Origin of the sequence: Nocardia sp. NPDC059154 (genome assembly GCF_042755705.1) — a bacterium.
Classification (GTDB): domain Bacteria; phylum Actinomycetota; class Actinomycetes; order Mycobacteriales; family Mycobacteriaceae; genus Nocardia.
Genome location: NZ_JBHZCS010000001.1, coordinates 181,168 through 296,510, shown reverse-complemented (window position 1 = coordinate 296,510; position 115,343 = coordinate 181,168). Strand labels below are relative to the sequence as shown.

The following is a 115,343-nucleotide window of genomic DNA, read 5'->3' as shown; positions in this document are numbered from 1 at the left end:
TGCATGGCGTGATCGGTGCTGGTGGTCACGGTGTCCAGCAGGCCGTCACCGTCGAGATCCTGCGTGGGGTGCGATAACTCGACCGCGCCGAGCCCGCCGAGCTCCGTGTGCGCGTCGAGATCCGGCAGCTCCAATCCGGGCAGATCACCCGATGTGACCATAATGTGCACTCCTCCGCTGTGACGTGGCTCTCATCCTGTCACTTTGCCGAGGCACCCGCATCACCCTCGATCACGAATGTGGACAACTCGCGGCCTGTGGACAACTCACTGCTTCGGGATCACGATCCACAGCGCGATGTAGATGAGGAACTGCGGCCCGGGCAGCAGGCAGGACGCTATGAACAGGGCGCGAACGAGGTTGGCGTTCCAGCCGAAGTACTGGGCGAGGCCGCCGCACACGCCGCCGATCCACTTGTCGTTGGCGGAGCGGGTCAGTCGCTTGGGGGCCGGAGTCGGAAACTGTGTCGTCATGTCTCCCACTGTGCCCAGTTCGATCTCGGCCCACATCGGTCGCACGCCCCAATACGACCCTGAACTTTCCGAGGGCCGGAGTCAGGGTGCCACCCCGAACACGGCAGAATCGCCCTGGTGAGCACCACTCTGCATGCGCGCGGCCTGGCCGCCGGACACGGTGAGCGGATTCTGTTCTCCGACCTGGACCTGATCCTCGCCCCGGGCGACGTGATCGGGCTGGTCGGGGTGAACGGCGCCGGGAAGTCCACCCTGCTGCGCATGCTCGCCGACAGTCGCGCCCACGAGGGCGAGATCGTGCTGAGCCCGCCCGACGCCACCGTCGGCTACCTGGCCCAGGAACCCGAGCGCCTGGCCGGGGAGACCGTGCTCGAATTCCTGCGCCGCCGTACCGGTGTGGCCGCCGCCCAGCAGCTCATGGACGCCGCCGCCGAACGCCTCGCCGACGGCGGCGACGACGAGTACTCCCCCGCCCTGGAGCGCTGGCTCGCCCTCGGCGGCGCGGACCTGGAACAGCGCGCCGAGGAGGTGGCCCGCGATCTCGGCCTGGCCGAGAGCCTCCCGCACGGCCTCGACACCCCCATGACCGTGCTCTCCGGCGGTCAGGCCGCGCGCGCCGGGCTGGCCTCGGTCCTGTTGTCGCGCTTCGACATCCTGCTGCTCGACGAGCCGACCAATGATCTGGATCTCGACGGCCTGGCCCGGCTCGAGCAGTTCGTGACCGGCGTCCGCGAGCCCCTCATGGTGATCAGCCACGACCGGGAGTTCCTGGCGCGCACCGTGAATCGCATCGTGGAACTGGATCTGGCCCAGCAGCAGGTCGGCGTCTACGACGGCAGCTACGAGTCCTACCTGGAGGAGCGGGCGATCGCGCGCCGGCACGCGCGCGAGGCCTACGACGAGTACGCCGACACCAGATCCGGTCTGGAAGCGCGCGCCAACATGCAGCGCAACTGGATGGAACACGGCGTCCGCAATGCGCGCCGCAAGTCCAAGGTGGATTCCGACAAGATGGGTCGCAAGGCCCGCGCGGAATCCACCGAGAAGCAGGCCGCCAAGGTCAAGCAGACCCTCAAACGCATCGAACGCCTGGACACGGTGGAGGAACCGCGCAAGGAGTGGGAGCTGCGCATGTCCATCGCCGCCGCCCCGCGCAGCGGCTCGGTGGTGGCGACCGTGTCGGGCGCCACCGTGAACCGCGGCGACTTCACCCTCGGACCGGTGACGGTGCAGGTGGATTGGGGCGACCGCATCGTGCTGACGGGCGCCAACGGTTCCGGCAAGTCCACGCTGCTGTCCCTGCTGCTCGGAAAGACGAAGCCGGACAGCGGATCCGCCGCCCTGGGCTCGGGCGTCGCGATCGGCGAGGTCGATCAGGCGCGCGGCCTGTTCCGCGGAACCGCCACCCTGGCGGACACTTTCAGCGCCCAGGTGCCCGACCGGAACGAGTCCGACGTCCGCACCCTGCTCGCCAAGTTCGGCCTGCGCGGCCCACATGTGCTGCGCCCCAACGACACTCTCTCCCCCGGCGAACGCACCCGCGCCGCACTGGCCCTGCTCCAGGCCCGCGGCGTGAACCTGCTCGTCCTGGACGAGCCCACCAACCATCTGGACCTGCCCGCCATCGAGCAGCTGGAGCAGGCCGTCGAATCCTTCGAGGGCACAGTCCTCCTGGTCACCCACGACCGTCGCATGCTCGACAATGTCCGGGCCACCCGCCGCTGGCACATGGACGGCGGACAACTCACCGAAACGCACTGACCCCGTGCTCCCGGCATGCGATTCGGCATGCCGGGGCGACCGGGGCTACTCAGACTGCGGCGACCAGCTTGGCGAGGTTGTCGGCCAGGTCATGCGCCTGGGTGGGGTCGGTCGCCTCCACCATGACACGGACCAGCTGTTCGGTTCCGCTGGGGCGCAACAGGATTCGGCCGGTATCGCCCAGTAGGCGCTCGGCTTCGGCGACGGCTTCCAGCACCGACGGCGCGGCCGCGACCGCCGCCTTGTCGGTGACCGGGACGTTCACCAGCACCTGCGGGACGGTCTGCACGATGCTCGCCAATTCCGCCAGGCCACGGCCGGTTTCGGCCATGCGGGCCATCAGCTTCAGGCCGGTCAGGACGCCGTCGCCGGTGGTGCCGAAGCGGGGGAAGACCACGTGGCCGGACTGCTCGCCACCCAGGGTGTAGCCGCCCGCGCGCAGGTCCTCGAGGACGTAGCGGTCGCCGACGGCGGTGGTACGCATGGTGATTCCGGCCTCGCGCATGGCGATGTGCAGGCCGAGATTGCTCATGACGGTGGCGACCAGGGTGTTCTGCACCAGGTCACCGGAGTCCCGCATGGCCAGGGCGAGGATGGCCATGATGGCGTCGCCGTCGACGACCGCGCCGGTGGCGTCCACGGCCAGGCAGCGGTCGGCGTCGCCGTCGTGCGCGAGGCCGAGGTCCGCGCCGTGCTCGCGGACGGCGCGCTGGACCTGCTCCAGATGCGTGGAGCCACAGCCGTCATTGATGTTCAGGCCGTCGGGCTCGGCATTGATGGCGATGACCGTGGCGCCCGCCTCGCGGTAGGCGGTGGGCCCGACCTCGGAGGCCGCGCCGTTCGCGCAGTCCACCACGACGGTGAGCCCGCGCAGATCGCGGCCGGTGGCCTGGACCAGGTGCTCGACGTAGCGCTCGTGGGTGCCTTCCAGGCTGAAGCGGTCGTGCACGTCGTAGACGTGCCCACCGAGTCCGGGACGGCCGAGCACCCGTCCGATCGCGGCCCCGGTGGGGCGGGTGAAGGTGCCCTCGGCGATGAGCGCCTCGATGCGGTCCTCGATGGCGTCGTCCAGCTTGTGGCCACCCGCGGCGAAGATCTTGATGCCGTTGTCCGGCATGGGGTTGTGCGAGGCGGAGATCATGACGCCCAGGCAGGCGTCGTACAGGCCGGTCAGGTAGGCGACGGCGGGTGTCGGCAGCACGCCGACCGACAGCACGTCCACACCGGCGGCGGTGAGGCCCGCGGTGACGGCGGCCTCCAGCATCTCGCCGCTGGCGCGCGGGTCGCGGCCGACGACGGCCAGCGCGCGCTTCTTCCCCCGACTCAGAACCTGGGCGGCGGCGGCCGAAACCTGCAGCGCCAGTTCCGGACTCAAAGACTCATTGGCGAGCCCGCGCACACCGTCGGTGCCGAACAAACGTCCCATTACCTCAACACCCCTGCTGGTTCGGTCGATACAGCACGAGAGCAGGCTTCCGGCCCTCTCCCGGACTCTCGCACTCCGCCGCGTTCCGCGGCGGAGTGTGTCCAGGAAATAAGGGGCAACAGTTGTGAAAACCGTTGCGGGGAGCCTGCTCTCGTACAGGTTGCCGTGTAGACCGTACCGTGCCCGGCCCCCGGAAGGACTGGGCACGGTAGAGCCCGACGGCGCAATATCAGCGCTTCGAGTACTGAGGCGCCTTGCGGGCCTTCTTGAGGCCGTACTTCTTACGCTCGGTGGCACGCGGGTCACGAGTCAGGAAGCCGGCACGCTTGAGAGCGGGGCGGTCCTCCGGGGTGACCTCGATGAGGGCACGCGCGATGGCGAGGCGCAGGGCGCCGGCCTGACCGGACGGGCCGCCGCCGACCAGGCGGGCGTGCACGTCGAAGGTCTCGGTGCGCTCAACGGTGACCAGCGGGGACTTCACCAGCTGCTGGTGCACCTTGTTCGGGAAGTAATCCTCGATGGTGCGGCCGTTCAGCACGAAGTTGCCGGAACCCGGCACCAGGCGCACGCGGACCACGGCCTCCTTGCGGCGGCCGACGGTCTGCACCGGGCGGTCGATGACGACCGGGGCGGAGAAGGTCTCGGCGTACTCGGCCTCGGCCTCGTAACCGTCACCCTCCTCGACGACCTCCACGGCGGTGTCCTCGACGACGTAGTCGTCGTTGAATTCCTCAGGAGCGGTCACTGGGCCACCTGCTTGATCTCGAAGGGGATGGGCTGCTGGGCGGCGTGCGGGTGGTTCGGGCCCGCGTAGACCTTCAGCTTGCGAATGATCTGGTTGCCCAGCTTGTTCTTCGGGATCATGCCCTTGACGGCGCGCTCGACCAGACGGTCGGGGCGGGTGTCCAGGATCTGGCCCACGGTACGACCCTTCAGACCACCGGGGTGGCCGGAGTGGGTGTAGAGGACCTTGTCCTCACGCTTGTTGCCGGAGACGGCGACCTTGTCCGCGTTGATGATGATGACGAAGTCGCCACCATCCACGTTCGGGGCGTAGGTCGGCTTGGTCTTGCCGCGCAGCAGGTTCGCAGCCTGCACGGAAAGACGGCCGAGCACTACGTCAGTGGCGTCGATGACGTACCACTTGCGGGTCACGTCACCGCCCTTGGGGCTGTACGTAGGCACAGTGCATCCCTGTCTGTCGTAGGTTTTGCCAGCCAAGCGTGAGGTCGAGCTGATTCCCGGCGGCCGGTGGAGACCCGGGGCTCGTACGACAACCGGTTACCCGGCCGTACCGCACGCCAACGAGCCACCTTACCAGCGGGGGTGGCCGTCTCCCGAATCGGTCCCGGCGGACAGGGAACACCCGAACGAAGAGTGATCCATCTCACAGCCTAAGCGGAATGAGTTCCTCCGGTACGGGCATTGTAAGGAGAACGGGAACCATCGCGACGGTTGGTCCAGCCGTCCTGCCAATGGAGGCCGCCATGGCGATCAGCACCCAGCCGACCCATTCGCGCGCAGCAGCGACGCCTCACCCGCATGCGGCCGCCATGCGCCGGATCCTGTTGACCGTAGTGACCGGCAGTCTGGTCTTCCTGATCCCCTGGATCGCGTACCTCTCGGTCAGCCTGCCCTCCGAACGGCAGGTGAGCCAGTGGGACATCGCGTGGGTCGGCTTCGATTTCGCGCTGGTCGGCGCGATCGGCATGACCGCCTGGCACGCCTGGCGGCGCCGGCAGGTCTTCATTCCGTGGGCGATGATCACCGGGACGCTGCTGATCTGCGATGCCTGGTTCGACATCGTGCTCGACTGGAACAGCCCGGATCTGTGGTCCGCCCTGCTCTCCGCCGGCATCGGCGAACTGCCGCTGGCCGCGCTGCTGTTCTACGCGGCCCGGCGGCTGCTGCGACTCACCATCGAACGCGCCTGGGCGCTGACCGGTCACACCGGACCCGCGCCCCGGGTCTCCCGGGTCGAGCTGCTGACCGCCACCAACTGGCTGCGGTTCGACGATCTCGCGGCGGACGGATCAGATGTGCAGGGGCGGGCCCGGATCGGCGCCGCGCGCGGGTCCGGGAATGGTGTAGCGCAGCGTGTCGATGCCGAAGCGTAGACAGTCCTGATCCCTGGGATCACCGACGGTGGCGATGCCCGCATGCGGGAGGCCGGACACGAACGGGGTCACGGCGCAGGATTCGTTGACCGGGTGCACGGTCCCGCCACCGACCCGAATCACGGTGTCGGCGGGCGTGGTTGACGCGACCGGGTCGGACCGCTGGTCGGAGTGCGCGCCCAGGAGTGACAACGCTGCCGCGCCGACAATGATCGGAGCGCCGAAGGGCTTGCGCATCTTGTTCCACAGCTTGCCCTTGCGCTGCTTGCGGTCGGCCTCGGAGCCGGATTCCGAATCCGACTGCCCAGCCGCATCTTCCGGCGTTTGCGGATTCGCCCCGCGCGCCCCCGTCGACATCGACCCACCGTACATCCCGCCGGACTGGCCAGGAGCGTTTCCACCGGATCCAGCAAAACTCCCGCGACCCGAACCGGACGTATCTCCCTCGGGCACATAGGGACCGACCGGGTAGCCGCCGGTGTTGTACCCACCCTGCTGCCCATAGCCGCCCGAGCCGTATCCGCCCTGACCGTACTGCCCGGCGGCACCCTGCTGCGGGGCGTACTGGCCACCCGCATTCGGCTGCGCGCCGCCCGGACCGTAGCCGCCCTGGGCGGCCGCATCGGAGCCCGGAGCATTCGCCGAACCGTAGCCCGCACCGGCCGGGTAGCCGGAAGACCCGGCGCCCGGTCCGGATTGACCGGAACCGTAGGAACCACCGGGTCCGTACTGGCCCGGAGGTTGCCCACCGGACTGGCCGTAGCCCGGCTGCCCGGCCGCCTGGCCGTAGCCGCCGGCCGGCCCGTAACCGCCGGAGCCGTACGGTCCGGCGGGCGCACCGCCCGAACCCTGTTGCGCGCCTGCACCCGAGCCCGGCCCGGCATCGGCGGCGGGCGTGCCCGGCTGACCGAATCCCTGCTGGCCCGCCCCGGCGCCGCCCTGGCCCATGACCGTGGTCAGCTGATCATCGGCCGGCGATCCGGGTGGCCGCATGAACCGGCCACCCACGCCCTCCAGCCCCGGCGGCAGCGTGCCGCGGCCGCCGGCCACCGGCTGCGGCCCGGTGCTCGGATTCTCGGTGCCACGGGGAACCCCTTGGCCCGCATCGCCACTCGGCGACTGCCCCGCCGGGGCCTCGTGCCGCCCGTGACCGCCCGCCGCCTGCGCGGAGCCGCCCGCCGCCTGCGCGGTGAGTCGCGCGACCTCCTCGGCCGTCATCCGCTGGGTCAGGCCGCCGGGTCCGGTCGGCGTGCCCGCACCACCGCTCTGAGATGCAGCCTCCTGCGCGGTGATTCGCCTGGTGAGTCCTGCTGCGGCGGGATCGGCGACGGCCTGTGGGCCGGTCCCCGCTGCCTGCTTCGCCTGGGCGGCGGCGGTGATGGCCGCGGCCTCCTCGGCAGTGAGGCGGACGGTCGCACCCGCCGGGTCGGCACCCGAGTGATCCGGCGCGGCGGCGGGATCGACCACGGGCTGCGGGCCGGTGCCGCGCGCGGAATCCGGTCGCTGCGCACCGGATTCGGGTGCGGGCGGTGAATCCATGTGCCGGGGAATCAATTCCGGCTGGTGGGCCAGCGGCTCGGGCTGACGCTGCAGTGGCTGCCCGGCGGCCGGGCCGCCGGTGACATGACGCGGGCCCTGTTCGATCGGGCGCGCATCGGCGCCCGCCGGCTGCTGCGCGGCGGCCGCGGGCCGGTCGTAGGCCGGGTCGCCCTCGCTGTCGGCGACCAGCAGATGGGTCGCGCCCAGGACCAGGGCGTGCATCGGGTGGTCGGCGACCTGGAAGCGGTGGCCGAGATGGTTCTGAAAGGCCAGGCGCAGTGCGTCGTTGAAGCACACATTGCCGGTGAGCAGCACCGTCGAGGTGTCGGCATTGATGGCGCGGGCCGCGGCCATCACCTCGATGACCACATTGTCGGCGGCATGGGCCTCGTGCAGCGCCTCGGCGGTGATGGCGACGCTGACCGACTCGGTGGGCTGATCGTCATTGCCGTGGACGGCGACGACCAGGCATTCACGGCCGTCGGAGTAGACGCCGACCGCGCCGACCGCCGGACCGCGACCGGGTGCGCGCACCAGACCGAGCGCGCGGACATAGCCGGAGAGCGCGACCGATTCGGGCAGCGGCTCGGCGGGCACGCCGAGTTGCTCTACCAGGCGCACGAATTCGTCGACCTTGGGGTCGGGCCATTCATCGGGGAAGGGCAGCGCGAGCACATCCGGCGCACCGCCCAGGTGCTCGACGATGGACGCGAGCGGATTGTGCATGCGGGCCCGGAAGACCAGCTCGGCCGGCCAGGTCGCCCCGGCCACCACGATCTGCGGGTGCCCGATGATGTCGCGCACATCGGAAATGGCGATGCCGACGTCGGGACGCCGGTCCACGCCGGCGGTGTGCAGCCGGCCGGACGAATCCGCCAGCAGGTATGCGGGCGGTGTGTATGAGCTTTCGACCTGGACCGGGCGAATGGGCGAACCGCCGCCACCGGCGGCCACCGACACCACGTCCCAGCCGAGATGCACTGCCCCAACTCGAGCCGTCACAGTCATCAGTCTGCCTGCTCGCTTCGCAGCGCGCGCGACCGAATCCACACTTCGCACCCCCGCCTGCGCGAATGGCCGATCACGCAGCCGACTTCTTCAAGCGCAGGCGCGACCAGGTGAACAGGGCGAGCAGCACGGCGATCACGGCGAGCACGGAGACATCCAGTGCCCACGCGCCCACGGTGTGCTTCCAGAAGTGGTCCTGCTGCGCCGCCGCCGAGGCCGACAGATTGGGCAGATCGACCGTGGACGCCCCCGCGGAATAGCCCCAGCGCGAGGGGAACAGCCAGGAAAGCTGGTCCAGCACAACGCGGCCCGTCACCGGGATCATGCCGCCCGCCATCACCAGCTGCGCCATGATGATCACCACCAGCAGCGGCATCACCTGCTCGTTGGACTTGGCCAGCGCGGACAGCGCCAGACCCAGCACCACACAGGTCACCGCGGTGAGGGCGACATCGAGATAGAGCTCCGCCGGGCCGTAGGGAATCACCGCGCCCTTGCTCGGCGGCTTCTTCACCGCCAGCACGATTCCGATCATCACGGCCGACTGCAGCAGTGCCGCAAGGCTGAAGACCACGACCTTCGACATCAGGTATGCGCCGGAACGCAATCCGACCGCACGTTCCCGGTAGTAGATGGCCCGCTCGCCGACCAGGTCACGCACCGTGAGTGTGGCGCCCATGAAGCAGGCGCCGAGGATGAGCACCACTAGCAGCTGCTGGGCCTCGCCATTATTGGCGCGCACGAAACTGCCGTCGGGCGCCTGCACGAAGCCGACGGACTCGAATCCGCTCTTGCCCTGCACGACCAGCGACAGGCCGCCCAGCACGAACGGCAGGATCGCGAGGAACGCCAGATAGCCGCGGTCGGCGAAGATGAGCCGCAGCTGCCGCCGCGACAGTGTGGAGAACTGTTTGAGCGGACTGGATTTCGGCGCCTTCGCCCGTTCGACCGGTTTGACCGGCGCGGGCGGCTCCGCGAACGCCTGGCGGGAGCGGAAATTCGCGAAGGCCCCGTCCGGATCGGCGGCGACACGGCCGAAGATCTCAGCCCAGTCGCTGGTGCCCATGACGTGCCCGACGCTGCCCGGGTGCCCGCAGAAGGCGGTCTTGCCGCCGGGCGCGAGCAGCAGCACCTGATCGCACATGTCCAGGCAGGCCACCGAGTGGGTGACCACGATGACGGTGCGCCCGGCATCGGCCAGTTCCCGCAGCATGGTCATGACCTGCCGGTCCAGCGCCGGGTCCAGGCCCGAGGTGGGCTCGTCCAGGATCAGCAGCGAGGGACCGGTGAGCAGCTCCATCGCCACCGAGGCGCGTTTGCGCTGACCGCCGGAGAGCCGGTCCACACGGGTGTCGGCGTGCTGGGTGAGCGAAAGTTCCTTCAGCACATCGGCGATCACCTGCTGGCGATCGGCCTTGCTGGTGTCCGGGGGCAGGCGCAGCTGAGCGGCGAAGTTGAGCGCCTGCTTGACCGTCAGCTGCCGGTGCAGCACGTCGTCCTGCGGCACCATGCCGATACGAGAGCGCAGCGCCTCGTACTCGGCGTGCAGGTTGCGGCCCTCGAAGGTGACCACGCCCGCGGACGGATGCGTCGTTCCCGCAATGAGTTTCGACAGGGTCGACTTGCCCGCGCCGGAGGGGCCGATCATCGCGGTCAGCGAGCCGCGCCCGGCCTGCATGTTCACGTCGATGAGCAGCTGCTTGTTGCCCTCGACGGTGAACGAGACGCCGTGCACGTGCAGGCCCTGCTCGGCGACCGGCCGCTGGCGATGGACCAGCGTGCCCTCCTGCACGACGAAGTCGACGTTACCGATGGTGACGATGTCGCGTTCACGCAGCAGCGCCCGCTGTTCGCGGCGGCCGTTGACGAAGGTGCCGTTGGCCGAGCCCAGGTCCTCGATGGCCAGGCCCTGCCGGTCCGGCACCAGGCGGGCGTGCCGGCGCGAGGCCATCGGGTCGTTGACCACGATCTGGTTGTCGCTGGTACGGCCGATGTTCAGGCCGTCGCGCGGAATCCGGTCGGCGCGCGCGATGGCCGCGGTGGAGGCGCGGGCGCGGATCGGCGGCAGCGCGGAGGTGTCCGCCTTGGTGGTCATATTGATGTTGTCAGCGGCGGCCGGAGGCGGCGTATTCACCGGCGGGCGCGGCACATTCGGCGTCGCCGAGGTGCTAGGAGGCGGAGTCTGCCGCTGCTGCAGGGGATTCGGCTGCTGGTGCTGTACCGGGTGCGGCAGTTGATGCTGCGGCCCGGACGCGGGCCGGTTCACCGGCGGCCGCTGCGCGAGATTCGGGTTGGCCTGGGCCGGGTTGGGCCAGGCCTGCTGCGGATTGGGCCGCTGCTGCACCGGCGGGCGCTGCGCGAAGGGCTGCACCGGCGGCTGCTGGGCCTGCTGCGGCTGACCCGCCTGCGGCATCGGCCGCGACGGCGGCCGGTTCGGCGGCGGCATCATGCCCGGGCGCTGGTGCTGCGGCGGCGTGCCACCGCCCCGGCTGGTCTGCGGCAGCAGGTGCAGCAGCGGCCCGGTGATGGCATCGCCGAGCCGCACCTGGGTGGGCCGGTTGATGACCAGTGGCGTGGTCAGGCGGCGGGCGTCCACGAAGACGCCGTTGGTGCTGCCATTGTCGCTGAGCATCCACGACCCGGCCTCGTAGCTGAGGGTCGCGTGCACCCGGGACACCAGCGGGCTGTCGACGAACAGCATCACCTCCGGCGCCCTGCCCATGGTGATCTGCTGGGTCGCGTCGAAGACCCGTTCGGTTCCTTCATGACGCACGGTGATCTGCTGCGCCCCCGGTGAAGACATGGCTGGATAATAGGCGAAGCCCCCGGAGTCCGGCGTTGCGCTCATCGGCCGCAGGCCCGATAACGGGACAGAGATCGAATCAGCCTGCGAGGGAGTGCACGTGGCGAAACGCCAGGGGGAGGCGGTGCGCACGCGCCGGTCCGGGGGGATTCGCCGCGTTGTCGTGGTGGCGGGGGTACTGGTGCTCGCGGTCGCGCTCTTGTCCGGATGTACACGAACTGTTCACGGTCGCGCGGTTTCCATCTACGACGACCCATTCAAAGTGGCCGGTCTGCCCACTACCAGCGGCCCCAGCGGTCCGCGCGCGGGCGCCCCGGATTCGACGCTGACCGCGCAGGATTCCGACGGCGGCCAGGTCGACCACCTGGTTCTCAACGCGCTCGACGATATCCAGACCTATTGGCAGGGCGAGTTCCCGCTGGAGTTCGGCGGCGTCTTCAGCCCGGTCGGCAAGTTCATCTCGTGGAGCGCCAAGACGCCGCGCTCGCAGGCCGGGCAGTTCTGCGGGGAGTCCAGCTACCGGCTCGTCAATGCCGCCTACTGCCGCCTGGACGGATCCGTCGGCTGGGATCGCGGGGTGCTGCTGCCCGCGGTGGCCGACGAGTTCGGGAAGATGTCGGTGGTGATGGTGCTGGCCCACGAGTACGGGCACGCGATCCAGGAGATGGCCAAGCTGGTCGGCCGCCGCACCCCGACCATCGTCAAGGAGCAGCAGGCGGACTGCTTCGCGGGGGCGTTCATCCGGAATGTGGCCGAGGGGAAGGCCAAGCACTTCACGATCAACACCTCCGACGGGTTGAACGCGGTGCTGGCCGCCACCGTCGCCTTCCGCGACGCGGACCCGGACGATCCGCAGAACGTGCACGGTTCGGCGTTCGAGCGGGTGACCGCGGTGCAGATCGGTTTCACCGACGGGCCCAAGGGCTGCAAGGCCATCGACCAGAACGAGATCGACCGCCGCCGCGGCGATCTGCCGCAGACCCTGGGCAACGACTCCGGACACGGCCAGTCCGACGTGAACAAGGCCAACCTCCAGGAACTGGCCAAGGCCATGGCCGCCATCATGCCGATCCCGGACGAGCCCGAATACAGCTACGACTCGGCCAAACTGAACTGCCGCAACGGCGCCGACACCGTCCCGGTCACCTACTGCCCCACCACCAACCTGATCGGCACCGACGTGCCCGCGCTGCACGATCGCGGCGTCTCCAACGCCGACGACCAGGACGCCCTGCCCGCCGATGTGACCGGCGATTTCACCGCCTACATCGTCTTCATCTCGCGCTACACCCTGGCCGTGCAGCATGCCGCGGGACTGCCGCTGAAGGGGGCCAAGACCGGTCTGCGCGCGGCCTGCCTGTCGGGCGTGATCTCCGGAAAGCTGGCCGACCCCAACCGAAGCAAGTCCCAGGGCGACATCTCGCTGTCGGCGGGCGATCTCGACGAGGCGGTCTCCGGCCTGCTCTCCGACGGCCTGGCCGCCAGCGACACCGACGGCAAGACCGTCCCCAGCGGCTTCTCCCGAGTCGACGCCTTCCGCGCCGGTGTCCTCGGCACCCAGGACACCTGCTACTCCCGCTACACCTGATCGCGCCTCATCCGAAGGGCGGGGGTGCGACCGGCTCCAGCCGCAGCACCCGGTTGCCGAGCATGATTTCGGTGCCGGCGGCGAGGGTGAAGGGCTGATTCGGTTGCAGCCGAATCCAATCCCGGTAGCCCTGCGGGCGGACCCGGGTGCCGTTGGTGGAGCCGTGGTCGACGATGGTGATGTCCCAGTTCACCAGGTGGATCTCGGCGTGGACGCGGGACATGCCGCCGGAGTTGTCGTCGATTCGCAAGGGCAGCAGGCCCGCTCGCACCGGATCGGAGTGCTCGGGGTCGCGGCCGACCACGGCGTCGGCGGCCACCATGTAGGTCATGCCGTCGTCGAGCACCAGCATGCCCAGCGGCGGCCGGATCACCTCGGCGGGCTGCTGGGTCTGATCCACGGGCATGCCGCACACGGTGCAGAAGGCCGCCCGCGGATCGCTGGGATGCGCACGTGCGCACTTGAATCCGAGCACCTTCACGGTGAGCGCGGTGGCCTTGGCGGTGGCCTCCAGGCGGCGCTGCAGATCCGGGTCGGGTTTGGGCGCGGGGTTGGTGCCGTTCGCCTCTCGGGCGCCGCCCATCTCGGTCGGCGCGCGGTGCAGGTCGATGCCCTCGGTGTCCGGATCATCCTGGGCGGGTCCGGGCTCCGGGTCCAGGCTCGCCGGAATGCGATTGGAGGTACGGGTCGGAATCAGGTTGGGGTCCAGGGGAATCGCTTCCGGCTGCGGATCCCGCTCCGCATCGAACGCCGCGGTCGGCGGCGGCGGTTCCACGACCCGCTGCCGCGCCGCGGCCGGGCGCCCGGGCCGTCGCGACACCACCGGCTCGCCCTCGAACCACACCACCGCGCCCGCCGCCGGCGCGAGACCCTCTATGAGCGAACCGATTCCGCGCCCGGGTAGCTCCGGCGGCCGGTTCCCATCGATGAACAGGGCGGCGGCCCGCGCGGGCCGTTCGGCCACCCGGTCCACGGTGAAGGCGGCATCACTGCCGCGGTAGTACTCGACCACGGACCCGGCCAGCAGCGCCGTCACCGATCCGTGCAGGAAGATCGCCAGGCCACCGGTGTCGGCCTCGGTCAGGATGCCGAATTCGATGGGCGCGCCGGGCGAAATGCGCTCGGCCTCTTTCATCAGCCAGCGGGTGGCGTGCCGCGCGACCAGCCGGCCCGGCCCGTCCGGGGCCTGATCCGTCGCGTCCGCGACCAGCTCGCCCAGCGCCCGCGCCGCCACCACGGCCCGCGATCCGGGCGTGAGCGCCCCCGGCTCCCGATGCGCCACCAGGATGACCGCACCCGCCACCCGGCTCACCACATGGCCGCCCGCGACCACCTCGACCTGCCGATCCATCAAGGGAACCGACCCCCGAGGAGCACACGGCAGGGATTGTTCAGCACAGCACCCAGGTTACTCAGCGGCCTTTCCGAGTCGCGTAGCGGCGGTGGGAGCCCGGTATGCTCCGGCAGGTACGGCCTGCCCCACCGAATCATCCAGGAGTTCCGGCAATGGCGATGAGCCCAGGCACCATCGTCGGCGGGTATCGGATCGTCCGCGTGCTCGGATCGGGCGGTATGGGGACGGTCTACCTGGCCAAACATCCCGAGCTGCCGCGCATGGACGCACTCAAGGTGCTCTCCTCCGATCTGACCACCAACGAGGAGTTCCGCGGCCGCTTCGAACGCGAGGCGAATGTGGTTGCGGGCATGGACCACCCGAATATCGTCTCGGTCCACAATCGCGGTGAGGAGGACGGCCGGCTGTGGATCGCCATGCAGTATGTCGAGGGCACCGACGCCTCGGCCGAGCTCAAGCGTGATCCGGCCGCGGTGCCGCCGCTGCGCGCGCTGTCCATCGTCACCCAGATCGGCCGCGGCCTGGACTACGCGCACCGCCGCGGCTTGCTACACCGCGACGTGAAGCCCGCCAACTTCCTGCTCTCCAGCGTCGACGGCGAGGACGAGCGCGCCCTGCTCGCCGACTTCGGCGTCGCCAAGTCCACCGAGGACACCACCGAGCTCACCCAGACCGGCAGCTTCGTGGCCACCATCGCCTACGCACCGCCGGAACAGCTGTCCGGCCGGCCGCTGGACCACCGCGCCGACATCTACAGCCTCGGCTGCTCCTTCTTCAAGCTGCTGACCGGCCGGAACCCTTATCCCGCAACGCAACCGGCGCTGGTCATGATGGGCCACCTGCACGAGCCGCCGCCGCGCGCCACCGACGTCGACCCGCACCTGCCCGCGACGCTGGACGAGGTCTTCGCGCGGGTCATGGCGAAGAACCCGGCCGAGCGTTTCAACTCCTGCCGCGAGTTCACCGACGCCGCCACGGCCGCACTGGTGCCCGGCTACAACCCGGTGTCGACCACCACGTCGCCGACCTATCCGATCCAGGTCGCGCCGCCGGGCATGCTGCTATCCGGCGGCGAAACCACAGGCGGCATACCGCTTTCCGCATCCGAGCCGACCGAGACGGGGCAGGCCCCCCGCAACCGCAACCGGCTCTACATCGGGATCGGCGCGGCGGTGGTGGCGGTCGCGCTGGCCGTGGGCATCGGGATCGTGGCCACCGGCGGCGAGACAAGCTCCGCCACAACGGCTTCCAGCGCCAACCCCGCCGCAACCACCACGGTGGATCCCAATCTGGGCCCGGTGGACAAGGCGCGCAAGGACAATCCCGCCTTCGCGGGCAAGACCGTCACCATGGTCGACGTGACCGGTGCGCAGTTCAACACCAAATACAGCATCTACCTGGCCGGCACCCCGCAGGCGAAGTTCCTGGAGAGCCTCGGCTTCGTCTACAACAACGAGTACCAGCCCAAGGGCGACGAATCCTCTCCCCGCCCCTCCGATGGCTACGGGTCGCTGACCGTGCCCGACGATTCCTACATCATCGCGGTGCGCAGCGACGAAAAGGCCGGTGGCGGTGGGCTGCTCGGCCTGCCGAACGAGATCACCAGCTCGCGCGCCATCGTCGTCCCGCTCGACGATCCGGCCGCGGTGGCCGCGCTGCGCGGCTGGACCCCGGATTCCACGCAGACCCTGGTCAACAAGCTGGTTCCGGTGCTGCACAACAGAATCAAGTAGGGTTGCGACCGATAGTTCGTTCTCCGGGGGAACCATGCGCAAGCTCGCACGCGCCGTCGTGTCCGTAGTTGTCGCCGCGACGATGGCGTGCACCGCCGCACTGATCCGGAGCTCACTCAACTGGCCGATCTGGTGCAGAAGCGCGCGGCCGCCCAGTACGCGCTCATGGCGAACAGCACCTGGTAGCCGTTAGGGTGTTGCCCGATTGTTTGCTGATGGAGGGGGAAGCATGCGCACGATGAGACGGGCGGCCGTGGCCGTCGCCCTGGTGTTATCGGCGGTGGTGACAGGCGGCTGCGGCTCGGGTACCGAAGCGGCCCCGGCGGCGCCCGCCGAACCGGCGATCGACCTGAGCAAGCTCGACACCGGCAATCTGCCCACCCAGCCCAAGCACTACGACAAGGCGACCGATCCCGACCTGGCGCGGGCCGTGCAGGCCGAGCGGCTGGCCAACTACATTCCGCTGCCTTCCGAGGTGAATCCACAGGTCCGGTACCCAGCAGCCGCAGTGAACGGCGCCATCCGCCCGTTCATCGATTTCGGTTCAGGCGCCATGAAATTGCGCACCAACGCCAAAGCCGATGCGCTGAAGGCCGCGGCCCCGGGGTTCATTTCGGGCTTCGTCACCACCGGCGACTCCGACAAACAGAACACCCTGGCCTACGAGTACTCGAACGTCGTGCTGATGTTCACCGACGACGCCGCGGCGAGCGCCGCCGCTCGAGCCCTGGGCCAGGCCGACTTCGATGCCGTCCCGGGCAGCCAGCGCCTGCGGATCGACAAGTATCCGGACGCGTTCGTCTACCTCGACACCCAGTACAACTTCAACGCCACCGTCCGATCCTGGTACGCCACAGGCAGATTCGTCCTCTTCACCTACATCTGGGACGACGTGATGGCCGAGACCGGGGTGAGCGATCCGGCCAAGCTCACCGCCCGGGCACAGCTCGGCCTCGACGCCATCCCGCCCGCCCTCGCCAAGTTCCCGGTCGTTCCCCAGGACCAGCTGACCGCACAGCCCGTCGATATGGACGGAGTCCTCGGGCGCACGCTGCCGACCGTGTACGACGATCAATCCGAGCGCGGCATTCCCGGCGTCTACGATCGGCACGGCGGACTGCAGCTGTTCCCCGGCGACGACAACGCGGCGCTGTTCGACAAGGCCGGTGTCGACCGGGTGGCGTTCAACGGCGGCACCGTCTTCCGCGCCCGCGACGCCCCGGGCGCCGACGCGATCGTCGCCGCGCGCAGCGAGACCTCACGCACCTTCCGGCCTGCCGAATCGCCGGCGAACCTGCCGAATGCCCAGTGCCGCAAGTACACCGGACCCGATAAGTTCGCGATCTCCTACTACTGCTACGTCAGGCACGGTCGGTTCGCCGCCGAAGTTTCGGCGAATCAGCTCCTCGATGCCCAGCAGCGCATCTCGGCGCAGTACGCCCTGCTGGTCAACGCGGAACACTGAGGGGGAACGGAAAACCATGCTCTCGCACAAACTTCGAATGACCGCCCTGCTCACGCTGACCGCCGCCGCGGTGGCGGGGTGTGGCCCGACCGTCCAGGGCAGCGCCCGCCCCGGGGAAATCGACGTCCGCACACTGGATGTCGGCAAGTACTCCACCGATCCGCTGGAGTTGCGCTACGACTACTACCCCGACATGGCCAAGGGTTTCGAACTGGCCGAGCAGCGGCTGGCCGACCACGTGGCCGATGCGGCGGACGTCGATCCGGAATTCAAGTACAGCACCGGTATTCAGCCCTTCAAGGATTCCGACGGCGCCACCGCCGTACTGGCCAAGGTCACCGCGCCGATCCTCGACGCCGGCAAGATGATGTTCGGTGTCGCGGTGGGGCACAGCGTGAAACAGCCGGACAAGTACGGCAAGGCCCCCGACGACAGCGCGTTCACCACAGTGACGGTGATGCAATTCCCCGACGCCGCGGCGGCATCGAAGGCTGCCGCGGACTTGGAGAATGCCGATTTCGGGGTGGCGGCCGAGGTGAATCAGCACGTGGCGCTCTCGAAATACCCTGACGCCCACAGCCATTGGCGTCCCGGCGTGGCCAGCATCGGGTCGACCCTGGCGCACGGCAGCTATGTCGTGGACACCTATCTCGGGGTGAACGATCCGGACCTGTCGAAATTGACGGCCCTCGCCGAAAAGGTCTACGACGCGCAACTGCCACTGCTGGATTCGCTGCCGCCCCTGGACCGCGAGGGCGTCCTGCGACTGCCCTTCGACGCGGACGGAATGCTGCGGCGGACCCTCGCCACACAGGTCTATTTGGCACCCGACTTCGCCAACCAGGCGGTCGCCGAACCGCGTGGATTCCTGAATCGGGTGAGCGACCAGGACTTCTGGGGGCGGCTGGTCGCCGACAGCGGCATGGATCGATTCACCACCTCCGGTGCGTCCTACGACGGCGTCAGCATGCTCTTCCGCGCGCGGGACGCGCAGGCCGCCGAGCGTCTGTCCGCCGCCATTCTCGCGCACGGCTATTCCGGCGTCGCGGATGCGCCCGCCGGGGTGCCGAACGCGAAGTGCGGAGAGACCAGCGACCAGAACCAGAACAGTGGCGCCAAGCGCTTTCGGTGCATGGTCAGCTACCGCCGCTACACGGGTGCGGTCGAGTCGAATCAACTTGCCGACGCCCATCAGCGGGCGGCCGCCCAGTACGCCTTGCTGGCGAACAGCACCTGGTAGTCGGTTTGGTGGCGAGCTGAGCCGGGTGGAACCGGTGGGTCATGGCCTACGTCCAATAGCACTGAGAGGTCGTCCGCCCGCGAATCGAGAGGAGACACCGTGGCCGGTGCATTCGAAGCCAGCAATGAGCTCATTCAGGCCAAGGCCCAGGAGTTCCAGCAGACCCACGACATGCTGATGCATGCCATCGCCGATCTGAAGCGCGATGAGGACGGCATGGTCGCCGGTGCGAATTGGCGGGGCGGTGCGGCCGACGCCTTCAATGCGTTCATGCAGCGGTACTACTTCCAGGCCGACAAGCTCAACGACAAGCTGGTGCACACCGCCGAGACCCTGATCAAGGTCGGCTCCAACTACGAAGAGCACGACAAGGATTACGAATCCAAGGTCAACGCGCAGATCTCCAGCCTGGACCTCCCGGCTGTCTAGCCGATTCGGCCTCCCGCTCTTTTCGGACCAGTGGCAAAGGAATTCACCATGGCAGCAGTAGACGGCCGGATCATCTCCGCCCATTTCGAGGGCGTCGCCGACGGCGCGAACTCGATCATCCGCCGCGCGGAGGTCATCCGCGACCAGCTCGAGGCCTTCCACCGCAGCGTGGAGGAGTTCGTCCAGAACAACTGGAAGGGTGACGCCAACGACGCGTTCGCCGACCTCCAGCGCACGTGGAACCAGCACGTCCTCCAGCTCAACACCACCCTCAACGCCGCGGCCACCCTGGTCCGCACCGGCAACGCCGAACTCCAGGCCAAGGACACCGCCCTGGCCGGCCTGTTCTGACCCGCCTTTGGTTTCCGGGTTGTGGGCAGGGCAGTCGGCCCGCGCAACGGGCCGACTGCCGGGTTGAACCGTGTGCCATCCGAACGCATTGTCACGCTGGGTTCTGAAAACTGAAAGGACTTGCCCCGCAGGACCTTTGAGCCGACTAATTGTTATGGCGATCAGAACTGTCGAACCAGAGACGTACTACCACTCGGGTGAGTGCAGACAAGTCGCCCTCCAACCGACGGAAGAGCAGGTACGAACCCAATGAGCCGAGCACCGCACCCACACTCAACCACCGAATCGGACCGATAACAGCCACCGCATCAGCCGAATCGACAAAGGTCAACCCGAAGAAGACGCTCAGGAGCGGGATCGAAAGCGCGATCGCGAGGTAGCTCGGGCAACGGCGGGAGAGGGCGCGGAGCTGGTGCACGTCGGCGGCTGTGATGTCGCTGCGCAGCAGGAGCGGCGGATAAACACACCTGACCAGGTAGAAGGTCAGGAACAGGAAGGTGTAGCTGACGGCCACCAGACCGCCGAGGATGTTCGCGAAAACCAGATGCGCGATCAATGATGGCCGCAGTGTTGAAAGCCCGGCGACGGCGACGGTCGCGACAACGGCTCCGAGTACCCAGCCGCCCAGAGTCATGAGGGCGACTCGGTCGCCGAGCCGAAGCAGGTCCACTCTCGCGCGAACGATGGTCGCACAGTCGTACTGCCTACCCCGGCGCAGCCCGTGCGGAACTCGGATCGCGTACCGACATGTGAACAGATACAGGCCAGTTGCGGGCGGCATGACTACCAGGATGATCATCCAGACAACGTTTCGCAGGTAGTCCCACTGCGTCGATGACAGGTACTTGTTGAGAATCGGCGAGTTGTGGAAGAAGTCGTACAGCATGCCCATCGCGTCGCCGGCTACGAACAACACGACCGGCGCGATCAGGACCCAAGGGGCGAGCCTGGAGCGCCACGTGCCTGATGGCGGATCGACCAGGTCGCGGGCGCGTGGATCGAGGCAGAGCTCGAGCTGACGCGCGAGTCCGGCTCCGGAGGGATAGCGATCGCCCGGTCGTGGTGAAAGGCACCGCAGCAGCGTGTGGCGCAGTACGGCCGGGCAATCCGAGGGGATGCCCGCCAGGACCTCGCCGGTGATGGCACGTTTGCGAACCGCGATCATCTGCTCCAGAGATGTCGCCGAGAGCCCGGCGTCGGGTGGGTCACTGCATGGTCGACGACCGGTCAGCAGTTCGAACAACACGACCGCAAGCGAATACAGATCGCTGCGGGTGTCGATGTCGGCAGGAGTCGTCGACATGTCGGGATGACATGCCTGCAGCTGCTCGGGGGACATATAGTCCAACGAGCCTCCGAAATAGGCGAGAGGGCTGGCTCCCGCAATGTGCCGGCTGAAGCTGATGTTGAAGTCCGCAAGCTTGGGGATGCCCTCGGCGGTCAACAGTATGTTCGCGGGCTTCAGGTCGCGATGGAGAATGCCGCAGCGGTGTGCGTAGTCGATCGCGCTTGCCAGTCGAACCCCGAGCCATGCAACGGTGTCCGGCCAACTCAGTTCTGCTATCTCACGCCGGAGCGCGGATTCCGCCGGCTCGACGATGCCTCGACGCGCTAGCGTGCCGTCGATTGCCTCCAGCAATAGTCGACCGCTCCGCTGCTCGGGCTTCGTGGCCTCTATGTGGCGCAGCACGTCGAGAAGCGTGCCTCCCGGCAGGAACTGCATGTACATGAGTTTCAGGGCACCGTCGTGGAGGATTCGTTGATCGAATACCCGGACGATGTAGTCGTGGTCGAGCTGGGCCAGGGTTTCCGGCTCCCTGCCGTGGTTGCGTGAGATTTTCACGGCCACGAACCGCTGCAAAGACCGCTGCCTCGCGAGGAAAACGCGGGCAAACGCGCCGCTGCCCAATCTCATCAGCAAGTCGAAATCGTCAATTCGGCCGCCCGATTCGAATTCCTCGAGCGCGTCGAGAATGCCTGGTTGCACGATCAGAGTGCTGCGGTAATCGGGTTCCGCGAGATTCGGCGTCTGTCGAGTCGCCTGCAAAGAGGGGTTTGCACTGTACTCGTCCGGATCCGGTGCGTCGCCGCCTTTGAGGCGAGCGTGAATCTCCTCGTAAACGAGATCGGGTGGCAACGGAGCCGTATTCAGCTCGGGATACTCGGCTTGGTAGTCGGCCAACCGTTTCGGAAATCTGTAGTGGACCCAACGGTAGTCGAGGTCGACTTTGATGAGTTCGATCAGCAGAATTCGACGATACCCGCCGCTCTCCGCGAGGAATGCGTGTGGATCCGGCGGCGAACCCCGATCCCTCCACGCGGAAGCAAACCGGTCGATGGCCCCCGCTATCAACAGTGCGGGGTTTTCCGGACTGTCGCAGCCGACGTTCACCACGTTGTGCGGACCATAGCGATGGAACCACCTCGTGTTCAACGAGTAACCAATTCAAGTTATCAAACGACGACGCCCGTGGTCGAGAGCGAGGCGTGTAGGTGGGCGTCTCGGGCAGCTCGCAGTCACAGATCGGCCGCGGGCAGCCAGGCGGTTTGGATCAGGTCCTCGCTTGCGCGGGTGCCGTAGGTGCCTCGGCCCGGGGGCATGAGGGCGGGGCGGGTGTTGCCGAAGAGGGTGCCCTCGTCGCGGCTGCAGCTCATGATCAGGGATGCGGAGTCGAGTTCCTCGAGGCGGTTGAAGGTTGCCTCGTACATGGCCCGGCCCGCGCCGCCGGAGCGGCGGGCCAGGATCAGGTGGAAGCCGAGGTCGCGGGCGTGGGCCAGGTGGTCGACCAGGGCGTGCAGCGGGTTGCCGCCGGCAGTGGCGACCAGGTCGTAGTCGTCGACGACGACGTAGAGTTCCGGGCCGCGCCACCAGGTCCGGTCCTTCAGCTGCTGCGGGGTCACCTCGGGGCCGGGCATGCGCTGGGTGACGTACGCGGCCAGGTCGGCCATGTTCTGGGTGAACTGCGGGGCGGTGGTGCCGTAGCCGGCGAGATAGCCCGGTGGCACGGTGCCGAGCATGGTCCGGCGGTAGTCGCCCATGATGATGCGCGCCTGATCGGTGGTATTGGACGCGCAGATGGACTGCACCAGCGCGCACAGCAGGGTGGTCTTGCCGCACTCGGAATCACCGATGACGACGAAATGCCGGCTCGCCGCCAGATCCAGATACACCGGGGCCAGCCCGGATTCATCGATGCCGAGCGGAAAGCGCAGGCACGGCTGGGTGTTATCCACCTCGGCGGGCCAGTCCCCTGCCAGCCGCAGCAGTTCCGCGCGCGGCAGCCGGTCGGGCAGCATGCGCACCGCCGGTGCCCGACGTCCCGGGGTGAACTGCGCGATGCTGGAAACCGCTTGCGCCACACCGGTTCCCAGCGACACCGGATCCGGTTCGCCGTCCACGCGCGGCAGCGCGGTCAGCATGTGCAGCCCGTCGGCGGTCATGCCGCGGCCCGGGCGGCCCATGGGCACCAGCGCCGCGAACTTGCGCCCCAGGTCGGAGTCCATGGGGTCGCCGAGCCGCAGTTCGACGCGGGTGCCGATCTGATCCTTGAGCGCGGGCCGCGCCTCGGCCCAGCGGTTCAGCGACATCACCACGTGCACGCCGTACGAAAGTCCCTGCACCGCAAGGTTCACGACGGCCTGATCCAGCAGTTCGAACTCCTGCCGGAACGCGCCGTACCCGTCGATGACCAGGAACACGTCGCCGAACGGATCCTCGTGCACGCCCGCGGCGGTGGGACCGGTTCCCTGGCCGGTGGCGCGATCACCGGCCCCCGGGTCGGCGCGCAACCGCCGGAAATCGGCCATGGACTCCACGCCGAGCCGCCGGAAGGTGGCCTCGCGGCGGCGCACGATGCCCACCATCTCGGCCACGGTGCGCCGCACCCTGTCCGCTTCCATGCGGCTGGCGACCGCACCCACGTGCGGTAGTCCCTCCAGGCCGATCATGGTGCCGCCACCGAAGTCCAGAAGGTAGAACTGCACCTGTTCGGCGGTGTGTGTCAAGGACATCGCCATGACCAGCGCGCGCAGCGCGGTCGACTTCCCCGACTGCGGACCGCCGACGATCGCCGCATTGCCGCGCGACCCGGACAGGTCCACCACCATGGGGTCGCGGCGCTGATCGTAGGGCCGGTCGACGATGCCGATCGGGGCGCGCAGGGCCGCAATGGGATTCCAGTCCCCGGTGAGGATCGAGCGCGGCAGCAGCTGATCCAGCGTGGACGCCGCGCCGAGCGGCGGCAGCCAGATCTCGTGGGCCGGACGACCGTGCCCGCGCACCCGCGACACCAGCATCTGCAGGTTGGAGATCTGATCCGCGTCGGCGGGGGCCGCCATCGGTTCCGGCGGGTCGGGCAGCGGAATCCGGTCGGCGGCACGGAAGTCCACGCGACCCGCGGTGAACGGGCGTGCGGTCACATCGACGTCGCCGGACCGGGTGGCCACCGCGGCATCGCGCCGTGACCCGCCGCCGGCATAGGGTCCGGAGACATAGGCGGACTGGAACCGCTGAATCTCCCCGGAATCGGATTTCAGGTAGCCGCCGCCGGGATTATTGGGCAGGTTGTAGGCATCGGGCACGCCCAGCACCTGCCGGGATTCATTGGCGGAGAACGTCTTCAGGCCGATCCGGTAGGACAGGTGACTTTCCAGCCCCTTGAGCCGCCCTTCCTCCAGCCGCTGTGAAGCCAGCAGCAGATGCACATGCAGCGAGCGGCCCAGCCGGCCGATCATGGTGAACAGTTCCGCGAAATCCGGATGTTGCGAGAGCAATTCGGAGAACTCGTCGAGCACCACGAACAGTGCGGGCAGCGGATCCAGATCCGCGCCCGACGCCCGCGCCTTCTCGTACTCGGAGACATTGGCGAAATTGCCCGCCGCGCGCAGCAGTTCCTGGCGGCGGTTCATCTCGCCGGCGAGCGCGTCGCGCATCCGGTCGACCAGATCGGCCTCCTCCTCCAGATTGGTGATGATGGCCGCGACATGCGCCACCCCCTCCAGTCCGAGGAAGGTCGCGCCGCCCTTGAAGTCCACCAGCACGAAGTTCAGCTGATCCGGCGAGTGCGTGGCGATGAGCGAAAGCACCAGCGTCCGAAGGAATTCCGACTTACCCGACCCGGTAGCGCCGATGCACAGCCCGTGCGGCCCCATGCCGCCCTCGGCCGCCTCCTTGATGTCGAGCACCACCGGCAGCCCGTCGGCCCCGACACCGAAGGGCACCCGCAGCCGCGCCCGGCCGTAGCGCGGCTTCCACGCCGTCTCGGGGGTGAAGGCGCCGATATCGCCCAGGCCCAGCAGCTGCGACCAGCTCGAGATGACCTCACCCTCCTCGCCGCTGGTCTCGGCGGTGCGCGCGACGGCGGCCCGATACGGCGCGAGCCGGCGCGCGGCCCGCTCGGCTTCGCGAGCGGTGATGCGGTCGACGACGGCGAAGCGCTCCATCGCTCCGGAGGCTCCGCGTCCGGCGCACTCGCCGTTCTCGACCACCATCTGAATGCCCCGGGAGCCGGCCAGCCGCGGCGCGTACCCGCACAGGTCGATGACCGTCACGCCCTCGAAACCGTGCTCCCGCAGGGGATCTTCCTCGGCTTCGAGTAGTCCGCCGTCCACCACCAGCACGATCTGGGTCAGGTTCGGATTGGGCGGCTGATTGCGGGAGTACCGAACCCGGTTGTGCAGCAGGGGATTCAGATCGGCGTGCGCCTCACGGATGGAGCCGTACACCATGCGCCCGCTGCCGACGCCGTCCTCGGATTCGGGGTGCTGGGTGTGGGGCAGCCACTTGGTCCATTCCCATTCGCGGACGGTGTCCGGTCCGCAGACCACGGCGATCAACGCCTGGTCGGGGCCCTGGAACATGGCCAGCTGCAACAGCATGGCGCGGGACATGTCGCGAGCCTGGGCGCGGTCGCCGGTGAGCTGGACGGCGGCGAAGCCCTTGACGGCGAGGGCGGTGGGCAGATCGGGCACGGTGGAGTGGGTGCGCACGAAGCGCCGCAGCGAGACCGCGGCAATGGGTTCGAGCTCCTCGACGGGCCCAGTTTCCGGGGCGACCAGTCTCGTAGCAAGTCTTTGGCTACCAATCCCGATGCGGGCGTGACAGAAATCCTTGTCCCCCGGCCGGCGCTCCCACATCCGCGTGGTCCCCGCCAGCATCCAGATCAGCCCGGGCTCCGGATGACTCCACTCCACGGCCGCCCGCTGCTGCCCGGCCGTCTCCTCCACATCCCGGCGGACCTGGTCGAGATAGCGCAGATAGTCCTTGCGATCCTCGTCGGCCTCGGCCGCCTTCTGCCCCTTGCCGCCCTGCCCCGCATGCATCCCGACCATGGAGAACACCATCATCATCGGGAACATCAGGCTCATCGGATTGGCGGCGAGACCACTCCCGGAGGTGATCATGAGCGCGACCATTCCGAGCATGCCCACGCCCATCACCACCGGCATGAGCTTGGTGAAGAGATTGGCGGGAACCGTCCGCGGAATCTCCGGCGGCGGTTGCAGGGTCACCTCGCCGCCGGGTGAGCGGGGCATCACCCGGCGCGGCCGGCGCTGGAACCGTACGGTGCTCATCGCGGAAAGTCCCCCACGAATTCGAATTGAATTGCGGCTCAGTGTACGAACGGCAACCATCATGCCGTACAGTGCGGGCGTGGCGCAGTCGCGGACCGATCACCTCGAGGAACTCCGCGGCACGGTCCGCGCGCCCGATCTGGCGCGAGTCACCATTCTGGCCAAGCACACTCAGGTCGACATGGCCATTCCCGTCGATGTGCCGGTGGCACTGGTCATCCCGAGCGTGGTCGACATGGTCGATCAGCACAATCGCGTCAATGACTTCGACCACGACGGCGAACCGTTCGAACCGCACGAGTGGGTGCTGGCCCGCGTCGGGCAGCCACCCTTCTCCAATTCCCTGAGCCTGACCGAGCAGGGCGTGCGCGACGGGGAACTGCTCATGCTGGAGAGCGCCGAACACATCGCGCCCACACCGCTTTTCGACGACATCATGGACAACGTCGCCATCGCCGACGCCGACCACTTCCGCGGCTGGACGCCATGCACGGCCCGGCTGACCGGATCGGCGCTGGCGGTGGTCATCATGCTGACCGGCTGCCTCGGCCTGCTGGCCGCGCCCGCCGCCTTTCCCGGCTGGGTGAGCGCGATCGTGGCCACCGTCGTCACCCTGCTGCTGGTCACCGCGAGCACGGTGCTCAGCCGCATGTACCGCGACCGCGCGAGCGCGCTGGTGCTGGGCGGCTGCGCACTGCCCACCGCCTTCAGCGCGGGCATGCTGTTCGTGCCGAGCCACTACGACTGGGCCAACGCGTTACTGGGCGCGGTCCTGGCCGGGGCCACCGCGATGCTGGCCTGGCGGGCGAGCGGCGTGGGGCTGGGCCTGTTCATCGGCGTGGCGGCGCTGGCGGTCTTCGCCATCCCCGCGACGCTGGCGGGCCTGCTGACAGATCTGCCCGTGCACGCCATCGGCGCCGGCGCGGCGGCGCTGGGTCTGGCCGGATTGTCCCTGGCTCCAAGGCTTTCCATGCTACTGGCCGAGCTGCCGCTGCCGCCCGTCCCCGCACCCGGCACCCCGATCGACCCCACCGAGGACGACCCCGACGACCATCGCGCCCTGCCCACCATGGAGGTCTTGCGCGCGAAATCCGAACGGGCGCGCGACTATCTGGCCGGATTGGTCGCGGCGACCACCACGGTGGTGGTGGCCGGGGCGGTCGCCGCCGTGGATCCGAGCGCCGGCACCCCGTACTGGCCGGGCTTGGCCCTCGCGCTGGTGTGCGCCGTGGTGCTGATGTTCCGCAGCCGCACCTATGCGGGCGCGGAACAAGCCGTGGTCCTGATCGCGGGCGGCACCACCATCGTGCTGCTGGTGCTCCTCGGCGCGGCCCTCACCCAGCGACAGCCACTCACGATTTTCGGTGTGGCACTGGCGCTTTTCACCGCGGCGCTGGTCCTGGGCATCATCGTGCCCCGCCGGCAGGCGACCCCGCCCGCGCGGCGGGCGGTGGAACTGCTCGAATACGGCTTCGTGGCAGCCGTGGTGCCGCTGGCCTTCTGGGTGGCCGATCTCTACGCCCTCGTACGCGGACTGTGATTGTCGTCGGCCATGCCGGATAAAGTACTGAACGCCAACGGTTCCCGCGATCACGCCGCGGCTCCCGGCGTGCGGGGATTGCGGGTCGCGGCGGCCTCGGCGGTACTGGCGCTCGGTACGGCAGTCGGGACGGGAGCCGGGCAAGGTGTCGCGTTCGCGGACCGGCCGCCGCCCATCGGCGCGGGCCTGCTGCCTCCCGGCGGTCCGGCCGTGCCGCCGACCGAGACCGAACACCCCGCGAACTCGCCGTGCTCCAGCACCCAGGCGGGCGGTGGCGGGCCGACCATTCCGCCCACCCAGCGCACCCTCGACCTCCCGGATGCGTGGCAATTCTCGCGTGGCGCAGGGCAATTGGTGGCAGTCATCGATACCGGGGTGTCCCCGCACCCGCGGCTGCCCGGCCTGATTCCCGGCGGCGACTATGTGGCCGCGGGCGGCGACGGCACCGAGGACTGCGACGCCCACGGCACCATCGTGGCGGGCCTGATCGCCGCTTCCGAGGTCGGCGGCCAGGGCTTCGCCGGGGTCGCGCCCGAAGCGCGGATCATGACCATCCGCCAGACCAGCGCGCTGTACCAAACCAAGGGCGCGGGCCGGGAGAAGGGCCCCGACGATATGCCCGACGGCTACGGCAAGATCTCCGCGCTCGCCGCGGCGGTGCGCCGGGCCGCCGACGCGGGCGCGCGGGTCGTCAATATCTCCCTGGTCGCCTGCCCGACCACCGAGCCCGCCAGCGCGGAAATGGGCGCGCTGGGCGCGGCGGTGCAGTACGCGGCCGTCGAGAAGGACGTGGTCATCGTGGCTTCGGCGGGCAATACCGATACCTGCAAGGCGAGCAATCCGGGCCTGGATCCGCTGCACCCTGCCGACGATCCGTGGGATCACGTCACGTCGTATGTGGTGCCGGCCTGGTGGGACGCCTATGTGCTGTCGGTCGGCTCGGTGGACGCCTTCGGTCAGCCGTCGAAGTTCACCGTCCCCGGGCCGTGGGTGGGGGTGGCCGCGCCGGGCGAGAGCATCGTCTCGCTGGACCCCCGCAACACCGGGCTCACCACGGCCAAGGTAACCAATCAGGGACAGGTCGTCCCCTACAGCGGAACGAGTTTCGCCGCACCGCAGGTCTCGGGCGTGGCCGCGCTGGTGCGGGCCCGCTACCCGGATATGCGCGCCGCCGAGGTCATCGAGCGCATCGAGGCCACCGCGCACGCGCCGGGCGAGGGCTGGAATCCGTCCATCGGCTACGGCACAGTCGATCCCGTGGCCGCGCTCACCGCCCAGGTGCGAAACAGCCTGCCGCCCAAGCATCCCGCCGGACCGCGGAATCGGCAGCTCGCCCTGCCCACGCCGCCGCCCGCACCCGACCGCACACCGCGCAATGTCGCCCTGATCGGCACCGGCGTTGTCGCGCTGCTGCTGGTGCTCGGCTTTCTGGCCTCGTTCCCGCTGCGCCGCAGGTTCGGCGTGCGCGACACCGACGCCTGACTCGGTGAGACCGCCGCCTGAGCTCAGTTCCCGTTCGGCGCTGCGGTTTTCACCGGCTCCCTGGCGGGATTCGGATCGGCCGCAACCCCGTCGTGGGCGACCATGGCCGCTTCCCGGCTGAGAGTCGGTCCGGGAGCGAGCAATCCGAGAATCTGCCACGGCACCGGTTCCGGTCGCACCCGCTCCGGGTCCATGCCGAGTGCCCCGGCGGAATCCAGATTCTTGATCCCGAACCGCACTCCATAGTCGGACACGAAGAACAGGCTGTCGTGGCGCCGGCTGTCCGGCTCGATGCCGGTGGACTGCACGTACGCCCCCGAGCCCGGATTCATATAGAAGCTGTCCACATTCGGGCCGCTGCCGTCGGCCTGTGCCAGCGGAACCAGCCTGGCGCGGTCGGGAATCGGTACCGCGTGCCCGGTGAGCACGGCCAGCTCGGCGTGCTTGCTGCCATCGGATGTATCGGCGGAACCAACCGGCTTCCACGAGAGGCAGTCGACGGGCTGATCCTTGCCGTCCACCAGGACCGGGGCCCGGTCCGGATACTTCGACACCTGCAGGGCCGAGGAGACCGGCGCGCCGGTGCGGTCGGCCTGCGCGATGTAGTCGTCGGCGGCGCTGGTGCGGTAGGCATTCCGGATGATGTCGGCGGTCAGCACCGAGACCGGCTGCAGGCCGTCGGGCAGCACCACGTAGTACTTGCCGTCGGTCCGCACCTGCACCACATCGCCGATCCGGTGATCGCCGAGCGGGTAATCCGGTGCGGCGCCGGCATTCTCGATGCGCGGCGGAACCAGCTGCGGCACTTCGGGAATCGCGTTCAGCAGGCCGTCGCTGATCGGGCGCGGGGTCCGGCCGCGCAGATCGAGGGCATCGACCACGGCCCGATCGTCCAGATCGATCCGGGCGCGCCGATCGTCGTAGATCAGGTAGGTGTGGTCCCGGCCCTGCACGAGCAGCGCCGTGCCGGATGCCATGGGAGATGCCTTGTCCGCCCGGCCCGTATCGCCGGCCAGCACCGAGGTGGTGAGAGAGCGGCTGCCGTCATTGGACAGCACGTCGCACACCGTCCAGCTGCGACCGTCGCCGCCGGTGAAGTTCAAGGAGGTCGGCGCGCCCGGTATGCCGATCAGCTGCCCGCGCGGCTTCTCGGCCAGCTCGGACTCCCGCACGGTCGCGGGCTTGACCGCGTCGCCGGCGACCAGGCGCGCCGAGGCCAGGTTCAGCGCCGGATGGACCACATTGCCGAGCACCACGTAGACCGCGCCGGAGTCCTTGCCGATGAGGATCTTGTTGGACCCGATCCGGTCCTGCGGCCGCAGCAGAGCCAACACTCCGCAACCCGCCAGTGCGACACACGCGAGGATGAGTCCGGCGGCGTAGGCCCGCGACTGTGAACGCATGGGATCGTGCAGCATTCGCACGTCCCGGCGAACCAGGGCGTGCTCCATGCGACGGACCAGGAAGCGATAGCCGCTCACCTGCCATCGGGTCGTGGGTTTCGAAGGCATTCAAGTCCCCGGCAAGTCGGTGCGTTCGCCGAACACAGTACATTGACAAGGACATTCATTCGCACTCGGCCGCCGCGCGGGCGCACTCGGGCAGCGCGCGCGGCCGATATCGGGGAGCCGGGGACCGACGATGGCAATCGAATCCGGGGAGACGGCGACGCGGCCTTTGCTCGGCCGGATCTCCCTCGCGAACCTGATCTGGGCCCAGGTTGCCGGACTGGTCGTTCTGGTCCTCGGCATACGGTGCGGGCTGGCATGGTGGGGCGCACTCACTCTCGGCATAGTGGTCGGTCTGATTCTTCTGTTACCCCTTGGCAAACGCACCGTTTCCGACTGGATTGCCACCGGCGGCCGCTTCCGCACCCGGCGCGGCCACCCGCCCGCCGACCTCATCGATTTCCGCGCACCCGACGGGCGCTCGCTCGGGCTCTACCGGGACGGCAGCCGCGTGGTGGCGGTCGTCGAGGTGCTCGCACCCAGGGGTGGACTGACCCGGCTCGGGCGCCGCACCGTGCAGTCCACCCACCTGCTGCCACTGCCGGAACTCGCGAAAAGCCTGAGCCGGCACGACATTCTGCTGTCCGGCATAGACATCGTCTCGCACGGCTTCCGCAGCCGCTCGGGCACAGCCGCGGGCGCGATCTACGACACCCTGCTCGGCCCGCTGCCCGCCACCGCGCACCGCACGGTATGGCTGGCCATCGCTTTCGACCCGATCGCCTGTCCCGAGGCCGCTACCCGGCGCGGCGGCGGGCTGACCGGCGCGTGCCGGGCGGTCACCATCGCCACCCAGCGCATCATGCGCACCCTCGAGGACGCCGACTGCTCGGCCCGGCTGCTCACCGCGCCCGAGATCCGGCAGGCCGCTCTGCAGGTCACCGCGGGCGTCGATCCGGGCGCGCTGACCCAGCGCTGGCGCTACGCCGAACTCGGCAACGGCGTGAATATCGGTGCGGCCGTGGATCCCCGGCAGCTGGCCGCCGATCTGCTCGCCCAGCTGTGGGTGCCCGCCTCACGCGGCACCACGGTGGCCGTGCGGCTGCGCCCGGGCCACAGCGCCGACACGGTGCGCATCGGCGCGGCCTGGCGGCTCACCGCCCGGGAGCTGCCCGCGGAACCGGTGCAGCAGCACATGATCTCCATGAACGGCCGCCACCGGGAGGGGCTGCTCGCGCATCTCCCCTTCGCCGTACCGGGCCTGGACGACACCGTGCCCACCGAGATCCGCGACATCGTCGGCATCGGGGCCCTGCAGCTGCCCTCCGCCGGATGCGGCCAGCTGCTCGGCTCCGACGACGACGGCAACGGCGTCGCCATACGCCTTGTCGGGCAGGGTATTTCGAGCGTCCATCTGGCCGGGGAGCTCTATCTCGCCCAGCAGATCGTCTTCCGCGCCCTGGCCGTCGGCGAACGCATCCTCATCCGCACCGACCGCCCACAGGCCTGGCAGCAGCTGGTCACCACCATCGGCAATCCGGACCGCCTCACCGTCGCCATAGAAACCCACCAGTCCGACGCCGATTTCACCGCGACCCTGGTGGACGGCGTGCTGGCTCCCGCACCCCACGCCGGCGTCACCACCATCTACCTGACCGGAGACCCGCTCGGCTGGCCCGGCACCAGACCCGACCTGTCCATCCACCAGCCCGCCGCCGCCGGCAACCGGATCGTCCTGCGCACCGGAACCACCGAGGTGCCCCTGACCCTGGTCTCCATCCCCCGCGAGTCCACCTACATCGGACAGCCCCGCGCCGCCGTCGCGCTCGCGCGCTAGCTGCCCGGATACGGATCCGCGGCGCGGGCGGTGCGCAACGCCGCCGCCCACCAGGCGAGCTGGCGCAGCATGCGATCGGCGGCGTCGATGGCCGCGCCGTCCCGGGTCTCGCCCTCGGCGTCGAACTTGCGTTTGGCCTCATGGAAACTCACGGTCTCGCGAATGGAGACCATATGGATCTCGGCGACCACCTGCCGCAGCTGCTCGACCGCGCGCAGCCCGCCCGACAGACCGCCATAGCTGACGAAACCGATGGGCTTGCCGCGCCATTCGCGCTTGACGCTGTCGAAGGCCGTCTTCAGCGAGGCCGGGTAGCCGTGGTTGTACTCGGAGGTGACGGCCACGAACGCATCCGCGGCCCCGACCCGCTGCCGGAACGCCTGCACCTCCGGGGAATCCGTGAGGTTCAGCGGTAGCGGGGTGTCGAGGAGGTCGATGACGCCCACCTCGAAATCCGCGTCGGCGCGGGCGCGGCGCAGGAACCAGTCCGCGACCACCGGCGCGAACCGCTGGGGACGCACACTGGCGATGATGACCTCGAGCCGCAGCGGGGTGTCCATGCCGGGAGCCTATCGGCTGGGCCGTCAGCGCCGCCCGATCCCGCGCGCGGCATAGTCGGCCAACCCCTTGGCGGGCTGGGTCCGCGCGGTGAAATCCAGCGCGTGCCGGGCTCTTTCCGGATGCGCGACGATATGGCGGATATCGGTGACGCGGCACTGCCCCGTCACTACCGGGGTCGGCCCGTCCACTGCCTTGGCCATGGCCGAGGCCACCTCCCACAGCGTGAGCGGCCGCCCCGAGGCGATATTCAACGGCACGAAACCGGGCAGCCGGCGTTCCACGGCCGCAACGGTGGCCACCGCCGCGTCCCGCACATGCACGAAATCCCGCACCTGACCGCCGTCTTCGAACACCTGCGGCGGGCGGCCCGCCACCAATTCGGCCCTAAAACGCGCCACCACACCGGATTCCGCCGACCGCACCCTGCGGCCGTCCGCCACCGGTTCGCCGTAGAGCTGGTGATACCGCAGCACCGCGGCATCCCCGCCGGTATTGGCCACCCACGCCAGCGCGTAGTGCTCCTGTGCGACTTTGCTTGCCGCATAGGCGCTCCGGGGCCGCAGCGGTGCGTCCTCCCCCATCGGCTCCCAGGTCAGCACCTCCCCCGACCGCGGCGCGCGATGATCGAACAGTCCCCGATCCAGGTCACCGCGCCGCCGCAGCCCCGGATAGAACGGTCCGCTGCGCACGCCCCGATACCGGCCCTCGCCGTACACGGCCACCGAGGACCCGAGCACCAGCCGCGGCACCCCCGCCCGCTCCATGGCGGCCAGCAGGACGGCCGTGCCGACGTCATTGTGCGCACCGTAGAACGCAGCCCAGCGCATGCCCTCCGCGCCCGGCCGCGCCGCGCCGGCCCGGGCGGCATCGTCACGGCCACGCTTCCTGTCCACCGAGACGCGGCCCAGATGCGGAAGGTCCTGCGAGGCCGCGAGATTCGAGGAGTCGGCGGGCACCAGCTCGATCGCGCCCCGCAGCTGCGGCAGCGGCACGGCCGCCGCCAGGTGGCAGACCACGTCGATATCGGCGAGCAGGGGTTCGAGCGCGTCCTGATCACGGACATCGAGGCGGGAAACATCCTCGGGGCCAGCGGCATTCGCACCGTGCACGCTCTCGAGCAACGCGTCGATCGCGACGACCTCGTGACCGGCCGCCAGCAGAGCGCGGTGCACATGGGAGCCCAAGTAACCGGCCGCACCGGTCAGCAACACGCGCACGGGGTCGGGACCGCCCGCATTCATGGTTCCAGCCTATTCGACCGGCCTCCGACGCTCAGGTCCGCTGGACAACGTCGCGACCACATTCTCATTCAGGTCTCTTCGAATCAGACGCAACAACTGATTTCGCGCCGATCAGGGTAACTCGCCGGGGACGCCCAGAATCGGTTTCGCACCCAACCGTCGGCACGGGTTGCCAACGGCGGACGGCTCTCAGCCGTCCGCCGAAGGCGCGGGGAGGCGGGGGAGCTCAGGGCAGCTCGAAGGGGAGCTGGACGCCGGTGCCCGTCAGCACGCGGCACTTGTCGCAGGTGTCGTCGCCCTCGACGGCGGCGACGGCGCGGCGCACCAGTGCCTTGAAGGGCACCAGGTTGCGCTCGAACTCGGCGAAGACGGCCGCGGCGCTGACGCCCTCACCGGTCTCCAGGCCCGCGTCCAGGTCGGTCACGAGAGCGATTGCGGCGTAGCACATTTCGAGCTCGCGGGCGAGCACGGCCTCCGGGTGCCCGGTCATGTTGACCAGCGCCCAGCCCTGTCCGGCGTACCAGCGGCTCTCGGCGCGGGTGGAGAAGCGCGGGCCCTCCACCACGACCATGGTGCCGTGATCGTGCGCGGGCAGCTCGTCGCCCAGGGCGCCGATCGCCGACGAACGCAGCTCCTCGCAGTACGGGTCCGCGAAGGCCACGTGCACCCCGCCGGTGTCGTAGAAGGTCTGGGCGCGACCGGAGGTGCGGTCCACCAGCTGGTCCGGCACCGACACGGTGCCCGGGCCCCAGTCGGCACGCAGGCTGCCGACCGCGCACGGGCCGAAGATGCGGCGCACGCCCAGCGAACGCAGGGCCCACAAATTGGCGCGGTAGGGCACGGTGTGCGGCGAGAACTCGTGTTTGCGGCCGTGCCGCGGCAGGAACGCCACCGCCCGCCCCTCCACCTGACCGATGGTGATGGGCGCGCTGGGCGCGCCGTAGGGGGTTTCGACCTCGACCGTGGTCGCATCATCGCCGAAGAAGTCGTAGAACCCGCTGCCTCCGATGATGGCGAGCGTTGCCCGTGGATCCTCACTCATGCCCACGATTCTCGCGCATCCGCGCACGAGTGGTGGGACCAGGGCAAACCATGTACCCTAGGGGGGTATTAACGCCCGGGAGTGAGGACAGCGCAGGTGACCAACGACAAGACCGCGACCACAGACCCGGCTGCACCCGCCGAAACCGCCGAGTCCTGCCACGACCACGCCACCCACGGCTACATCACCGCCAAGGACGACTACCTCAAGCGCCTGCGCCGCATCGAAGGCCAGGCCCGCGGCCTGCAGCGCATGGTCGACGAGGAGAAGTACTGCATCGACATCCTCACCCAGGTTTCGGCCATGACCAAGGCCCTGCAGGCCGTCGCCATGGGCCTGCTCGAGGATCACATCAGCCACTGCGTGGTCGACGCGGCCGTCGCCGGCGGCCCCGAGGCCGAGGCCAAGATCAAGGAAGCCACCGACGCCATCGCCCGCCTGGTGCGGAGCTAGCCCTCAGCAGGCGGCGATGCCGCCGGGATACCTACCCAAGGACACGGGCAGCGCCCAGCGGTCCGGGCCGGACTGCCAGCCGGAGGCGGCCCGACGGGACCCGCGGCGGACGGGGACGCGGTCCTTGCGGTCACGCGCGGCCGGGGCGGGTTCGCACTGCTGGGTGTCGCCGCTGCCGGCGTCCAGGTCCAGATCGGCGTAGAGAATGCCCTCCTCGCCCTCCTCGAGCGGGGTCACCACTTCGCTGCCGTCCGCGGCATAGATGCGGGCGCGGCCGGTGGGGCCGCTGACCCGAGGGGCGCCGCCCATACCGTCGAACGCCCGCTCCCCCACCACCGCGGTGGGCGCGAGCACGAAGGCGCCGACCTCCAGCGCGTACATCCGGCTGACCGTGATGCTCGAATCCGGCCCTGCCGCATCGGCGTACGGACTGCCGGGCCAGGCGGCCACATGGATCTGCTCCTCGTCGGCGCGTAGCGCACGGGTGAGCAGCGGCCGCTGGTTCTCCTGCCCGGACAGCGCGCCGTACTTGCCGATCGGAGTGTGTTGCACCGCAGGCAGATTCGGAGTTCCGGAGGCGAATATCTTGCGTTCCACGCTGTTCAACCCGGCCTTGCGGCGTACGGACAGCAACTCGCCGGAATCGTCGATCACGGCCTGCGACATATAGATTCGCCGATCCTGCCGTTCACCGAATCCGAGGACGACGTGAATGCCGTGCGCGGCGGCGGCCCCGGTGATCGCGCGCATTTCCACGCCATCCCGAGTCATCGAATTCTCGCGGCACCGAGTCGAGTACTCGACATTCCACTGATTGGTATCGATCCAGCGCCACCAGGGATATCCAGGGAGAAACGCCTCCGGGAATGCGATCAGCCGCGCGCCCTGCGTCGCTGCTGCTCGGATCAGTCCGACGACCTGTTCCACGCCGTCGGACAGCCGCAGCCAGCTGGGTTCGGCCTGGACGGCGGCGACTCGCACCGTAATCCTCATCGCTGTTCCCTCATGGAACGTGATGCTTGCCAAGAGTATCCGGCGAGACAATGGCGACGAGTGCCGAATCACCGACTGATCATGCCAGGGTACGAAAGGCCCCCGGAGTCGTACCCATTTCCAAACGGAAGCTTCGGTAGAAACTACGCTCGGTGAGGAATCCCGACGCTTTCGCAACGGCCGAAAGCGGCAACTGTGGCGCATTTCGTAGTAGGTCGCAAGCACGTTCGATTCGCATGCGGCGCAGCACCGTTCCCGGTCCACCCTCGAACTCGCCGAACACCCGGTAGAGAGTACGCCGCGACATGCGGCAGCCCTCGGCGATTCGATCGACTCCGAGATCCGGATCCGCACAGTTGCCGCGCATGAAGGCCAGCACCCGCTGCCGATTCAGAGCGTCCGCGGACTGGTCGTGCGGGGTGCGCCCGGACGCCGCGATCACCGCCGCCGCCAGCAGATCCATCCCCGGTTCGGCCAGCAGTGCCGCCCCGGCCGGATCGGTGCGCTGCAATCCCGCGACACCCCGGAAGAATTGCGCCACGATTCCCGGCGCGGTTCCACTGGAAAACACGGTGGCCGTGGGGACTTCGGGATCGGAAACGCCGTAGTGATCGCGCAGCCGGCTCAGCGGGACCTGCACCACGACCTGTTCCCACTCCTGCTGCAAGTCCCACCGATAGGGACGAGTGGTGTCGTAGAACACGATCGAACCGGGACGGACGTCGGCTACCCGGCCGTCCTGTTGCAAGCGGGCGTGACCCGAAAGCGGAATACTCGCGATCAGATACTCGTCATTCGCCTGCGCTATCAGCCGATCGGTACGGCGGATGAACTGAGTGGAGGATCCGGCAACGGTCAGATCGAGGTCGCCATATCGAGCGTGTTCGATATGGCCAACAAAACGATCGGTCGGTTTTGGTGAAACCGCCAATGGCACATAGGCATCGCTCACGTGCGCTTCCCAGCGCTCGAACGCCTCCGCCGCCGACTGCTCCGGTCCGGACCGCACCTCGATCCGATCGACCGCTTCTGACCGTTCCACTCCCCATCCCTCGATGACAATGGTCGGCCCACGTACGGCCGAATACTCGGGAGAGTGTGTCAGATCAGGGGAATTCGAGCCAATACCCCGGAGCGGTACGCAGTGATACCACTAGGCCGCGGACTCGAAACTCAGGTCCAGTTCCAGATCGGCGTACAGCAAACCCTGTTCGTGCCCGGCCAGCGGCGACGCCAGTTCCTCGCCGCCCGGCGCGAAGATGCGCGCATGCCCGCCCGGCCCGGGTACCAGCTGCTTGGCCGGCTCCGAACCCCGGCGGCTCTCACCGCCCGCCACATCCATCACCGCACACGCCGCGATCACGTTCAACTGCCCGACCACCGCGTACCAGAGCGTGGCCGCATTGTTCACGCGCACACCCCAATCCACGTCTCGCGCCACGATGAACCCCGGCCAGGACACCACGTGGATCTGCGCGCCGGTGCGCTCCAGCTCCCGCCGCGTCGGCAGATGCAATTGCTCGGAGCCGCCCTGCACCGCGATGCGGCCGATGCCGGTGTGGAAAACCTGCGACTCGCCGGGCTCGCCACTGCGGAAGATCTTGTGCTCCAGCGGCGTCAGCTGGGGCTTGCGACGGACTCCGAGCAGTACCCCGCGGTCATCGATGAGGCACTGCGACATGTAGAGCGCGCTGGCACTGCGCTCGCTGAAGCCGAGCAGCACGTGAATGCGATGCCGCCGCGCGGCGTCGGCGATACGCCGGAACTCGGTGCGGCCCACCGTCATCGAATGCGTGCGATACCGCGCGAAGAACCCCTGGCCCCAGCTCACCGATTCCAGCCACAACCACCACGGATATCCGGGCAGGAAGGTCTCCGGGAAGGCCACCAGCTGCGCGCCACCCTCAGCCGCGTCCTCGATCAACTCGATGGTCTGCTGAACACCGGCGCGCAGATCCAGCCATCGTGGCTCGGCTTGGACGGCTGCGACTCGCACCTTCGTCGGCACGTCGGCTCCTTCGACGGGTATCGGATGATGTGCAATCACCCTTCGCCGAACGTGAACCGGTCACAGCGACATACCGTGCCGGGCTACCGACCGCGCGTGCCTGCGTCCAGTTGTGACCGAAATTGACCGGGCGTCAGGCCGGTTTCCTGGCGAAATGCGCGGTAGAAATGGCGATCGGTGGAGAATCCGGAAGCCGCGGCAATCGCCGAGAGCGGCCGGGCCGGGTCGGCCCGCAACAGCCGCCGGGCATGCTCGACCCGCATGCGGCGCACCAGTGCGGCGGGGCCGCCGATGTCCTCGCACACCCGGTAGAGCGTGCGGCGTGATACCAGGCAGGCGTGCGCTACCTCATCGACGGTCAGATCCGGATCGGTGTAGCGCTGGCGCAGCACCGACAGCACCTGCTGGCGCGTGTAGAGCGAATCGGCCGGCGCCGGCGAGTTCTGCCCGTTGGCCAGCAGCACCGCCGAGGAGAGCATGGCCGTGATCTGCGATTCGAGGGCATGCGCGGCCCGGTCGGTTTCCTTGACCGGGAGGGCCGCCATGCCGCGGAAGAAGTCGACCACCACGCCCATCGCGCCGGTGGCGGGTAGCGCCTTGGCGATCGGTAGCTCGTCGCGCACCAGCCCGGCATGATCGAGCACCGCGCTCATGGGCGCGCGCACGATCGTGGACACCGCGTTCTCGGTGGTGCGGCTCTCGATCGGGCGGGCGCTGTCGTAGAAGGCGATGGTCCCGGCCCCGCCCTCGGTGATCCGGCCGTTCTGCTCGGTCCAGTTCGCGCCCTCCACAACAATGTTCACCAGCAGGAAGTCCCCGGCGGCCTGATCGAGCTGGCGCTTGTTACGCACCACCCGCTGCGCGCTGGAGGTCATCATGGTGAGACTGGAGTCATCGAACTGGGTGAAGCGCAGCTTGCCGTGCCACTGACCCTTGCCGAGCGGCTCACAGATCGACGGCAGCACCGCGTCGGCCACGATGGCCTCCCACTGCTCGAATGCCTGCCGCGCGGAAACCTCTGAGGTCGTACGGACTTCGGCGCTGGCAGTGGACGCAATACCCACACCGTGCATCATTCCATTACCGGACGCCGGGAAACTGCGAATGAAGCCGACCGATGCGACAAAACGGACCAGTCGTCCGGATTGTCCTGGTAATCAACCCGATCCGGATAGGCCGCCTGCCCGGTCGCCGGCGGCTCGAAGGCGGCGACCGGGCGGCGCCTCACCAGTATTCCCATCCGCCGCGCCGCTGTGACTGCCCGGGCGTGCCAGATCACTGCCAATTGACGTCAGCCCCGACACACCTCCTGATCAGGCATGACTCGACCGGAATTCGCCAGGGGTCATCCCCATCTCGCGTTTGAAGGCCCGATAGAACTGCCGCTCGGACACGAAGCCCGATGCCCGGCCCACGGACAGCAGCGGCCGAGTCGGATCGGTGCGGATCAGGGCCAGGGCCCGCTCGATCCGCATGCGCCGGAGCATGGCCGCCACACCGTCCTCGCCGTGCTCGAACAACCGGTACAGGGTGCGGCGTGACACCGCGCAGGCGCCGGCCACCTGATCGACGGTGAGTTCCGGGTCGGCGTAATGGCGTTGGATGAACGCCAGCGCCCGCTGTTTGGCCAGCGCCTGCGCGGGTTCGTCGCGCGGCAGATCGCCCGCCGCCAGCTGCACCACCGAAGCGAGCAGTCCCGTACCGTGTTTGGCCAGCACCGCCGCCTGGTCCGGTGCGGTGTACTGCAATTGCGCCAGGCCGCAGAAGAAGCGGCCCACGATGCCGGCCGCCCCCTCGGGCGGGAAGCGCACCGCGGTCGGCAGCCGGTCCGCCGGCACCCCCGACGCCCCCACCACCTCGGCCAGCGGCACCTGCACCGCCACCACGCCCCAGGACTGCTCGAAATGCGCGCTGAAGGGCCGGGAACTGACGTGCAGGGTGAGCCCGCCGTCGGCGAGTTCCCCGACCCGCCCGTCCTGCTCGAGCCAGCCGTGCCCGTGCGTGGTCACGCTGGCGAACAGAATGGGTTCCTCGGGCTCGTGGAGGAGCCGCGGTATCCGGCTGAGGTGCTGACCGCTGGCCGTCACCATGGACACATCGATGCCATCGAATCGCGATTGCACGATGCGCGCCCGGAACTCCCCCGACCGCACCGGTGTCACCACCAGCGGAACGTAGGCCGCTGCGACAACGGCCTCCCATTCCTCGAAAGTCTCCTGCTGCGAAACCTCCGGTGTGGACCGAACCTCCATCACCGCGGGCTCGACGCCGCCCCTCATCGCCCGATTCTCGCACCCCACGCCTGCCCCGATCCGCGAATTCCCTTAACAACATCCAACTTTCATCACATCGCCCGAATTTCCCCATTCCCCGCAACTCGCACCACGAATCTTCATCCCGGACTTGCACTTTCACTCATACCCCCATCCGCAATCACATGCCTGTCATTTCCACCCGACATCGAATTCGCCGCCCCGCCCGCCGTGCAGGCCGGACCACATCGAACGGTCGCGTCGATCGTCCGCAGCTGCGCGCGCAGTACCGTCGCGGCGAGCGCATACGGCGGCAGATCGGCTTCCGGGTCGTCGTCCGGGCTGTCGAACACGTCGAGATCCGCCATCAGCGCCGCACGCTCCCGACGCGCCCGCCGATCCAGCGCCGCCTCCACCTGCCGGCGAAACTCCCACGGCGACAGCCGCTCCGTGACGCCGGGCAGGTCCGCGCCGGCCAACTGCTGCGCCACGGCCGTCCGATCGCCCGGGAGCAGGTCGATGACCTCCGCGGTCTCCCCACCGTCATGGAGCATCCAGACCAGGAAGGTATGGATGCGGTCCGCGCGTTCGAAACTGCCGACGAGCACCGAAGCGCCGATGGCAGTCGAGCGGGTGCACGCGACCGCCCGCAGCGGGGCGGCCGACCGGACGGACCAGCCCGGCACGCTCACCCCCTGCGCCTCGAGCCGATCCGCCGCGGCTCGTGCCGCACGCGACAGCTCGGCGGTCGAGAGCCGGGCCAGGGCGCGCAGCGTGCCCAAGGCATCCGAGGTCGCCCGCTCCTCGAGCACGAGCACAGCCCACGCGCCGAACAGCTTGGCGAAGCCTAGATCCTCGTCGCCCCCGGCGAGCAGATCGGCGACCAGGAATTCGACCTCCAGGGGATCGGTGTCGTCCCCCAACTCGGCAGCGTCCGCCAGCACACGGTCGATCGGCTCCCGCAGATCGAACCCCTGTCCGTCGAACGGGGCGAACTCATCCTCGTGCGATACGAGCGCCCGCTCCGGCCGTGGCCCGCCGCCACGCCCGCCCTTGTGCTTTCGACCCCCACGGCCCCGCTTCGATTTCCCCATACCGAGGACTATCCGCCCGTACCCCGGCCAACACACCGCGAAGCGAAACTTTGCACCCCCGAACCAAAAAGAAGTTCGCCCTTCACTTTTCGTGCCCGCTCACGCTGCGGCAGAACGCGCCGCCGGCCACCGGCCGGTGGTTGGACGATGCAGCCGACGCACATGGTCCGGCCCGCGTGCACGGGACGCTTCCGAAGGCCGAAACGGCCGAGACCGCACACCAGTTGGTGGAACGGCGTCAGCGCGGTCGCTTGTCAGCGCTCGGCCGACCGGGTGTGTGCACCACCGGTTCGGGACGAGTCAGTCGCCGCAGCAGCCTTCGGGGTCGGGAACGGTGCGGACCTCGCGGGTCTGGGCATTGCGGGCGGCCAGGTCGGCGTCGTCGGGGTAGTCGACCGCGATCAGCGACAGGCCGTGGGCCGGGGCCACGGTGACAGAGCTCGAGCGCTCACGCTCGTTCAGCAGACCGGCGATCCAGACGGGCGTGCGGCGGCCTTCTCCCACGGCCAGGACACCGCCGACCAGGCTCCGGACCATGGACCAGCAGAAGGCGTCGGCGCTGACATAGGCGGTCAGCAGGTCGCCCTCCTGGACCCAGTCGAAGCGCTGCAGTTCGCGGATGGTGGTCGCGCCCTCACGGCGGCGGCAGAAGGCGGCGAAATCGTGCAGGCCCAACAGTTTTCGGGACGCCTCACGCATGGCCTCGACATCGGGGCCCGGGCGGCAGGGGACGACACTGCGCGCCCGAAGCGGTTCCGCGCCAAAGGGAGCCGTGGTCAGACGGTAGGCGTAGTGGCGGCGGATGGCGGAGAAGCGGGCGTCGAACTCGGGCGGCGCGAGGCGGGCCGCCTTGACGCGCACATCCTTCGGCAGGAAGCGCGCCAGCCGGTGCACCAGCTTGGGGCCGTCCACCTCGGTCTGCGTATCGAAGTGCGCGACTTGACCTTCCGCGTGCACGCCCGCGTCGGTGCGCCCGGCCACGGTGAGCTGGATGGGCTCGCGCTGCACCTTGCTCAGCGCATCCTCCAGGACGCCCTGCACGGTGCGCAGGCCGGGCTGGCGCGCCCAGCCGGTGAAATCGGTGCCGTCGTAACTGATGTCCAGCCGTACCCGAATCGAAACCGGTTCGGGCGTCGGATCCTCCACGGTCACAGCGATCTCCTGGTTAACATGGAGAAAGCCCGCCGACCCGGAGGGGACGGCGGGCTCACTCATGGAATCTCACCCTCGGGGTTTCAGAGGATGCCCCTGAAACCCCTTGTCGAGTCCGAAGGACCGGATCTACTCCGCGGCCTTGTCCTCGGCGACAGCCTCTTCGGCCGGAGCCTCGGCGACAGCCTCTTCGGCCTTGGCCTCGGCCGGAGCCTCGGCAGCCTTCTGCGAAGCGGCGACACGACGGGCACGGTCGGCCTCGTTGGTCACGGTCTTCTCGCGGACCAGCTCGATGATCGCCATCGGAGCGTTGTCACCCTTGCGGGGGATGGTCTTGATGATGCGGGTGTAGCCACCCTCACGGCCCTCGAACGAGGGACCGATCTCCGCGAACAGGGCGTGCACGACGTCCTTGGAGCGGATCACCTTCATGACCTCGCGACGGTCGGCCAGGGTGCCGCCCTTCGCCTTGGTGACAAGCTTCTCGGCGTAGGGGCGCAGCGCCTTGGCCTTGGCCTCGGTGGTCGTGATGCGACCGTGCTCGAAGAGCGCCGTCGCCAGGTTGGCGAAGATCGCCTTCTGGTGCGACGCCGTCCCGCCGAAGCGGGCACCCTTCTTGGGCTTGGGCATTGTTTGAATCTCCTGTGTTGAAGGCCGATTCGGGGCGCTACACCCCGAATGACCTAAAGCTGTTCGGTCTCGGCGTAGTCCTGCTCGCCGTTGTCGGTGTCGCTGAACGAACCGCTGTCGCTCCAGGTGCCGCTGGCCGCGTCGTAGCCGACGACGGAGGACGGATCGAAGGAAGCCGGAGAATCCTTGAGGGACAGGCCGAGCGAGTGCAGCTTGACCTTGACCTCGTCGATGGACTTCTGACCGAAGTTGCGGATGTCCAGCAGGTCCGACTCGGTGCGGGCGACCAGCTCGCCGACGGTGTGCACGCCTTCACGCTTGAGGCAGTTGTACGACCGCACGGTGAGATCCAGGTCCTCGATCGGCAGGCCGAACGAAGCGATGTGGTCCGCTTCGGCCGGCGAGGGGCCGATCTCGATGCCCTCGGCCTCGACGTTCAGCTCGCGCGCGAGACCGAACAGCTCGACCAGGGTCTTGCCCGCCGACGCCAGCGCATCCCGCGCGGAGATCGAGTTCTTGGTCTCGACATCCAGGATGAGCCGGTCGAAGTCGGTGCGCTGCTCGACACGGGTGGCCTCGACCTTGTACGTCACCTTCAGAACCGGCGAGTAGATCGAGTCAACCGGAATCCGGCCGATTTCCGCACCCGACGCCTTGTTCTGCACGGCCGGGACGTAGCCGCGACCGCGCTCGACCACGAGCTCGATCTCCAGCTTGCCCTTGTCGTTCAGGGTGGCGATGTGCATATCCGGGTTGTGCACGGTCACGCCCGCCGGGGGGACGATGTCACCGGCGGTGACGGTGCCCGGGCCCTGCTTGCGCACGTACATGGTGACCGGCTCGTCCTCTTCGGACGACACGACCAGGCCCTTCAGGTTCAGGATGATGTCGGTGACATCCTCCTTCACGCCCGGGACGGTGGTGAACTCGTGCAGCACGCCGTCGATGCGGATGCTGGTGACAGCGGCACCAGGAATCGACGACAGCAGCGTGCGGCGCAGCGAGTTGCCGAGGGTGTAACCGAAGCCCGGCTCCAGCGGTTCGATGGTGAACCGCGACCGGTTCTCGGACACGACCTCTTCGGTCAGCGTCGGTCGCTGTGAAATCAGCATTTCTTCCTCCTTCGAGCGCCCACCATTTGACGCTCACGATTGGGAACTGTTGCGGCCCTGGCGGTTACACCGGGGCCGCAACCAGCGGCGCGCGTACGCGCACCTATTACTTCGAGTAGAACTCGACGATCAGCTGTTCCTGCAGCGGAACATCGATCTGCGCACGCTCGGGGAGCTGGTGCACCAGGATCCGCAGGCGGCCGGGAACGACCTGCAGCCAGCCCGGGATCGGGCGATCGCCGACGGTCTCACGCGCCACCTGGAAGGGGTACATGGCCAGCGACTTCGGCTTGACATCGATGATGTCGTACTGCGAGACCTGGAAGCTGGGCACATCGACCTTCACACCGTTGACGGTGAAGTGGCCGTGCGAGACCAGCTGGCGGGCGCCACGACGGGTACGGGCCAGACCGGCGCGGTACACGACGTTGTCCAGACGAGCCTCGAGCAGACGCAGCAGGTTGTCGCCGGTCTTGCCCTTCTGGCGGTTCGCCTCTTCGTAGTACTTGCGGAACTGCTTCTCCATGACGCCGTACGAGAAGCGAGCCTTCTGCTTCTCCTGCAGCTGCATGAGGTACTCGGATTCCTTGATCCGCGCGCGGCCGTGCTGGCCGGGCGGGTAAGGACGACGCTCGAACGCCTGGTCGCCTCCGACGAGGTCGACACGCAGACGACGCGACTTGCGGGTAATGGGGCCTGTATAACGAGCCATTGTTCTGTACCTTTTCCTTCCCGCTTAGACGCGACGCCGCTTGGGCGGACGGCAGCCGTTGTGCGGCTGCGGGGTGACATCGGAGATCGTGCCGACCTCCAGGCCCGCGGCCTGGAGCGAACGGATCGCGGTCTCGCGGCCCGAACCCGGGCCCTTCACGAAGACGTCGACCTTCTTGACGCCGTTCTCCTGCGCCTTGCGGGCAGCGTTCTCGGCGGCCAGCTGCGCGGCGAACGGGGTCGACTTACGCGAGCCCTTGAAACCGACGTGGCCGGAGGACGCCCAGGAGATGACGTTGCCTTCGGGGTCGGTAATGGACACGATCGTGTTGTTGAACGTGCTCTTGATGTGCGCGTGGCCGTGCGGGATGTTCTTCTTATCCCGGCGACGCGACTTCTGAGTCTTCTTCGGGCCCGAGGCCCGGCTCTTCGGAGGCATGCGCTATCCCTACTTCTTCTTGCCGGCGACGGTCTTCTTCGGACCCTTGCGCGTGCGGGCGTTGGTCTTGGTCCGCTGGCCACGCACAGGCAGGCCACGACGGTGGCGGATGCCCTGGTAGCAGCCGATCTCGATCTTGCGACGGATGTCGGCCTGCACCTCGCGGCGCAGGTCACCCTCGACCTTGAAGTCCTGCGACTCGATGTAGTCGCGGAGCTTGGTCAGGTCGTCATCGCTGAGGTCCTTGGAACGCAGGTCCGGGCTGACGCCGGTAACGTCCAGGATCTCCTTGGCGCGGGTACGGCCGATGCCGAAGATGTAGGTCAGCGCGATCTCCATGCGCTTTTCGCGCGGGAGGTCGACGCCCATCAGACGTGCCATGGTTGGCGATTCCTTACTTTTGCGGAGGTCTGCTCCCTGTCCGTCCCCTCGTGAGTGGGGCCCCGGCCTCCGTACCGGGGGTGGGCCGCCATCCGTCCCCTACGGGACTCGGCGACGGCGACTGGCGCTGGGAGTTCTTCTTTGTTGCCAATCCGAACCGCGTTCGGTGCTTGGCGGTGAGCGACCGGGGGCGTGAAGAATCCACTGTCCCGGCGATCACGGCACGAGGCCGCAATCAGCCCTGACGCTGCTTGTGGCGCAGGTTCTCGCAGATCACCATGACCCGACCGTGGCGGCGGATCACCTTGCACTTCTCGCAGATCGGCTTGACGGACGGCTGAACCTTCACGTCAGATCCAATCTGGGTCGGTGTTCACTGGCCGTGAACACAGTTTTTCCCCGGCCGGTTTGACCGGGGAAAACCCGGGACTCGCGCCCCGGAAGTCTTTGGCACCCGCGGGGGTGACTCACTTGTAGCGGTAGACGATGCGGCCGCGGGTCAGGTCGTAGGGCGACAGCTCCACGACGACGCGGTCCTCGGGCAGGATGCGGATGTAGTGCTGCCGCATCTTGCCGCTGATGTGGGCCAGCACCTTGTGACCGTTTTCCAGCTCGATCCGGAACATCGCGTTGGGCAACGGCTCGATAACCCGGCCCTCGACCTCGATGGCCCCTTCCTTCTTCGCCATATCCTCCGCGATCCCGGTTAGGCTGAACCTGGTTGGTTCAAGCTCATTACGGCAGGTCGGCCCCGAAGTTGGTGGTGCATTGCGGCCAACCCGGTGACATACTCACTGGAGGCGGCACTAGGACATGCCACAACCACTATGTAAGTCACCAGCGACCTAGCTTACCCGTTTCCCCAGACCCGGCCAAATACGGGTGCCGTGACGTGCCCCGCTGTGCACGGCGGATGCCACCGGTTGCGCGCAGCGCCCCACCGGGCGGACGAGATACGCCGGGCGCACACCCGTCGGAGATCGCTAAACTACGCGCTGTCCTGCACGCTCAATCGAACACCGGGGGTAGATGTGAGTCGCGAGAACGACGGACTCCCAATGCTCCCCCCCTGGCTCTCCGAGAGCGACGTCGCCGCAACCGGTTACGAGGCTCCCGTCGAGAACCTCCCCCAGGACGAGGTCATCCCCGAGCAGAAGGGCGGCCGCGGCCTCTTCGGCCGGCGCAAGCCTCGCAAGGACGCGCCACCCGAGCCCACCGCCCAGCCGCCCGCCGCGAGTCCCGCCCCCACCTCCGGTGGCGCCGAGCCGAATCCGTGGGCCTCGCAACCGGCCACCCCGATGCCGATCCGCGACCCCGGCACCCACTTCAACCTTCCGCACCGCGGCGACCAGTCGGGCAGCGCCAACCAGCAGTCCAACGGACACAACACACGACCGCCCCAGCCCAATGGCCACGGCCCGGCACAACCGCCGAATGGCCAAACCCCGACCCAGCTCCCGCAGAACGGCCAGCGCCCTGCGCCCGGGCCGCACAACGGGCAAGGCTCGACGCCGCCCAACGGTCAAGGCTTCGGCGGCGCACCGCATCCCGGCCAGGCACCCGACCTTCCGCAGGGGCCTCGCTTCGATATTCCTCCAGCTAATGGAGGGCAACCCGTACACCCGGCCGCCCCGGAATCGGCTCGCCCGGGCCCTCATTCGGGCCCACTCGGACCCACGCCCGGTCCGCAGTTCTCGCCCCCGCCGACGCCTCCGGTTGATCCGACGCAGCGCATCGCCAGCGCCGAACCGGCTCGGCCGGCCCCGCATTCGGGTCCGCTGGGACCGGTGCAGGGTCCGCAATTCTCGACGCCGCCCACGCCGCCCGCCGAGCCCGTGGATCCGGCCGAGCTGTCCGCTCCGGCGCAACCGCAGCAGGCGAAATCCGACTTCACCCCGCCGCCACTGCCGTCTTCGCCGAACTCACCACAGGGCCCGAGCGCAGCTGAGTCGCATCCGAGGGGCGCCTCCCTTGCCGGTGCATCGGCCGCGGGTAATCCCGGCCCGGCCGACCCCGCGCGCCCCCCGGCGGATCCGACCACCCGGGCGCCGCTCCCGCCCTCGCCCGGTGAAGTCGACTCGGCCGCAAACGATCCGGCGCTCCGCGCCGCGCGCCCGCCGCTGCCCCCGGCCCCCGGCGAAGCCGATACCGCAGCCGATCCGGCCGACGCCACGACCAAAATGGCGCACCCGCCCCTGCCCCCGGCTCCGGGCGACCTGGACGCGACCGGCTCCGGCATCATCGCCCCGGCCGGTCTGACCGGCGCGCCCGCCGACGGCGAACAAGCCGACCCGAACACCGCTTTCGACCAGTCGATGACCCCGGGCCGTCACCGCGCCACAGAAGTCCCACTCCCGCAGCCATCGGACCCCCACCCCGGCGACCCCGTACCCCCTGCACCGCAAGGGAATTCCACCCCGCCCACCCCCGGCCAGAACGACAACCGCCCGCCCCTGCCCCAGATTCCGGGTCCCGGCGCGCAGATGTCCGGCAATGGCGGCCAGTGGATGCCGCCCTCGCCACCGGTTCCGGGCCCCTTCCCGGGCGCACAGGCGATGCCGCCGGCAGCGGATTCCGGGCTTCCACCGATGCAGCCGACTCCAGGGTTCGCGGCGGGTCCTGTTCCGCCGCAGCCGACTCCGTGGGGGCAGGCACCGGGGCCGAATTTCACCCATCCTGATGGTTCGTCCGGCAACCGCGATGGGGATGCGAACCCCTGGGCGAACGTACCCGTGTCCGAGGCAGCAGCTGCGGGTCTGAACGGCCCGCAGGCGTATGGTCCGGGCCGTCCCGATTCGGGGATGCCGCCGATGCAGCAGACCCCGGGATTCCCGGCGAGCGCTGTTCCGCCGCAGTTGAATCCTTGGGCGCAGGGGCCGGATGGGCCGATGCCGGGTGGCGCGGACGCCACCAACCCGGACGCGAATCCTTGGGCGAACGCGCCCATGTCCGAGGCGGCAGCCGCCGGGTTGACCGGGCCGCACGCCGGTGGTCCGGGAGCGCAGGGCATGGGTGCTGGCGGGCAAATGCCCTGGGCCGCACCGGGACAGGAACAGGGCGCTGTTCACCCGAACGGATCCGGGCCGGATGCGGGCAGTGTGCCCGGCGGCTCGGGACAGCAAGGGTTCGGTGGGCCGGGGAGCCAGAGTGCGCCGGGTCAGCCGGAGGCAGCGGTTCCCGGGCAGTACGGCATGGCGCCGGGACAGGCCGGTGCTCCCGGGCAGTACGGTGTCTCGACGCCGGGGCAAGCCGGGGCTCCGGGCCAATATGGTGTCGCGGCTCCCGGGCAAGCCGGGGGTCCGGGACAGTACGGTGTGCCGGCTTCCGGGCAGCCGGGGGTCGGCGGGCCGGGCGCCTGGGGTGGGGGCGGGCCGCGCGGGTTTGCCGGTGGTCCGGTGCCGTCGCTGGATGATGTGCCGATGCGACGGGCCAAGAAGGCTCCGGAGTCGGGGTGGCGGCGGGCCGTGCACCATATGTCCGGTGGCGCCATCAATCCCGGGATGTCGGCGGAGGAGCGGCGGCTGCAGGAGTTGGTCGCGCGGATCCGGCAGCCGGTGCGCGGGGATTACCGGATCGCGGTGCTGTCGCTGAAGGGCGGCGTCGGGAAGACGACGACCACCATGGGGTTGGGCTCGATCTTCTCTTCGATTCGCGGGGACCGGGTGATCGCGGTCGACGCGAATCCGGACTTCGGGACGTTGTCGCAGCGGGTGCCGCTGCAGACCCGGTCGACAGTGCGGGATCTGTTGCTGGACGAGCAGATTCAGCGGTATTCGGATGTGCGCCGCCACACTTCGCAGGGCAGCAGCCGCCTGGAGGTGCTGGCCAGTGAGCGGGATCCGGCGGCGTCGGAGGCGTTCAGCGAGGAGGAGTACCGCGCGGTCGCGCGCATTCTGCAGCGCTTCTACAACATCATCCTCACCGACTGCGGTACCGGCCTGATGCATTCGGCCATGGCGGGTGTGCTGGATCTGGCGCACTCCCTGGTGCTGATCTCGTCCTCGGCCATCGATGGCGCGCGCAGTGCCGCCGCCACCCTGGACTGGCTGTCGCTGCACGGCCACGATCATCTGGTCCGCAATGCCGTGGTGGTGATCAACCTGCCGCGCCCGGGCGCCCCCAATGTCGGCATCAATCAGCTGCGCGACTATTTCCTGTCGCGTTGCCGCGCAGTGCACATCATCCCCTACGACGCGCATCTGGGTGAGGGCGCGGAGATCGATCTGCACCGTCTGAGCAAGCCCACCAAACGCGCGTATGTCGAGCTGGCGGCCACCGTCGCCGACGATTTCGGGGCCGACCACCGGCACTATCGGGGCTGAGCCGGGGCCGGTTCCGAATCCGTTCGCGGGCAGTGGCTTCGGCCGGGACGGCTGCGCATGACACGGCACCGGCCGGGTGCTAGTTTGTGGCTCGATCGCGCCGCTCGCCTCGGTGCGATGCGGGTTTTGCACGTACGGCCGGCCCACCGCTGACCGGTGGGTGAGAGGAACGCATGCGTCTGAGGTCCGGGCGATGGTGCGCCGCCGGAATGGGTGCCGCCGTGCTGGTCCTGGCCACCGCGTGCGGGAACGACGGCGGTGCACCGGATTACGGGCCGTACGCGATCCATGGCGACGATGACTTCGATCGGCAGCCGAGCCGGATCCGCGGGATCTTCGCCGAGTCGGTTCGGCTGGCGGATCACATCGTCTTCGCGACCGATATCGATCCCGACCTGACGACGGTGCGCGGCGGTGGGATCTCGGCCGACGATCGCGGCTTCCACGAGACCGCGCTCTCGCCGCAGCAGCGGGCGGCGGCGCGCCCCTTCGGGGTGGCCGGTTCCTTCGGTATCGCGGCCGCGAACCGTCCCGCCGGTGACGGTCCACCGCAGAAGTATCTGGCGGTGTCGCTCACGGCATTTCGCGACGAGCGGTCGGCGACGGCAGCCGCGGCGGAGATGGCCCGGGTCGATTTCGCGGCGAGTCCCGACAACGCGCCGGTCGGGGTGGACGGCTTCCCGGCCGCCCTGAGTCATTGGCGGCCGGGCGTCCCTTCGCTGGGCAGTCTCATGGCGTGGAAGAACGTGGTGATCCGGGTGTACGCCGAGCTGCCGGATCCCGATCTGAGCCGGATGGTCGACGTGGTCACCACCACCTATCGCAAGCAGGTGGCCGGGCTGGCCGGCTTCGACACCTCCCCCGTTCCGGATCCGGCCACGGTGCCACTCGATCCGGACGGCCTGCTGACCCGGCTGGTGCGCACCGGTGATCCGCTGGCCGACCCGAAGACGTTCGCCGCCTTCGGGGTCCGCGCCTTCTCGGCGCTCTCACCGGAGCCACCGCACACTTTCGGCAAATATTCCGGCAGCGGCGTGACGGCGCTGGCGGTGTCCCACAACAAGTACCTGTATCGGATGCGGGATTCGAAGGCCGCCGCACAGTACGGCCGAGACCTCGCCGCCGACCCTGAGAATTCGGAGTACACCTGGATGCGTAATGTCCGCGGCCTGACCGCCGCAACCTGTTCGCAGGCGACCCGCCCGGACCCGAAATCCGTGCAGGCCCGCCGCTATCGCTGTGTGGTGGCGCGCGACGGGTATGTGGCCGTGGTCTACAGCAATACCGAGACCGATGTCCGGCAGCTGGCGGCGGCGCAGTACGCGATCATGGGAGGTCCGCGATGAAGGCACTGCTGCCCGACGATCCGCGCTGGATCGGCCCGCACCATATGATCGCCGTCATCGGCACCGGCGATATGGGCCGGGTGCTGCTGGGCCGCACACCCACCGGAAAGCTGGTGGCGGTCAAGCAGATTCACCGCTCGCAGACCGTGGATATGGAGTTCCGGGCGCGCTTCCAGCGGGAGCTGGAGACCACCAAGCAGCTGACCGGACCCTATACGGCGGCCGTGGTGGACAGTGACGCGGATGCCGAACGCCCCTGGCTTGCCACCGAATACCTGCCGGCGCCGGATCTCGCGACGGTCGTTGCGGCCTGCGGTCCGCTGCCGCTGCCGGGCCTGCGCCTGCTGGCGATCGGCCTGGCCACCGCCCTGATCGAGGTGCACCGGGCGGTGCTGGTGCACCGGAATCTCAAGCCCGGCAATGTCCTGCTGATGCCCGAGGGCCCGCGCATCATCGATTTCGGCATCACCCGGGCACGCGATGGCGAGGGCGCTTCGGACGCCGTCGCCGACGCCGCGCCCTACGTGGCCCCCGAGCAGGCCGGGGGCGAGCCGGTGACCTCCGCCGTCGACATCTACGCGGTCGGCATGCTGCTGGTCCTGGCCGCCACCGGATCCATATCCGCCACACCGGATCTGCAGGCGGTCCCGCATGCGCTGCGCAAACTGGTGGAGTCCTGCCTGGCGCCCGATCACGCGCATCGCCCGTCGGCGCGTCAGCTGCTGGAGCAGGCGGAGCGCATTCCCGCGGAATCGGCGTGGCCGCAACCGGTGCTGGAGTTCATCGAGACGCATCGAGCAGATGCCGAGTGGTGGGCTTCCAGCGGTGAGCAGGAGACCCGCTATCGGGATCAGCTGGCGCGCTTGGCCGGTCGACGGCGGCGCACGATCGGCTGGGCGGCGGCGGCCGTCACCGGCCTGGTGGTGGTGAGCGGCACGCTGGCGGGGCTGAGCCGGTCGTCGCAGACCGACGGCCATGCGCAGCCGCGCACGGACCCGTCACTGGACTTGACGGCCATGGAATTGCGGCTGCTGGACTTCTGCGCGGTCATCGACAAGGCGGTGCCCGGCAAGCTCGGCACGCGCACCGGTGATCCGCAAGCCTCGCCCGAGGGCGGCTGCGGCACCACCGTGGTCGATTCGACGCAGCGCAAGGTCCACTACAACCTGGACATTCCCGACCACGCCATCGGTGTGGACCAGTTGACGCCGACGGGCCGGACTGCCGGCTGGGGCCCGATCCTCAGCGCCGGAGCTGCGGACAACAAATGCGACACCGTGCTGGTGACCCAGTCCGGCGGGAAGGTGCCGCTGCGGATGTCGGCCGAGGAGCTGGACCCCGCGGCCCAGCCGGAAACCGCCTGCACCGCGGCGGAGGACGCGCTGACCGCCGTCGCGCAGCAGCTCACCTCGTATGTGCCGCAGCGGACGGTCCCGTCGAATTCGATTCTGCGCGTGGACCCGTGTTCGGTGGTGCAGGACAGCACGATTCGGGAGATGGTCGGCGATATCGCCGACCATCAGCGCGCCCCGCACGCCTGCGCGACCATCGGCCGGGACGGCTGGGTCCGCGTCGACCTGGTCGACCAGAGCCGTCCCGATCAGGGCGAGTGGACCTACGAAACCCTGCAGGCCGGCGAATTCACCGCGTACGTCACCGGCGCACGCTCCAGCAACGACTGCTACCTCAGTTATCTGGTGCGGCCCACGGATAAAGGCAATGCCGAGCAACTGAAGCTCACGGTGTCCGATCTGTCGAATTCACCAGATGCGTGCGGCAAGGCCGTGAAACTGCTCGACGAGGCCATCCGACAACTGCCGAAGTAGCCATCTCCGCGCACTCCAATTGCAAATGATCTTTCGCGCGGAACATGGCGGTCCGGGCCGCCCTCGGGCCCGGACCGCACAGTTGTTTCGTTATTACCAGGCGGGCAGCCGCCGCCGACCGGCGAGCACATCACGAACGAGATCGTCGTAAGCGTCCGACAATTCGGCTAAATGGTGCCAAGCGCCGTGTAGCATTTCATCATTCGCGTCAAGGGTCATCAACGCGTGATGAGCCCGAACCGAAGCCTCTGCGAGGCGATCGATGACCGAACCGACCGTTTCGGTGTGCAGGGTCGCACCCAGCCGATGCTGGGGAACCGAGCGCACGATCCAGTCGTCGATGGCCATGACCAATTCGATTCGGCGGCGCTTTGTTTCGACGATCGAGGTGGGATCGGTTTCCGGACCGATACCGCCGCGCCCGACCAGCCGCCGCTCGTGCAGCACCGCGAGATCATGGGCGAACCACAGCAGGGGTCCGCCGATCACCCGGTGACCGCGACAAGCGCGCAGTAGTAGGTCGGAGGTCGGCAATAGGCCGGCAGCCAAGGGCTGCGCCTCCATATCCGCATACGAAGCGGACACGTCGGGCAATGCCACAACGACCGTGTTTGATGTCTCCGAACCTGCCACGTTGCCTCGCGTTCTTCGACGTATAACAACACCGCATTCAGGACGTTCATTACAATAAACCTCAGAATGCTGGTGTCAAGCCTTACACGGCAGTAGTACTACCGGAGTAGACTTCTGAGCCTTGAAGCAACAACCGAGGAGCGAGATGGCGGACGGTCCGAGATATCAACGGATCGCAGACCTCCTCCGCGAGGAGATCCGCGCCGGCAAGTGGGAACCGGGCGATCGACTGCCGAGTCACAATGAGCTGGCCGACCAGATGCAGGTTTCGATTACGACTGCTCGCAACGCAATTCAACTCCTGGTTGCCGAAAATCTGGTTTACACAGCCACTTCCCGGGGCACCATCGTGCGCAGTCAGGAAGTGCTGGAATCCGTTGTCACCAACCATATTCGGCCGGACCGGCCGAAGGCGGCGCACGACATCTTCTCCGAGATCGCGCGCGCCGCGGGTCGGGAGCCGTCCAAACAGTTCAGCGCCAGAATGGAACCGGCCAGTCTGGAAGTGGCGCACTGGCTGGGTGTCGCGCGCGACGAGTGGGTCGTGTCGCGCACGATCATGCAGTATCTGGACAACGAGCCGTGGTCGTGGGAGGTCAGCTTCTATCCGCGAGATCTGGCCGAAGCCACCGGAATCGACGCACCGCACGACATTCCGGAGGGCACCACGCGGCGGCTCGCCGAACGCGGATTCGCCGAGACGGCCCATCGCGACACCATCGTCGCCCGACCCGCCACGGCCGAGGAGGCGGCGCTGCTGGGCGTGGGCCCGGGTACGCTACTGCTCGACCATCTCCGCATCGGAGCCAACCACGATCGCGTCACCCGAGTGACGCGCCATCGTTCCACAGCGGCCCGCAACCGATTGGCATACGAATTGGGCGATGACGAAGGAACGGACATTATTCGTAAAACTCTGGGCGCTCCATTTCCGTCCGGAAATTCCCATTCCTTCGGTAATTCCCGGCTACCCGGTTCGTCATGAAACCGCACCTGCGCCGCGCCCGCATCGCCGATCTTGGGACCATCACCCGGTTCCGGCTGCAACGTACGAGCTGGCTGGCGGCGCGCGGCAGTGACCAGTGGACCCGGGCCGGGCGAGGACTCCCCATCGAGACCTTCGTCCGGTTCGTGGCCCACGCGGTCCGCCAGGGCGAGACCTGGATCGCAGAGGTGGACGGCGAAGCGGCCGGCACCATCACCGTCAACGACCGCGCCGACGAAAACCTCTGGTCCCCCGGCGAACTCGCCGACGCCGTGATCATCCACTACATGATCGTCGACCTCCGCTTCGCCGGAACCCGCGTCGGCGAAGCCCTCCTGGCGCACGCCGCCCACCTGGCCCGCGAACAGCACCGCACCTGGGTCCGCCTCGACGCCTGGACCACCAACACCGACCTCCATGCCTACTACCGCCGCGCCGGCTTCCACCTCGCCCGCATCGCCGGCCCCGAAGCCACCGGCCCCTCCCGAGCCCTCTTCGAACGCCCCACCGCAGCCTGGCCCCATCCCGTCACGACGCGCCCAACCCTCACCCTGGCGGCAGGCGAAACCACACGCTTCCCCCTGAACACGGACCCCACCACCATCTGGTCCCTCAGCCACAACCCACTCCTGCGTACCCTCCCCGGCGCGATCACCGAGCCGGGGACGGCGCCCACATAGCCCTGCGGCTACTGCATCTCAGCGACGCAGTTTCGGATCGTCACCGGCGTAGAAGCTTTCGGCGAGGTCGCGCGTCCGCAGACACCGTGCTGTGGACGGCGACGATGTCCGGATGGTCGCGATCTGCTTCGCGGTCGAAGCGGGCACGGAATTCGGGTCCTCGGCGAGGTGGGGCCAGAGGGCGTCGCGGCGGGGCAGGGCGGGGTGGGCGGCCAGGTGGACCGTGCCCATTCCGCCGCTGCCGAGCGCGCGTTCGATGCGGTGGCCGCCGGGTATCGAGCCGGGGCCGATGTTCATGCGACTTCCTTGTGCGCCACCTGGTTACAGCGCGGGGAGGTCGGCGATTTGGATCATTTCGTCGCCGCGGGAGCGGGACCAGAGGATGCCGCGGCCGGGTGGGAGGCGCATGGGGCGGATGTCGCCGATTAGTTTGCCCTCGTCCCGGGAGCCGCTCATGAGGAGGGCGGGGACCGACAGGTTCTTCATCGAGCCCAGGACCTGGTCGTAGAGGGCTCGGGAGATGCCACCCATATTGCGCGAGATGATGACGTGCAGGCCGATGTCGCGGGCCTGCGGTAGGAGCTCCACCAGGGCGCCCAGGGGGTTTCCGCCCGCGACGACCATGTCGTAGTCGTCGACCACGACGTAGATCTCCGGGCCGGTCCACCAGTCGCGGTCGCGCAGCTGCTGGGGGGTGATGTCGGAGCCGGGAATGCGCTTGGAGAGGTAGTTGACTACTTCCTTGATCATGCCGCCACAGGTCTGCGAGGAGGTGGAATACCCGGCCAGCTGGTCGCCTTCCAGTACACCCAGCAGAGTTCGGCGGTAGTCGATGAGGATGACGCGGGCCGTGTCGGCGTTGGAGCTCTCGGCCAGGCCGCGAATGATGTTGCGCAGCACCGTGGTCTTACCCGATTCGACTTCGGAGAAGACCATGAAGTGCGGGTCGGAGCTGAAATCCAGGACGATCGGCTGCAGTTCGGATTCGCCGATGCCGATGACCACCTTGGTGGGGCTCTGCTGAATTCCGTGCCGGCGGGCCAGTTCCAGCGCCTGTTCGCGGGGCACGCTACCGGGCAGCGTGCGAACGGCGGGTGCGCGGCGTTCGCCCCAGATGGCCTGCATCTCGGTGCGCGCGGCGGCCACCCCCTCGGCCAGATTCTGGACGTTGGTGTCGGAGTCCAGGCGCGGCATGGCAATGAGCATGTGCAGCTGGTCCGCGGTGAGACCGCGACCGGGCCGGTTGAGCGGGACGTTCACCGCGACGCGGCGGCCCATCTCGGAGTCGGAGGGGTCACCCAGGCGCAGCTCGATGCGGGTACCGATCATGTCCTTCACCGAGGCCCGGATCTCGCCCCAGCGGTTCGCGCCCAGGATCACGTGGATGCCGTACGAAAGACCCTGGGCGGCAAGCTGTCCGACCACCGGCTCCAGGCTGTCGAATTCCTCGCGGACGACCTGCCAGTTGTCGATCACCAGGAACACGTCGCCGAATCGGTCGGCCAGTACCGGGTCGTCGGTGCGGTCCGAGGCCAGCGCGGCGTGCTTGCGCCGCCGGAATTCGGCCATGGATTCGATACCCTGGGCGGCAAAGCGCTCTTCGCGTTCGCGCAGCAGGGTGGCGAGTTCGGCGATGGTGCGCCGCACCTTGTCGGAGTCGAGCTTGCCGGCGACCGAACCCACGTGCGGCAGGCCGACCAGACCCGCCATGGAGCCACCACCGAAGTCGAGGCAGTAGAACTGCGCCTGTTCGGGCGTGTGCGTGGCCGCCGCGGACATGATGATGGTGCGCAGCGTGGTGGACTTGCCGGACTGCGGGCCGCCGACCACGGCGACATTGCCCTGCGCCCCGGCGAGATTGATGGTGAGCACGTCGCGGCGCTGCTCATAGGGCTTGTCGATGATGCCGATCGGCATCCACAGCTGCCCGTGCCGGTTGACCGGCGACCGCCAGTCCGGATCCGGCAGCAGCATGTCCACGGTCGGCGACTCGTCCAGCGGCGGTAGCCAGACCTCGTGGGCCGGGCGGCCGTGACCGGTCAGGCGTTTCACGACTGTCTGGAGCAGGCTGTCGGGCAGGCCTTCGTCGCCCGTCGGCGGCGGGGGCGGCAGCAGGTCGAGCGGATCGAACGGGTTCTCCGGTTCGGGCTGCTCGAGGATTTCGACCATCGCGGCGGTGAATTCGCGCGGCGGCGCTTCGACGACGGTGGTGCCGTCCGCGGCTTGCCGGGCCGCCCGGGGCGCGACGTAGGGACCCGATACATAGGTCGCGTTGAACCGCAACGGATCCGAGGCGTCGCTCTTGAGGTAGCCGGAACCCGGAACACCGGGCAGGTGATAGGCGTCGGTGATGCCGAGCACCGCACGGGATTCGTTGGCCGAGAACGTACGCAGACCGATGCGATAGGACAGATGCGAGTCGAGGCCGCGCATCTTGTTCTCCTCCAGCCGCTGCGAGGCGAGCAGCAGGTGGACGTGGAGTGAGCGGCCCAGTCGGCCGATCATGACGAACAGATCCGCGAAATCCGGCTTCTGCGAGAGCAATTCGGAGAACTCGTCGATGACCACGAACAGCGCGGGCAGCGGGTCGAGCGGCACGCCGGCGGCGCGGGCCTTCTCGTACTCGTTGACATTGGCGAAGTTGCCCGCGGAGCGCAGCAGTTCCTGCCGCCGGTTCATCTCACCGGCGAGCGCGTCGCGCATACGGTCGACGAGCGAGAGCTCTTCTTCGAGGTTGGTGATGACCGCCGCCACGTGCGGCAGCGGGTCCATGCCGAGGAACGTCGCACCACCCTTGAAGTCGACCAGGATCAGGTTGAGCTGATCCGGCGAGTGCGTGGTGACCATCGAAAGAATCAGTGTGCGAAGGAATTCCGACTTTCCCGAGCCGGTGGCGCCGATGCAGAGACCGTGCGGACCCATACCGTTCTCGGCAGATTCCTTGATGTCGATCTCGACGGGCGTCCCGTCGGGGGTGATGCCGATGGGCACACGTAGTCGTTCGCGTCCGGCGCGCGGCCGCCACACCTTGGCCGGGTCGATCTGGGACGCGTCCGGGATCTTGAGCAGGTTCATCAGGCCGGGGTCTGCGGCGGAGGTGTTGTCGCCGAGGCTGACGATCTGCGCCGCGGTGGCGATGCGGAAGCGAGCCAGGCTGCGCGAGAACGCCTCCGCCTCGGCGAGGGTCACGCTGTCGGCATTGGCGAACTTCTCGGTGCCTGCCGCGCTCTTGGCGAACACCTCTCCCCCGACCGCGACGAGCTGCAGCCCGCGCCGCGCGGCCAGGCTGTTCTCGGCGGCGCTCAGGTCGATGACGGTGACCGCGTCCAGACCGGACTCGCTGATCAAACGCTCACTGCCGCTGACATATCCGTCGTCGATGATGACGACCAGGTGCATGCGCCCCTGCGTCGGTTGCGGATTGCGCATGAACCGCCCGCGCTCGAGCAGATCGTCGGCGAGCGCCGTCTCCAGCTCACCGAGCGAGCCGTAGATCATGCGGGCCGCGCCCATGCCGTCGCGCTGGCTCGAATGCTGCACGTGCGGCAGCCATTTCGCCCACGCCCAGGCCTCGCAGTCGGGTTCGGCCGTGACGATGGCGACGGCGACGTGGTCGGGGCCGTGGAACGCGGTGAGCTCCATGAGCATCGACCACACCAGCCCACGCACATCCTCGGCCGGTCCTTCGACATTGATGGCGGGGAAGGCGCGCAGCGACACCGCCGTCGGCAGGTGGTGCACCACGGAATGCGTTCGCACGAAACGACGCAACGCCACGGTGGAGACCGGTTCCAGATCCTCCAGCGGACCGGTTTCCGGCCGCGCCAGCTTGGCCGCGAGCCGATGCGTGCCGATGCCGACGCGCACATGCCCGAAGTCGGGATCGTTGGGCCGCCGCTCCCACATGCGCCGGGTGCCCACGATGGACGGCAGATCCGCCGGTTCCGGATGACTCCAGACCAGCGTCTCGAGCTGCTTCTGCCCGGTGCGCCGGACCTCGCGGCGGGTCTGATCGAGGTACCGGAAGTAGTCCTTGCGTTCCTCGTTCAGCTCCGAGGAGCTCTTGCTGCTGCCGCGCTGACCCATGAGCATGCCGGCCATCGACATGATCATCATCATCGGCATCATCATCATGTACGGGTTGGACAGCATCGACCGGCCCATCAGGCTCATCATGGCGAGCATGCCGATCATGGCGACCACCATGACGACCGGCATGAGCTTGCTCATGAGCGGCGCGGGCACCGGACGCGGAATCTCCGGCGGCGCGGTCAGCGCCATCTCACCGCCCGGGGCGCGGGGTGGGGCGATGCGGGGCCGGCGCACGAAACCTTCGGTAGCCATGGGTATTTCTCCGGTCGTTAGGAATCGAGGTCGGGTAGCTCGTCGTCGCGGCGGCGTCGCCGGAACGGAATCGACACGGCGAGACCGATTCCCAGCGCGGACAGACAGACGAGGGTTCCGACGGTGGCGACCAGCCGCGGCAATCGCGGTGGGCCGACAGGCTTTTGCGGTGTGGGGAAGGCCTGGGATTTCGCGGCCCCGACATGGATCGGCAGCTCGGGCGTGTCCGCGGTGAGCGTGCTCGCCGGGAACTGCGCGGTGAGGGCGGCGACCGGATCGATCAGGCCCGCGCCGACGCGGTCATCGCGGCCGGTGCCGGGCTGATGCGCGGTGAGCATGATCTGGTTCATCACCTGCCGCGCGGTCCAGTCCGGGTACTTCGCCCGCACCAGCGCCGCCAGGCCCGCCACGTACGGCGCCGCGAAACTGGTTCCGTTGATGGCCTTCTGGCCGGAGTCGAGCCCGGTGGCGTTGACCAGCCCGGTTCCGCCGGGCTTGTTGTCGAGCGAGACGATGTTGGTCCCGATCGCCGCGACACCGACCCACGGACCGTAGAGCGAGAAGCTGGAGGGTCCGCCGCTGGGATCGACCGAGGCGACCGCAAGCACGTACTTGTTGAACCAGGCCGGGCTGGAGATGGTCTTCACCTTGTCCCAGCTGGTCTTGGTATTGCTGTACTGGTCGTTCTGCGTTCCGCAGCCATTGGCCTGGTCCACATTGCCGGCGGCGACGACCACGACCACGTTCTGTTCGTAGGCGAAACGCACGGCGTCGCCGAGCGCGCTGTCCGCGGTGTCGCCTCCGGCGGCCGTGCAGGCGTCCTCGGAGATATTGATAACGGTCGCACCCATATTCACCGCGCGCACCACGGCCGCGGCGAGGGTCTGCATATTGCCGTACCCCGACTTGCTCATGCTGCCCGGCGTATCCCCGCCATTGGAGTCCTTGGCCTTGTAGGCGTCGCTGAGCTGACGGATCGACAGGATCTCCGCGTCCGGCGCGACTCCCACGAACGCGTCGTCCGCGCTGGGCTGAGCGGCGATGATGCCCGCGACCAGGGTGCCGTGGCCGTCGCAGTCCTCGGTGGTGCCGTCGCCGTCGGAGACGTAGTCCCCGCCGCCCTGCAGGTTCGCCAGCCGCGGATGCCGATTCACACCCGTGTCGATCACGGCGACCTTCTGCCCCGCGCCCCTGTGGTTCGGCCCCGGATTGGCCTGCCAGGCCCCGGGCAGGTCGAGCACCTTCTGCGCGACGGGTTCATCGCGCGGGGTGTCGCCCTTCAGCGACTGTTCGACGCAGACCGCGTTCTTCTGGGTCGGCACCGGTGGCGCGGGCTTGCCGGCCAGCCCCTGCGCATCCCCGATATGGGAGAGGTCAGGATCGGGCTGGGTGACGGTGGCCGCCGCGGTGCCCTGCGGCCCCAGCAACGCACCGCCGAGAATCGCCCCCGCACACAGTGTTCGCGCCCAGTTTCCAGGACGCCGACTCATATGTTCCGAGCCGTCGAGTAGACGTCCATGATCCACAGCACCAACGGGACGATCGACACGATCAGGCCGTATTCGAACAGCTCGTTGAAGCGCCGGGTGACCGGGGTGACCTCGACGTGCGGGCCGATGACGCCGAATCCGATGGCCCCCACCGCGAATACCAGCAGCAGCCCGGCGGAGACGAGCAGCATCCCGTTGTCGGACAGTGCCAGCAGCACCGCCAGACCGATGAAAGTGACACAGCCGCTGACGATCAGCGTGGCGGCCTGGGTGAGATCGGCGAACGAGCGTCCGCGCAGGCAGAGAATGATCGAGATGACGACGGCCAGGGCGATGCCCTGCCAGCGGTCGGAGTGCAGCGGATCGGCCGTGCCGAGCGCACCGGCGACGGCGCCCAGCGCACTGCCGATGACGATGCCGGTCTGGAACTGATTGGCGGTACGGGCACGCTGCCCGAGCCCGTGTGCGGAGGGCAGCACGGTCGCGCCGATGGCGCCGATGCCCTCGATGGTGGGGCGGGGTTCGTGGTCGGCCGGATCGATGGCGGCGCCGGCGGTGGGCACCGGCGGCACGGGTAGTCGTGCCAGCATGGCGGCCAGCCGCGGCACCATCGACAGCACGATGATCGACGCGACCAGTACGCCCGCAGCCACTTTCGGCACCCCGGCATCCCAGATCATGCGCACGGCCGCGCCGATTCCGGAGAGGATCACCACGGTCACGACGGCGGACACCACCGCGGCGCCGGCCCCGATGATGCGGTAGCCGACCACGGCGAGCAGCAGGGTCGCGGCCGCGCCGAGCATGAGGTGCGGACTGCCCACCGAGCCGGGCACGGCCAGCGCCGCGCCGCCGAAGGTGAGCAGCAGCATGCACAGCGTGAGCACGGTCGCGGTCAGCTCGTCGGCGTACTTGCGCATGGCGATGGCGGCGGCGACCAGCGCGGCGATGGCGCCGCCCAGCAGCAGCGGCGGCGCGACGAACTTGTCACCCCCGGATCGCGAGATCAGGCCCAGCACAACCGCGAACGCGACCGCGGCCACACCCGCCACCAGTCCGGTCCACCGTGCGGCGGTCACGGACCAGCTGCGGAACTCCTCGGCCGTGAGCCTCGACACAGCGTCGATGACATCGTCGAACAGCGCGGGCGCTTCCTTGGCGGAAACCGCCCGCAGCACCAGCAATTCGCCGTCGTATATCTCGGCGTCATTGAGCGTCTGGCTGGGCGCGATCATGTCGCGTCCCAATTTGGCCAGTGTCCAATGCTGCGACTGGAGTGGCGTTCCCCCCTCCTCACCGCCGATCGGGTCCGGATTGCGGGATTCGATGAGGCGCACCAGATCACCGATGAAGGCGGCGATCGGAACGTTGGCCGGCAGACCGACGTCGAGCTGGGTATTCCCCCCGATGACGGACACACGGCACAATTCGGGTTCAGCCGCCCGCGGGCCGCTGATCGACTGTGCTGTCACTAGCTGAACTGCTCCCCTGTAGCTCTCAACAGTTGCCCGCCCAGGGCGGTTAACCATAATGTATCCGACTGTCCGCAGCCGTGCGATTCGCATGGTGTGGGTGGGGATTGTGAACGAAAGACCAACCAGGTTCGACGAATTCGGGGTTCGACTAGGATGATCGACACTCGCCAGGCCCAACGCGCCTTCGATGCGGGAGTGCTGTCACTGGGGTTGAGCATCGAGGGCCAGGAGTCGAACCGGGACCTCGACTACGCCAAACTCGCCTTCCAGCGCGCGACCGAATGGGATCCCACCATGGCCGACGCCTGGCTGGGCCGGGCCGCCGCCGGTGAGGTCACCAAGGATGTTCTGAGCAACCTGTACAAGTGCAGCACCGTCTCGCTGGGGCGGGAACAGCGCCGGTTGGGGCTGGCGCCGCGACAGCTTGCCGGACGTTTCCTGCCGGGCCTCTACATCGATTACCCGCTGGCCGGTTTCACCGAGATCCACCTGGCGTGGGCCGCGCACCTGATCGCCGAGAAGCAGTACGACGAGGCCGAGCAGGTGCTCGACGAACTCGAAAAGCACCGGCGGGCACGGGCTTCCGAGCCGGATTTCGAAATCGACGGCCGCATCGCCAAGTACGTGCGCGGCATCCTGCACTACAACACCCAGCGCTGGCCGGATGTGATGACCGTGCTGGCCGGTTCCGAGGGCTGGGAAGACCCGTATCTGGCGGCCGGCGCACATGTGATGGTCGGCACCGCCTGTGCGCAGCTGGGTCTGTTCGGTGAGGCGATCCGCCGGATGGAAGCCGCTGAGGCGGGCCCGATTCCGGCGGCCCGAACCGCAGCCATGTTCTGCCGCGGTCTGTGCCTGCGCGAGAACGGCGCCGCCGACGAGGCGCAGGCGCTGTTCGAGAAGGTGTATTCGCAGGCACCGGATTTCGACGCCAACACCGCGGCCATGCGCGACCGCACCTACCGGATCACCCTCACCACCAAGGAGGTGATCGAGGCACGCACCGACAGGTGGGATCCGGCCTCGGCGCCCTCGCTGGAGGAGAAGCAGGCCGCCGAGCACGAGGACCGGGCCAAGGAGATCCTGGCGCAGGCGCGCGCCGAGCTGGACAAGCAAATCGGCCTGGCCGCGGTGAAGACGCAGGTGGCCAAGCTGCAGTCGAGTGCGCAGCTCGCGAAGATCCGTGCGGAGAAGGGACTTTCGAGCTCGGCGCGCGGTCAGCATCTCGCGTTCACCGGCCCGCCCGGAACCGGTAAGACCACCATCGCGCGCGTGGTCGCCAAGATCTATTGCGGCCTGGGCATTCTCAAGACCGACAAGGTGGTCGAGACCAAGCGCTCCGACTTCGTCGGCCAGCACCTGGGCTCCACCGCCATCAAGACCGACGCCCTGATCGACACCGCCATGGACGGCGTGCTGTTCATCGACGAGGCGTACACCCTGATCCAGCAGGGTCTTTCGGGTGGTGACGCGTTCGGCCGCGAGGCCGTCGACACGCTGCTGGCCCGCATGGAGAACGACCGCGACCGTCTGGTGGTGATCATCGCCGGATACGACGGCGAGATCGACCGCTTTCTGGCCTCCAACGACGGTCTGGCCTCCCGCTTCGCCAAGCGGCTGCAATTCCCGTCCTACACAGCCGAAGAGCTGGGCCGGATCGGTGAAGTGGTGGCGTCGAAGCGGGATTCGGATCTGTCCCCGGACGCGCTGCACGCCTTGGTCGAGACTTGTGGGCGGCTCTACAACATGGAGAGCACCGACCAGAGCGGGCAACCGCGCCGCGGTGTCGACGTGGCGGGCAACGGCCGTTTCATCCGCAACCTGATCGAGGCCGCCGAGGAGGAACGCGAATTCCGCCTGGCCAATGACGAATCCATCGATCTGAGCGCCATCGACGAATCGGTGCTCATGCGGATCGAGGGCCCCGACATGAAAGCCGCGCTGAGCACCCTGCTCGCGTCACTCAACCTGTCGTCGGCCGCCGACTGAGGGGCAACTGAACTGTGAACGACTTTCCGCGGGGAGCGGGCGGCTATCAGCCGGGCGGAAATGGTGGGAACCCAGTCGGGGACGGGGGCTACCCAGGAGACGGGCGGCACGGCCCGCCGCCGAGCGGTTACCCGCAGGGCGGTCCGGGCGGCTACGGCCAGGGCGGACCGCGCGAATACGGACAGGGCGAGCCGGGCTTCGGGCCCGGCGGACCCGGCAACTTCGCGCCGACCGGTGCGGCGAGCGTCCATTCACGCAGCGGGGACGGCGATTTCGGCCGCGGCGGGTTCGACGCGTTCTCGCACGGCGGCTCGCCCGTAGCCGCGCCGCCGCGACCGGCGCCGCCGCAAGCGCGTCCCCCGGCGGCGCAGTCCGCACCGGAGCCCGTGGAGCCTCAGGGGCAGCACTCACAGCCCTCAGCGAACCGGCCCGAGGCGAATGCCCTTGCGGCCGAGCTCCGGTCGGATGATCTCTGGTTGCTGCGGAATCTGCCGCTGCGGCTGGTGATTCCGGTGGCCTTGATCGGAGTCGCGGTCTCGCTGGTCGTGGTGGCGCTGCACGCACCCTGGTGGGCGGCGCTGGTGGCCGGGCTGGTGCCCGCCCTCATCGGGCTGGTGCCGGTGGCCGGGACCCCGATCGGGCTGCGGCTGGGACGATGGGTCGCGTATCGCTGGAAGCAGGCGCGGCGCGCGAGTCTCGACGAGAACGCCCTGGTCGACGTCCCGCTGCCCGATGGCGGCAGCTGCGGATTGCGCTGGGACGGCACGCTGTTGACCACCATGCTGCGCATCGATCCGCCGCCGGACACGCTGACCTTGCTACGGCGCGGTTCACTGAGTACCGATCAGCTTTTGCCGCTCAACGAGATCGCCGCCTGCCTGCGGCAATACGATGTCGAGCTGCATTCGGTCGATGTCATCAGCACCGGCACCCGCACCGCCAGCACCGAGGCGGTGATCTCCGGCTACGCGGCCAGCATCGCACCGCTGGGCCGCCTCTACGACGAGATCCTGGGCCCGCTGCCCGCCATCGCACACCGCACCATGTGGCTGGTGCTGCGCCTGAATCCGCTCGACAACGCCAAGGCCGTCGACAATCGCGGCGGCGGTCCGGAGGGCGCCCTGCGCTCCGCCCTGGTCGCCACTCGACGGGTCGCGAATCGCCTTGCCGGGCACGGCATTACGGCGTCCGTACTGACGACGTCGGAGATGACGACCGCGATTCGCGAGCTCACCCGCGGTATTCCCGTCGGCGAATTCACCGAGCACCCGGACAACCTGGAGCACAACGGGGTTCACCTGACGAGCTACCAGATCGATCCGCAGCTGTTCAATTCCGATGGCCTGGCCAAGATCTGGGCGGTCCGCAGCCTCGCCACCACGGTGACCGTCCGCCTGCAACCGGTCCCCGAGCCGGGCGCGAAGCCCGGCCAGCCCGCGAGCATCATCGAGGTGGACGCCCGAGTCCGCTACGACACCCCTTACGAGCACGGCGAACCGCCCGTCGCGGGCCTGAAGGAACTACCCCGCCGCCAAATGTGGGCGCTCATGGACATCCTCGCCTACGGCACCCAGGAGATTCGCCCCAGCGGCTACCGCGGCCCCGTCGACGTCCTCACCGACATCGCCATGCCGACCGCCGGCTGCGGCCAGCTCATCGGCGCCGACAACACCGGCAGCGGCATCGCGGTCCCCCTCATCGGCGACGGCTCCCGCCGCATCGACATCATCGCCAGCCTCCAACTGGCCCAACAGGTCATCCTCCGCGCCATCGCCCTCGGCGCCGGCGCGGTGGTCCACACCGCCCGCCCCGGCGCCTGGCAGGGCATGGTGACCAATGTCGCCGCCCCCCACGCCCTCTCCCTGGCCTCCTCGGTCACGCACAGCTCCCGGGGCACCGCCGTCACCGGCCGCCTCCCCAGCCCGGCCGCCACGGTCATCGTCTTCGACGGTGTCCCGGCCAGCGCTCCCCCAGGCTCGGCCACGGTGGTCACGATCCACGAATCCATTTCCGCCGACTACCAACCCGACGCCGACGTGACGATCGTCCAGCACCCGGACGCCCCACATACCATCTCGGTGCACACCCCCGCCACCATGACCACCGCCCAAATGGTCACCACCCCGGCGGAACAGCATTACCTCAGCGGGGCCACGGCCCGGCGCTGAGACACCAAGTCCCCCAGTGGATTCCCAAGGTGTGCCGCTGCTCGAACCTGACAGTATGCTTTGCAGGCGAGCAGCTCAGGTATGGCTGGTCATTCGTTTCGGGGGAAGTTCTACATGCGTCACGGTTTCAACCGACCTCGGTCGGTCCGCGTCCGGCCGCGCGCGGCGGCAGCAGCGTTCTTACTGATCACAGCTTTGACGAGTACCGGCTGCGCGGCCGATTCGCGTGCGGCCGAAGCGAACTCGGTAGATCTGAGCAAACTCGACACCGGCAGCTACGCGACCGCGCCGACGCCGGTCACCGCCACCGACGCGAGCGGGCGCATCACGGAGGCGCTGCGGCTCGGGAACACCATGCCGCTGCCGATGGAAATCGATCCCGCGCTGACCCACGACGATGGTGGTGTACACCCCTTCGCCCATATCTCCGAAGTGCTTCGTCCCGAGATGAAGGGCGGCCATTCGGCGTTCGGTTGGCTCAATGAGGCGGCCTTCACCAATGATCCGGCCGGATTCGTGGCGGGTTTCGCGACGGCCGCATGCACGGACGAGGACGAATCCCTCGGGTACCGGCTCACCGATGTCGTCATGGTCTTCGACAACGACGGCGACGCCGCCGCGGCCGCGGCGGACGAGGGGGCCAACGGTTTCCTGGACGTCGGCTTCGGGACGGGTGAGCCCGCGCAGTCGTCGGTGCACCCCGCCGCGCACCTCTCGTGGCTGCCCGACGACCAGTACCTCGCGACGTTCTACCCGACCGGGAAGTACCTCATCCTCACGCTGGTCAACAACGCCGAGAACTTCTACGCGAAGATCTCGGATCTCCCCGATCTGATCGCAAAGTCCGACAAGACGATCGACGTCACCGCCGACAAGCTGAAATCGTTCCAGCCCACCGCGCCGGACCAGGTCGACTCGTTGCCGGTCGATCCGCAGGGCCTGCTGCGCCTCACCCTGCCGCGCCCGGCCGGGGACCAGACGGCGCACGCATTCGACGGCGTACTCGACAGTCACGGAGCCCTGCACACCGAATCCGATGTGGTGCTTGCCCGCTCGTTGTACGACAAGGCCGGGGTGGACGCGGTCGCCTACGGCGCAGGAGCTCTGTACCGGACCCGGGACGCGAACGCGGCGAAGGACTTTGTGAAGTCCAACGTTGACAAGTTCCTCCACCGGATCGATTCGCCGCCCGGGCTGCCGAGCGCGTTCTGCGTGAAGTACCACGGCCCCGATGTTCATGCGTTCCCGTTCACCTGCTCGGTCGTCTATGGACGTTTTGTGGCGACGGTGTGGTCTCAGCAGCAGCAGGACGTCTTCCAGCGCATCTCCGCGCAGTACGCCATGCTCGCCAACGGGAAGTAGGGGAATCGTGAAGCGTCTCGGTGCTCGCCGCGGTTGCGGCAGAACAGTTCTCGGTGCGGTGTCCTTCGTCGTCGTGGCCGCCGTGACCGCGCCCGCCCTGGCCGGATGCGCCAGCGAGGTGTCCGGTACCGCGGCCGCCGCGGAGGTCGACGTCCGGGAACTCCCGGTCGGCAACTACCCGACCGACCCGCTCGACGTTCGGATGACCTACCGCCACAGCAGCGGCGAGGGATATGCGATGGCCATCGCGCGCCTCGCCGACAACATGGTCACCGGAGCGGACGTCGACCCGTCGTTCAGCCACAATCTGCTGTCCAAGTCGCTCACCTCGGCATCCAGCACCTATGCCATACTGGCCGACCCGGTTCGAACGGTGCTGGACGCCGGCAACATGGTCTACGGCTACTCCACCGCCTCCAGCACCAAACCGCTGGGCAAGTCCAGCGGTTTCAGCCTCTCCGGGAACTTCCAGCCCTTCGGCGGCGCGGACGTCGATCCCACCGCCAGTTCGTTCAACCTGACCGTGATCCAGTTCCCCGACCAGCAGAGCGCCCAGACGGCCGGACGGGACATGGAGGCCGCCGACTTCAACGTGGCCCCCGACCAGAACGTCCACGTCACCCTCACCGGGAACCCCGCCGCCATCGCCCATTGGCGGCCCGGCGTCCCATCGCTGGCGGCCGTCTTGACCGACGGCCCGTACGTGGTCGACCTTTTCGTCCAACAACCCACCGCCGACCTCGACGGCCTGCGCGGCCTCGCCGGCAAGATCCTCGCCGCCCAACTGCCCATGCTCGACCGCGCGCCCGCACTGTCGGCCAAGGAGATCTACCGCCTGGATTACGACCCCGACGACATGCTCCGCCGCACCCTGCACCCCAGCTCGTTGATCAACCCCAACCCAGACACCGAGATCACCCACACCGCCCGCGGCTACCTGCACTACGTCGACGATCAGACAACCTGGAAACCCTTGCTGGACAACAACGGCGTCGACCGGGTGTCGGAGGCCGACAAGGGCAGCCTCCTCTTCCGCGCCCGCGACCCCAAGTCCGCCGCCGCCCTTTGGACCGCCATCACCGCCCTGACCCCCGCCCCCGCAGAGGCCCCTGCCAAGGTCCCCGACGTCGCCTGTGCCGACAACCACGACGCCGCCGCCAAGAACACCGACAAGGACTACAACGCCTGGAACGTCGATGACAAGTACATCTGCACCGTGCGCTACGACCGCTACGTCGCCCGCGTCGCAAGCAACCAGCTGATCGACGTGCAGCAAAAGGCGGCGGCACAATATGCGCTGCTCGCAACCAGCCAGTACCTGTGAGATGTCCCCCAGCCGATTGACACGATACGCCTCACATCCAAACCTCCCAGTACACTCTGCACACCAGAAGCAAAGTGACACTGGCTGTTCGGTTTCGGCGGGGGGAATGCTCGACATGCGTCATGGCTATGGCCGACTACGGTCGGCCCGCATCGGAGTGCGCGCGGCAGCGACCGCGGTGCTGGCGATTTCAGTGCTGGTGAGTGCCGGATGCGGGTCGGAATCGCGTGCGGCCGAGGAGAACCCGGTCGATCTGAGCAAGCTGGATACCGGCAACTACGGAACGAAACCGCGGAATGTCCAGGCCAAGAATGCAGCGCAGATCGGTAGATACCTCGAAGCACTCCGGCTCGGCAACATCATGCCGCTGGCACAGGACATCGATCCGGCACTGACGCGCAATGTCCCCGACGTGAACCCGTTCACCGACGGCGACAGCTTCCTCGCGGACCAATTGGCGGGGAATACAGCTGCCTTCGGCTGGCTCAATATGACCGAGTTCGATGCCAATACACCTGGATTCGTCGCGGGCTTCCAGACCGGCGCACGCTCCAATGAAGATTCGACGATCTCGTATGAGCTCAAGGACGCCGTAATGGTCTTCGAGAGCAATGATGCGGCCGCCGCCGCCGCAAGTGCCCTGGCACGCAGCGGCTTCGGTAAGAACGAGGGGACCGAGCCAGCACACTCGGCCACGTACCCGAGTGCTCAGATCGCATGGATGGCCAAGGACCAAGCCCTCGCATCGTGGTACGCCACCGGGAAGTTCGTCATACTCGCCCTGGCCATCAACCACGAGAACGCAATGCTCGGCGAGTCGGACCAGCCCGGCTTGCTTGCCCTGTCCGACAAGGCGATTTCAGTCACTGCCGATCGGCTGAAGGCGTTCCAACCGACACCCAAGGACAAGCTCGCCGATCTCCCATTGGATCCACAGGGGATGATCCGGATGACCCTGATACGACCGGCGGGAGACTCGACCGCGTTCGCCTTCGACGGGACACTCGACGCGCACGGCGCCCTGCACCCGGATGATGACCCGAATGCCACCCGGGCCCTCTTCGAAAAAACTGGTGTGGATTTGGTGAGCTACGGTGCGGGCCAGGTGGTCAGGACCCGGGACTCCACGGCAGCCGAAACGTACATCGCCGATAAGAGCGCTGTGAAGTTCGAGCACCCAATCGACTCACCATCAGGGTTGCCTGGTGCGCGGTGTGTCGAGTATCGCGGGCCAAACCAAAGTGCAGCTCCGTTCAGTTGCTTTGCCGCGTACGGGCGGTACGCGGCAGAGGTTTGGTCCACGCAGAAACAAGATGTGTACCAAAGGATCTCGGCTCAGTACGCCATGCTCGTCAATAGCAGATAGGAACTGTTGTGAAGATCCTCGACGGCCGCCGTCGCGGCAGCAGAACCGTATTCGGCGTACTCACGTTCTTCGTCACCACGACCGTACTCGCAGGTTGCGGAACGACGGTCACAGGAAAGCCCGAAGCGGGCGAGTTCGATATTCGGAAGCTCTCGGTTGGCACCTATCCGATCGATCCGATCGACGTCCGAGCCTCGTACACCCACTCACCTTCGAGCGGAAGGGAGCTCGCAATCGGGCGGCTGGCCGATGCGGTCGCCGTCGGACCCGATGTCGATCCGAGCTTCAATCACGGCGTGATATCGGTGAATCTGCAGGTTACCGTGGGTATCAATCTGGTGCTCTCGGATGCCGCCAAGCCCGTTGCGGTACGCAACAACATGATGTTCGGCTATGCCGCGTCTGCCAGCACCAAACCGCTGTCCACCGCCCAGGATCCGGGCAGCCTCCTGATCTTCAGTCCCTTCGGGGGTATGAAGCCCGATCCCGACGCCACATCCTTCAATGTCACCGTCCTACAGTTCCCGGATCAGCAGCGGGCAGCCGCGGCAGCCGAACAAATGGAAGCTGCGGATTTCGATGTCGCGCCCGACCAGAATCAGCGGGTCAGCCTCGACAAATACCCCGAAGCCAAGGCTCATTGGCGCCCAGGCATTCCCTCGATGGGCACGTCGGTAGCCCATGATCGCTATGTCGTCAACGTTTTCGTTCAGCAACCGAGTCCCGATGTTGCGGGATTGAAGAGTCTGACAGAAAAGGTCTTGGCCGCACAGCTGCCGCTGCTCGACCACGCACCGGCATTGTCGCCTCGCGACGTGCTCCGTTTGGACTACGACCCACAGGGTCTGCTGCGGCGAACCCTACATCCCGGAACGTATCCCGCTCCGGATGCCGAAAACGAGCTCACCCGCACACCACGCGGATTCCTCCACCAGGTTGATGATCAAGCCAAGTGGAAGACCCTTCTCGATGACAACGGGGTTGACAGCATCGCCACCACACGCAACGGTGCACTGCTGATGCGGGCACGCGACCCCAATGCAGCCGCCGCTCTATGGTCCGGTATCACTAGTGCCGCAGGCACTCCGGCCAACCAGCCGACGGATGTCCCTGACACCGCATGCAGCGAGACCACCACACCGGTGACGAAGCCCCAGCGGTACGACGACGAACAGGCTTGGGACAAGTCCGACCGCTTCTTGTGCACCCTTCACTATGGCCGATATGTCGCACGCGTTGCCGGAACACAACTTGCCGACGTCATCCAACGCGCCGGCGCACAGTACGCCCTGCTGGCCAACAGCCAGTACATGTAAGGAAACCAGGATGAACATCGGACCAGGAACCCTCATCCGCGGCTACCGCATCGACCGAGTACTCGGGGCGGGAGGCATGGGCACGGTGTATCTGGCGAAGCATCCGGAACTGCCGCGCTGGGACGCGCTCAAGGTGCTCAACCCGCAATTCAGCCGGGATGCCGAATACCGGGCGCGATTCGAACGTGAAGCGAATCTCGCTGCGGCTCTGGATCATCCGAACATCGTCGCGATCTACAATCGCGGTGAGGACAACGGCCAGCTCTGGATCGCGATGCAGTATGTGAACGGCATCGACGCTGCGGAGGCCGCCGAACGGGACCCGCAGTCGATCACGCCATGGCGTGCACTGCACATCATTACCGAGGTGGGACGAGGACTCGACCACGCTCACCGCAGAGGCTTGCTGCACCGGGACGTCAAACCAGCGAACTTCCTATTGTCCATGGGCGACAACGGGGAAGAGCGTGTGCTGCTCACCGATTTCGGCGTTGCGAAGTCCACCGAGGACACCAACGAATTGACTCAGGCCGGTGGCTTCGTTGCCACCATCGCTTACGCATCCCCCGAGCAGTTGAGCGGGCACCGACTGGATCATCGTGCCGACATCTATAGCCTTGCTTGTTCCTTCTACCGTTTGTTGACCGGCCAGAACCCCTATCCAGGAACGCAACCGGCGGTAGTGATGATGGGCCACCTCAATGACGCGCCACCGCGTGCCACCGCGATAGACCCAACGCTTCCCGCTGCCGTGGACGATGTGATCGCCGTAGCCATGGCAAAGGACCCCACAGACCGATTCGAGACCTGCCATGAGTTCACAACGGCCCTGAAATCGGCCCTCGAATACGGGGTCTCCGGGCTTTCCATGGAAACCGTGCCGCACCATCGTTCGATTGCCGCGGTCGCGCCACCGGGACCCGCTGGCCCCGCACCTGCGAAATCCGGTCGAGGCAAGCGCACTTGGCTCATCAGCGGGGTGGCTGCCACAGTCGTCGCGCTGGCAGCGGGCGTGGGCCTCTGGGTTACCCACGATTCCTCCACGTCGGCAACACAGAGCGGGATTGCCGATGCTCGCGCACAGAACTCTGCTTTCGGCGGGAAATCCATTGTCGTAATGGATATTTCGGGCAAGAGCGGCGGATACTCCGCGACCATGGATATCCAGCTGAAGCCGGGCCCTCAATCGAAATTCTTCGAGGACTTGGGCTTCAACTACAACCCCAACTTCATCCGCGCGGGAGACGAACCGAACCCTCGCCCCATCGCGGTGGGATCCGATACCCAATACAAGGCACTGGCGGACGTCACCACTGGTTATCTGCTCGCAGTTCGTAGCGACAGTAGTGCGGGTGGCGGTGGTCTTGTGAATCTCCCCGACGCCATCGCCTCAACAAGGGCAACGGTCCTTGTTCTGGACGATCCGGCCGCCGTAGCGGCTATCCGTCAGTGGTCGGACAATTCCGAACAGGTCCTGCTCGACAAATTGCTCCCGATTCTACGCAAGAGCGTCAGGTAGCTGGGCGCTCTCCAGCTCGGTCGGCGATCGCTACTGGGTCGGCAGCGTATCCCAGTTCTTCAGCGCGTCCTGCTTGGACAGCGTGGGACCGGGGACCAGTTGACCGACGATTTCCCAGGGTGCCAGATGCGGTGTGGAACCCAGCCCGAGAATTTGCGCCGTCGCGAGATCCGGTATGCCGTAGCGGATCCCGTTGTCGGCTATGTAGAACAGATTCTCGCGCCGCTGAGTGCCGGGTTCGATGCCCGTGGTGCGGACGAACTCACCGGTGGTCGGCGGCACGTAGACGGCATCGACACGATCGCCATTGGCACCGTCCTTGGTGGCCAAGTCGACCGGCTTCTGCGAATCGGGTAGCGGAAGACGGGTGCCGAGCAACAGTTGAACCGTAGCTCGGTCCGAAGGCCCCTCGGTGGCATCCGCCTGTTCCCTGCCGAGCCCGCTCTTCTTGGCCCAGGTGACGCAGGCCACCGGGTTATCTTCCGCGGTAACGATCTTCGGCGTGGAGTTCGGGAAGTCGTCGACCGGCAGCGAATGAACCACCGGGATCCCACTGATCACGTCGGGTGTCACGGACTTGAAACCGTTCATACCCTGCGAATTGTCGGAGCCGATGACCTGCGCGGTGAATGTGGAGATGCGCTGCACACCGTCCGCCAGCACAACATACAGGTCGGATCGATCGGAACCATCCAGAGCCGCGACCTTGATAATGCCGCCAACCGGCACACTGCTCAGCTTGCCCAGACCGTTCTCACCGGTGCGCGGGATGGCCGGCGGAACAAGAGGAGCTACTTTGACTGCCGCGCCGATCAGATCGGTCGTCGCGGGCCGCGGCCGCTTGCCGCTGAGGCCGAGTGCTTGCGTGATCGAGTCCTTGGTTCGATCGAACTCCGCGACCTTACCGTCGTAGATCAGATAGTCCTTGCCGCCCTTGCTGGCCCAGATAGCAGAGCCCGTGTCGGCGGCCTTGACGCGATCGCTGAGTTCCAGGCTTCCAGAGATGACCGTGGTCTCAGCACCGGATGAGGAGGCTGCTCCGCCAGACGCCGATAGCGGCACCTTGTCACACAGCGTCCACTGGGACCTTTCCCCCTGTCCGGTGCCCGGCAAGGCTGCGGGCACACCTGGAATTCCGAGGATCGGGCCACGCGGAGCCGTGTTGAGCTTGCTGTCCTTGACCGATTTCGGGGTTTCACTGGTTCCCGAAATCAACCGCGCCGACGCGAGATTCAACGTCGGATACAGCGTCATCTTGTTCTTGTCGTCTTTGTCGCGCAGTACAACATAGAGTGCGCCGCTGTCCTTGCCCATCACGATGTTCGCATCGCCGATGGAGCCCTGGGGACGAATGAACGCCATGATCGCCGCACCAGCGACCACGAGCACCGCGAGAACCGCGCCGACCATCAGCGATCGGAACTGCGACCGCATCGGATCGTGCAGCATCCGCACATCACGGCGTACCAACGCGTGATCGAGTCGGCGCAGCAGGAAGCGGTACCCGTTGACCTGGGCACGGGTGCTCAATTGGGCTGGCACTGACCAAATCCTTCGTCGAACCGGGAACTACGGACACGTAGATTACTGGGCGCAAGCCGACGACAGCGCACCCCTCCTACAGACGGAGTGCGCTGTCGTGAGCCGCATCGATGTCCTCGCTAGGCGAAGGACTGGCCGACCTTGCTGTCCGCGGCGAGGGCGTTGTGCAGCGCGTTCTCGACCGCGGTGGCAACAGCGTCCAGCGTCGAGAGGCACTTGTCGGCGTAAGCGGAATCCCATTCGGTCTTCGCCTGGTTGACGAATTCCAGAGCGCCGTTCTCGGCACCGCTGTTCGGGTCCGACCACGCCTGCTTCAGCTTCTGGTAAGCCTGGCCGAAGTCGCTGCTGGTGTCGTTCGCACTCGTACCGTCACCGGCAACCGCGACCAGGTCGCGGTGGTACTGCCGAAGCGTATCCACGAGTTGGGTCATCTGAGTCTTGTCGTAAAGCATGAGCGTTCCTTTGCAGTATCGAGAGTTCGTAGTGGGCGTCGGCCCTATTACCCGAGGTTGGTGAGGGCCTTCGAGAACTCGTCCTGGTTGGAGATGTCCACGTTGGAGAACACGTCGGTACCAGCGCCGACCTTCTCCTGGAAGTGGTCCAGGGCCCGGTTCAGGGCCTGGGATTCGCTGTCCCAAGCCTGCGCGGCCGACTGGAAGGAGTTGGCCGCGTCGCCCGCAAACCCGCTCTTGGAGTTGTCGACCGTGTCGGTGATCTTCTTCAGAACGTCCTTGATCGACGCGACCACGTCGGCCATGTGGCTCTGCGCCGCCTTCGCGAGCTCCGCTTCATTTGCAACCATCGTCTGTACCTTGCCTTTTCTTGGGATGGATAGGCGATGCGTTGCGCATCACCGGTTCGGGTTGATCAGCTGTAGGTGGGTCACAGGTGACTCACGACAGCCACCTCCCCCCAGGCAGCGAGTCGATCAAAGTCGAGATCGACTGCGCGATACGGTGATCACTGCCCGGTGTCAGCGTGGACCAGAGTTGCTGGTCCGGGGCGACCCCCGGTGCGGCCACGATGCGGCCCCGTGCGGTGTCGTAGACAGCGACGGCTCCGGGCGATCGGTCGGTGAGGCCGTCGGCGTAGGCGTAGGCCACGATTTCGGCGTAGGCGTGGGTGGCGGACAGGGCGAGGCCGTAGGTGGTGGCGTCGGTGTCGGGGACGCCGAGGTTGTAGACGGTGCTCGCGTAGTCCGCGGAAGTTGTTGCGGTGTCGAGGCGTTCGGCCAAGTCGGCGGACTCGGCGCTGAAGGCGGCGAGATCGGCGGGCGGGCAGGAGCCGAGTGCGTCGAGGAGGGGGCGGGCGAGGGAGGCGCCGGAGCCGTCGGACCACAGGGGGTGGATGTCGAGGGTGTCACCGCGGCGGATGGCGACGGCATGGTCTTCGGCGCGGCGGGTGACGCAGACTCGGATGGGGCCATCGGCGGTGTGGACACGCATGGCCAGTTCACGGTCGGGCTGAGCCAGTACGAAAAGCGCTGTGGCGGTATCGGTATCGACATCACCGTGGGCGTCGACTATGCGGCGGGCGCGTAGGTCGGCGCGGGCTAGCTCCTGCGCCTGTTCCCATTCCTGGTAGCAATCCTGCTGCGGGCCGATCGATAGCACCAGGGGTAGGGTCTGCACACCTAGGTGTCCAGCGAGTGCGATCACACCGTCGTTGGTGAGGGTTGTCATGAAGCCGCCTCTTGACCGGACTCTTTTGCGCCGGAGGCACTTTCAGATCCAGTACTACCCGCGTTGAACGCGATGTCGACCGGGGCGCGCTGCGCGGACGGTTCTATTCCGCCGAGCACGGCGGGCGCGACCTGCATGCCGGAGGTGAGGCCCAGTTCGGCGTCGCCGGTGGGCGCACCCACGAGTCCGGCGCGCGGGATGTGCTCTTCGTCGTTGTCCTGCCCCGCACTGCCCATGGCGGTGGGTGCCATCGACGTGCCGGTCTGCTGAACCGTAACCGGCTGTGTCACAACACGTTGCGTCGTCGTTTCCTTGGCTTCGACCGTTGTCGCGCGCACCTGGGTCAGCGGCATCGGCGGCAGGTTGAGCGAGTCGAGGGACAGGGTCGGCAGCGATGTCGGCGCGACCGAAGGCGTTTCCGGGGTTTCAACAGGTTGGGCCGGTTGCTCTGTAGGCGCCAGCCCTGCGGTCACCTGCGGCGGCGCTTGGTGCTCCCAAGGTTTGGCCAGCGATTCGGTGGCGGCCTCGTACGTCCGCATCACCCGGGCTGCTTCGGCTTTCGCCTTCTCGGCGTCGGTCTCGGTCATCGCCAGTCCGCCCAGCAGCGGCAGGCCGGCGGCCATACCGAGCTGCTGCATCAGTTGCTGGAGGTCTTTGAGCTTCTCGACCTCGTCGACGTCGGGCATGGTCAGCTTCGCGAGTTCATATGCGGCAGCGTGTGATTCCGCCTGTGTGGCGTTACCGGCGGCGGCCGCCGCGGACGCACCGAGCCAGTCCCGCAACGCCTTGATGCGTTCGATGAACGGCCCGCTGTTCTTGGATTCCCAAGCGCTGTCGAGGATTACGAGAATCCGCTCGTATTCGACGGCGGCAGCCGCGAAACCCGCGCTCAATCGCGTCCACGCGAGACCGGCCTCGGCGGCGGGTACCGCACCGGCACCCGTCACCAGGTCGCGCGCCAGCTGTTCGGGCGGCCGGGATTCCCAAACCGTCTCGGTGAAGCCGGGTTTCGTCGGTTCCAGCATCGGGGAAGGTCTCTCTGCTCAGCCGGCGAAGCCGAGGACGGACTGCTCCTCGACCTGCCCGAAGGTGTCGAACTGACTACGCAGCGTCGAAGCGAGATTGCGCAGTTCGGTGACACCGTCGCCGCCGGAGGCCACGAAGGACGCGGCCACGGCGTTGAGCGTCTGCGCGGCGCGCTGTGACACCTCGTCCGCTCCGGCGGGCGCGAAGTCGAGCTTGACCTGCTCGACGCCCAGTCCGTTGGCGATACGGTCGGCGAGCGCGTCCAGCTGGGCCGCGGCATCGCGCGCGGTCGAGGCGTCGAAGCGCAGACCGTCGAATGCGTTGGTGCTCATGCCAATCCTCCTGTTACCCCTGGCAATTCGGTACCTACATCACAGTGATCTCAGAGTGTGAGCGCCTTGTCCGGCGGCTCTTCGATGGCCTCGATGGCGCCGACCACCGGCAGCACCACACCCTCGATGACACCGACGACCTCGTCGCCGTGCGCGCCGGTGACCAGGCCCGAGCGGTCCGAGGTGGACTCTTCATCGGCGGCGCCGGCCCGACCCGCGGCACCAGCGCCCGAGGCCATCCCCGGCGAGGTGGTGGCGGTGGTGCGGCCGGTCGCCTCGGTGGTGGTCTTGGGAACTCCGCCGCCGGAGGTGACCTCACCCGTCGGAATCCGGCTGGTGCTCGGCGTGTTCGTCGGTGTCGTGGTGGTGGGCACGCCGCCGAACAGGGTGCTGAGCGGACTGCCGCCGCCACCGTCGGTCTTGGTGGTGTCCGGGCTGTCGGTCTTCGCGGCGTCGTCGGTCTTGGTGGTGGTGTTCGTGGGCGTGTTGGTCTTGGTGTTCGTATTGGTGTTTGTGTTCGTGTTGGTATTGCTGTTGCTCAGAGCCGAACTGATGTCGCTGACGCCGGTGGAGACGGCCGAAGCACCCTTCTCGACCAGCTTTTCCGCGACCGTCGGCGCGGCGCTGGCCATGGGCTGCAGCGCGGTGCCCACCATGTTCACCAGATCCGCGATATTGGATGCGATCGGCGCGCCCGCGATCATGATCTTCGTTCCGGCCGCGGTGATCTCGGCGGTGCTGCCCGCCAGCTCGGCGCTGGTCTTGGCCGCGATGGCCGTGCCTTCAGTGATCGCGTCGGTCGCGGTCGCGATCAACCACGGGATGCCGGCGGGAGTCGCCAGCATCGCGATGCCCGCGGTCACCTCCGCGACGAATTTCGCGATGACAGCGCTGATTTCGGCATAGCCCTCGGCGACGATGGCCTCGGCGCTCAGCAGAATCCCGTGCTGCTGAGCCCCCTGCGCGGCCACCTCGACACTGTTGGCCTCGACCGTCTTACTCTTATCCTCCGCGGCATGAGCGGCATCGCCGGTCCAGGTGTTCATGACCGTGCTCGTCGCCGACTTGCTTTGCGACACAGCGGAAGTCAGCGCACTGATCAGCGAGGTCAGAATGGTCGCCGGATTGAAACTGCTGTTGCTCAGGCTCCCCGTCCCGAACGACTGCAGCAAACTGACGACCGGCTGGATCAGACTCGTCACGTCGATCGTCGGCAGCGTGGGCATCTGTATCCCCGACAGATCCGGCAGGCTGATCGACGAAAGTTGTGGCAGCTGAGGCAATCCCAGATTGCTCAATACATCCGTGACCGGAGTATCGAGGTACTGACCGATCGGACTGCTGCGGAGCTCGTCCAGCACGGTCGGATTCGACGGGTTGGTCACAGCACCGTCGATAGGAAGCTCGCCGCCGAGGTCACTTCGTTGGCGCCGTAGGCCCCGACAGCCGCGTACGCCGTGGTCGCGGTGTCCGCGTGGACCGCCGCGATCTCCGCGGAGGACAACAGGTAATTACCCTGCGCGACAGCGAACGCCGCCAGGAACTCCTGCCCGATCAGCCCGAACACCGGCACCGCCTGCGCGAGCGCGGTAGCCACATCAGCTCCGGCTGCCCCCGCGACCTGCGCAGCGATGCCCGCCTTCTGAGTGCCGTACGCCAAGATGGGCGCGAATTCCGCCGCCACATGATCGGCCATGAGTGTCCCTCCCACTACCTATGATCGTGCTCAGACTACAAGTGCGAAAATTCTTGTGCCAGACCGCAAGATGCAAACTCTGGCTCAAAGTTCTGTAAACAAACCGGCCTAGCCGGCCATCTCCTCGTTGAACCGGTCGACGACCTCGGCCCGCCGCTCGAACGCCTTCCGCGCCGCCTGCGCCGCAGTCGACACCACAGCCTGCTCGAACTCGGCCGGCGTCATCCGCGAAACAGCGCTGGTGAACCGCAGATCCTTGAGCGCCCCGTTCCCGTCGACCTCGGCCGTCACGGCCCCGTCCTCGGAAGTCTCCCGCCCCCGAACCGCAGCCATCTGATCAGCCAAATCCTGAAACCGATACAGCTGCCGCCGAACTTGCTCCTGCAGCTCATCCATAGACGAAACCACGCGCGCCCCCTCTCACACCGTCCTGAGCCAACTCTGCGGCTCAGTATCGTAGTCCTGCTCCTCGACAATCTCCTGTCGAGCTACGTCGGCTTCGGTGGGCAGCCCGGTCCGAGCAAGGCCCTCAGCACCAAGCCCGGCCTCCTCCAACTGCTTCCGCAGCGCGAGGCCGGCTCGGTTGGCAGCCTTCTGACACAGCCGCAAGATCTCCCCAGCGAGCTGCTCCGGATCCCGATGCAGCTCAGGCGATTCCACCTTCACCGCCAGCGGCAGCCCCTGGTTGGTCGCCCGCACCCGAATCGAGCCCGACGTGTTGGCAACCACCAGCGAGGCCCAATCCCCCTCACCAGCACCAGAACTGACCGCCCCCGACTCAGTCATGCCGAACTCCCTCCCAGTTAGCTACGCGTATGAGTACCATAAGACATTGACCCTCTGCCACTGAGATTCCCAAGGATCATCGGGCCAAGGTTGCACGCTCGGCGTTCGAAAGCTCACTGCCCGCGTTCTTCCCGGATAGCCTGCACCACGGCGGCCACTCGGCTGTTGATCGCCGTCACCAATCGCTTGGAATCCGCTGGCACCGCGATGAACGGCAGTTCGTCACCGCCGATTACATATCGACCGTCGTCCTTGACGTCCCGCCAGTCCAATTGCCGAGCGGTTACGCCACGCGGACCGAACTTCGAGGAGCCCTGAACCACTTCGACGGTCCCCATGCAAGCCATCGACGCGGTCAAAAAGCGTTTCGCCCGCTGGCTGACCGGATCCTCGAGAATATCGTCGATGATCGAGCGACTGTGCTCATGGTCGTAGCCGCTGTCTGGCTCGCCCGGCATCGGCAGGGTGATATCCGACTGGCGACCGGCTGGTACTTGCGGCAGGGCTGCGACGACCAACTCTGCCAGAGCCACCGGATCACACTCGGTGACCGCGAATCCACCGCTGTGCAGATAGGTTTCGCCCGGCAACTGCTCGATCACGAATCCGTGGGAACCTCGACGTAACGCAACTATCCGAACCCGGCCATCTGCACGGGTCGGGTTATCACCGTCAAAACCATTGACAGTGATTCTGATATCCGGTTCAGCGATTGCGTCGGACAGCAGATCCAGCTGCCTGGTCCATCTGTCCTGCAGACGTTCATAGACCTGTCGCTTCTCGCGAAGGTAGTCGTAGTACATCGGGGTTCGACTGGTGTAGAGAAACGGAGCAGGCATAGCTTCGCCAGCGGCTTGCTCCCAAAGAACCACGAACTCGAGATCCTCCAACCGCAAGGCCGCCATCACTTCTCCGCCACCGGGGTGACCGCTTCCGGAACAGCCTCGAAGACACCCTCGAGATTCTCACCGGACTTGAGGTAGTCGGGCCGCTTGTGCTCCTTGCCACCACCTTGACCCGCAGCACCCGCGGCACCCATGGGGCTTCCGGCCATACCGGAACCCGACGATGTACCGGTGCTCGTGGTGCTTCCGGTGGCCAAACCCGCGCGCGAGGCGGTCACCGTCTCGGTCTTCTCATCGGTGGTCACGGCGGCACGCGGAAAGAGTTGGTTCTTCGGGGTATCGACCTTTGGAGTGGTAGTCGGGCTGCCGCCGGTCGGCGTACCACCGGGAGTCCCGCCTGGCGAACTCGGATCCGCGGGAGTCGTAGGCGTCAGCAGGGAAGCAAGTTGCTGTTCCAACTGCTGCGCGGAGGTATCCGTGGCCTTTTGAGTGGTCTGCGCAGACATCAGGGACTGGATCAAGCTAGACCCCTGCGACGCAAGCGATTCCACCATTTGAGCACCATCCTGGGCCAGCGTCGTCAAGGCTGAGGTGATCGTGGAAAGCGTCGTATCCGTATTGGTGTTCGTCGGATTCTGCGTAGTCGGCGTTTGCGGGGTCTGAGGGGTGTCGGTGGGCGTGGTCGGCGTATCCGTGGGAACAGTTGGAGTCGAGGGGTTTCCGCCTGTCGGATTACCGGATGGGCTGATCTGCGGTGTATCCGCGGGCTGATCCTTCTTCGGCTGTTCCGGTTGCGGAACAGGCGGCACATCGACCTTCGGGACCTCGGGCTGAGGAATCGCTACGAGCGAGGTGTTGTATTCCATGATTCCAGCGACGTAGTAGGCTTCGCAATCTTCCCGATACTTGCTGAGAACCATCTCCATACAGTCTTTCGCAGTGGCTGCAGCGTACGTTTTGTTGCCATCCGTAGCAGTAAAACGTGTCGTCGTGCTCTTGCCGCCATTCGTGTTCTTTGAAGGCGTGGGAGCAGATACGACGGGCGCCGGACCTTTCGGCATGCGGTCGGCCGTAGCTTTCAGCCACCCTTCAGCCTTGTAAAGCCGGTCCTCCACATCACCCATCTTGGATGTCAGGTCAGTTATCGCTGTCCGCGTAGTCTCCACCGCAGCCAAAGCAATGGGCCCGGATCCGCTTGTCCACGAGTTTCGAAAATGCCCCTCGTTGGTATCCGTCTTGAAATTTGTTACAGCCTTGTTGAGCTCATCCTTCATCCAACCCCAATCGGCGGCGAGGCGACCAGGAACACCATGAATACTCTCCCCGAGCGCACGCAGAGGGTCCCAATCCTTGACGTATGGATTCTCGGGCCATGCAACTCGATCACCCTTCAGGTCAAAGTCCGTGTACGTATACGCATGGGTCCGCGACCTATTCCTGCCGTTTTGAGTATATTTCTCAACCGGTTTCGGTGTCGGAACCTTACTACTGACCTTGGAGTAGTCAGGCCCCAGACCGGCCGGGTTCGTCAGCTTGTCAGGCATCTTCTGATTCAGGAACCCGGCGATCGACTCGTCTTCGGCGTTCTTGAATTCCTTAATCGCTGCCTTGAACTTTTCCGACAGGTCCTTGACAGCGGCGATGTGCCCATTGAGCGCCCCACCCAGGTCGGTGTCGAGCTTCCGGAATCCCTCCGCCCACGACTCTCCCGAGTTGAATTCCTCAGGCGGACCGGCGAAACTCTCGACATTTCGCGATCCCAGGAAGGATTGGACCGTGAGCAGGTGCTCGATCAGTGTGCTGCAGGCACTGATTGCCGTCGACGCCACCTTCGGGTCGAAGTCCACTTTGCTGCTGTCGACCATCCGGGATCCTCCCCCACCTATGACCTACATCGGAAGCGCCGCAGGCGCTCCAGCCCAAGGCGACCTTATCTTGCCTAGCATCTTCAGGGTTCGCCACCGTCAGCTCGTCGCCGACGATCGGCTAACTCAACGCGGCAGGTGCTCCGCCAGCACGTTCGCCAACTCCTCCGCGTCCCTGCAGAGTTGGCCGGAGTCCACACCATTGACGCTATAGCCGTGCAGCTCCGATCGAGCGAAGCCGTACGACGTGGGCCACACCACGTAACACATCACGTAGTGGTTGGCACCGGGATCGTCGACCTCAACGAATTCTTGGCCGTCGATCGTGTCCCCGACACGAACGGGCCGCGGTGACGAGTGGTCGGCCATGCGTTTCGTCCTGAGGAACAACCGGGCGGAGTCGTATTGCCTATTAGGAGAACGGTCGGTGTTCCAATCGCAGCGTCGTTGTGTCCGATCATCCTCATTGAGAGTCTGACGCGTGAATCCGAATCGCTGCAGCTGGTCCACGGGGAGTACACACGGGTTGGGCAGCTCGACCGGGGACGTCGGTACGGATGTCGCAGAAACCTGTGTGGCCTGATCGTCCACGCTGGTGCCGGAATTCCGTTGACTCACTGCCACCGCTGCAATGGCCGATACGACGGCCACGCCTCCTACTGCCGCCACCAACATGAGTTTGCGGTTGCTGTTAGCACTCGGCTCCGACTCTGGGGTGGCGGGCGTTCGAGCCGGTTCTATCCCCATCCGGCCTGTCGATCCTTCTGCAACATGGCCGGAAAGCCGCCGCCCCATTACTTCGAGCGCCGTGTCGGGGAAGAGATTGCGCGGGAGGGCCACGCCGCGGGAGCCTTGTTCGCGCAGGAAGACTCCGCCGCCGATCGTGATCAGGTCCTTGACCTTGTCGTAGGGGATGGAGGTGGTGCCGGTGGCCAGGAACAGTTCCAGCGAATCCTGGTGGAAGCGGGCCGATATCGGGGTGCCGGGGGCTGTATAGGCCGCGATGCTCGCATTGCGTTTGATCATCTGGACGCCGGTGGCCACGAGGCCGATGACGACTGCAACCGCCAGCAGAACGAGGTACGAGACGAACAGCCCTGAGATGCTCCAGCCCGGCGAGTTGGCCGCGATGAAGATCTCGATGAAGCGGCGGGACATGAGAATCAGCGGAAGCAGAAGTACGAATCCCCAGGTGTATGGGGAGCGCAATCGCGCCAGGGCCAGGACCCGGCTCAAGCGTCGGGTGGTTTCGGCATCCGATACGACGGTCACTTCCAACGGCAGCCCGGGTAGCGATGTATTCGACGCCGGATAAGACTGTTGCGGCTGGTCCATCGATGCCCCCGATCAATCGTGTTCTGCCCGGCACGATAACGCATGTGAAACCGCCTGGACTACTTGTCGGCGGTGGCTGTGCTCACTACCGGATGCGACACCCGGCCGAGGTCGCCTAGTGTTCTCCGGCGTGTGGCGTCACGTGGTCAGGGAGGAGCACTCGTGAGTTTTCCACGCCTCCCCGGGGAACCGGAGACGGTGGTGCGGCCGCTTCTCGAATTGGAGACGGAGATCACCTTTGAGCTGGCACGGCTGCTCACACCGACCTGGAAACGGCTGGATGCGGCGTTCGCGTTCACAGTGAGCGACGAAGCGGCGCAGCTCATTCTGTCCGACGATCAGCGGGCGGTCCCCGCGCGGCCTTCGGCACGGGTGGTCGAGCTGTTGCGGGAGCATCGTCATCGATCAGCGGGAGTCGGCGACGAGCCATGGTGGCGATTCTTGGTGTCGCTGAAGAACACCGGCGAGGCGACTGTCGACTACGACTATGGCTCCGACCCTTTCCCCGATGATCACCTCTTTCCCGCCGCCGCGTATCAAGCGGATCTGCAGGCGTATCCGCGCAGAACCCTGCCGGTGTGGCTCGCCGCTTACGTCGGGCATCAAGGCCGGCAGGTTCGGACACCGAAAATGGCTGTTGCTCAGGCACAAGCGGACCTTGCTTCTGGTGTGACGGCGATGTCCACAGCGGCAGCCTTACCGCCCTTCCCACTGATGTGGGCCCGTTGGGCCGCGATCTCCGCCGCATTCGTGGCAGCGAACTCTCGGTGGGGACCGCGAATCACGGCGGCGGTGGGCTGGTTCGAGGGATCCAAACGCAGCGGTGCGACGCTGCACCGGCTGCCTGGAGGCCGGGCGGTCTTATCCGGCGGAGTGTGGAACGCTGCGGAATTGGATGCCGTGTACAACCACGGTGCCGCGATGCCGCTTCTCTATCGGGGGGCTCCCGACTGGGTAGCCGATCCAGTCCTGAGTCCGCGGGCGGCCAATGGTTTGCTGTCGTTCTGCTATTGGTGGGACGGAAATACCTGGTACCAAGGCGAATCACCGGATCCGACGGCCGTCGGCATAGCTCTGCCCGGCATCTGGACCAGCAAGATCACCGCCGAGATGATCGCGCAAGCACTCGGCACCACTGGCAACGTGGACATTTCGAATCTGGTATCGGCGGCCGAGACCCACCAGGTGACGCGGCCACTACTGATGCGTGGGCTCGGCGATGACGCATTCGAGACACATGACGCCTATTACCAACTGGTGCTCGCCGGTATCGCGAGTTCGATTGCAGCACAGTCCGACTGACCACCTTCACCTTCGGGTCACTCGCCCGAGCCGTATATGATCATCAGAGCATTGGTTGGTACCAGTACATCGGGGGTTGGCATGACTGCGGACAAGGTCAAGGTCGAGGTGGCCGGAATGCGTTCGACCGCAGACGGGCTCGATGGCGTATCCACACAGATCGATGCGATCCTGGCCGCTGTCGACGCCGCCTCGAAAGCCCATGACGGATGCTGGGGTGACGACGAATACGGCAGACCGTTCGCCGATGGGGACAGTGGCTATATCAAACGATCGGCCAATCTCGAGGATGTCCTGAAATCCAAAGCAAAACGGCTGCACGAGTATTCGACTGGTCTCAGGGATGGCGCTACGTCCCTGGAGACCACCGAAGCTAACAACGCCGACGGTTTCAAGTACTGAGCGGCATCGACCGGGTATGGCAAACGAGGCGGAGAAATCACGGCTGGCCGAGCTGCTCGAGATCGTGCAGGGCGGCTTCGCGTCGGTCGCACGGGCTCAGGAGGAACGCGCTCGCCTGACCGCGACCGCGCAGGCAGGTGGGCGCCGGGTGACCATCACCGTGAATGCCGACGGGGTGGTGATCAAGACCGAATTCAGCGATGACGTAGACGATCTCCCCTTCTCCGAGATCGCGGCCGCAGTGACCACCGCCACCCAGGAGGCTGCGGCGCAGGTGCGGCAGAAGTCGCAGGAGATCATGACGGCTTTGCAGCGCGAACAAGAGCGTATGCCCACTATGTCCGAGTTCTTCCCCGCCATGCCCGATATCCAGGCGATGATCCCGACCCCTCCCGAAGTCTCGACCGCGCCTCCCGGATCGCCCGAGCGCGATGCTCCGGACGGATCGGCGCCGCAATTCACCGATGTCGAGGACTGGGAGCACGACGCTCGAGCGCGCAATCGATCGAGCATTTCCGCTCCCGAGTGGTGACACGTGTCGGGGTGGACTGCGGGCGGAGACTTTCTGCCGGGCTGGCTCATGCAGGCCCTCAATTTCGGAATGGCTTATCCGAAAGGTGATGAGGAGGCGCTGTTCTCGCTCGGCGATGCCTGGAACAAGGCGGCGAGCCAACTCGAGAACCTCGAACCCGAACTGAGATCGGTCACCGGCAAAGTCCCGCAGTACTACGTCGGCGACGGCGCGACCAAGATCTCCGAAGAATTCGCCACGCTGTTCGACGGCAAGGACTATTCGATCCAGAAACTGGTATCGAACCTGCACTCGCTGGGACACGACACTCGTGCCACGGCGACCACGATCGAATACACCAAGATGCAGGAAGAAGCCTTCGCGCTTCTCACGCTGTGGACAGTGGGATCTCTCATGGTCTCGCTGTACGGCGAGGTCCTGGTCCCCGCGTATCTCGCCATCGCCCGGGAAGGCCTGGCGGTCTTCGCGGAATCGATGATGAAACGCATTGCCGCGCTCGCCAGCCGAGCCGCACTCGAATCGCTGGCGAAGCCGATGTCGAGAGAGATCGTCGTTCCGCTGGCCAAGCGGATCGCACCGGCCGCCCTGCAGATCGGCAAGGGCGCCGCGATCGCCACCGGAATGGGCGTGGGCCTCGACGCCGGCATTCAGGCGATTCAGCTCGAGATGGGGCACCGGGACGACGGTTTCGACCTGAAACAGACGTTCACGACCGGTATCGAATGGGGCGTAGGCGGTTTGGCCAGCGGGCCCGGCCACATGCTGGCGGACGCGGCGCTCAAACGGGCACTACCCGGGCTGTCCACCCGGCTCGGAGGAGTTGTATCCAGTGGCGTCGGCGGTCTCTCGGGCGCCTTCGGCATGTACGGGGCGGGGTTGGGAGTTCAGTTCTACGACAAGGGGAACTGGCACGACGTCGACAAATCCCTAAGTCCGCAAATGCTCGCGGGCGGTCTCGCCATGGGCGGCCTGGATGGCGTCAAGGCGGGGGTCAAGGAACATGGCGGAGTTCCCAGTACCGGGGATCCGGGCGGTTCACTGGCAAAGGGTGTTCCGGCCGACGCGCAAACCAAGCTCACACCGGATACGAACCCGGCACACGAGAGTCCCGCCGCAGCGACCGACACGAGCGCTCGCGAGAACGGCCAGCAACCGGCCAAGTCCGATCTCGCCACCGACACCGAACACCGTGCCTCACCGACGAATACGACTCCGCAGGCGGTAGACCAATCCCGCTCTGCTCCGGTCGACCACAGCCGTCCGGCCGATACCACCGGCCGGACAACAGACGCCCCGGCTCGGCCCGCCGATACCGGAACCAAGGTCGCAGACAACGGAACACGACCGGTCACCCCGGCCGACCGTCCCGGCGAATCCGTCACCCCCAAGGACGCCACACCCGCCCGTCCGACAGCCGACAGCCCGGCGCGAGCGGCCAATGTCGCTCCCGTCGACCAGAAGTCGAATCTCGTCGCAGGCGCGCAGGACAAGCCCGCACCCGCCCCCGCCGCACAGACGCCGGAAGTCCGCGCGGCGGAACCCTCGGTGCGCGCCGAGCCCGCCGCGCAACCGGCCGCGACGCGCCCGGTCGATGTAGCACCGACCCGGACCGACGTCCCAACAGACAACGGCACACCGACCCGCGCGACCCCCAGCGACACCGCGCCGCGTACCGACCACCCGGAACCGATCGCGGACCGCTCCCCGACGGATGGAAGACCCGGCACTCCGGATCAATCGGCCAACCCGTCCGAGCCACTGAACGGGAAACCACAGGACCCGGGCACCCAGCCGCTGAGCGGCGATCATCAAGCGCCAAAGGAAGATCCGAGTAATACCGGACCGGATCACCCGTCGGAGCACGACAAGTCCGAACCGGACACACCGGCGCTGGTTGTCACCCCGATGCCGCATCCGGGCACGGAGCATCCGCTCGAGGTGCGCAACCGGATCGACAGGGTCACCGGCGTCGAATCAGATCCCGCCATCGCCAAGGCGAAGGCAGAGTTCGAGGACTTCTACAAAGAACAGAACGCCGAGGCTGCGCAGCCGACCGACGTCACCCCACGTGATGGCGGATCACCCACCTCCGCACCGGTATACGAGGCACGGCGCTTCAGTTACGGCCCCGACGAGAAGCTGACGACGCTCACAATCAAGGTGCATCTCGACGAAATCGACAGTGTGCCACCGGAACATCTGCGCGAGATCGTCGACCAGTTGCACAGCGCCAGCGACCGCACTTTCAACACCGGCGAGCGATTGCTCAGTGGCGACCGTCTTCGAGTAGAGCTCGAATTCGTCGACAACCCCACCGACGCCCATCTGAAGGCGACTGTCGGCAACCCGCACGAAAACGCGGACCCGCATGTCTTGAATCGCGACACCCCGTCGGATGTACTCGCCGAGCGACTCCGCGAACACCTCGGACTGTCGAAAGACGACCATCCGCTGACGGACATCGATCTGCGGCACATCAGCAATGACATCGCACACGCCAACACCGACAACGCCCTTGCCGGCCTGCCCGAGACACGAACCATCGGGCCCCGGAGGCTGGACAACCTGGAGCACGCCCAATACCAGTGGGATGTGGAGGACGCGCTCCGCGATGGCGACCGATTTCTGGTTGGAGCGGACCCACGCACGAATCCATACGGCAAGCTGATCAATGATGGCGGTCCACACGTCGACGTCCGCCGATACAACTGCCTCGACCAGAGCCTTTCAGCCTTATCGTCGTTCTACGGCGATCCGCAAGTCGGTCTTCCGCGTTTCGATGACAAGCTGCCCAATGGAGAGTTCAATGCCCTGGGCGAACACCGTGGGCTGAATCGAGCGAGATACTGGCTGGGAGCTCACGAGCTGGGGTGGCCTCTCAACAGCTCGACACCTGTTGTCGACCAATTCGCTTGGCTTCATGACCACATCAGTCAGCGGGGCGAATTGTCCGCTGCTCTGGTCGTCAATACCTGGCATGCCCGCGATGCCAACGGCAATCTCCTGTATGAACCTGATGGAACACCGACACTCGACGGGTCTCACGCAACGGTAGTCGTCTATCCGCGTGGCGCATCGGGTCCGGTGTGGTGGGACCCCCAGATGGGGACAATGTCGGACAAACCGCCGCTGGACATGCAGCTGGGTTCGGCGTCGTTGTCTTTCACGGCTATCGATCCGAATGGAGGCATCACAGGTGCAGGAGCTACGCACCAGGGAACAGGTGGAGGAGTATCTCCGACAGGCTCACATCTTCCCGCAGAACCGGGAAGTCAACATCTACCAGACCGAGTTCGCATGGGTCTGCTGGATGCCGCTGACTCCAGCGGAGCAGGCCGAAGCGAGGCAGACTCCGGGAACGGGGGGCTGCTGCATAGTGAACGCTCGGACGGGAGTGGTGACGGGCTACGGCAGCGCGAGACCCCCGATCATCTGGGGCCAGATGTACGACCAATCGATTCGGACCGGCGAGCCGATGGTGGGGGGCGGACAGATTTATCCGCACCGTTGGAAACTGAACATCCAACGGACACGGGAGGATCAGACCGAGATCGAGTATCGGGTGACCGCGGAGTCCCTGGCCGAACCGCCGGAACCGACCACGGAACTCCAGCTGCTCGTGAACAAGGAAACCCTGAATTATCGGACGAACGTGGCCGGAATCCCGGAACCAGCCCGGCAGGCGATGGGCTGGGTGATCGCCAACCGACAGCACGCGACCTGGCCGGAGCACCTGACCCGCGAGTACTAGACGACCCTGCCTCGCATCCGGCGCCATTGCGCGATGTCGACCACTACCTAACCGAATCTCGTTTTTCGGAGGCGTTGGCACGGGCCGACGAGCACGGACTCACGACCACAATCGACGGTGTCGAGACACCGGTGAGCGATGTCATTCGAGACCGCCTGCCACAACACGCGGATCTGGCGCAGGCCGTTCGGGACAGCCCGTTCCTGGAGCGTTCACTACTCGAACGGCCCAAGGCGCTCGCCGCGGTGCTCCTTCATCCCGAAGAAGGTGCGCCGATCCTGCGCGACGCACTCGGGAGGGTCGCCGAGCGCGGCCCAGAAGCCTGTGTTTCGGACCCCATCGACATCGTGGAGACGCCACTCACCCCCGAGCAGCGGGCGGTATCCACGGAGGTCCGTGATTCGCTGAGCGACAAGGGCATCGCCGATGAGCGGCAGCCCGGCTTCGATCCGAAGCGCCGCAACGACCCCGAGTATCAGCGTGAATTCCTCCAAAAGCAGTACGACCTCTGGCCGGAAACACAGCGGGCGCTGAACGACCTCGTGACCGATATCGCGGGCGATGCCGGCGAACCAGGCTGGCGAACCGAGCCGAAGGACGAAGCCAGAGCCTGGGACAAGATTCGCGAGTACAAGGGCGACGTGTCTCAGCTCACCGACCTGGTGGGCGCGAAGATCGTCTTCGACCGGGTCTCGGATGTGTACAACGCTCTCGAGAAGATCGCCGCCGACCCCCGAGTCGAGATCGTCTCGTTCAAGGACCGATTCGCCAGCCCCCAGCCATCCGGCTACCGCGATCTGCAAATGAAGGTCCGGATGCCCAACGGGCATATCGCCGAACTCCGCGTGCATTTGAGCCACGTCGACGAGGTCGCGGTACACGAGCACGCCTTATACGAGGTGCGCCGTGACCTGGAAGCCCTTGCGGAACAAGAAGGCCGACTGGCGACGCCGGAGGAGTCTGCGCTGCAAGCGGAATTGCAGCGGCATTACAACGAGCAGTTCTGGGAGGCGACCAAGAAAGGACTGGCCGAGGAACTCGGCGGGGAGAACGGCCGTCGCCCGAACGAACTGGAACCCGACCCGATCAAGCGAGAACCCGGAGCTGACCCGGAACGCTCCACGCCCGCGCATCCAGAAGACATTGTCTCCGAACGTGAACCGGGCCGTGTCAAAGATAAGCCGGTCCCGGAGGACGTTCATCCGGTCGATCACGTCGAATCCCGAGAAGAGCCGCCAACCCGAGAGCCCAAGTCGGAGGAAGAGCCGGCGAAACTCCGGGACGAGAGTCCGGAGCAGACGGTCGAGCCGGCGGCCGACACCAACGGGAAGGGCGCACCCCCTGAGGGATCCGAGCCAGTCCAGCCGACAGACAAGGCCGACGGCAAGCCCGACACCCCTATGACCGGCCACCCCGAAACTACGCCGGTGCTGGAGCGCCCACAGCAGGTAACGGAGGCCCGGACCGGACCGCCCGTCGAGCACTCGGCGCGCGCCGCCGAAATCGTCAGCACTACAAACGATCCCGCTGAAAAGCCTTCTGCATCCGGCAAACCCGAACCGGAAGCATCGCACCCGGACACCACCCCGTCCGGCGACGACTCACGGGAAATGGCCACCCACTACAAGGGCAACTCCCGGATGGAAGGCGGGCAGATCTCCTTCGACGAACTCTCGCCGAAGGCAAAGCATTTGGTGAATGAGCTCGCCGAAGCCGAGCACATTCCGCTCCGCCCCGGTGAGGTGAATGCAGACCATCTCGCTGAGCTGCAACAGTTCTCGGGCTATGAGCACGCGATTGTCCAGAACAAGGACGGCGACCTGCGTCTGTTCCGTGGCAAGCAGACCTCCAGCAAGATCCCCGAGGATCTCGCCGGGTACCGGTTCATTCTGCACACGCATCCTGAAGATCGGCTGCCTGGACCGCCTTCCGAGCACGAACGCAGACTCGGATTCAATACCGACAGCATGCGGACGGACGTCGAGAACAAGAAGTCCACCCATATCGAGGCAGTGGTGAGCCGCGACGGCCAAGTCCGGTTCTTCACCGATGAAGGTGTGCTCGACCTCCCGCCCGGCGAGTATCCGCGCGGCGGCCCATTGAACGATCGCGGATACGTCGTCCCCGTTGATGGCCTGGAAACCCATCCCGCGGTGGGAGGCCCCGCACAGCGGAACATCTCGACTCACACACCGGATGGAGGAGAACCCCACGCCACCCACCCTGGGGACCATCAGACCAAGGGAGAGACACCGGCAAAGGTCGACCAGTATGTCGATGAGGCGCTAGCCCTCCACTCCGATGAGCTACCCATTATCGAGCAACACGACGGAGCAACGGCGGTCGACAGTCTGTGCAAGTGGCTCGAGATCACGGATCCGGCACAGCGGCAGGCACTCACCGACATATACCAGGCATCCCACGATCACATCGCTCCCTTCATCGTCAAGGTTGCCGATGACATGTTGACCAGCTTGAAGGCGCAGGTCGCGGAAAACCCGAACCTGAAGGTGGTCTTCGTCGGCAGAGACGGACACAGCCTCGCCACCGCCATGACCCATCTCGATCCGCAGTTCGTCCACGATCACGGGCACGAGGTCACGTTGTCTCGGGCGGTCGTCGAAACTGCCGTCCAGGACCTGGAGAACAACTCCGGCCACAGGTTCCCCGAAATAGACGAGTTCCGCGGTGCGGCAGGCAAGGTCCGCCCCGAATCGATCGAGGACGCGTATCACCGTTTGACGGAATACTTTCGCGATCTCGGTATCCCGGTCGGCGAGCCCGGTAGCGAAATCGCCCTGGTGGACACGAGTTACAAGGGAACCGTTCAGGAGCTGCTGAGCGCCGTCTATCCTGAGACTCGCTTCGAGGGCCATTACATGTTCTTCGCCGAATCCCCGGCGGACGCGCACCCCGGCACCAAGCAGGGATACGCTCTCGACCTCGATGCGGGGCGAAGCAACAAGGGCCTTCCTGTTCGCGAGTTGCCCGCCGATCCCAGCCTGACCTTCTCCCATCAGGATGCGCTGGGCTCGATCGAGGAAATCATGCACGGGCCACTGGACAGCCCGCGCGGGATCGGACCGGACGGCCTGCCCGAGCAGCAATTGCAGCGGCACGACACGGATCCGCTGGAAGGCTTGAACCCGGACACCATTCACGAGCGCTTCACCGATCCACTGGTTCGCGAGGCCGCCAAGCGAATCGCGCTGGTCCCGGTTGCGCAGATCGCCCACAGCATCGCCGAAATGCGCGCTGCGGGACTGGATCCCCGGCCCGCATTGCAGGCCGGGCACGACAACTATGTGGAACAGATCCGATCCTGGATCGGCAACGACGGCGGGGTCGATCCGAACCTCCGCGACGTCCTCGATTCCTTCGTCCGCCGAGGCGACAAAGCGCAGGTACGTCAGCTGGCGGACCTCATAGAGCAAGCCGGTCTCCATCCCGACGAAGCAGCTCGACTCTGGCGCGATTACACCAACTCCGGGATCGATGCCGCCGACAAGAAGGCGTTCATCGACCAGATCAGAGAGACACGGTCCGGTCCCGAAGATCCCGAGAGCCTGCGAGCCATCCACCTCGGCGATACGCACGAAACACCCCAAGGTCACTCTCAACCCGATCCGATCGAGACTCATCCCACCGAAACTCATCCGGCGCAGGGTCATCCCGCCGAAGGCGACTGGTATCAACATCAGCGCGACGAGTGGTCAGAGCTGAATGCCCGGGAGATCGCCGAAAAGCTCGAGAGCGACTGGGGTGTCGAGGCGCCCCACTTCGACTATTCCGGACTGCACCCCGAGGTCTTCCGCGAATTCGCGCGTGCCGTCGAGGACATGAAGTCCCGGTATCCGGACGTGAGCTTGCCCAAGATCTCCATCGAGCAGCTTCCGAAGGATTGCTACGCCGAAACCGTTCCCCGCGTCGACAACGGTCGTGTGTCCACCGACAGGATCGTGCTGGCCGGTGAATACGCCTTGAATCCGAAGCAGATGGCCGACCACGTGATCGAGGACGTCGCGGACGGCCATCTGGTTCCCGGCTCCGGCGATCGACCACTGCATTCGATGTTCCTGCACGAATACGGCCACACCATCGACTTCGAGGGACAACGACAGGCTGGATTGACCGCAGAGTCGGCACTGGCGGACTACTTCACGTCGAGCCGCGGTGGAATGGACAAGGAGGCGTTCACAACCTGGCTCGACCAGCTCACCGACTACAGCTTCGCCGAAAACGGCCGATTGAATCCCGATGAGGCGCTGGCCGAGGCTTTCGCCAACGTGGAGATCAACGGTGAGGCCGCGCCCGAGGCTGCCAAGGTGCTGTACTGGCATCTTCTCGACAGCGCCAACGCGCACAGCATGTCCCCCGAGGGGTTCACGCGGATTCCCAAAGACACCATCGCCCGCGTCTTCGAACCGCACCGGCCCGATCAGCCCATCTCGAAACACGAAGAGCCGGCGCACGAGTCATCGCCCGCCTCCGCTCAGCCACCGCAATCGCTACAGGACCTACGGGAGGGCTTCAAAGAACTTCGCGAGCAGACCAAGAGTGTTGTCGCGGCATTCAACGATCCGGCACGGGCCGACGAATTGCCCACGCTCCGCGCGGAACTCGCCAAACAGTTCGATAGCCTCGGCCTCCGCTCGCCCGAATCCGAGGCAGCCGCCTGGCAGCGCTTCCGCGAACACGATCCCGCGTTGGCCGGGTATCTCGAGGAGCATAGCCAGGGCCTACTGCCCACCGAGGCGACGCCGGCGGAGCAGCCCGCCCATGTCGATCCGGACCGGCAGTCGATGCTGACCCCGCATCTGAAGGAACGTTTCGACGAGGTCAAGCAACGCGTCGACGACCTCGTCAAGGCCTATCACGACCCCGCACGCGCACCCGAATTGCCCGGGCTGCGTGTGAAATTCGGCGATCTGGTGGACAGGCTCGGCCTGCGCGATCCGGAGGCGTCGGCCACCGCATGGGATTTGTTCAGACAGCACGATGCTGCGGTCGCGCAATACGTCGAGCAAAGCCCGCAGCATCTGCTCCCCACCGCCGCGGATCTTGCCCATGCCTACCTCGAGCCGCCCGCAAAGCCATCCGGCGACCAGCCGAGCAGGCAACCACACACCGATCCGCCGCACAAAGAAGATCCGGCCGGGCAGCACCATCCCGAATCGCACGACCAACATGCGAAGAACGAGCCGTCTCCCGAAGACTCGGAACCACGACCGCACCAGGAGATTCCAGAGTCCGCCCCCGCGGAGACGCTCACCTCGGATGAGCATGACGCGGTCCACCGCTACACCGACCCGGATGCCGACGTCTTCAGCGACCTGAATCACCGCCTGCGAAATGAGCTCGAACTCGATCCGGAGCAGCAGCGGCTCATCGCCGAGATGACATCGGGCCGAGAAAAGCTGCCGACCTATAACGGAACGGTCTGGCGCGGAACACACCTCACCCCGGAGCAGATCGCCCGCTACATTCCCGGTGCCAAGCTCACCGAGCCCGCGTTCACCAGTACCTCACGTGATCCGCGCCGAATCTTCGCCAGCAATGTCGAATTCGTCATCCACTCGGAGACCGGCCGGGATATCAGCGGCCTCTCCGCGCGACCCGGCGAGAAGGAAGTCCTGTTCGCGCCGGGAACCGTCTTCGAGGTGCGTGGCGTAGTCGAGCGCCCGAACGCGGGCCTGTTCGGTGTCACCCGCGTCTACCTGTACGAGTCCAGCGCCCACGCTCCGGCCCACGAGGCACCTGCCGAACACGCACCAGCCCACGAGAAATCAGCCGAAAACTCCGAGCACGAGGGTCTGCAACACGACCAGACTCCGGTCGGCGACAGTCACCCCGCCACAGAACTGCCCGTCCGCCACGGCACCGACCGCACCGCCCTCGGCAACTCGCCCGAAGTCCAGCGCGTCTACGACAATGTCCGCAACGAGGGCGAACACGACGTCATCATCCACGGCAACCGCTTCGGAAAGCCCACCGCCGATGGCGGCTTCGAAATCGACCCCCAAAAAATCGTCGAAGCCATCCACAACAACCCCAACTACATCGAAGGCACCCCCATCCGCCTCCTGTCCTGCCACAGCGGCAACGACATCGGCTGGGCCCAACACATCGCCAACGAACTCGGCGTCCCCGTACGCGCCCCCTCCGACCTGGTAGGCGTCCGCGCGGTACCCGATTCCCCCGCGACCCTCCACGACTCCGCCGAATGGCGGACCTTCCATCCGACCGAGGCAGACGGCACCGCGCCGAAGCCCACTGTCTACAAGCCGACCGACCAGCCCGATGGACGGCTCCCGAAGTACGAGGAAGATCCCCGCGAAAACTGGGACATCCTCGGCAACGAAAAGCCCGGCGGCGAAAGAACTCCCCCGCCGGATCGGTCTACTGACAACAGACCCGCGACCGAGCCGGGCGAGGACGAATCACCGTCGTCCGAACGAATTGATCGCCCGGTGGATGATCGAAACGGCGAATACGGCCACCCCCGTGCAACCCTGGACGATCTGGGCTTCCCTGACGGCGAGGGCATTGCCGCGGTTGACCTGCCGCGCTTCGAACAGGCCTTGGCAGTAACAGAACTCGTCCCCACCGAAGAAGTCCGCTTCACTCAACGCAGTGTGAGTCGAGAGACTTCCGACGGCCTACCCATCCAGACGCTCGCCGACCACATGGCAGATGGCGGTTGGCGGGGCGGTCCGATCCACGCCGTGGTCGCGGAGGACGGTCGCATCAGCAGCCTGGATAACCGGCGGCTGACCGCCGCGCAAATGGCCGAACTCGATCATGTACCTACCGCGCTGCACTCGCCGAACGATCGTTTGGCGGATTGGCCACACGAATGGGATACGGATCGACGCGAACGCAATCCCCTCCGGGTCGACATCCGCCGGCTCCCGGATGGCACACTTCGAGTGGGTGGGGACGAAGGCGAGATCGTCTATCGACGTGGGCAGGTCGCCGAAACATGGGGCGAGATAGCACTTTTCCGCTCCGCTGAGCAGCGCAGCCTACTTCCCGGTGACCTCGCAGGATCCGACCAGCGACCGGTTTTCGCGGCCAAACCGGCCCCCGCGATCGAGATCGACCTACCACCGACCGACCATCAGGCCATCGCCGATGCGGTACGCGCCGCGCGCCCCGAGGCCGACCAGATTCTTTCGGATCTCCACTCAACGCTCGAGAACGTCAACCGAGGCCTGGATCTGGTCCGCAATCCGGTCGAGACTCGGGGCGAGGACCACAGGGTCAAGTCGGAGGAGTCGCTGGCTCGCAAGTTCCAAACCGAACGTAACCCTGATGAGACCATCGACCGTTTCCTCAACCGCGTCAACGATCTCGTTCGGTTCTCGACCCGCATGCCAGACGGCGAAGGATATCGTCCTGCTCTGGACGCCGTTCTGAGTCGACTCGAGGAGCATGGATACGAGGTCGTCGATATCAAGAACTTCTGGCAGGAGGACAATCGCTACCTCGGGCTGAACGCCACCCTTCGGTCTCCACACGGACGTGAGTTCGAACTCCAATTCCCCACCGATGCGGCCTGGCGGGCAAACAAACTCACCCACGAGCCCTATGAGGTTTTCCGTCGTACCAACGAGCCCAGCCCGGAGCCAATCGAACGACGAGTCCACTCGTTCTTCGAGATCCTGCGCACCAATGAAGAACTCAACCTCGGTAAGAGGATTCCGACCGGCGTCGACGAGCGCTGGAGCCCAACGGATTCCAGCCTGGCGAAGTGGGTTCGCAAGAACCCAGACCAATGGCGGCGGTACGAGGATTGGCTACACGAGAACAACCGCGACCTGCGCTGGGTTACGGACCAATTCGGCCTGGACCTCGACAAGCACCTTCCCGGCTACAAAACGGAGAAACCCGAGGACGGCAACGGCGTGCCGGGCCTGCCGGAAGCTGATACAGATGGCCCGTCCCAGCCCGACCCAGCTCGTACAGGCCCAGCACCCGAGCTCACCCCCGAACAACGGGCACAGCATTGGCAGCACCTCGACCAGGTGGAGGCAAGACATCCAGAGGAATTCGATCACCTCCAACGGGATCCGGACAAGAATGGCGGCATATCCGAACCGTCCAAGGATGAGGCCCGAGTAGGGCTGGATCTGCGAGAACAAGGACGCCTACCGCAGGACATACAACGACCGGACCAGGCCGATCACGGCGAGTTCCATTCGCGGAGCGACGAGAAGTACTACGACATCAAGGGCGTGCACTCGGACTGGCCGCCGTTCAATAACGTGCGCGATAAATCAAAACCTTTCAAAGGCGCATATGACCCAGCAAAGAACAGTCGATGGGTCGAGAAGCTGCGCGAGCAGATCGAGGAAAAGAACCGAACCGTTATCATCGATCTACGAAATGCCAGCCAGGCCGCGATCGACGATGTCCAGCTGATTGTACGAACACACGGATGGGACGATGATGTCATCTGGTACCCATAGCAACTGGGTCCCGCACACGTTGCCGCGCAACGCAGAAGCATCGGCGCGTCTGCGTGACTGGCTACTAGAGCGCAAGGTGGGCGGACTCGATGCTGGTGGGCTCGATCTCAGCGATTCTGATCTGTCCGGGGGCAACTTCTCTGAATCCTGGTTCGGCGAAACCAGATTCACCAATACCAAGCTGGCCGATGCCGAGCTGTATCGATCCGACGCGGAGGGAGCCGACTTCACCGGAGCGGATCTGACGAACACCTCCCTTGTACGTGTGAACCTCGACGACGCCGTCCTCCGGAACGCGATACTCGACGGCGCAAATCTGGTCGGTGCCTCGCTCTACGGCGTTGACGCCATGGGCGCTTCCCTTCGTGGCACCGCCCTAATGGGTGCCTCTCTGTTGCACGTCGATTTCCGTGGAGCGGATCTGTCCGACGCCGTAGTCGAGGAGAACACCTTCAAGGTGAAGGTTGACGAAGCCACCGTGTTCAAAGGCCTACGAGGAACCGTTTTCGGACCGATCACCCTCACCACGGACGATGGCGAGCACACACTCCACGGCTCGCAGTTGGAAGACTGGATCAATGCACGAGGGGGGGCTGTCCGAGTGCTGTCCCCAAGGCCAAGGGGTTCCTCGGAGAAACCAGTCGAATCGACCTCGGATGACAACGGCAGCTGAGGCGGCGATCGAGCCGCCCAGCCGCACCGTTGTCGACTACCGATCCCGCCGAGGAGTGTCGTCCTTCATTTTTTGCACGTAGTAGTCGTCGTGCCAGGAAACGTCCTCATGGTCCGGCGGATCGCCCTTCCAGGAGAAGAACCACTCGATCCAGTCCTCGGTCGGCAATTCACTGGCGGCAGAGCCGTCTACGGCCAGCCTCCTCGAGAAGGCTTCGGCGGTCGCGCGATCAACCAACTCCCAGCGATCGTCGTTTCTGAAGTCACTGGTAAACCTGATGACCCGACCTGGGTCGTACTGCCACATCTGGATACCCTGAGCCCAGACCAGAGCGTCCTCGGACTTGTCAGAGGTTACGAAGATGGTGAAGGGAGGGGACTTCTCGTACTCTCCCTCGTAGACGGCGCGGTAATACAGCAATGTCAACTCCTACCAGCTCAGCGCAGCCCAACCAGTCCGCTCGAGGATCGGCGCTTCCACCAGGAGAACTCTATCAATGCGTCGGCTTCGGCTGAGTTTCCGCAAACCAGATGCCGACCGACCGAGTCCATGCCCGACCACCACACAAGACGTGTTAGCCAGTCCGACCAGTACGCTGGGCGGCGTCCATAATTAAGCGATGCCGGGGGGTTGCACAGTGACCGAAGCAACGACAGCGGGTGGGTTGAAGCCTGTCGGGATCTACCGCGAGATGTACCGGACGGTGCGCGAGGAGTTGCCCTCGATGCGGGACTCGTACGTGCGTCATCCGATCGCGGATCGGAAACTGGTGTCGGAGTACATGAAGGCCGGTACGCCGGTGTTCGATGTGCCGGGCGAGGTGAGCGATCTGCTCGATACCGCCAAGGCAATCCTTGGTGGGATGTCGCTGGTTTCGGATGGGGAGTGGATCTGGCGGGTTGATTCGATCCACTATCTGGAGAACTATGCGCTGGAGATTCCGGCCGAGTTCCTCGACCATGTGCGGGGGCTGAGCTACCAGCCCAGTGGTGGTGTCGACATCGCCGACGCGAAGTTCGACGCCGCGATCGCGGCCTACTTTTGAGCGGGGAATCACTCATGCAACCACCACCCATACCACCGTGGATGAACCCCGCGGACCCCGGTGAGCAGCGGGAGATCGACGAACAGACCGCGGCGCGAATGGGAATCACTGTCGAGCGCTTGCATGAGATCGACCGGCAGATGGCGGAAGATATGCGGGCTCGTGACGTATTGGACTACTCCGAGCGCGTCATCGATGACAATCCGAAGTTCACCAAGGGATTCGGGCCCGTAACCCTGGACAACACGATCGCGCCGGGTGAGTTGCGTGCCCATTACGAGGCCTCGGAGGAGTCCGAGGGCTGAGCTCTGTGGCCGCGTCGGTTACGAGCGCTTCTCGAGCTCGGTCAGCCTGCGGTCCCGCTCTGCCTGCGAGCGCGCGGCATTGCTGCCGTCCAGCTGCCCGGCGAATGCGCTACGAGCAGCGATCAGGAGAGCGTCGGTGACAGCCGGATAGGCATGGGCGACCTTCCACAGGGCTTCCTTGGTTTCGGGGTCGAGCCCGCTCGAGCTCGGAACGCCGTATCCCGACAGCACCATCGACAGCACACGCTCGAAGCTCTGCTCCAATTGTTCCTTGGTGGGATGGCCACGCCGCACGTCAGATCCCCTTCTGTCGACTGGACCTTCAGCATCGCACACAACGCGTCACCTCGCGGTGGCCGAATTGCCCGGTCGGGTCCCCACCGCGACAACCGACCACGAAGGATAGAGTGCGTGGTGTCTGGGCGGGAATCTCCGACCACCGGTCAGTGGTCAGCGTGGGTGTATTGGAGAGGCGACGAGTGTTCCACGAACGCAACACATGCCACTTTTGTGGACGATTCGTATTGGAAGCCGAGGGATGGGCCGAGTCCATACCGCCCTATCACACGATCCTCGCGACCTGGGACGATGACGCCAACTTCTTCACCGGCTCGTTCCACCTGGGCTGCGTACGCGTTTTTGAGCGCCGGGACGAGTTCCGGCAAGCAATGGTTGGCTGGCTCACGATAACCAACAGGCTGATCACTGTTCACGACGAGGACGATCAGCCGCACGAAATATCCAGCACCGGACTCGGGTACACCGAGAAGATCGCCGAACTACCGGATGGCGAGATCTACGAAGACCCGCGATTCAATCGATGGGTCTTCATCGAAGAAGCCGGCCCGTACCACTTCCTCGAGCTGGACGCGGTCGAGGCCCTACGCGCCCGCGACCGTGTACGTGGCGACGGTGGGGGAACCTCTGCCGTCCTGCCCGCGGAACCTGACCCGAGCATCGAGTCGTGGAACTTGTCCGAACTCTTGGATTTCCTCGAGATCCGTGATCTATACCAGGGACTGCTGGACGACCTCGAACCGAAGTACAAATTCTGGGAGGGCGGTCTCGGCCGCGCGGGCTACATCCTGACCTATTCACTGTCAGCCATTCGCCCCCTCCCTGGCAGTGTCGGAGACTTCTTCGCTCGGTACCTCCCGAACTACACATCCAAGCGGTTGGAGGATGCCTGAGCATGGCCGACAGCAAAGACACCCCGGAGCTGTCCCCGAACCAGATTCGCGATGCGCTGATCGATCAGGCCCGAAGCGTCGGTTTGCACGACAGAGCCAACGCCCTATCGGCCTTGCCGGACATGCTTCCGCCGCTGTCGACCATGCCGCTAATTGTCGATACCGACATCGGAGGCGACCCGGATGATGCCATCGCGATAGCCGTCGCCGCAGGACGACCGGAGTTGGCTCTCGTCATCACCAGCGACGAACACGGCGGAAGGCGTGCCCGGCTCGCGCGACACCTACTGGATCTGCTCGGCCGATCCGACGTCCCGGTGGTCGCGGGCATCGACCTGGGGAATGACAAGTACTGGGCAGCAGAAGGTCTCGTTCCGCAAGAGGTGCCGAATCAGCCCGAAGACATTCTCGCCGCTGTCCGGAAGGTCATGGCGACGACCGTCGGCAAGGTGCGATGGCTCGGCATCGGGCCCATGTCGAACCTCGCGACCGTGGTTGCCGAGATTCCAGATGCCACAGCACGACTCATCGTCACGCAGATGGGCGGCGGTCTGAACTACCGGCATGCCGATCGTGCCGAGCACAATATTCGGCTCGATGTGGCCGCGGCTCGGAAGGTGTTGCACGCCGGGCTGCGAACGTGGATCGTGCCCTCAGATGTCACGTTCCATCCGGCCAATGAAATCACCTCCGTCTCACCCGAATACGAGTTGCTCGCCGCGTCCGGTTCTGCGGGGCTGCTGATCTGTTCGCATTTGGATCAGTGGTTCGCGAACTTCCACCCGGGCACAATGCAGCATGACGCGATGGCACTCGCCCAGGCGGTGGGACGCTCCTTCCTGCGAACCAGCCGAGTGGGCGTGGAACTCGATGAGATCGGAAGAATGACCCCCGGCGAATGCCAGGTCTCCCTCACTCGTTCTGTCGATTACGTGGTCTTCCGGTTGTGGTTGATGCAGCGCCTCACCGAAGTCCTGGCCCACAGCTGACATTCACACATCCGAGAGGCCGCACTGTGCTCTGGCTCCGAGAATCGCCGTCGTACTTCCGCTTCCGCAACGCCACCATTCGTTTGGAAGAGCCCGCCTTCGATCAGGTGGTCGGCCGGAAGCTGAACATCGATACGGGCGCCTTCGAGCCTGCCACGAGGGAAGAGATCGATGCCGTCTTCCGGCCCGGCGCGGATTTGGATTACGCCGCTCTCTCCGAGGAAGAGTTCGTCAAGACCACCGAGGAGTTTCGGAGTTACTACCTGAGCGGCGAGGGACCGATCTTCGACATCTACCGGCAGATCGACAGCATGCTCGACCAGGTCCGGCAGGAACGAAGGCGGATGACACCCCAGGAACGCGAGACGATCGCGGCCTTGCGGCGAAACACATTCAGGATGTGGGAGGAAGAGTTCGCCCGCCGCGCCGCAGGCGAGCCGGCCTCGTTCCGTTACTCCGGCGACGATACCCAGTAACTGCTTGCGCGATAGCCCAAACCGCCGGAAGGACGACCATGTTCGAGCAACTCGAGGTCGACACCTGGGCCTGCGTCGACGACCAATGTCCCACATGATGAGGAGGACGACGGCGTAGCCCAATACGCTGCAGCCGCGATCCAGACCAGCCCCCGGCCTATCGGGTTTCTTCTCGTCGTCTCTTCGTCGAGTCCGGACCCGGTGATGAAACTCCCGCCCGCCAATCCGGGACAGCATGAAGCTGTCCGAGCATGAGCTAGCGACAGGCGTTGCGGCCCGGCCTACGGGACTGACAGGGAAATCCAGCCGTGGGCTTCGCCGATCTTGGCCCACATGATGAGGAGTACGGCGGCGTAGCCCAGGACGCTGGCTGCGCCGAGCCAGACCAATCCTCTGCCTATCAGGTTCTTCTCGTCGATTTCGGGATTGCCCTTCACCAAAGTCAGTAGGGGGATGTGGTATCCGCTGTTGTCGCCGCCGTCGGGCACTAGGAAGGCCGCGACCACTATGAGGATGTCGGCTAGTTGCAGGAGTGAATGTTGTTCGGGGGTGGACATATATGCCGCGAACAGGAGTGGGGCGCAGAATACGAAGGCGGGGAGGCCGAGGGTCACGAGGGTCAGCAAAATCAGCCATCCCGGGGCGAGCAGTCGAATGAGGATGAGGCCGAAAACCAGTGGCCATTGCCATGAAACGATTGTCATTCACGCTCCCACTCCCCGGCATTGCGCACACGATCTTAGCTGCCCCAGGAGCAGGGACGACTCCTCCGTGGTTAGGCTGCGGGGCGTTTGACGAACGTTCGACCACAGGGGGAATCGTGACCCAACCGGACATGCAAACCTATGACACCCAGCGCATTTCGGACGCGGCCACGCGGGCGGGCCTGGGGCGGCACGTCAAGGCCTACGGCGCGGTGACGACGGACTGGCACGGGATCCACAAGCTGGGGATGATCTTCATCGCCCTGGTCGGGGTAACAGTGGTGGGTTTTGCCGTCAAGATCGAGTTGCTGGAGGTCGCGATCTACCTCGCGCTCATCGTGGGCCTGGCATTGCTGTTCTCAACCGTGCACGGACTCTTCTACGGGCAGCGGAACGCAGGGAAGTGGCTGGAGCTCTTCGAGCACGGGCTGATTTTCGTGTCCAGGGAACGGCTGCGAGTCGTTCGGTACGACTCGACCACGGTGATCGAGGACCTGATCGACCATCGCAGGAATGGAGTCACCACCCGGGTGACTCATGCCTACGAGATGCGCGACCTCGACGACCAGCATCTGCGTTTGCGCGAAGGGATCGTCAACCCTCAGGAGTGGGGACCGCGGATCCAGGAGGGTGTCGTCATCCACCAAATGCCCACCGCTCTGGCGACTTTGGGAGCCGGTCAGCCCGTGGAGTTCGGTTCGATCACGCTGAGCGCAGCCGGCGTGACCGGATACGGCACCGTTGTGCCCTGGGCCGACATCACCGACGTCGACATCGCCGAGGGCCGCCTCCGCATCAAAACCGCGGCCAAGCGTCCCCCGATTACCACCCCTATCAGCTCGCTGACCAACCTCAACCTGCTCTACGCATTGATCAAGCGCGGCTGCGGGCTGTAATAGCCACCGGCGCAAGCGACTTCGGACCGCTGAACTGGCCGTCAGGGAGCCAGTCGGATACTCACCCGATTCGGCGAGTGGCACAAAACCGGGGGGATTTGCCCCCGAATTACCCTCCAACTTGTGCCACTCGATGAACGAGCGCCGCGTTGGCATCCGTTCACCCGTCCAATTACTGTCGGCATCAACGTTACGTGGGGAGGAGTAGCGATGGCGGACAAAAGTATGGAAGCCGAGCGGTCTTCGGTGAGGGCAGGGTGACGCGGTGGCGTTGCTTGTCTATTACCGGCAGGTGCGTGATGAGCCGGATGAGGCCGAGTACTGGTTCGGGCCTAGTCGGGAAAGCATGAGTCGGACCTTGATCATTGACAAGGTTCGGCGGACGGCCTGGACCGATGGGGTTGAGGACATGCTGTTCAGGGCGGCGGCGGGGCACATTTTGTATCGGGAGAGGCGCGAGAGGGTATGGCCTACATACGGAATGAAGGCTTCATGACCGAGGCCGGGCGGGCGTCGGGGAATGGGGCACCGGGGGTCGGGCGGATCACCGGGTTCTTGCTGATTGCGGCGGCGGTGTTGACGGTCGCGACGTTCTGGCTGCCTGTGATGTCTATTGGGCTGCACGGCAGTTGGGATATCTATGTCTGGAAGAGCGACGGGCATGGAATGCGGGCGCAGACTACTGACTACTTCGGTGCGGTGCCGTATGTACTCATGGTGATCGGCGCCGGGGTGGTCGGGACATTGCTCGCTGTGGGGGTGGGGGCGCGGCGGCGGGTGCTGTTCTGGGCGGCGGCGTTCGCGGGCGGGCTGGTGCTGCAGATGGCGTCGGGCGATGTGGTGGGCTATACGCGCCAATTCGGGGATGGCGCCTCACCGGGGTCCGGATTCTGGGTGATCACGCTGGTGATGCTGGTTGCCGTCGCGGCCTTGGTGACCGGGTTGCGCGACGCTGTGGTGTCGAAACGTGCTGTGGCGCAAGGGGCCGGAGCGGCGAGCGGCGGGGCGGCGGCGGACCGGGTAGCGGGTGTCTTCTTGATTGTCGCGGCGGTGGTCGACTTCGCGGGGTCGTTCTTGCCGCTGGTGCCGCACGAGTCGATGTTCGGCACCATATGGGGTGCGGGGAAGGACGGGTCCCTTCCGCTGTCCGCCGTGCATTTCGCGCTCGGATCGATCGCGGTGTTTGTCGTGGCCGTTGCCTTGCTGGCGGGTGGTGGGGTGCGGAATCCGGCGGTGCGCGCGGCCAGTGGGGCCGCCGCCGCGGTCATGGTCGCGAACGGGGTCGGCGCGCTGAGCGTCACGTTCTCCTTGGCGGGACTCAACTTCTGGGAATACGCGGGTGGCGGGTTCTACCTGGCGGTCGTCACGCTGGTGCTGTCCCTCGCCGCGACGGTCGCGGGGCTGGTGGCGCAGTTGACGCGGCCGCGGCTGCTCGGTCAGCCGAGGGCGGGGTACGGGCCGGGGTTCATGCCGGCCGGGCCGATGGCCGCTGGGCCGGGTGGCGCGGTGAATCCCTTTGCGCCCGTGAACTCTGCGCCCAACCCGTTCGCGCAGGCGACACCCACGCCGAATCCGTTCGCGCATGGCACGCCCGCACCCAATCCGTTCGCGCAGGCCACGCCCGCACCCAATCCGTTCGCGTCGGCGACACCCGCGCCCAATCCCTTTGCAGCTGCCGCTCCCCCGGCGAATCCCTTCGCGCCTGCGCCCTCCGCGCCGGAGGGTGAGGCGACCGTCAAGATTCCACCGGAACCGGCTGCGGTGAAACCGCCTCGGATGGCGAAGGTGTACGACGGTAAGGATGGGGAGGGGCGGCCGGTGGTGGATCGGCCAGCGTTGGAGGGGAATACGCGGACTGCGGTGTTGGCGTATTTGGAGAGTGCGCCGATTGTGTTGGCGGCGAGGAGTTTCGAGCAGGATGAGTTCGTGTCTGCGGATCGGGATGTGCCGTTGAATTTCCGGACGGATGGGGTGTGGGTTTGGGCGGGGGCGGTGTCGCACTACCTGCACAAGCACGGGTTGCCGCCGGAAGCGGAGTTGGTGCAGCACATTGCGAGTCGAGGGTTTCGGGTCGGCACGGTTGACGACGCCGCGAAGGATGCGGCTGTTCGGGTGATTACCGGGAGTTGAGGCGGTGGGTCACTGCTCGATCGGGTTGCCGGACTCGTCCCAGGTTCGGGTCACGATCGGGTCGCCCTCGTCGTCGAACTCCTGCTCGGTCGCGAGCTGGCCGTTGTGGTGCCAGGTGCGCCAAATGCCCACCGGCACTCCGTGATCGACCTGGCCCTCCGACTTGAGGGGGCCGTCGGCCCACCACTCGCGGTCGGGGCCGTGCGGGATGCCGTCGACGTAGAACACCTGGAAGAGCAGCTGATCACCGATGGTCTCGACCGCCTCACCGGTGAAGGGCTCACCGCGATACGTGAGGCGCAGATCGTCGTCCGTGGCGATCTCGCGCCGGCTCACGCTGTAGTCGATCCTCTTCATGATGTCCCTCTCGCCGGCATGTCCGCCCAAACTATCGAATCGTGTCGACTGCGCCGCTAGCGGTCGGCCAGGGCCGCGGCATACGCGTCGCGCAGGGCCGCGAGGCGGGAGCGGGTGAAGCGGCCGCGTTCGGTGTTGTAGGTGGCGCGGCCCCGCGGGGAGATGAAGGCGGCGGCGGGGATGCGGTCGGCGGCGGGCGGGAGGAATTTCGCGGCTTCCTCCACGGCGGCGAGGGCGGTGGCCAGGATGTGGCGGGCGGTACGTTCGCTCTGCGGGTCGCCGCCCGCGGGTGGGACCTGGCGGATGCAGTTGTCGGCGTACCAGAGCCACACGCCGGGGTCCAGGAGCTCCGACGGGTTGTCCAAGCCGAAGCGGACGGAATCCGCCGGGGGCGGGAGGATGTCGGCGGGTAGGCGGAATTCATAGGCGCGGGCGGTGCCGCACGATGGGCAGTCGCCGGTGTAGCGGCTGGCCAGGTCACCGTCGACGGTGATGACGGCGCTGCGGAACTGGCAGCGGGTCTCGCCGCAGGTGGGGCAGGGTTGCAGGGTGAGGTAGAGACGGGCCTCGGCGTTGGTTCTGGCCAGCGGGAGGGTGTCGGGCATGCGGGCTCCTTCGGCCGGGTACGGGTGCGGGATCGATCTTGCCAGGCGGGCGGCGGCACGTCTTATTCATGTTGTGTTCACTGATCGGTTGTGGGACAGTCGATCTTATGGCCGGGAGATTGCAGGTCCATCCGGAAGCGGTGCGCGATGCCGCGGGTTTCGCCGGAGACATCCGAGCACGATTGCAGTCGATGGCCGACAGTGCCCGGGAGGCGGTCTCGCCGGGAGCCGCGGCATGGGGCGATGACGATTTCGGCGGCAAATTCGCCGACGGCGCCAAGGGATTCGTCACCAGCAGCGCGAACCTGGCCACCGGCACCGAGAACCTGGCGAACTCCTTCGACAATCTGCACGGCGGGCTGACCAAATCCGCCAATCAGCTCGACACCATGGAGCACGGCAATTTCGACACGTTCGCGTAGGTCGGCGAAATGACCGGGCACAACGGGGAAGTCGCGAAGGCCGGAATCGTCGAGGAACTCACCACGCAGTTGCGGGCGATCGCCGAGGCATCACGCCAGCGCACCCAGCTCACCGCCACCGGCACCGCGGCGGGTGGACGTGTGCGGGTCACCGTGAACGCGGACGGGGTGGTGATCGCGACGCGCTTCTCCTCCGATATCGGCGAACTGACCTACGACGAAATCGCGAAGGCGACGACGACCGCCGCGCAGAGCGCCGCGCTCGACGTGGCGCGGCAGGGGCGAGAACTGTTGCAGCCGTTGCGGGACAAGCGCGCACGCATGCCCAAACTGTCGGATCTGATCGAAGGCATGCCGGATCTCGAATCCCGGGCGCCGACCATCGAACCCGCCTCGCTCGCTCCCCCGCAGTCACGGGAACGACTGTCTCAGCTTCGCGAGGCCGCGCCCGACTTCGGCAATGCCGTCGGCTACGAGGCGTGGACCGAGGGGCAGGAGAATCGGGGAGCCACCGACTCGGGGTGGTGAATTACTCGGAGGTCCCGCGCAATTCGGGATAGTGGGTGCGCTGGTAGGGCGACAGCTCCGAGATCAGGAGCTGGCCTGCGCCCTGGCAGATCGGGCAGACTCGGGCCCCATAGCATTCGGGACACATCTCCCCGTCGGGCAGCCGACCCCGGCCACCGCATTCCGGGCAGAAGCCCAGGCCGCCGCACTCGTAGCAGAGGACGAAGCCGGGAGACAGGGTCTCGGGAGTGCGCACCGGGTCCGGCAGCCGGAACTCCTCCGGGTCGCGGAGCGCCAGCGCCGGGGTCCGGCCGCTGAACATCACCGCCGAAGTATGGTCGCCCACACGCACTTCGATGCCGATGCCGTCACGCCGACCGGTGACCACCACGGCGGGTTTCGGACCGGTGGAGTCCTGCGCCTCACCGACTTCCCAGCCCGCCGCGCCGAGGAGAGCGGCCGCGCGCCGGGCGATATCTGCGGCCGAGACGGTCGCGGGACGCTCGCCGCGGATCAGGCCCGAGTACTGGTAGCGCGGCGGCTCGCTCCATCCGACGATCGTCGGCTCGTCGAGAAACAGCAGGCGGAGGTTGGTTTCCGGGGCCAGGTCGGTGATGAGCTCGACCAGCTGCGCACGCAGGACCGCACCCAGCCGGTCCAGTTCTGCCCGCGCTTCCGAAATCTCGCCCATGCGGCCTCCTTCCCGCCGGACCCTATCACCGCCGGGTGTACCCGGGCCGGTCACCGGCAACTCATCTGGCGTTCGTGTTGAGTTCACCTGCTCCCTTGTGGCACAGTCGGTCTCGCCAAGATCAGAACCGACCGGCGTGAGGTGGCCTGTGGCGCTGGAGTTTCCATCGTGGCTCGAATGGCTGAGCTGGTTGGTGGGCTCCGAATGGCCGCATGGCAACGAAGACACCATGTGGCAGATGGCCCGTGACCTGGAATCGGTTGCGGGACAGGCCGACGACCTACTGCAGGACCTCGACCACCTGCTCGGTGCACTCGACAAGGCCTATCCGGACGGCACCGGCGGCGAAGAGATCATCAAATGGCTAAAGCCGCTGCGCTACGGGGACGACTCCGGGCACGGCTCGGTCAAGGAATTCGGCGACAACTACCGCCAGCTGTCCACGGCCGCCGACGGATTCGGCGATCAACTGCAGTCGGCCAAGCTCAACTTCTATATCGCGGGCGGGTGGCTGCTGGGCGAGCTCGCCTGGGCCGCGGCCACCGGGCCGTTCGCGCCCGAATCGGAGGCCGCGGTCTTCGCCTCGGCGCGCATCGCGTTCCGTGAGCTGGGCGAGGGGTTCGTCAGGCGGATCGAGAGCATGATCGAGGGCCGGATCACCAATGCGCTGCTGAAGCAGGTCCTGCCGAAGCTCATCTACGAGATCGGCCAGGGCGCGGTGACTTCCGTCATCCAGTCCACCGCGCAGGAACTGCTGGTCGAGTCCATCCAGAATCTGGACGGGCACGGGCACGGCTTCGACTGGGGCGCGATCGGGAAGAACGCACTGGTCGCCGGACTGTCCGGCGGTGCGGGCGGCGCGATCGGCTTCGGCGCGAACCACGCCCTGCCCACCGAAATGGGCGGCTGGAAGGGCGCGTTCAACGGCGCGCTCACCGGCGCGACCGCCGGGGTGGGCGGCGCCGGAGCGGGCTGGCTCGCCAATGGACTGGTCAACGGCGACTGGAGCTTCGACCCGCGCTCCATGACCGGCGGCGCGTTCGGCGGGGCGGGACCCAGCGGCCTGCACGGATACAACGGCGACACCAACCACAACGGCCCGATGCGGGGGCACGACACCGGCGACGGCAGCACGCATCTCCCCGGTGAAACCACCACCAAACCCGCCACATTCGACCAACCGGGCACCACCCCGGACGGGCACACCCCCGGAGCCGACGCCAACGGAAACGGGCACAATACGGCCGGGGACCCGAGTGCCGGACAGCACGGCACTCCCGCGGACCCGAGCGCCAACGGACAGCACGGCACCCCGGCCGACCCGAACGCCAACGGACAGCACGGCACCCCGGCCGACCCGAACGCCAACGGACAACACGGCACCCCCGCCGACCCGAACGCCAACGGACAACACGGCACCCCCGCCGACCCGAACGCCAACGGACAACACGGGAATCCGGGCGATTCGACCGGCGAGCGGAGCGGCGACAACGGTCAGCAGGCCGGTGGCCCCCAGCTGCATGCGGCCAGTGCCCCGACGGCGGCCGACCCGGCACCCGTCGACCATGCACACGACCAGCAGGCCGACCACGGTGGCGACTCCAACCGGTCCGACAACAACGGCTCGTTCACCTCCGATGGCAGGCGCGAGCGACTGGACGCGAACGCGCAGGACAACGGCGGCGCAACTGATTCCCCGTCGCAGCGTTCGGCCGACACCCAGTCGGTCGGCGACCACTCGGGCTCGCCATCCGGCGACGCGGCGCGGCCCGACGCGAGCGGCACTCCGGAGCATCGTGCCGGAGACGCGACGGCCGCGATGGATCCGGCTCGTACACATGACACCGGGGTGGATGCGCGCACACCGGAATCCGTCTCGGACCACACCTCGGATCCGTCCAGCGGTGCGAATTCCACGACCGCGACGAACTTCTCGAACGACGGAACCACCCGCGCCGACGGCGAACCCGCCAAGGGCGCGACGACCTCGTCCACGCACGGCGCACCCGGCGAGACTCGCGCACCGGCGGGAGACCCGGCCAAATCGCCTGTCACACCGCGCGATCCGCTCCGGACCCCGACGGACGGCAGCACCGCCAGGCCGGCCGACGGCACGGCGCCCAAGCCCACGGACGGCAGCTCGCCCAGGACCCCCGACACCCGCGCCGGGGTCGACCGCGCCACCCGGCCGGACGCCCCGGTGCAGGCGACCCGCACCGGCGTCGAACCGACCCCACCGCGCGCCGAGCCGGCCACCGGCGACCACGAGCAGCACGTGGACGCGCACGCGAGCGGACCGAACGATTTCCTGAACCTGTCCGGCGAGCCCACGCGCCCCGGCGATCACCACGAATCGCCCGGTGATCACGCGGATTCGCCCAACGCGCACCCCGACGGGGCGACCATCCTCCCGATTCCCGTCGACCCGCCCCAGCACGCGGACCGCGCCCGACCCGCGGACCCACGCAGATACGACGTCGCCGCGGCGGGTCCGGTCGGCGATTTCCATGGAGATGCCCGCACCGAGGGCGATCTCACGCCCGATGTCGTGCACAAGCAGATTCAGGACAATCTGCGACTCATCGCCCCCGAAGGGGTGGCCTGGAATCCGGACGAGAACCACTTCGTCCTGTCGAACGGGCGCATCGTGCGGATCGAGGTCGGTGAGACCTCGAACGGGCATGTGGCCGAATTCGGGCCCAGCGCGGACGGTTACGACGTGCGGGTGTCGAACAAGGCTCGCAACGAGGACGTCGTGCGCGCGCTCGCACACGAAATGGCCGAGATCCGCCTGTCGCAGGACGACGACATCCTGATCGATCCGCGGGACGATCGGCCGACCCGCATGTCGACGCACCTGGGCGGCCGCTTCGCCGAATTGCGCACGCTCACCGCCCATATCGATCGGGCCGTCATGGATCCGGCCCGGGCCGCCGAGCTGCCCGGGCTGCGCCATGACCTGCACGATCTCATGGACCACCTCGGATTCCACGATCCGGCGCACGCACCGACCGTGGAACGCCTACTGGCCGCGCACGATCCGGACCTCGCACACCGGATAGCGCTCGAACAGGCGGGCGTGCTCTCCGATCGGCCGACCTTCAACCAGCACCTCACCGAGGACGAATTCCAGCACGCCGCGGAGAATCATCTCGCCCGGCTGCGTGAACTGATGACCGGCGAGCACGCCGGCGATCTGTTGCGCGCCGAGGAGCAGGGCTTGAACGGCCGGATGCGCGAGGAGCTTTCGCGGCGTGTATTCGAGCGGCTCTTCGAGGAGGAGGCCAGGCCCGCCCGGGGCCAGGTGCCCGGCCTGCTGAAGGCGCTCGATCCGATCAATGCGGCCATCAACCATCCGACCCTGCGCGGCCCGGAGCAGGCCGCTGCCATCCATCGGGCCATCGACGGCTTCCACGACGGCATGCCGCAGGCGGCGCGCGATGCCCTCGGCCCGGAACGCTTCGCGCAGATGCACGCCGCCGCCGATGCTTTCGCGACCGCGCCCGACCGCATCACCGCCACCATCGATCACGCGACCGGGCGGATGGACGTCGGCGGCGAGCACACCACCCTCACGGACTTCCTGCGCGGCATCGACCGCGCCAACCGCGCGGCGGCCGAGCACGGGCTCAATGTCGAGTACACGGTCGTCCTGCACGATGCGGTGGACGGCCTGTCCACGGTCGAGGTGATGCCCCGCCCGCAGCCACAGCATCGGCTTCCGCTGGAGCAGTATCGGTTCGGCGAGCACAACGAGCCCATCGAGCGCCAGCCACGGCCCTCGGTTCCCGCGGCCGCGGCGGGTGGTCACACCATCGATGTCGGCGTCGGCCGCGGCGCATTCGCGGTCGAGATGACCCCGGCGGCCGACCGCGCCGGCGGCGGGTTGATCATCAAGACCGAACTCGCGGATGCCGCGATAGGCGCCCAGCGCCGCCGTGATCTGGGCCTGCTCGACGCCGGGCCGCTCATGGAACCCGGCACCGTCATGGTGTACGGCGACATGCTGGGCAATGGCCACCTGCTCGGCGGTGATATCGCGCGGGTCTTCATCAACAATGTCAGCGCCAAACTCCCGGATGCGGCGTATCACGCCATCGCCGGGCATCTTTCGGAGATCCTCGCGCCCGGCGGACGCGTCGAGGTCCAGTGGGACATGAAACCCGACAAGGTCGGCGGCGATCCCGGTACTCGCTACCACATTCTGGGCACCAAGCTGTGGGAAGCGCTGGAAGGGGCGCACCGGGAAGGTGCGAACCCGTTCGAGCTCATCGAGGAAAAGGATTTCGAGCATCCCGGAAACCGGGACTACTACTACACAATCGACGCTGGCGGCAGCAACAAGTTGCCGCACGAGCGGATGGCCGAATACTCGCCGCCACAGCCCGAGCATCGCTGGACCATC

Annotated in this window: 92 protein-coding genes (2 of these 92 only partly in view); 40 read left to right on the top strand and 52 right to left on the bottom strand. The window is 66.8% G+C overall.

The features are described from left to right. Positions 1-161, bottom strand: the 5' portion of a protein-coding gene (locus ACFXN1_RS01095; RefSeq protein ID WP_364605403.1) for a DUF6802 family protein. It extends 151 nt beyond the left edge of the window; the window shows 161 of its 312 coding nt (coding positions 1-161); the start codon lies at positions 159-161; the stop codon falls past the left edge of the window. A gap of 105 nt (positions 162-266) precedes the next feature. Beyond that, positions 267-473: a PspC domain-containing protein gene (locus tag ACFXN1_RS01090; protein ID WP_379435679.1), complete on the bottom strand. Its 207-nt coding sequence runs from the start codon at positions 471-473 to the stop codon at positions 267-269. Positions 474-590: 117 nt separating this feature from the next. Between ACFXN1_RS01090 and ACFXN1_RS01085 the strand changes: the two genes are divergently transcribed. Beyond that, positions 591-2,234, top strand: coding sequence for an ABC-F family ATP-binding cassette domain-containing protein (locus tag ACFXN1_RS01085; protein WP_379435680.1), 1,644 nt, complete (start codon positions 591-593; stop codon positions 2,232-2,234). Between the two features lie 49 nt (positions 2,235-2,283). Here ACFXN1_RS01085 and glmM read toward each other — a convergent pair whose 3' ends face one another. From glmM to rplM, 3 genes are all read right to left on the bottom strand, one after another. Next, complete coding sequence (gene glmM / locus ACFXN1_RS01080) at positions 2,284-3,660, bottom strand: phosphoglucosamine mutase (protein WP_379435682.1); 1,377 nt, start codon at positions 3,658-3,660, stop codon at positions 2,284-2,286. 229 nt (positions 3,661-3,889) lie between these two features. Beyond that, a complete protein-coding gene (gene rpsI / locus ACFXN1_RS01075; protein WP_379394682.1) occupies positions 3,890-4,405 on the bottom strand; it encodes a 30S ribosomal protein S9 in 516 nt (171 codons plus the stop codon). Beyond that, complete coding sequence (gene rplM / locus ACFXN1_RS01070) at positions 4,402-4,845, bottom strand: 50S ribosomal protein L13 (protein WP_326309446.1); 444 nt, start codon at positions 4,843-4,845, stop codon at positions 4,402-4,404. The genes rpsI and rplM overlap by 4 nt, the downstream gene beginning before the upstream one ends. A gap of 302 nt (positions 4,846-5,147) precedes the next feature. Here rplM and ACFXN1_RS01065 point away from each other — a divergent pair, with 302 nt between their 5' ends. Further along, a complete protein-coding gene (locus ACFXN1_RS01065; protein ID WP_379435683.1) occupies positions 5,148-5,777 on the top strand; it encodes a hypothetical protein in 630 nt (209 codons plus the stop codon). On the opposite strand, the gene ACFXN1_RS01060 is transcribed toward ACFXN1_RS01065, so the two are convergent. Both ACFXN1_RS01060 and ACFXN1_RS01055 read right to left on the bottom strand, forming a co-directional pair. Then, the gene (locus ACFXN1_RS01060; protein ID WP_379435685.1) at positions 5,694-8,318 is read right to left on the bottom strand and encodes a hypothetical protein; all 2,625 of its coding nucleotides are present in this window, start codon (positions 8,316-8,318) and stop codon (positions 5,694-5,696) included. The two genes, ACFXN1_RS01065 and ACFXN1_RS01060, sit on opposite strands and share 84 nt — an antisense overlap. Before the next feature lie 79 nt (positions 8,319-8,397). Next, positions 8,398-11,127 carry an ATP-binding cassette domain-containing protein gene (locus ACFXN1_RS01055; protein WP_379435686.1) on the bottom strand — a complete coding sequence of 910 codons (2,730 nt, stop codon included), beginning with the start codon at positions 11,125-11,127 and terminating at the stop codon, positions 8,398-8,400. A 100-nt stretch (positions 11,128-11,227) separates the two neighbouring features. Between ACFXN1_RS01055 and ACFXN1_RS01050 the strand changes: the two genes are divergently transcribed. Further along, positions 11,228-12,715 (top strand): metallopeptidase, encoded by a 1,488-nt coding sequence (locus tag ACFXN1_RS01050; protein ID WP_379435688.1) that lies wholly within the window; start codon positions 11,228-11,230, stop codon positions 12,713-12,715. A gap of 7 nt (positions 12,716-12,722) precedes the next feature. Here ACFXN1_RS01050 and ACFXN1_RS01045 read toward each other — a convergent pair whose 3' ends face one another. Then, positions 12,723-14,066 (bottom strand): FHA domain-containing protein, encoded by a 1,344-nt coding sequence (locus ACFXN1_RS01045; protein ID WP_379435690.1) that lies wholly within the window; start codon positions 14,064-14,066, stop codon positions 12,723-12,725. A gap of 155 nt (positions 14,067-14,221) precedes the next feature. On the opposite strand from ACFXN1_RS01045, the gene ACFXN1_RS01040 reads away from it, so the two are divergent. The 5 genes from ACFXN1_RS01040 (at position 14,222) to ACFXN1_RS01020 (ending at position 19,287) form a co-directional block, all read left to right on the top strand. Continuing rightward, positions 14,222-15,802: a serine/threonine-protein kinase gene (locus tag ACFXN1_RS01040; RefSeq protein WP_379435692.1), complete on the top strand. Its 1,581-nt coding sequence runs from the start codon at positions 14,222-14,224 to the stop codon at positions 15,800-15,802. A gap of 229 nt (positions 15,803-16,031) precedes the next feature. Next, a complete protein-coding gene (locus tag ACFXN1_RS01035) occupies positions 16,032-17,267 on the top strand; it encodes a hypothetical protein (RefSeq protein ID WP_379435693.1) in 1,236 nt (411 codons plus the stop codon). Positions 17,268-17,304: 37 nt separating this feature from the next. Further along, complete coding sequence (locus ACFXN1_RS01030; protein ID WP_379435695.1) at positions 17,305-18,507, top strand: hypothetical protein; 1,203 nt, start codon at positions 17,305-17,307, stop codon at positions 18,505-18,507. Positions 18,508-18,606: 99 nt separating this feature from the next. After that, positions 18,607-18,936, top strand: a complete 330-nt coding sequence (locus ACFXN1_RS01025) for a WXG100 family type VII secretion target (protein WP_354830358.1) — start codon at positions 18,607-18,609, stop codon at positions 18,934-18,936. 48 nt (positions 18,937-18,984) lie between these two features. Continuing rightward, a complete protein-coding gene (locus ACFXN1_RS01020) occupies positions 18,985-19,287 on the top strand; it encodes a WXG100 family type VII secretion target (RefSeq protein WP_379435696.1) in 303 nt (100 codons plus the stop codon). Positions 19,288-19,432: 145 nt separating this feature from the next. Here the strand turns inward: ACFXN1_RS01020 and ACFXN1_RS01015 are convergent, their stop codons facing one another. Together ACFXN1_RS01015 and eccCa (ACFXN1_RS01010) are read right to left on the bottom strand one after the other, a co-directional pair. After that, on the bottom strand, positions 19,433-21,682 hold the full coding sequence (locus ACFXN1_RS01015; protein WP_379435698.1) for a protein kinase: 2,250 nt from the start codon (positions 21,680-21,682) through the stop codon (positions 19,433-19,435). Between the two features lie 122 nt (positions 21,683-21,804). Beyond that, entirely contained in the window at positions 21,805-25,860 is a 4,056-nt protein-coding gene (gene eccCa / locus ACFXN1_RS01010) for a type VII secretion protein EccCa (protein ID WP_379435699.1), read from the bottom strand. A 79-nt stretch (positions 25,861-25,939) separates the two neighbouring features. Here eccCa (ACFXN1_RS01010) and eccD (ACFXN1_RS01005) point away from each other — a divergent pair, with 79 nt between their 5' ends. Next, entirely contained in the window at positions 25,940-27,400 is a 1,461-nt protein-coding gene (gene eccD, locus ACFXN1_RS01005; protein ID WP_379435701.1) for a type VII secretion integral membrane protein EccD, read from the top strand. A gap of 12 nt (positions 27,401-27,412) precedes the next feature. After that, positions 27,413-28,882: a type VII secretion-associated serine protease mycosin gene (gene mycP, locus ACFXN1_RS01000; protein WP_379435702.1), complete on the top strand. Its 1,470-nt coding sequence runs from the start codon at positions 27,413-27,415 to the stop codon at positions 28,880-28,882. A 23-nt stretch (positions 28,883-28,905) separates the two neighbouring features. Here the strand turns inward: mycP (ACFXN1_RS01000) and eccB (ACFXN1_RS00995) are convergent, their stop codons facing one another. Then, positions 28,906-30,393: a type VII secretion protein EccB gene (eccB, locus tag ACFXN1_RS00995; protein ID WP_379435704.1), complete on the bottom strand. Its 1,488-nt coding sequence runs from the start codon at positions 30,391-30,393 to the stop codon at positions 28,906-28,908. A 130-nt stretch (positions 30,394-30,523) separates the two neighbouring features. Between eccB (ACFXN1_RS00995) and eccE (ACFXN1_RS00990) the strand changes: the two genes are divergently transcribed. Further along, entirely contained in the window at positions 30,524-32,167 is a 1,644-nt protein-coding gene (gene eccE / locus ACFXN1_RS00990) for a type VII secretion protein EccE (RefSeq protein WP_379435705.1), read from the top strand. Here the strand turns inward: eccE (ACFXN1_RS00990) and ACFXN1_RS00985 are convergent. The 3 genes from ACFXN1_RS00985 to ACFXN1_RS00975 all read right to left on the bottom strand — a co-directional run bounded on the left by ACFXN1_RS00985 (position 32,164) and on the right by ACFXN1_RS00975 (position 35,011). Next, on the bottom strand, positions 32,164-32,727 hold the full coding sequence (locus tag ACFXN1_RS00985; protein ID WP_379435707.1) for an NADPH-dependent FMN reductase: 564 nt from the start codon (positions 32,725-32,727) through the stop codon (positions 32,164-32,166). The genes eccE (ACFXN1_RS00990) and ACFXN1_RS00985 overlap by 4 nt on opposite strands. 24 nt (positions 32,728-32,751) lie before the next feature. Beyond that, on the bottom strand, positions 32,752-33,945 hold the full coding sequence (locus ACFXN1_RS00980) for an NAD-dependent epimerase/dehydratase family protein (protein ID WP_379435730.1): 1,194 nt from the start codon (positions 33,943-33,945) through the stop codon (positions 32,752-32,754). Positions 33,946-34,195: 250 nt separating this feature from the next. After that, the gene (locus tag ACFXN1_RS00975) at positions 34,196-35,011 is read right to left on the bottom strand and encodes an S-methyl-5'-thioadenosine phosphorylase (protein WP_379435709.1); all 816 of its coding nucleotides are present in this window, start codon (positions 35,009-35,011) and stop codon (positions 34,196-34,198) included. A gap of 183 nt (positions 35,012-35,194) precedes the next feature. On the opposite strand from ACFXN1_RS00975, the gene ACFXN1_RS00970 reads away from it, so the two are divergent. After that, complete coding sequence (locus ACFXN1_RS00970; protein WP_379382092.1) at positions 35,195-35,464, top strand: metal-sensitive transcriptional regulator; 270 nt, start codon at positions 35,195-35,197, stop codon at positions 35,462-35,464. A 3-nt stretch (positions 35,465-35,467) separates the two neighbouring features. On the opposite strand, the gene ACFXN1_RS00965 is transcribed toward ACFXN1_RS00970, so the two are convergent. The 14 genes from ACFXN1_RS00965 to infA form a co-directional block, all read right to left on the bottom strand. Then, a complete protein-coding gene (locus ACFXN1_RS00965; RefSeq protein ID WP_379435710.1) occupies positions 35,468-36,457 on the bottom strand; it encodes a nitrilase-related carbon-nitrogen hydrolase in 990 nt (329 codons plus the stop codon). A 79-nt stretch (positions 36,458-36,536) separates the two neighbouring features. Next, a complete protein-coding gene (locus tag ACFXN1_RS00960; RefSeq protein ID WP_379435711.1) occupies positions 36,537-37,499 on the bottom strand; it encodes a helix-turn-helix domain-containing protein in 963 nt (320 codons plus the stop codon). Positions 37,500-37,610: 111 nt separating this feature from the next. After that, the gene (locus ACFXN1_RS00955) at positions 37,611-38,465 is read right to left on the bottom strand and encodes a nitrilase-related carbon-nitrogen hydrolase (protein WP_379394644.1); all 855 of its coding nucleotides are present in this window, start codon (positions 38,463-38,465) and stop codon (positions 37,611-37,613) included. 83 nt (positions 38,466-38,548) lie between these two features. After that, a complete protein-coding gene (locus tag ACFXN1_RS00950) occupies positions 38,549-39,529 on the bottom strand; it encodes an AraC family transcriptional regulator (protein WP_379435713.1) in 981 nt (326 codons plus the stop codon). A 249-nt stretch (positions 39,530-39,778) separates the two neighbouring features. Then, the gene (locus ACFXN1_RS00945) at positions 39,779-40,744 is read right to left on the bottom strand and encodes a helix-turn-helix domain-containing protein (protein ID WP_379394640.1); all 966 of its coding nucleotides are present in this window, start codon (positions 40,742-40,744) and stop codon (positions 39,779-39,781) included. A 113-nt stretch (positions 40,745-40,857) separates the two neighbouring features. Then, on the bottom strand, positions 40,858-41,811 hold the full coding sequence (locus ACFXN1_RS00940; RefSeq protein ID WP_379435714.1) for a hypothetical protein: 954 nt from the start codon (positions 41,809-41,811) through the stop codon (positions 40,858-40,860). 300 nt (positions 41,812-42,111) lie between these two features. Next, a complete protein-coding gene (gene truA, locus ACFXN1_RS00935) occupies positions 42,112-43,026 on the bottom strand; it encodes a tRNA pseudouridine(38-40) synthase TruA (protein ID WP_379435716.1) in 915 nt (304 codons plus the stop codon). Positions 43,027-43,092: 66 nt separating this feature from the next. Continuing rightward, a complete protein-coding gene (gene rplQ, locus ACFXN1_RS00930; RefSeq protein WP_379394634.1) occupies positions 43,093-43,593 on the bottom strand; it encodes a 50S ribosomal protein L17 in 501 nt (166 codons plus the stop codon). A gap of 53 nt (positions 43,594-43,646) precedes the next feature. Further along, a complete protein-coding gene (locus tag ACFXN1_RS00925) occupies positions 43,647-44,705 on the bottom strand; it encodes a DNA-directed RNA polymerase subunit alpha (RefSeq protein ID WP_040855475.1) in 1,059 nt (352 codons plus the stop codon). 106 nt (positions 44,706-44,811) lie between these two features. Further along, on the bottom strand, positions 44,812-45,417 hold the full coding sequence (gene rpsD, locus ACFXN1_RS00920; protein ID WP_213557958.1) for a 30S ribosomal protein S4: 606 nt from the start codon (positions 45,415-45,417) through the stop codon (positions 44,812-44,814). 24 nt (positions 45,418-45,441) lie between these two features. Continuing rightward, positions 45,442-45,855, bottom strand: coding sequence for a 30S ribosomal protein S11 (rpsK, locus tag ACFXN1_RS00915; protein ID WP_040855472.1), 414 nt, complete (start codon positions 45,853-45,855; stop codon positions 45,442-45,444). 9 nt (positions 45,856-45,864) lie between these two features. Beyond that, complete coding sequence (gene rpsM / locus ACFXN1_RS00910; protein WP_040855471.1) at positions 45,865-46,236, bottom strand: 30S ribosomal protein S13; 372 nt, start codon at positions 46,234-46,236, stop codon at positions 45,865-45,867. 235 nt (positions 46,237-46,471) lie between these two features. Continuing rightward, positions 46,472-46,585 (bottom strand): 50S ribosomal protein L36, encoded by a 114-nt coding sequence (rpmJ, locus tag ACFXN1_RS00905; protein ID WP_033085975.1) that lies wholly within the window; start codon positions 46,583-46,585, stop codon positions 46,472-46,474. 118 nt (positions 46,586-46,703) lie between these two features. After that, complete coding sequence (gene infA, locus ACFXN1_RS00900) at positions 46,704-46,925, bottom strand: translation initiation factor IF-1 (protein WP_040804562.1); 222 nt, start codon at positions 46,923-46,925, stop codon at positions 46,704-46,706. A 369-nt stretch (positions 46,926-47,294) separates the two neighbouring features. Between infA and ACFXN1_RS00895 the strand changes: the two genes are divergently transcribed. From ACFXN1_RS00895 to ACFXN1_RS00885, 3 genes are all read left to right on the top strand, one after another. Continuing rightward, positions 47,295-50,558 (top strand): AAA family ATPase, encoded by a 3,264-nt coding sequence (locus ACFXN1_RS00895; RefSeq protein WP_379435718.1) that lies wholly within the window; start codon positions 47,295-47,297, stop codon positions 50,556-50,558. 173 nt (positions 50,559-50,731) lie between these two features. Next, on the top strand, positions 50,732-51,904 hold the full coding sequence (locus tag ACFXN1_RS00890; protein ID WP_379435719.1) for a hypothetical protein: 1,173 nt from the start codon (positions 50,732-50,734) through the stop codon (positions 51,902-51,904). Next, positions 51,901-53,730 (top strand): protein kinase, encoded by a 1,830-nt coding sequence (locus ACFXN1_RS00885; RefSeq protein ID WP_379435721.1) that lies wholly within the window; start codon positions 51,901-51,903, stop codon positions 53,728-53,730. Before ACFXN1_RS00890 ends, ACFXN1_RS00885 begins: the two co-directional genes overlap by 4 nt. A 93-nt stretch (positions 53,731-53,823) precedes the next feature. Here ACFXN1_RS00885 and ACFXN1_RS00880 read toward each other — a convergent pair whose 3' ends face one another. Next, positions 53,824-54,177: a DUF4254 domain-containing protein gene (locus ACFXN1_RS00880; RefSeq protein ID WP_354830395.1), complete on the bottom strand. Its 354-nt coding sequence runs from the start codon at positions 54,175-54,177 to the stop codon at positions 53,824-53,826. Between the two features lie 331 nt (positions 54,178-54,508). Here ACFXN1_RS00880 and ACFXN1_RS00875 point away from each other — a divergent pair, with 331 nt between their 5' ends. Beyond that, positions 54,509-55,348, top strand: a complete 840-nt coding sequence (locus ACFXN1_RS00875; protein WP_379394624.1) for a GntR family transcriptional regulator — start codon at positions 54,509-54,511, stop codon at positions 55,346-55,348. Continuing rightward, positions 55,345-56,028: a GNAT family N-acetyltransferase gene (locus ACFXN1_RS00870; protein WP_379394622.1), complete on the top strand. Its 684-nt coding sequence runs from the start codon at positions 55,345-55,347 to the stop codon at positions 56,026-56,028. The genes ACFXN1_RS00875 and ACFXN1_RS00870 overlap by 4 nt, the downstream gene beginning before the upstream one ends. An 18-nt stretch (positions 56,029-56,046) precedes the next feature. Here the strand turns inward: ACFXN1_RS00870 and ACFXN1_RS00865 are convergent, their stop codons facing one another. Genes ACFXN1_RS00865 through eccD (ACFXN1_RS00850) form a run of 4 tightly spaced genes read right to left on the bottom strand, consistent with a single transcriptional unit; the run spans position 56,047 to position 63,280 of the window. Continuing rightward, positions 56,047-56,325 carry a hypothetical protein gene (locus tag ACFXN1_RS00865; RefSeq protein ID WP_379435722.1) on the bottom strand — a complete coding sequence of 93 codons (279 nt, stop codon included), beginning with the start codon at positions 56,323-56,325 and terminating at the stop codon, positions 56,047-56,049. Between the two features lie 24 nt (positions 56,326-56,349). Next, on the bottom strand, positions 56,350-60,372 hold the full coding sequence (gene eccCa / locus ACFXN1_RS00860; RefSeq protein ID WP_379463461.1) for a type VII secretion protein EccCa: 4,023 nt from the start codon (positions 60,370-60,372) through the stop codon (positions 56,350-56,352). 17 nt (positions 60,373-60,389) lie between these two features. Continuing rightward, positions 60,390-61,862: a type VII secretion-associated serine protease mycosin gene (gene mycP, locus ACFXN1_RS00855; RefSeq protein ID WP_379437249.1), complete on the bottom strand. Its 1,473-nt coding sequence runs from the start codon at positions 61,860-61,862 to the stop codon at positions 60,390-60,392. Next, positions 61,859-63,280: a type VII secretion integral membrane protein EccD gene (gene eccD / locus ACFXN1_RS00850; RefSeq protein WP_379437250.1), complete on the bottom strand. Its 1,422-nt coding sequence runs from the start codon at positions 63,278-63,280 to the stop codon at positions 61,859-61,861. Before eccD (ACFXN1_RS00850) ends, mycP (ACFXN1_RS00855) begins: the two co-directional genes overlap by 4 nt. 210 nt (positions 63,281-63,490) lie before the next feature. Between eccD (ACFXN1_RS00850) and eccA the strand changes: the two genes are divergently transcribed. From eccA to ACFXN1_RS00815, 7 genes are all read left to right on the top strand, one after another. After that, entirely contained in the window at positions 63,491-65,326 is a 1,836-nt protein-coding gene (gene eccA / locus ACFXN1_RS00845; RefSeq protein WP_379437252.1) for a type VII secretion AAA-ATPase EccA, read from the top strand. A gap of 14 nt (positions 65,327-65,340) precedes the next feature. Then, positions 65,341-67,494: a type VII secretion protein EccE gene (gene eccE, locus ACFXN1_RS00840; protein WP_379437253.1), complete on the top strand. Its 2,154-nt coding sequence runs from the start codon at positions 65,341-65,343 to the stop codon at positions 67,492-67,494. A 195-nt stretch (positions 67,495-67,689) separates the two neighbouring features. Beyond that, positions 67,690-68,856, top strand: coding sequence for a hypothetical protein (locus ACFXN1_RS00835; protein ID WP_379437255.1), 1,167 nt, complete (start codon positions 67,690-67,692; stop codon positions 68,854-68,856). A gap of 7 nt (positions 68,857-68,863) precedes the next feature. Beyond that, positions 68,864-70,180, top strand: coding sequence for a hypothetical protein (locus ACFXN1_RS00830; protein ID WP_379437256.1), 1,317 nt, complete (start codon positions 68,864-68,866; stop codon positions 70,178-70,180). A 106-nt stretch (positions 70,181-70,286) separates the two neighbouring features. Then, complete coding sequence (locus tag ACFXN1_RS00825) at positions 70,287-71,546, top strand: hypothetical protein (RefSeq protein ID WP_379437258.1); 1,260 nt, start codon at positions 70,287-70,289, stop codon at positions 71,544-71,546. An 8-nt stretch (positions 71,547-71,554) separates the two neighbouring features. Beyond that, positions 71,555-72,862 carry a hypothetical protein gene (locus tag ACFXN1_RS00820; protein WP_379437259.1) on the top strand — a complete coding sequence of 436 codons (1,308 nt, stop codon included), beginning with the start codon at positions 71,555-71,557 and terminating at the stop codon, positions 72,860-72,862. A 10-nt stretch (positions 72,863-72,872) separates the two neighbouring features. Further along, positions 72,873-74,381, top strand: a complete 1,509-nt coding sequence (locus ACFXN1_RS00815) for a serine/threonine-protein kinase (RefSeq protein ID WP_379437261.1) — start codon at positions 72,873-72,875, stop codon at positions 74,379-74,381. 30 nt (positions 74,382-74,411) lie between these two features. Here the strand turns inward: ACFXN1_RS00815 and eccB (ACFXN1_RS00810) are convergent, their stop codons facing one another. The 7 genes from eccB (ACFXN1_RS00810) to ACFXN1_RS00780 form a co-directional block, all read right to left on the bottom strand. Then, positions 74,412-75,923 carry a type VII secretion protein EccB gene (eccB, locus tag ACFXN1_RS00810; RefSeq protein WP_379437262.1) on the bottom strand — a complete coding sequence of 504 codons (1,512 nt, stop codon included), beginning with the start codon at positions 75,921-75,923 and terminating at the stop codon, positions 74,412-74,414. 119 nt (positions 75,924-76,042) lie between these two features. Next, the gene (locus tag ACFXN1_RS00805) at positions 76,043-76,375 is read right to left on the bottom strand and encodes a hypothetical protein (RefSeq protein ID WP_379437264.1); all 333 of its coding nucleotides are present in this window, start codon (positions 76,373-76,375) and stop codon (positions 76,043-76,045) included. A 47-nt stretch (positions 76,376-76,422) separates the two neighbouring features. After that, positions 76,423-76,725, bottom strand: a complete 303-nt coding sequence (locus ACFXN1_RS00800; RefSeq protein ID WP_379437265.1) for a WXG100 family type VII secretion target — start codon at positions 76,723-76,725, stop codon at positions 76,423-76,425. Between the two features lie 91 nt (positions 76,726-76,816). Beyond that, positions 76,817-77,605, bottom strand: coding sequence for an ESX secretion-associated protein EspG (locus ACFXN1_RS00795; RefSeq protein ID WP_379437266.1), 789 nt, complete (start codon positions 77,603-77,605; stop codon positions 76,817-76,819). After that, positions 77,602-78,630, bottom strand: a complete 1,029-nt coding sequence (locus tag ACFXN1_RS00790) for a PPE domain-containing protein (RefSeq protein ID WP_379437267.1) — start codon at positions 78,628-78,630, stop codon at positions 77,602-77,604. The genes ACFXN1_RS00795 and ACFXN1_RS00790 overlap by 4 nt, the downstream gene beginning before the upstream one ends. An 18-nt stretch (positions 78,631-78,648) precedes the next feature. Then, complete coding sequence (locus ACFXN1_RS00785) at positions 78,649-78,963, bottom strand: PE family protein (protein ID WP_379381670.1); 315 nt, start codon at positions 78,961-78,963, stop codon at positions 78,649-78,651. A 50-nt stretch (positions 78,964-79,013) separates the two neighbouring features. Continuing rightward, positions 79,014-80,009, bottom strand: coding sequence for a hypothetical protein (locus tag ACFXN1_RS00780; RefSeq protein ID WP_379437268.1), 996 nt, complete (start codon positions 80,007-80,009; stop codon positions 79,014-79,016). Here ACFXN1_RS00780 and ACFXN1_RS00775 point away from each other — a divergent pair. Then, on the top strand, positions 80,008-80,241 hold the full coding sequence (locus ACFXN1_RS00775; RefSeq protein WP_379437269.1) for a hypothetical protein: 234 nt from the start codon (positions 80,008-80,010) through the stop codon (positions 80,239-80,241). The genes ACFXN1_RS00780 and ACFXN1_RS00775 overlap by 2 nt on opposite strands. Before the next feature lie 103 nt (positions 80,242-80,344). Here the strand turns inward: ACFXN1_RS00775 and ACFXN1_RS00770 are convergent, their stop codons facing one another. The 6 genes from ACFXN1_RS00770 to ACFXN1_RS00745 all read right to left on the bottom strand — a co-directional run bounded on the left by ACFXN1_RS00770 (position 80,345) and on the right by ACFXN1_RS00745 (position 85,427). Beyond that, the gene (locus ACFXN1_RS00770; RefSeq protein WP_379437270.1) at positions 80,345-80,659 is read right to left on the bottom strand and encodes a hypothetical protein; all 315 of its coding nucleotides are present in this window, start codon (positions 80,657-80,659) and stop codon (positions 80,345-80,347) included. Between the two features lie 108 nt (positions 80,660-80,767). Further along, on the bottom strand, positions 80,768-81,055 hold the full coding sequence (locus ACFXN1_RS00765; RefSeq protein WP_379381666.1) for a YbaB/EbfC family nucleoid-associated protein: 288 nt from the start codon (positions 81,053-81,055) through the stop codon (positions 80,768-80,770). 24 nt (positions 81,056-81,079) lie between these two features. Continuing rightward, complete coding sequence (locus tag ACFXN1_RS00760; RefSeq protein WP_379437271.1) at positions 81,080-81,445, bottom strand: hypothetical protein; 366 nt, start codon at positions 81,443-81,445, stop codon at positions 81,080-81,082. A 113-nt stretch (positions 81,446-81,558) separates the two neighbouring features. Further along, entirely contained in the window at positions 81,559-82,350 is a 792-nt protein-coding gene (locus ACFXN1_RS00755; protein WP_379437272.1) for an ESX secretion-associated protein EspG, read from the bottom strand. Beyond that, positions 82,350-84,155 (bottom strand): hypothetical protein, encoded by a 1,806-nt coding sequence (locus ACFXN1_RS00750; RefSeq protein ID WP_379437273.1) that lies wholly within the window; start codon positions 84,153-84,155, stop codon positions 82,350-82,352. The genes ACFXN1_RS00755 and ACFXN1_RS00750 overlap by 1 nt, the downstream gene beginning before the upstream one ends. 126 nt (positions 84,156-84,281) lie before the next feature. Beyond that, complete coding sequence (locus ACFXN1_RS00745; RefSeq protein WP_379463460.1) at positions 84,282-85,427, bottom strand: hypothetical protein; 1,146 nt, start codon at positions 85,425-85,427, stop codon at positions 84,282-84,284. A gap of 264 nt (positions 85,428-85,691) precedes the next feature. On the opposite strand from ACFXN1_RS00745, the gene ACFXN1_RS00740 reads away from it, so the two are divergent. From ACFXN1_RS00740 to ACFXN1_RS00720, 5 genes are all read left to right on the top strand, one after another. Further along, complete coding sequence (locus ACFXN1_RS00740; protein ID WP_379437275.1) at positions 85,692-86,792, top strand: hypothetical protein; 1,101 nt, start codon at positions 85,692-85,694, stop codon at positions 86,790-86,792. An 81-nt stretch (positions 86,793-86,873) separates the two neighbouring features. After that, complete coding sequence (locus tag ACFXN1_RS00735; RefSeq protein WP_379437276.1) at positions 86,874-87,194, top strand: hypothetical protein; 321 nt, start codon at positions 86,874-86,876, stop codon at positions 87,192-87,194. Between the two features lie 16 nt (positions 87,195-87,210). After that, positions 87,211-87,726, top strand: a complete 516-nt coding sequence (locus ACFXN1_RS00730) for a YbaB/EbfC family nucleoid-associated protein (protein ID WP_379437277.1) — start codon at positions 87,211-87,213, stop codon at positions 87,724-87,726. A gap of 69 nt (positions 87,727-87,795) precedes the next feature. Then, a complete protein-coding gene (locus ACFXN1_RS00725) occupies positions 87,796-99,948 on the top strand; it encodes a toxin glutamine deamidase domain-containing protein (protein ID WP_379463459.1) in 12,153 nt (4,050 codons plus the stop codon). Then, positions 99,926-100,621: a pentapeptide repeat-containing protein gene (locus ACFXN1_RS00720; protein WP_379437280.1), complete on the top strand. Its 696-nt coding sequence runs from the start codon at positions 99,926-99,928 to the stop codon at positions 100,619-100,621. The genes ACFXN1_RS00725 and ACFXN1_RS00720 overlap by 23 nt, the downstream gene beginning before the upstream one ends. Before the next feature lie 36 nt (positions 100,622-100,657). On the opposite strand, the gene ACFXN1_RS00715 is transcribed toward ACFXN1_RS00720, so the two are convergent. Next, the gene (locus tag ACFXN1_RS00715) at positions 100,658-101,041 is read right to left on the bottom strand and encodes a hypothetical protein (protein ID WP_379437281.1); all 384 of its coding nucleotides are present in this window, start codon (positions 101,039-101,041) and stop codon (positions 100,658-100,660) included. A gap of 217 nt (positions 101,042-101,258) precedes the next feature. On the opposite strand from ACFXN1_RS00715, the gene ACFXN1_RS00710 reads away from it, so the two are divergent. Together ACFXN1_RS00710 and ACFXN1_RS00705 are read left to right on the top strand one after the other, a co-directional pair. Further along, positions 101,259-101,666: a hypothetical protein gene (locus ACFXN1_RS00710; RefSeq protein WP_379437282.1), complete on the top strand. Its 408-nt coding sequence runs from the start codon at positions 101,259-101,261 to the stop codon at positions 101,664-101,666. A gap of 41 nt (positions 101,667-101,707) precedes the next feature. After that, the gene (locus tag ACFXN1_RS00705) at positions 101,708-101,971 is read left to right on the top strand and encodes a hypothetical protein (RefSeq protein WP_379437283.1); all 264 of its coding nucleotides are present in this window, start codon (positions 101,708-101,710) and stop codon (positions 101,969-101,971) included. An 18-nt stretch (positions 101,972-101,989) separates the two neighbouring features. On the opposite strand, the gene ACFXN1_RS00700 is transcribed toward ACFXN1_RS00705, so the two are convergent. After that, positions 101,990-102,265, bottom strand: a complete 276-nt coding sequence (locus ACFXN1_RS00700) for a hypothetical protein (RefSeq protein WP_379437284.1) — start codon at positions 102,263-102,265, stop codon at positions 101,990-101,992. Positions 102,266-102,450: 185 nt separating this feature from the next. Here ACFXN1_RS00700 and ACFXN1_RS00695 point away from each other — a divergent pair, with 185 nt between their 5' ends. Genes ACFXN1_RS00695 through ACFXN1_RS00685 form a run of 3 tightly spaced genes read left to right on the top strand, consistent with a single transcriptional unit; the run spans position 102,451 to position 104,626 of the window. After that, positions 102,451-103,161 carry a hypothetical protein gene (locus tag ACFXN1_RS00695; protein ID WP_379437285.1) on the top strand — a complete coding sequence of 237 codons (711 nt, stop codon included), beginning with the start codon at positions 102,451-102,453 and terminating at the stop codon, positions 103,159-103,161. A gap of 2 nt (positions 103,162-103,163) precedes the next feature. Beyond that, positions 103,164-104,150 carry a nucleoside hydrolase gene (locus ACFXN1_RS00690; RefSeq protein ID WP_379437286.1) on the top strand — a complete coding sequence of 329 codons (987 nt, stop codon included), beginning with the start codon at positions 103,164-103,166 and terminating at the stop codon, positions 104,148-104,150. A 26-nt stretch (positions 104,151-104,176) separates the two neighbouring features. Continuing rightward, positions 104,177-104,626, top strand: coding sequence for a hypothetical protein (locus ACFXN1_RS00685; protein ID WP_379437287.1), 450 nt, complete (start codon positions 104,177-104,179; stop codon positions 104,624-104,626). Positions 104,627-104,907: 281 nt separating this feature from the next. Here the strand turns inward: ACFXN1_RS00685 and ACFXN1_RS00680 are convergent, their stop codons facing one another. Further along, a complete protein-coding gene (locus tag ACFXN1_RS00680) occupies positions 104,908-105,330 on the bottom strand; it encodes a hypothetical protein (RefSeq protein WP_379437288.1) in 423 nt (140 codons plus the stop codon). A gap of 116 nt (positions 105,331-105,446) precedes the next feature. Here ACFXN1_RS00680 and ACFXN1_RS00675 point away from each other — a divergent pair, with 116 nt between their 5' ends. Together ACFXN1_RS00675 and ACFXN1_RS00670 are read left to right on the top strand one after the other, a co-directional pair. Beyond that, entirely contained in the window at positions 105,447-106,226 is a 780-nt protein-coding gene (locus ACFXN1_RS00675) for a DUF6585 family protein (RefSeq protein WP_379437289.1), read from the top strand. Positions 106,227-106,718: 492 nt separating this feature from the next. After that, entirely contained in the window at positions 106,719-108,356 is a 1,638-nt protein-coding gene (locus ACFXN1_RS00670) for a hypothetical protein (RefSeq protein WP_379463458.1), read from the top strand. A 9-nt stretch (positions 108,357-108,365) separates the two neighbouring features. Here ACFXN1_RS00670 and ACFXN1_RS00665 read toward each other — a convergent pair whose 3' ends face one another. Beyond that, a complete protein-coding gene (locus ACFXN1_RS00665; protein WP_379437291.1) occupies positions 108,366-108,713 on the bottom strand; it encodes a toxin-antitoxin system YwqK family antitoxin in 348 nt (115 codons plus the stop codon). Positions 108,714-108,769: 56 nt separating this feature from the next. After that, complete coding sequence (locus tag ACFXN1_RS00660; RefSeq protein ID WP_379437292.1) at positions 108,770-109,318, bottom strand: hypothetical protein; 549 nt, start codon at positions 109,316-109,318, stop codon at positions 108,770-108,772. A gap of 107 nt (positions 109,319-109,425) precedes the next feature. Between ACFXN1_RS00660 and ACFXN1_RS00655 the strand changes: the two genes are divergently transcribed. Together ACFXN1_RS00655 and ACFXN1_RS00650 are read left to right on the top strand one after the other, a co-directional pair. Beyond that, the gene (locus tag ACFXN1_RS00655; RefSeq protein ID WP_379437293.1) at positions 109,426-109,740 is read left to right on the top strand and encodes a hypothetical protein; all 315 of its coding nucleotides are present in this window, start codon (positions 109,426-109,428) and stop codon (positions 109,738-109,740) included. A 9-nt stretch (positions 109,741-109,749) separates the two neighbouring features. Further along, positions 109,750-110,268 (top strand): YbaB/EbfC family nucleoid-associated protein, encoded by a 519-nt coding sequence (locus ACFXN1_RS00650; protein WP_379381621.1) that lies wholly within the window; start codon positions 109,750-109,752, stop codon positions 110,266-110,268. A gap of 1 nt (position 110,269) precedes the next feature. Here the strand turns inward: ACFXN1_RS00650 and ACFXN1_RS00645 are convergent, their stop codons facing one another. Beyond that, positions 110,270-110,938 (bottom strand): hypothetical protein, encoded by a 669-nt coding sequence (locus ACFXN1_RS00645; RefSeq protein ID WP_379437294.1) that lies wholly within the window; start codon positions 110,936-110,938, stop codon positions 110,270-110,272. 238 nt (positions 110,939-111,176) lie between these two features. On the opposite strand from ACFXN1_RS00645, the gene ACFXN1_RS00640 reads away from it, so the two are divergent. Beyond that, positions 111,177-115,343 carry the 5' portion of an alpha/beta hydrolase gene (locus tag ACFXN1_RS00640; protein ID WP_379437296.1) on the top strand. 3,942 nt of this gene lie beyond the right edge of the window, so only the first 4,167 of its 8,109 coding nucleotides appear in the window; the start codon lies at positions 111,177-111,179; its stop codon lies beyond the right edge, outside the window.

Bases quoted from the DNA above. Each gene is read 5' to 3' on its own strand.
- ACFXN1_RS01090 (WP_379435679.1), bottom strand. From the start codon at position 473: ATGACGACACAGTTTCCGACTCCGGCCCCCAAGCGACTGACCCGCTCC.
- glmM (WP_379435682.1), bottom strand. From the start codon at position 3,660: ATGGGACGTTTGTTCGGCACCGACGGTGTGCGCGGGCTCGCCAATGAG.
- ACFXN1_RS01065 (WP_379435683.1), top strand. From the start codon at position 5,148: ATGGCGATCAGCACCCAGCCGACCCATTCGCGCGCAGCAGCGACGCCT.
- ACFXN1_RS01055 (WP_379435686.1), bottom strand. From the start codon at position 11,127: ATGTCTTCACCGGGGGCGCAGCAGATCACCGTGCGTCATGAAGGAACC.
- ACFXN1_RS01045 (WP_379435690.1), bottom strand. From the start codon at position 14,066: ATGGATCGGCAGGTCGAGGTGGTCGCGGGCGGCCATGTGGTGAGCCGG.
- ACFXN1_RS01040 (WP_379435692.1), top strand. From the start codon at position 14,222: ATGGCGATGAGCCCAGGCACCATCGTCGGCGGGTATCGGATCGTCCGC.
- ACFXN1_RS01035 (WP_379435693.1), top strand. From the start codon at position 16,032: ATGCGCACGATGAGACGGGCGGCCGTGGCCGTCGCCCTGGTGTTATCG.
- ACFXN1_RS01030 (WP_379435695.1), top strand. From the start codon at position 17,305: ATGACCGCCCTGCTCACGCTGACCGCCGCCGCGGTGGCGGGGTGTGGC.
- ACFXN1_RS01020 (WP_379435696.1), top strand. From the start codon at position 18,985: ATGGCAGCAGTAGACGGCCGGATCATCTCCGCCCATTTCGAGGGCGTC.
- eccCa (WP_379435699.1), bottom strand. From the start codon at position 25,860: ATGAGCACCGTACGGTTCCAGCGCCGGCCGCGCCGGGTGATGCCCCGC.
- mycP (WP_379435702.1), top strand. From the start codon at position 27,413: ATGCCGGATAAAGTACTGAACGCCAACGGTTCCCGCGATCACGCCGCG.
- eccB (WP_379435704.1), bottom strand. From the start codon at position 30,393: ATGCCTTCGAAACCCACGACCCGATGGCAGGTGAGCGGCTATCGCTTC.
- eccE (WP_379435705.1), top strand. From the start codon at position 30,524: ATGGCAATCGAATCCGGGGAGACGGCGACGCGGCCTTTGCTCGGCCGG.
- ACFXN1_RS00985 (WP_379435707.1), bottom strand. From the start codon at position 32,727: ATGGACACCCCGCTGCGGCTCGAGGTCATCATCGCCAGTGTGCGTCCC.
- ACFXN1_RS00975 (WP_379435709.1), bottom strand. From the start codon at position 35,011: ATGAGTGAGGATCCACGGGCAACGCTCGCCATCATCGGAGGCAGCGGG.
- ACFXN1_RS00965 (WP_379435710.1), bottom strand. From the start codon at position 36,457: ATGAGGATTACGGTGCGAGTCGCCGCCGTCCAGGCCGAACCCAGCTGG.
- ACFXN1_RS00945 (WP_379394640.1), bottom strand. From the start codon at position 40,744: ATGAGGGGCGGCGTCGAGCCCGCGGTGATGGAGGTTCGGTCCACACCG.
- ACFXN1_RS00940 (WP_379435714.1), bottom strand. From the start codon at position 41,811: ATGGGGAAATCGAAGCGGGGCCGTGGGGGTCGAAAGCACAAGGGCGGG.
- truA (WP_379435716.1), bottom strand. From the start codon at position 43,026: ATGAGTGAGCCCGCCGTCCCCTCCGGGTCGGCGGGCTTTCTCCATGTT.
- rplQ (WP_379394634.1), bottom strand. From the start codon at position 43,593: ATGCCCAAGCCCAAGAAGGGTGCCCGCTTCGGCGGGACGGCGTCGCAC.
- ACFXN1_RS00925 (WP_040855475.1), bottom strand. From the start codon at position 44,705: ATGCTGATTTCACAGCGACCGACGCTGACCGAAGAGGTCGTGTCCGAG.
- rpsD (WP_213557958.1), bottom strand. From the start codon at position 45,417: ATGGCTCGTTATACAGGCCCCATTACCCGCAAGTCGCGTCGTCTGCGT.
- rpsK (WP_040855472.1), bottom strand. From the start codon at position 45,855: ATGCCTCCGAAGAGCCGGGCCTCGGGCCCGAAGAAGACTCAGAAGTCG.
- rpsM (WP_040855471.1), bottom strand. From the start codon at position 46,236: ATGGCACGTCTGATGGGCGTCGACCTCCCGCGCGAAAAGCGCATGGAG.
- infA (WP_040804562.1), bottom strand. From the start codon at position 46,925: ATGGCGAAGAAGGAAGGGGCCATCGAGGTCGAGGGCCGGGTTATCGAG.
- ACFXN1_RS00895 (WP_379435718.1), top strand. From the start codon at position 47,295: ATGCTCCCCCCCTGGCTCTCCGAGAGCGACGTCGCCGCAACCGGTTAC.
- ACFXN1_RS00890 (WP_379435719.1), top strand. From the start codon at position 50,732: ATGCGTCTGAGGTCCGGGCGATGGTGCGCCGCCGGAATGGGTGCCGCC.
- ACFXN1_RS00885 (WP_379435721.1), top strand. From the start codon at position 51,901: ATGAAGGCACTGCTGCCCGACGATCCGCGCTGGATCGGCCCGCACCAT.
- ACFXN1_RS00875 (WP_379394624.1), top strand. From the start codon at position 54,509: ATGGCGGACGGTCCGAGATATCAACGGATCGCAGACCTCCTCCGCGAG.
- ACFXN1_RS00870 (WP_379394622.1), top strand. From the start codon at position 55,345: ATGAAACCGCACCTGCGCCGCGCCCGCATCGCCGATCTTGGGACCATC.
- ACFXN1_RS00865 (WP_379435722.1), bottom strand. From the start codon at position 56,325: ATGAACATCGGCCCCGGCTCGATACCCGGCGGCCACCGCATCGAACGC.
- eccCa (WP_379463461.1), bottom strand. From the start codon at position 60,372: ATGGCTACCGAAGGTTTCGTGCGCCGGCCCCGCATCGCCCCACCCCGC.
- mycP (WP_379437249.1), bottom strand. From the start codon at position 61,862: ATGAGTCGGCGTCCTGGAAACTGGGCGCGAACACTGTGTGCGGGGGCG.
- eccA (WP_379437252.1), top strand. From the start codon at position 63,491: ATGATCGACACTCGCCAGGCCCAACGCGCCTTCGATGCGGGAGTGCTG.
- ACFXN1_RS00825 (WP_379437258.1), top strand. From the start codon at position 70,287: ATGCTCGACATGCGTCATGGCTATGGCCGACTACGGTCGGCCCGCATC.
- ACFXN1_RS00815 (WP_379437261.1), top strand. From the start codon at position 72,873: ATGAACATCGGACCAGGAACCCTCATCCGCGGCTACCGCATCGACCGA.
- ACFXN1_RS00805 (WP_379437264.1), bottom strand. From the start codon at position 76,375: ATGCTTTACGACAAGACTCAGATGACCCAACTCGTGGATACGCTTCGG.
- ACFXN1_RS00800 (WP_379437265.1), bottom strand. From the start codon at position 76,725: ATGGTTGCAAATGAAGCGGAGCTCGCGAAGGCGGCGCAGAGCCACATG.
- ACFXN1_RS00795 (WP_379437266.1), bottom strand. From the start codon at position 77,605: ATGACAACCCTCACCAACGACGGTGTGATCGCACTCGCTGGACACCTA.
- ACFXN1_RS00790 (WP_379437267.1), bottom strand. From the start codon at position 78,630: ATGCTGGAACCGACGAAACCCGGCTTCACCGAGACGGTTTGGGAATCC.
- ACFXN1_RS00785 (WP_379381670.1), bottom strand. From the start codon at position 78,963: ATGAGCACCAACGCATTCGACGGTCTGCGCTTCGACGCCTCGACCGCG.
- ACFXN1_RS00775 (WP_379437269.1), top strand. From the start codon at position 80,008: ATGACCGTGCTCGTCGCCGACTTGCTTTGCGACACAGCGGAAGTCAGC.
- ACFXN1_RS00780 (WP_379437268.1), bottom strand. From the start codon at position 80,009: ATGAACACCTGGACCGGCGATGCCGCTCATGCCGCGGAGGATAAGAGT.
- ACFXN1_RS00770 (WP_379437270.1), bottom strand. From the start codon at position 80,659: ATGGCCGATCATGTGGCGGCGGAATTCGCGCCCATCTTGGCGTACGGC.
- ACFXN1_RS00765 (WP_379381666.1), bottom strand. From the start codon at position 81,055: ATGGATGAGCTGCAGGAGCAAGTTCGGCGGCAGCTGTATCGGTTTCAG.
- ACFXN1_RS00760 (WP_379437271.1), bottom strand. From the start codon at position 81,445: ATGACTGAGTCGGGGGCGGTCAGTTCTGGTGCTGGTGAGGGGGATTGG.
- ACFXN1_RS00755 (WP_379437272.1), bottom strand. From the start codon at position 82,350: ATGGCGGCCTTGCGGTTGGAGGATCTCGAGTTCGTGGTTCTTTGGGAG.
- ACFXN1_RS00750 (WP_379437273.1), bottom strand. From the start codon at position 84,155: ATGGTCGACAGCAGCAAAGTGGACTTCGACCCGAAGGTGGCGTCGACG.
- ACFXN1_RS00735 (WP_379437276.1), top strand. From the start codon at position 86,874: ATGACTGCGGACAAGGTCAAGGTCGAGGTGGCCGGAATGCGTTCGACC.
- ACFXN1_RS00730 (WP_379437277.1), top strand. From the start codon at position 87,211: ATGGCAAACGAGGCGGAGAAATCACGGCTGGCCGAGCTGCTCGAGATC.
- ACFXN1_RS00725 (WP_379463459.1), top strand. From the start codon at position 87,796: ATGGCTTATCCGAAAGGTGATGAGGAGGCGCTGTTCTCGCTCGGCGAT.
- ACFXN1_RS00720 (WP_379437280.1), top strand. From the start codon at position 99,926: ATGATGTCATCTGGTACCCATAGCAACTGGGTCCCGCACACGTTGCCG.
- ACFXN1_RS00705 (WP_379437283.1), top strand. From the start codon at position 101,708: ATGAACCCCGCGGACCCCGGTGAGCAGCGGGAGATCGACGAACAGACC.
- ACFXN1_RS00690 (WP_379437286.1), top strand. From the start codon at position 103,164: ATGGCCGACAGCAAAGACACCCCGGAGCTGTCCCCGAACCAGATTCGC.
- ACFXN1_RS00680 (WP_379437288.1), bottom strand. From the start codon at position 105,330: ATGACAATCGTTTCATGGCAATGGCCACTGGTTTTCGGCCTCATCCTC.
- ACFXN1_RS00670 (WP_379463458.1), top strand. From the start codon at position 106,719: ATGACCGAGGCCGGGCGGGCGTCGGGGAATGGGGCACCGGGGGTCGGG.
- ACFXN1_RS00665 (WP_379437291.1), bottom strand. From the start codon at position 108,713: ATGAAGAGGATCGACTACAGCGTGAGCCGGCGCGAGATCGCCACGGAC.
- ACFXN1_RS00660 (WP_379437292.1), bottom strand. From the start codon at position 109,318: ATGCCCGACACCCTCCCGCTGGCCAGAACCAACGCCGAGGCCCGTCTC.
- ACFXN1_RS00655 (WP_379437293.1), top strand. From the start codon at position 109,426: ATGGCCGGGAGATTGCAGGTCCATCCGGAAGCGGTGCGCGATGCCGCG.
- ACFXN1_RS00650 (WP_379381621.1), top strand. From the start codon at position 109,750: ATGACCGGGCACAACGGGGAAGTCGCGAAGGCCGGAATCGTCGAGGAA.
- ACFXN1_RS00645 (WP_379437294.1), bottom strand. From the start codon at position 110,938: ATGGGCGAGATTTCGGAAGCGCGGGCAGAACTGGACCGGCTGGGTGCG.